This is a genomic window from Fibrobacter sp. UBA4297 (assembly GCF_002394865.1).
Taxonomy (GTDB): domain Bacteria; phylum Fibrobacterota; class Fibrobacteria; order Fibrobacterales; family Fibrobacteraceae; genus Fibrobacter.
Genome location: NZ_DGUZ01000021.1, coordinates 232485 through 347827, shown reverse-complemented (window position 1 = coordinate 347827; position 115343 = coordinate 232485). Strand labels below are relative to the sequence as shown.

General features: G+C 49.1%; 93 protein-coding genes, 1 tRNA gene and 4 pseudogenes (2 of these 98 cut by a window edge). 49 read left to right on the top strand and 49 right to left on the bottom strand.

Features of this window, described 5'->3' with window-relative positions; genetic code table 11:
- A protein-coding gene (locus B3A20_RS13460; RefSeq protein WP_290765788.1) for a hypothetical protein crosses the window boundary here: on the bottom strand, window positions 1-6 show its beginning. 558 nt of this gene lie to the left of the window's left edge; 6 of the gene's 564 nt are visible here — the first part of the coding sequence; the start codon lies at window positions 4-6; its stop codon lies off the left edge, out of view.
- A 186-nt stretch (window positions 7-192) separates the two neighbouring features.
- Between B3A20_RS13460 and B3A20_RS13455 the strand changes: the two genes are divergently transcribed.
- On the top strand, window positions 193-948 hold the full coding sequence (locus tag B3A20_RS13455) for a class I SAM-dependent methyltransferase (RefSeq protein WP_290765784.1): 756 nt from the start codon (window positions 193-195) through the stop codon (window positions 946-948).
- Between the two features lie 21 nt (window positions 949-969).
- Here the strand turns inward: B3A20_RS13455 and B3A20_RS13450 are convergent, their stop codons facing one another.
- The 6 genes and pseudogenes from B3A20_RS13450 to B3A20_RS13430 form a co-directional block, all read right to left on the bottom strand.
- Window positions 970-1143, bottom strand: a complete 174-nt coding sequence (locus tag B3A20_RS13450) for a hypothetical protein (RefSeq protein ID WP_290765781.1) — start codon at window positions 1141-1143, stop codon at window positions 970-972.
- Between the two features lie 28 nt (window positions 1144-1171).
- Window positions 1172-1903 (bottom strand): flavodoxin, encoded by a 732-nt coding sequence (locus B3A20_RS13445; protein ID WP_290765778.1) that lies wholly within the window; start codon window positions 1901-1903, stop codon window positions 1172-1174.
- Window positions 1904-1907: 4 nt separating this feature from the next.
- Entirely contained in the window at window positions 1908-2240 is a 333-nt protein-coding gene (locus tag B3A20_RS13440; protein ID WP_349680081.1) for a putative quinol monooxygenase, read from the bottom strand.
- Window positions 2241-2382: 142 nt separating this feature from the next.
- Window positions 2383-2517: pseudogene (locus tag B3A20_RS15565) on the bottom strand (type II toxin-antitoxin system mRNA interferase toxin, RelE/StbE family); the annotation flags it as partial.
- Window positions 2518-2545: 28 nt separating this feature from the next.
- Entirely contained in the window at window positions 2546-2821 is a 276-nt protein-coding gene (locus B3A20_RS13435) for a type II toxin-antitoxin system RelB/DinJ family antitoxin (RefSeq protein WP_097034833.1), read from the bottom strand.
- Window positions 2822-3530: 709 nt separating this feature from the next.
- On the bottom strand, window positions 3531-4415 hold the full coding sequence (locus B3A20_RS13430; protein WP_072813046.1) for a substrate-binding domain-containing protein: 885 nt from the start codon (window positions 4413-4415) through the stop codon (window positions 3531-3533).
- Window positions 4416-4636: 221 nt separating this feature from the next.
- Here B3A20_RS13430 and B3A20_RS13425 point away from each other — a divergent pair, with 221 nt between their 5' ends.
- From B3A20_RS13425 to B3A20_RS13390, 8 genes are all read left to right on the top strand, one after another.
- Window positions 4637-5653, top strand: a complete 1017-nt coding sequence (locus B3A20_RS13425; RefSeq protein WP_290765769.1) for a hypothetical protein — start codon at window positions 4637-4639, stop codon at window positions 5651-5653.
- A 4-nt stretch (window positions 5654-5657) separates the two neighbouring features.
- A complete protein-coding gene (gene pstC / locus B3A20_RS13420) occupies window positions 5658-6530 on the top strand; it encodes a phosphate ABC transporter permease subunit PstC (RefSeq protein ID WP_290765767.1) in 873 nt (290 codons plus the stop codon).
- Complete coding sequence (pstA, locus tag B3A20_RS13415; RefSeq protein ID WP_014546376.1) at window positions 6527-7360, top strand: phosphate ABC transporter permease PstA; 834 nt, start codon at window positions 6527-6529, stop codon at window positions 7358-7360. The genes pstC and pstA overlap by 4 nt, the downstream gene beginning before the upstream one ends.
- Window positions 7360-8118, top strand: coding sequence for a phosphate ABC transporter ATP-binding protein PstB (gene pstB, locus B3A20_RS13410; protein WP_290765765.1), 759 nt, complete (start codon window positions 7360-7362; stop codon window positions 8116-8118). The genes pstA and pstB overlap by 1 nt, the downstream gene beginning before the upstream one ends.
- Window positions 8118-8804, top strand: a complete 687-nt coding sequence (phoU, locus tag B3A20_RS13405; RefSeq protein ID WP_290765763.1) for a phosphate signaling complex protein PhoU — start codon at window positions 8118-8120, stop codon at window positions 8802-8804. The genes pstB and phoU overlap by 1 nt, the downstream gene beginning before the upstream one ends.
- A 12-nt stretch (window positions 8805-8816) precedes the next feature.
- Window positions 8817-10880 carry an RNA degradosome polyphosphate kinase gene (locus B3A20_RS13400; RefSeq protein WP_290765761.1) on the top strand — a complete coding sequence of 688 codons (2064 nt, stop codon included), beginning with the start codon at window positions 8817-8819 and terminating at the stop codon, window positions 10878-10880.
- A gap of 1 nt (window position 10881) precedes the next feature.
- Window positions 10882-11832, top strand: a complete 951-nt coding sequence (locus B3A20_RS13395) for a hypothetical protein (RefSeq protein ID WP_290765759.1) — start codon at window positions 10882-10884, stop codon at window positions 11830-11832.
- Window positions 11833-12042: 210 nt separating this feature from the next.
- Window positions 12043-12219, top strand: a complete 177-nt coding sequence (locus B3A20_RS13390; RefSeq protein WP_290765757.1) for a hypothetical protein — start codon at window positions 12043-12045, stop codon at window positions 12217-12219.
- Window positions 12220-12416: 197 nt separating this feature from the next.
- Here the strand turns inward: B3A20_RS13390 and B3A20_RS13385 are convergent, their stop codons facing one another.
- The 3 genes and pseudogenes from B3A20_RS13385 to B3A20_RS13375 all read right to left on the bottom strand — a co-directional run.
- The gene (locus B3A20_RS13385; protein ID WP_290765755.1) at window positions 12417-13250 is read right to left on the bottom strand and encodes a phosphatase PAP2 family protein; all 834 of its coding nucleotides are present in this window, start codon (window positions 13248-13250) and stop codon (window positions 12417-12419) included.
- Between the two features lie 52 nt (window positions 13251-13302).
- A complete protein-coding gene (locus tag B3A20_RS13380) occupies window positions 13303-13920 on the bottom strand; it encodes a flavodoxin family protein (protein ID WP_290765753.1) in 618 nt (205 codons plus the stop codon).
- 194 nt (window positions 13921-14114) lie between these two features.
- A pseudogene (locus B3A20_RS13375) lies at window positions 14115-14288 on the bottom strand (DapH/DapD/GlmU-related protein); the annotation flags it as partial.
- A gap of 33 nt (window positions 14289-14321) precedes the next feature.
- On the opposite strand from B3A20_RS13375, the gene B3A20_RS13370 reads away from it, so the two are divergent.
- Together B3A20_RS13370 and B3A20_RS13365 are read left to right on the top strand one after the other, a co-directional pair.
- On the top strand, window positions 14322-14633 hold the full coding sequence (locus tag B3A20_RS13370; RefSeq protein ID WP_290765752.1) for a hypothetical protein: 312 nt from the start codon (window positions 14322-14324) through the stop codon (window positions 14631-14633).
- 137 nt (window positions 14634-14770) lie between these two features.
- Window positions 14771-16366: an ATP-binding protein gene (locus tag B3A20_RS13365; protein WP_290765750.1), complete on the top strand. Its 1596-nt coding sequence runs from the start codon at window positions 14771-14773 to the stop codon at window positions 16364-16366.
- Here B3A20_RS13365 and B3A20_RS13360 read toward each other — a convergent pair.
- The 8 genes and pseudogenes from B3A20_RS13360 to B3A20_RS13325 form a co-directional block, all read right to left on the bottom strand.
- Window positions 16363-17262 carry an SIR2 family NAD-dependent protein deacylase gene (locus tag B3A20_RS13360; protein ID WP_290765748.1) on the bottom strand — a complete coding sequence of 300 codons (900 nt, stop codon included), beginning with the start codon at window positions 17260-17262 and terminating at the stop codon, window positions 16363-16365. The two genes, B3A20_RS13365 and B3A20_RS13360, sit on opposite strands and share 4 nt — an antisense overlap.
- Window positions 17231-18052 (bottom strand): protein-ADP-ribose hydrolase, encoded by an 822-nt coding sequence (locus B3A20_RS13355; RefSeq protein WP_349680080.1) that lies wholly within the window; start codon window positions 18050-18052, stop codon window positions 17231-17233. The genes B3A20_RS13360 and B3A20_RS13355 overlap by 32 nt, the downstream gene beginning before the upstream one ends.
- 31 nt (window positions 18053-18083) lie before the next feature.
- Window positions 18084-18500 (bottom strand): annotated as a pseudogene (locus tag B3A20_RS13350) (Rrf2 family transcriptional regulator); the annotation flags it as partial.
- Between the two features lie 46 nt (window positions 18501-18546).
- On the bottom strand, window positions 18547-19344 hold the full coding sequence (locus B3A20_RS13345; protein WP_290765743.1) for a hypothetical protein: 798 nt from the start codon (window positions 19342-19344) through the stop codon (window positions 18547-18549).
- A 161-nt stretch (window positions 19345-19505) separates the two neighbouring features.
- Window positions 19506-19988 carry a cyclophilin-like fold protein gene (locus B3A20_RS13340; RefSeq protein ID WP_290765740.1) on the bottom strand — a complete coding sequence of 161 codons (483 nt, stop codon included), beginning with the start codon at window positions 19986-19988 and terminating at the stop codon, window positions 19506-19508.
- A gap of 180 nt (window positions 19989-20168) precedes the next feature.
- Window positions 20169-22076, bottom strand: a complete 1908-nt coding sequence (locus tag B3A20_RS13335) for a heavy metal translocating P-type ATPase (RefSeq protein WP_290765736.1) — start codon at window positions 22074-22076, stop codon at window positions 20169-20171.
- An 8-nt stretch (window positions 22077-22084) separates the two neighbouring features.
- Window positions 22085-22303, bottom strand: coding sequence for a heavy-metal-associated domain-containing protein (locus B3A20_RS13330; RefSeq protein WP_290765733.1), 219 nt, complete (start codon window positions 22301-22303; stop codon window positions 22085-22087).
- Between the two features lie 37 nt (window positions 22304-22340).
- Complete coding sequence (locus tag B3A20_RS13325) at window positions 22341-22715, bottom strand: ArsR/SmtB family transcription factor (protein ID WP_290765730.1); 375 nt, start codon at window positions 22713-22715, stop codon at window positions 22341-22343.
- Window positions 22716-22898: 183 nt separating this feature from the next.
- Here B3A20_RS13325 and B3A20_RS13320 point away from each other — a divergent pair, with 183 nt between their 5' ends.
- Window positions 22899-25454: a heavy metal translocating P-type ATPase gene (locus B3A20_RS13320; RefSeq protein WP_290765728.1), complete on the top strand. Its 2556-nt coding sequence runs from the start codon at window positions 22899-22901 to the stop codon at window positions 25452-25454.
- Between the two features lie 18 nt (window positions 25455-25472).
- Here B3A20_RS13320 and B3A20_RS13315 read toward each other — a convergent pair whose 3' ends face one another.
- Window positions 25473-26636: a Bcr/CflA family efflux MFS transporter gene (locus B3A20_RS13315; RefSeq protein WP_290765725.1), complete on the bottom strand. Its 1164-nt coding sequence runs from the start codon at window positions 26634-26636 to the stop codon at window positions 25473-25475.
- Window positions 26637-26789: 153 nt separating this feature from the next.
- Between B3A20_RS13315 and B3A20_RS13310 the strand changes: the two genes are divergently transcribed.
- On the top strand, window positions 26790-27455 hold the full coding sequence (locus B3A20_RS13310; protein WP_290765723.1) for an MmcQ/YjbR family DNA-binding protein: 666 nt from the start codon (window positions 26790-26792) through the stop codon (window positions 27453-27455).
- Window positions 27456-27524: 69 nt separating this feature from the next.
- On the opposite strand, the gene B3A20_RS13305 is transcribed toward B3A20_RS13310, so the two are convergent.
- The 3 genes from B3A20_RS13305 to B3A20_RS13295 form a co-directional block, all read right to left on the bottom strand.
- Complete coding sequence (locus B3A20_RS13305; protein WP_414655241.1) at window positions 27525-28694, bottom strand: alpha/beta hydrolase; 1170 nt, start codon at window positions 28692-28694, stop codon at window positions 27525-27527.
- Between the two features lie 215 nt (window positions 28695-28909).
- Window positions 28910-29521: a DUF1349 domain-containing protein gene (locus tag B3A20_RS13300; RefSeq protein WP_290765719.1), complete on the bottom strand. Its 612-nt coding sequence runs from the start codon at window positions 29519-29521 to the stop codon at window positions 28910-28912.
- Window positions 29522-29557: 36 nt separating this feature from the next.
- The gene (locus tag B3A20_RS13295) at window positions 29558-30097 is read right to left on the bottom strand and encodes a flavodoxin family protein (protein WP_290765717.1); all 540 of its coding nucleotides are present in this window, start codon (window positions 30095-30097) and stop codon (window positions 29558-29560) included.
- Window positions 30098-30294: 197 nt separating this feature from the next.
- On the opposite strand from B3A20_RS13295, the gene B3A20_RS13290 reads away from it, so the two are divergent.
- From B3A20_RS13290 to B3A20_RS13270, 5 genes are all read left to right on the top strand, one after another.
- Window positions 30295-30540 (top strand): type II toxin-antitoxin system prevent-host-death family antitoxin, encoded by a 246-nt coding sequence (locus B3A20_RS13290; RefSeq protein WP_097020928.1) that lies wholly within the window; start codon window positions 30295-30297, stop codon window positions 30538-30540.
- Window positions 30541-30849, top strand: coding sequence for a type II toxin-antitoxin system RelE/ParE family toxin (locus tag B3A20_RS13285; RefSeq protein ID WP_290765711.1), 309 nt, complete (start codon window positions 30541-30543; stop codon window positions 30847-30849).
- Window positions 30850-30921: 72 nt separating this feature from the next.
- Window positions 30922-31803, top strand: coding sequence for a LysR family transcriptional regulator (locus B3A20_RS13280; RefSeq protein WP_290765708.1), 882 nt, complete (start codon window positions 30922-30924; stop codon window positions 31801-31803).
- A gap of 23 nt (window positions 31804-31826) precedes the next feature.
- The gene (locus B3A20_RS13275) at window positions 31827-32315 is read left to right on the top strand and encodes a GNAT family N-acetyltransferase (protein ID WP_290765705.1); all 489 of its coding nucleotides are present in this window, start codon (window positions 31827-31829) and stop codon (window positions 32313-32315) included.
- Between the two features lie 116 nt (window positions 32316-32431).
- Window positions 32432-33835 carry an ATP-binding protein gene (locus B3A20_RS13270; protein ID WP_290765703.1) on the top strand — a complete coding sequence of 468 codons (1404 nt, stop codon included), beginning with the start codon at window positions 32432-32434 and terminating at the stop codon, window positions 33833-33835.
- Between the two features lie 2 nt (window positions 33836-33837).
- Here the strand turns inward: B3A20_RS13270 and B3A20_RS13265 are convergent, their stop codons facing one another.
- The gene (locus tag B3A20_RS13265) at window positions 33838-34626 is read right to left on the bottom strand and encodes a ZIP family metal transporter (RefSeq protein WP_290765699.1); all 789 of its coding nucleotides are present in this window, start codon (window positions 34624-34626) and stop codon (window positions 33838-33840) included.
- 16 nt (window positions 34627-34642) lie between these two features.
- Complete coding sequence (locus B3A20_RS13260) at window positions 34643-35683, bottom strand: DMT family transporter (protein WP_290765697.1); 1041 nt, start codon at window positions 35681-35683, stop codon at window positions 34643-34645.
- Between the two features lie 143 nt (window positions 35684-35826).
- On the opposite strand from B3A20_RS13260, the gene B3A20_RS13255 reads away from it, so the two are divergent.
- Both B3A20_RS13255 and B3A20_RS13250 read left to right on the top strand, forming a co-directional pair.
- Complete coding sequence (locus tag B3A20_RS13255) at window positions 35827-37002, top strand: alpha/beta hydrolase (RefSeq protein WP_290765695.1); 1176 nt, start codon at window positions 35827-35829, stop codon at window positions 37000-37002.
- A gap of 123 nt (window positions 37003-37125) precedes the next feature.
- The gene (locus tag B3A20_RS13250) at window positions 37126-37455 is read left to right on the top strand and encodes a class I SAM-dependent methyltransferase (RefSeq protein WP_414655240.1); all 330 of its coding nucleotides are present in this window, start codon (window positions 37126-37128) and stop codon (window positions 37453-37455) included.
- Window positions 37456-37477: 22 nt separating this feature from the next.
- On the opposite strand, the gene B3A20_RS13245 is transcribed toward B3A20_RS13250, so the two are convergent.
- From B3A20_RS13245 to B3A20_RS13235, 3 genes are all read right to left on the bottom strand, one after another.
- Window positions 37478-37780 (bottom strand): type II toxin-antitoxin system RelB/DinJ family antitoxin, encoded by a 303-nt coding sequence (locus tag B3A20_RS13245; protein WP_088630464.1) that lies wholly within the window; start codon window positions 37778-37780, stop codon window positions 37478-37480.
- Window positions 37781-37943: 163 nt separating this feature from the next.
- Complete coding sequence (locus B3A20_RS13240) at window positions 37944-39671, bottom strand: ABC transporter ATP-binding protein (RefSeq protein ID WP_290765689.1); 1728 nt, start codon at window positions 39669-39671, stop codon at window positions 37944-37946.
- Window positions 39664-41427: an ABC transporter ATP-binding protein gene (locus B3A20_RS13235; RefSeq protein WP_290765686.1), complete on the bottom strand. Its 1764-nt coding sequence runs from the start codon at window positions 41425-41427 to the stop codon at window positions 39664-39666. The genes B3A20_RS13240 and B3A20_RS13235 overlap by 8 nt, the downstream gene beginning before the upstream one ends.
- 178 nt (window positions 41428-41605) lie before the next feature.
- Here B3A20_RS13235 and B3A20_RS13230 point away from each other — a divergent pair, with 178 nt between their 5' ends.
- From B3A20_RS13230 to B3A20_RS13205, 6 genes are all read left to right on the top strand, one after another.
- On the top strand, window positions 41606-42808 hold the full coding sequence (locus B3A20_RS13230) for a hypothetical protein (RefSeq protein ID WP_290765684.1): 1203 nt from the start codon (window positions 41606-41608) through the stop codon (window positions 42806-42808).
- Window positions 42809-43059: 251 nt separating this feature from the next.
- A complete protein-coding gene (locus tag B3A20_RS13225; protein WP_290765681.1) occupies window positions 43060-45297 on the top strand; it encodes a TonB-dependent receptor in 2238 nt (745 codons plus the stop codon).
- 15 nt (window positions 45298-45312) lie between these two features.
- Complete coding sequence (locus B3A20_RS13220) at window positions 45313-45534, top strand: FeoA family protein (protein ID WP_014546404.1); 222 nt, start codon at window positions 45313-45315, stop codon at window positions 45532-45534.
- Window positions 45531-47552 (top strand): ferrous iron transport protein B, encoded by a 2022-nt coding sequence (gene feoB / locus B3A20_RS13215; protein ID WP_290765678.1) that lies wholly within the window; start codon window positions 45531-45533, stop codon window positions 47550-47552. The genes B3A20_RS13220 and feoB overlap by 4 nt, the downstream gene beginning before the upstream one ends.
- A gap of 203 nt (window positions 47553-47755) precedes the next feature.
- Window positions 47756-49960, top strand: coding sequence for a TonB-dependent receptor (locus tag B3A20_RS13210; protein ID WP_290765676.1), 2205 nt, complete (start codon window positions 47756-47758; stop codon window positions 49958-49960).
- An 89-nt stretch (window positions 49961-50049) separates the two neighbouring features.
- Entirely contained in the window at window positions 50050-51270 is a 1221-nt protein-coding gene (locus B3A20_RS13205; RefSeq protein WP_290765674.1) for a hypothetical protein, read from the top strand.
- Window positions 51271-51477: 207 nt separating this feature from the next.
- Here the strand turns inward: B3A20_RS13205 and B3A20_RS13200 are convergent, their stop codons facing one another.
- The 11 genes from B3A20_RS13200 to B3A20_RS13150 are packed head-to-tail and all read right to left on the bottom strand — an operon-like array spanning window position 51478 to window position 77585.
- A complete protein-coding gene (locus tag B3A20_RS13200) occupies window positions 51478-57837 on the bottom strand; it encodes a non-ribosomal peptide synthetase (RefSeq protein ID WP_290765671.1) in 6360 nt (2119 codons plus the stop codon).
- Between the two features lie 9 nt (window positions 57838-57846).
- Window positions 57847-59394, bottom strand: a complete 1548-nt coding sequence (locus B3A20_RS13195) for an AMP-binding protein (RefSeq protein WP_290765826.1) — start codon at window positions 59392-59394, stop codon at window positions 57847-57849.
- Window positions 59395-59440: 46 nt separating this feature from the next.
- Entirely contained in the window at window positions 59441-60118 is a 678-nt protein-coding gene (locus B3A20_RS13190; RefSeq protein WP_290765669.1) for a 4'-phosphopantetheinyl transferase family protein, read from the bottom strand.
- Window positions 60119-61573, bottom strand: a complete 1455-nt coding sequence (locus tag B3A20_RS13185; protein WP_290765667.1) for a condensation domain-containing protein — start codon at window positions 61571-61573, stop codon at window positions 60119-60121.
- On the bottom strand, window positions 61573-68448 hold the full coding sequence (locus tag B3A20_RS13180; RefSeq protein WP_290765665.1) for a non-ribosomal peptide synthetase: 6876 nt from the start codon (window positions 68446-68448) through the stop codon (window positions 61573-61575). The genes B3A20_RS13185 and B3A20_RS13180 overlap by 1 nt, the downstream gene beginning before the upstream one ends.
- Window positions 68449-68467: 19 nt before the next feature.
- Window positions 68468-69538, bottom strand: coding sequence for a Gfo/Idh/MocA family oxidoreductase (locus B3A20_RS13175; protein WP_290765663.1), 1071 nt, complete (start codon window positions 69536-69538; stop codon window positions 68468-68470).
- A gap of 4 nt (window positions 69539-69542) precedes the next feature.
- Window positions 69543-70622, bottom strand: a complete 1080-nt coding sequence (locus B3A20_RS13170) for a hypothetical protein (protein ID WP_290765660.1) — start codon at window positions 70620-70622, stop codon at window positions 69543-69545.
- Window positions 70619-73345: an amino acid adenylation domain-containing protein gene (locus B3A20_RS13165; RefSeq protein WP_290765658.1), complete on the bottom strand. Its 2727-nt coding sequence runs from the start codon at window positions 73343-73345 to the stop codon at window positions 70619-70621. The genes B3A20_RS13170 and B3A20_RS13165 overlap by 4 nt, the downstream gene beginning before the upstream one ends.
- 6 nt (window positions 73346-73351) lie before the next feature.
- Window positions 73352-74095, bottom strand: a complete 744-nt coding sequence (locus tag B3A20_RS13160; protein WP_290765656.1) for a thioesterase II family protein — start codon at window positions 74093-74095, stop codon at window positions 73352-73354.
- A 17-nt stretch (window positions 74096-74112) separates the two neighbouring features.
- On the bottom strand, window positions 74113-75831 hold the full coding sequence (locus B3A20_RS13155) for an ABC transporter ATP-binding protein (RefSeq protein WP_290765654.1): 1719 nt from the start codon (window positions 75829-75831) through the stop codon (window positions 74113-74115).
- Window positions 75831-77585, bottom strand: a complete 1755-nt coding sequence (locus B3A20_RS13150) for an ABC transporter ATP-binding protein (protein WP_290765652.1) — start codon at window positions 77583-77585, stop codon at window positions 75831-75833. Before B3A20_RS13150 ends, B3A20_RS13155 begins: the two co-directional genes overlap by 1 nt.
- A 254-nt stretch (window positions 77586-77839) precedes the next feature.
- Here B3A20_RS13150 and B3A20_RS13145 point away from each other — a divergent pair, with 254 nt between their 5' ends.
- From B3A20_RS13145 to B3A20_RS13115, 7 genes are all read left to right on the top strand, one after another.
- The gene (locus tag B3A20_RS13145) at window positions 77840-78547 is read left to right on the top strand and encodes an energy transducer TonB (protein WP_290765649.1); all 708 of its coding nucleotides are present in this window, start codon (window positions 77840-77842) and stop codon (window positions 78545-78547) included.
- A complete protein-coding gene (locus B3A20_RS13140) occupies window positions 78547-79113 on the top strand; it encodes a MotA/TolQ/ExbB proton channel family protein (RefSeq protein WP_290765646.1) in 567 nt (188 codons plus the stop codon). The genes B3A20_RS13145 and B3A20_RS13140 overlap by 1 nt, the downstream gene beginning before the upstream one ends.
- A complete protein-coding gene (locus tag B3A20_RS13135) occupies window positions 79106-79498 on the top strand; it encodes an ExbD/TolR family protein (protein WP_014546408.1) in 393 nt (130 codons plus the stop codon). Before B3A20_RS13140 ends, B3A20_RS13135 begins: the two co-directional genes overlap by 8 nt.
- Before the next feature lie 4 nt (window positions 79499-79502).
- Complete coding sequence (locus B3A20_RS13130) at window positions 79503-81878, top strand: efflux RND transporter permease subunit (protein ID WP_290765643.1); 2376 nt, start codon at window positions 79503-79505, stop codon at window positions 81876-81878.
- Between the two features lie 9 nt (window positions 81879-81887).
- Window positions 81888-82661, top strand: coding sequence for an outer membrane lipoprotein-sorting protein (locus tag B3A20_RS13125; RefSeq protein ID WP_290765640.1), 774 nt, complete (start codon window positions 81888-81890; stop codon window positions 82659-82661).
- Between the two features lie 115 nt (window positions 82662-82776).
- Window positions 82777-84033, top strand: coding sequence for a DUF1302 family protein (locus B3A20_RS13120; RefSeq protein WP_290765637.1), 1257 nt, complete (start codon window positions 82777-82779; stop codon window positions 84031-84033).
- A gap of 119 nt (window positions 84034-84152) precedes the next feature.
- Window positions 84153-85094 carry a helix-turn-helix domain-containing protein gene (locus B3A20_RS13115; protein WP_290765634.1) on the top strand — a complete coding sequence of 314 codons (942 nt, stop codon included), beginning with the start codon at window positions 84153-84155 and terminating at the stop codon, window positions 85092-85094.
- A gap of 85 nt (window positions 85095-85179) precedes the next feature.
- Here the strand turns inward: B3A20_RS13115 and B3A20_RS13110 are convergent.
- Together B3A20_RS13110 and B3A20_RS13105 are read right to left on the bottom strand one after the other, a co-directional pair.
- Window positions 85180-85252, bottom strand: a tRNA-Arg gene (locus tag B3A20_RS13110).
- A 49-nt stretch (window positions 85253-85301) separates the two neighbouring features.
- Window positions 85302-85889: an L-threonylcarbamoyladenylate synthase gene (locus tag B3A20_RS13105; RefSeq protein WP_290765631.1), complete on the bottom strand. Its 588-nt coding sequence runs from the start codon at window positions 85887-85889 to the stop codon at window positions 85302-85304.
- An 85-nt stretch (window positions 85890-85974) separates the two neighbouring features.
- Here B3A20_RS13105 and B3A20_RS13100 point away from each other — a divergent pair, with 85 nt between their 5' ends.
- A complete protein-coding gene (locus B3A20_RS13100; protein WP_290765628.1) occupies window positions 85975-87345 on the top strand; it encodes a chloride channel protein in 1371 nt (456 codons plus the stop codon).
- 225 nt (window positions 87346-87570) lie between these two features.
- Here B3A20_RS13100 and B3A20_RS13095 read toward each other — a convergent pair whose 3' ends face one another.
- The 5 genes from B3A20_RS13095 to hisS form a co-directional block, all read right to left on the bottom strand.
- Entirely contained in the window at window positions 87571-88635 is a 1065-nt protein-coding gene (locus B3A20_RS13095) for a M23 family metallopeptidase (protein ID WP_290765626.1), read from the bottom strand.
- A gap of 272 nt (window positions 88636-88907) precedes the next feature.
- The gene (locus tag B3A20_RS13090; protein ID WP_290765623.1) at window positions 88908-90758 is read right to left on the bottom strand and encodes an MBOAT family O-acyltransferase; all 1851 of its coding nucleotides are present in this window, start codon (window positions 90756-90758) and stop codon (window positions 88908-88910) included.
- Window positions 90759-90784: 26 nt separating this feature from the next.
- Window positions 90785-92848: a GDSL-type esterase/lipase family protein gene (locus B3A20_RS13085; protein WP_290765620.1), complete on the bottom strand. Its 2064-nt coding sequence runs from the start codon at window positions 92846-92848 to the stop codon at window positions 90785-90787.
- Window positions 92849-92867: 19 nt separating this feature from the next.
- On the bottom strand, window positions 92868-94484 hold the full coding sequence (locus B3A20_RS13080; RefSeq protein ID WP_290765618.1) for a hypothetical protein: 1617 nt from the start codon (window positions 94482-94484) through the stop codon (window positions 92868-92870).
- Window positions 94485-94521: 37 nt separating this feature from the next.
- Complete coding sequence (gene hisS, locus B3A20_RS13075) at window positions 94522-95826, bottom strand: histidine--tRNA ligase (protein ID WP_290765616.1); 1305 nt, start codon at window positions 95824-95826, stop codon at window positions 94522-94524.
- Between the two features lie 291 nt (window positions 95827-96117).
- Between hisS and B3A20_RS13070 the strand changes: the two genes are divergently transcribed.
- Window positions 96118-96381, top strand: coding sequence for a DUF7675 family protein (locus tag B3A20_RS13070; protein ID WP_290765613.1), 264 nt, complete (start codon window positions 96118-96120; stop codon window positions 96379-96381).
- Window positions 96382-96669: 288 nt separating this feature from the next.
- The gene (gene mdh / locus B3A20_RS13065; RefSeq protein WP_173339185.1) at window positions 96670-97611 is read left to right on the top strand and encodes a malate dehydrogenase; all 942 of its coding nucleotides are present in this window, start codon (window positions 96670-96672) and stop codon (window positions 97609-97611) included.
- A 285-nt stretch (window positions 97612-97896) separates the two neighbouring features.
- On the opposite strand, the gene B3A20_RS13060 is transcribed toward mdh, so the two are convergent.
- Both B3A20_RS13060 and trxA read right to left on the bottom strand, forming a co-directional pair.
- The gene (locus B3A20_RS13060; protein ID WP_290765606.1) at window positions 97897-98565 is read right to left on the bottom strand and encodes a Crp/Fnr family transcriptional regulator; all 669 of its coding nucleotides are present in this window, start codon (window positions 98563-98565) and stop codon (window positions 97897-97899) included.
- Between the two features lie 375 nt (window positions 98566-98940).
- Window positions 98941-99264 (bottom strand): annotated as a pseudogene (gene trxA, locus B3A20_RS13055) (thioredoxin); the annotation flags it as partial.
- Between the two features lie 185 nt (window positions 99265-99449).
- Here trxA and B3A20_RS13050 point away from each other — a divergent pair.
- Window positions 99450-100352 carry a flavodoxin gene (locus tag B3A20_RS13050; RefSeq protein WP_290765604.1) on the top strand — a complete coding sequence of 301 codons (903 nt, stop codon included), beginning with the start codon at window positions 99450-99452 and terminating at the stop codon, window positions 100350-100352.
- 125 nt (window positions 100353-100477) lie between these two features.
- The gene (locus B3A20_RS13045; RefSeq protein ID WP_290765601.1) at window positions 100478-101065 is read left to right on the top strand and encodes a fibrobacter succinogenes major paralogous domain-containing protein; all 588 of its coding nucleotides are present in this window, start codon (window positions 100478-100480) and stop codon (window positions 101063-101065) included.
- 107 nt (window positions 101066-101172) lie between these two features.
- Here B3A20_RS13045 and B3A20_RS13040 read toward each other — a convergent pair whose 3' ends face one another.
- Entirely contained in the window at window positions 101173-102588 is a 1416-nt protein-coding gene (locus B3A20_RS13040; RefSeq protein WP_290765599.1) for an endo-1,4-beta-xylanase, read from the bottom strand.
- Window positions 102589-102726: 138 nt separating this feature from the next.
- Window positions 102727-103944, bottom strand: coding sequence for a TraB/GumN family protein (locus B3A20_RS13035; RefSeq protein ID WP_290765597.1), 1218 nt, complete (start codon window positions 103942-103944; stop codon window positions 102727-102729).
- Between the two features lie 146 nt (window positions 103945-104090).
- On the opposite strand from B3A20_RS13035, the gene B3A20_RS13030 reads away from it, so the two are divergent.
- The 11 genes from B3A20_RS13030 to B3A20_RS12980 form a co-directional block, all read left to right on the top strand.
- Window positions 104091-104687, top strand: coding sequence for a hypothetical protein (locus B3A20_RS13030; protein ID WP_290765594.1), 597 nt, complete (start codon window positions 104091-104093; stop codon window positions 104685-104687).
- Between the two features lie 77 nt (window positions 104688-104764).
- Complete coding sequence (locus B3A20_RS13025; protein WP_290765591.1) at window positions 104765-105193, top strand: hypothetical protein; 429 nt, start codon at window positions 104765-104767, stop codon at window positions 105191-105193.
- A 96-nt stretch (window positions 105194-105289) separates the two neighbouring features.
- The gene (gene cmk, locus B3A20_RS13020) at window positions 105290-105958 is read left to right on the top strand and encodes a (d)CMP kinase (RefSeq protein WP_290765588.1); all 669 of its coding nucleotides are present in this window, start codon (window positions 105290-105292) and stop codon (window positions 105956-105958) included.
- 141 nt (window positions 105959-106099) lie between these two features.
- On the top strand, window positions 106100-107872 hold the full coding sequence (locus B3A20_RS13015) for a 30S ribosomal protein S1 (RefSeq protein WP_290765586.1): 1773 nt from the start codon (window positions 106100-106102) through the stop codon (window positions 107870-107872).
- 213 nt (window positions 107873-108085) lie between these two features.
- Window positions 108086-109129 (top strand): acyltransferase family protein, encoded by a 1044-nt coding sequence (locus B3A20_RS13010; RefSeq protein ID WP_290765584.1) that lies wholly within the window; start codon window positions 108086-108088, stop codon window positions 109127-109129.
- A gap of 64 nt (window positions 109130-109193) precedes the next feature.
- Window positions 109194-110501, top strand: a complete 1308-nt coding sequence (gene coaBC, locus B3A20_RS13005) for a bifunctional phosphopantothenoylcysteine decarboxylase/phosphopantothenate--cysteine ligase CoaBC (RefSeq protein ID WP_290765582.1) — start codon at window positions 109194-109196, stop codon at window positions 110499-110501.
- Between the two features lie 9 nt (window positions 110502-110510).
- Window positions 110511-111458, top strand: coding sequence for a hypothetical protein (locus B3A20_RS13000; protein WP_290765581.1), 948 nt, complete (start codon window positions 110511-110513; stop codon window positions 111456-111458).
- 171 nt (window positions 111459-111629) lie between these two features.
- On the top strand, window positions 111630-113057 hold the full coding sequence (gene dnaB, locus B3A20_RS12995; RefSeq protein ID WP_290765579.1) for a replicative DNA helicase: 1428 nt from the start codon (window positions 111630-111632) through the stop codon (window positions 113055-113057).
- 9 nt (window positions 113058-113066) lie between these two features.
- Window positions 113067-113849: an MlaE family ABC transporter permease gene (locus B3A20_RS12990; protein ID WP_290765577.1), complete on the top strand. Its 783-nt coding sequence runs from the start codon at window positions 113067-113069 to the stop codon at window positions 113847-113849.
- Between the two features lie 10 nt (window positions 113850-113859).
- A complete protein-coding gene (locus B3A20_RS12985) occupies window positions 113860-114654 on the top strand; it encodes an ABC transporter ATP-binding protein (protein WP_290765575.1) in 795 nt (264 codons plus the stop codon).
- A 21-nt stretch (window positions 114655-114675) separates the two neighbouring features.
- Window positions 114676-115343: the 5' portion of a hypothetical protein gene (locus tag B3A20_RS12980; protein ID WP_290765572.1), read on the top strand. It continues 592 nt past the right edge of the window; only the first 668 of its 1260 coding nucleotides appear in the window; its start codon is at window positions 114676-114678; its stop codon lies off the right edge, out of view.

The window sequence follows — 115343 nt, the reverse complement described above, 5'->3', positions numbered from 1 at the left end:
GGACAAATCCGCTGTCCTGATTTCTGCACTCGCTGTAGGCAAACTTCTTTTTTTAGAGAAATTTTGACCTAAAAATAATAGACCTAATTTCGTAATTTTGTCACTATGAAAACAAAGTTGATTTTGGCATGTCCATAAAGAACACCGCTCCAAAAAATGTATATTTTCTTTGCTAACGAAAGGACTGGTATCATGGATATTCGAGAAAATATAAATGATACTCGGAAAGGTTTTGAGGAATTATTTGCCGCTGGCGATTTTTACAACAGGCAAACACAGGATTCCGAGCATCTTGAGAAAATAACCGGATTCGTAAAAATTGCTGAAGGTATGAGGGTTCTTGATCTCGGGACCGGAAGCGGCTATCTTTCGTTTCCGCTAGCGAAAGACAATCCTGGTTGCGAAATCATCGGCCTGGACATCGTCTGCGACGCACTCGAAGCAAACCGCGCAAGGGCAAAGGTCGAAGGAGCCAAGAACCTCTCGTTTGTAAGTTATGACGGTGTCGATTTCCCGTTTGAGGCGGGTTCGTTCGATGTCGTGGTGACAAGGTACGCGATGCACCATTTCCCTGACATTGGGCACGGCATTGGCGAGGTGAGCAGGGTATTAAGGCAAGGCGGACAATTTTTTGTTTCGGACCCCCGCCCAAACGACTGCGACAAAGACGGTTTTGTCGACGACTACATGAAACTCCGAAAAGACGGACACGTCAAGTTCTATACAAAGGAAGAATGGATTAACGAATGCGCCAAATGCGGCTTGAAACTGCGGGACTGTTTTGACAGTTCCATGCGCTTCGCCAGAAAGAAGGAAACTGTCGCCGGCTATCGGGATGTGCTTAAGAAACACGACAAGGCTGTTGTAGATAGTTACGACTTGGTGGAAACCGACACGGAACTTTACATTACGGAGCATGTAAACAATCTTTTGTTTGTAAAAGGCTGATGTGCCGAGAAAAATGTCGACCTATTTCTGGCTGGGATTTTTTTCGCCAAACAGCACGTTATGCTTTTGCAAATTGGCCAAATAATCCGCAGGAATCACGTGGGAATGAACGTCGATAGCACCGCCGGCAAAGGCGGCCGCGGCCAGGAATGCGGTCAAAACAACGCTTGCAGTTAAGTAATTCTTAAAATTCATGGCAATCCCGATGATGGTCGACTATGGGTTACGGGCGCAGAACGTCTTCCAGCCATTTTTCGATTTCTTCGCGGCTGGTGCCGATGGCGAAGCGCTTGCTTTCGAGCCATGTGGAATTGGGCGTAAGTTCCTGCAGCAGCTTGGCGCTTTGGCCCAGCGGGCTTGAAGCCGACGTGCAGAAAGTGAGCAAGGTCTTGCCGGAAAAGTCGTAGCCTTCGAGGAACGTGCTTATGATGCGGGGAGCAATCCCGTGCCATATCGGGTGCGCGATGATGACGGTATCGTACTCGTCCATGTTCTCGACAACGGTTGCGATTTCGGGGCGGGCGGATTCGTCTTTCTGTTCGCGGTCGGCGCGGCAGTCCGTATAATAGGCGATGTCTTCGTCGGTGTAAGGGATTTTTGCGGTGATTTCGAATAAAGTCGCATCTAGGTATTCCGCTGCGTATTCGGCCAGCGGTTTGGTGTTGCCCGTTCTGGAGAAGTAAGCCACGAGCGTTTTGCCGCGAGATTTACTCGTCGATGTCGCGGAACTGGATGTCGCCGAACTTGAATTAGCCGAGCTACTCGAAACGGTTGATTCCGAACTCGATGAAGATTCGTTCTTTGAAGTCGCGGAGCTTTTGCCGTCTTGCGAGACGCTGGATTCGACAGCTTCCCCGGCGCCTGTCGGCGAAGACGAACTGTCGTCGGAACACGCAGCAAAGAGGCTCAAAAACAGAGCCAGTAGCAATGTCGAAAACAACGCGAGCGATTTCATAGGGCTACTTCCTGATGAACTTTTCGTCGGTCTTGGGCATGGTGTTGTCGGGCGTGTAGCGTTCGACAGTCATTTTCAAGTCGTACTTGTCGCGGAGTTTCGCAATCGTCTTCATCATGGGCGAAGCATGGTGCACGTCGATGGCCGCCTGGTTTTCCCACGCGTCAATCAGCAAGATGGTCTCGGGATCGTCCAGCGACTGGAAATACTCGTAGCGGATGTTGCCCTTCTCGGCGCGGATTTTCGCCACCGTCCCGCTAGAAACCATCTCTTCGGCGAACTTCTTTGCCGCCCCGTTCTTGCCCGTATAGCGCAGGTTTACCGTAATATTGCTCATGGCACTCTCCGCAAACACGCTCGCAGCGAGCGCAAGGATTGAAAATAGCGTTAAAAACTTGAGTTTCATTTTGCCACTCCGAAATGTTTCGCATATAATATAAACAATTTCGGAGCATGCACAAAATGCTTATTTTTCATGCTCAGTATGCGCGGTACGCATAGTGAAAACAAACGTTTTTATGGTTTGCTGTCGGAAAAATCTTCTTCAGATAAAGCAATAACCAATCTGGTTGAATATGGCATTCCCAGACACCTTTGAAATTTCCCGTCAATTCATGGTTACGATGATAAGCTCATAGACCATTACTTGCAATCCTCAAGGAGTTCCTTAGCAGAAGAATACCTTTTTGCCCTGGGGTTCCTAGCAAGTCCTTTTGCCTCTTCAATGGCGGCCAATGTCGAATCCGAGAACTCGCGTTGAGGCGGAACAATATCGAAAGGGATGCAGCGCTGATTAATCGCCTGTTTCAAGAAAAGTCTAATAGCCGTAGTGATATCCAGTCCGAGTGATTCAAATAAATCTTCCGCCTGGTCCTTGGTGGCTTTGTCGATTCTTGTCTGTAAAACTGCATTTGCCATATGTATTACCTCTTTTTGTACAAATCTAATTCATTTTCAATGCAAATGCAATACATTTGGCTACTAATTTGCGAATTTGGGACCGATTTAGGCCATTTATCTTCACTCATCTTTCCTCCCTCCGCCTACATGCATAAAAGGCGGGGCTTTGATTATTTGTCATTGCGAGCGAAGCGTGGCAATCTCTTACCAGAGAGGCTCTGTCGGGTCAAACTGTACACTTGTGCCCGGCTAGCAAAGAATCCTCAATCCGTAAGCCCTTCCAAAACTGTTTTTCGGCTGCATGACCGATGTTTTTACGCTGAAATGGTCATTCGGCGGTCCGCAGCATGTTCGCAGCTATACGGCCTGGCCTAACAGAGCCGCCCATCAATCTGCACGCCCGAGTAATGCTGATGTCGTGATTCTCTGCTATCTCGCCCGCAATTTCCTTGCGGGCCTCGGGCGTCAGAGTTTTGCAGAAACTCAATTCGCCTCAGTCATATTGGCTCATGCAAGCATGGCCAATACGACATTCGTCTCTAGAGTTTTTTTTCGATGACCTCGCGGAGAATCTCGTTGTCGGCCATGCTTATGGTTGTTGGGCCTTCTTTCAATGGACGAAATGATTGGTATTATGTACAACGCATTCTAATTCAGGTGTGTGAATGAACCCAAAAAGAGGTGAATTTTATTCACCTCTTTTTCTTTTTTGTAGCCTTTTCTTTTTTTACTTTACATCGTTCCACTTGCGGATGAGGCCGGTGTAGATATCCCGCAGCTTTGCAAGGGAAATGTTGGAAATCTGGTTCTGCTTGTTGACAATCACGGCGATGCCGTCCCGGGCGATGGTCTGGGGAGTCAGGGCTTCCAGTTCGCTGGGTTTCAGGTTGCGGCTAGCCATACCGATATCGCAGGTCCCTTCCTTGGCGGCCAGCATTCCCGAAGAGGAATCGTTGGTCTGGATTTCGATTTCCATTTCCGGATTCAGGGCCATGTAGGCCTCCTTGAGCTTTTCCATGACCGGGGACACGCTGGAAGAACCGGCGATGACGATCTTGCCCTTCAGTTTTTTGGCCTGGAACTTTTTGCCGTCGGAAACTCCGATATAGCCGTTGCCTTCGATAATGGCCTGGCCATCGGCACTCAGGATAAAGTCCACGAAGTCCTTTACGGCGTCGTTCATCTTGCCCTTGGTGGCGATGTTAAAGGGACGGGCGATGGGGTACTTGGCGGCCTTGATGTTTTCCTTGGTGGGGGCGAATCCGTCAATATCCAGGGCCTTCACGGAACCGTTCAGGGAACCTAGGGAAATGTAGCCGATGGCGTATTCGTTACCGGCTACGGAGCTCATGACACCCTGGGTGCCGTCGATGGTGATGGCTTCCTTGGTGGTATTGTCCTTCTTCTTTCCGTTCTGCTTGATAAGGGTGCCCACCAGTTCGGTAAAGGCGTCCCGGGTGCCGGAACCTGCTTCTCGCGCGATGACGGAAATATCCATTTGTTTGGCGGCGGGGGCTTCGGCGTTCTTTTCTTCGTTGTTCCCGTTGCAAGCGGCGGTAATACCCATTACGGCCAAACTAATTGCACAAACGGTTAAAGCCATTTTTTTCATTCTTGAATCTCCTTAGTTGGTTTTGAATGATGGCCACAAGTTAGACAAGGCGTGTAAAGTCCCAATAGTGGGTTGGGTAAAATCTTTGTAAAGCCTTCGCCCCTCTTTTATTCTTTTCAAGAACTTCACAAATATTTTACTTGGCCATCCCTTCAGTTTTTACAATGACAATCTAAGTTGATGCCGTCATTCAAACAGGGCTTGTCCCAAAGGAGTTCAAAATGACGATTAAGAAATCTTGCATCATCGCAGCTGTTGTTACGACTATCGGCATGGCTAGTGCCGCCGAAGAATCCAAGGCCAGTGGCTTTGACCTGACCGGAAATATCCAGACCCAGGCCTACAAGGCCCTTTACGATAACGAAAAGGAAAACACCCTGGATAAGTTCTGGTTCCGTGCCAACATCGGCGGAAAGTACAGCTCTAAAGATTTCGATGCCCAGGTGACTATCCGCATGTATGCCCCTCACTTTAACGGTGGCGCTGACCGTTTCCAGGCCGATACCTATTACGGCAATTACAAGTGGGCGGCTTCCGGACTGAACTTGAAACTGGGTCACTGGAAGACGGATACGGAAGGTGCCGGCAACTTCGGTGCTTACCTGGACAAGAACCTTTCTACGCGGGGCTTCCTCGCTCGTGACTATTCTCACGATGCCGTGGAGCTGGGCTGGAAAAAGGCCGGTAACCAGCTGAACGTAATGGTGGGTACCGATGACGAAAACTTCAACAAGGGTTACCTCCGCGTGAACGACGACTTGAAACTGGGAGATGCCCTGAAGCTCGGTCTGGGTTACCGTGCCAACGTGCTCGATCCGGTGCAGTATAGCGCTGTCCTTACCCATGTGGTGGATTTCCGGGTCCGCTACCAGGCCTCCAAGCAGCTGGCGGTATATGCAGAAGCGGCAGCTATCATGACCGGCGAAGACGACGAGGTGAATGCAGCTTCCATTGAAGCGGGCACTGCCGTAAAGCCCCTCTACGGTCAGGATACCCAGTACTTCCCGGTGTACGGCGGCGTGGAATTTCCTACCGGTGGTATTTTTGACAAGGCCTTTGCCGAAGTGGAATACGTCGCTAATCGTGACGAACTGAACACCGATGCCGATGAATTGGGTTGGGCCGTAGGTCTCGTGAAAAAGATCGGTTCCCACGGAAAAATCCAGGCGACGGTCTATAGCGAAAACGAAATGTCCGATGTAGGCTTCAGCGCCCGCCTCACGACTACCATCAAGTAATCCTATGAAACTCAGTTTATCCAATCCATTTAAGGAACGGGCCGCATCCACCATCTTCCTGGTCTCTGCGCTGGCAAGCATTCTGTTTGTGGCCCTGATCTGCGTGTTTCTTTTTGCAAATGGTGTCCCCGCCATTCTAAAGATAGGCGTTCCGGACTTTTTGTTCGGAAAGGAATGGGCCCCCACGGACGAGCCTGCGGTCTACGGGATTTTTCCCATGATTCTCGGCAGCCTCTACGTGACACTGGGGGCCCTAGCCATCGGTGTCTCGGTGGGGCTCCTGTCGGCCATATTCCTGGCTCGGTTCTGCTCCGAAAGGCTCCACAGGGTGTTGAAACCCGCCGTGGAACTCCTGGCCGGCATTCCCTCGGTGATCTACGGCTTCTTTGGCCTGGTGGTTATCGTGCCCTTTGTGCGGCAGCACCTTGGCGGGAGCGGTTTCAGCATCTTTACGGCGTCGATTCTGCTGGGAATCATGATTTTGCCTACCGTCATTTCCGTTTCCGAAGCCGCCCTGCGGGCGGTCCCCAACAGCTACTACGAAGGTTCCCTGGCTCTCGGGGCCACCCACGAAAGGAGTGTATTCTTCACGGTTCTTCCGGCGGCCACTTCGGGAATCGTGGCGGGTATCATCTTGGGTTTTGGCCGGGCTATTGGCGAAACCATGGCAGTGATTCTTGTGGCTGGAAACCAGGCCCGAATGCCCGACGGTATTTTCGAGGGAGTCAGGACCTTGACCGCCAACATTGTGTTGGAAATGGGCTATGCCACGGACCTGCACCGCGAAGCCCTCATTGCCACCGGTGTGGTGCTATTCTCCTTTATCCTTACTGTCAACCTGCTGTTTTCCATTCTCAAGAAGAGGGTTGTCAAATGATCGGATACTATAAGCATGCGCCCTTTTCGCTGTTTCTGAGAATCCTCGTGTCCTTGGCCATCGCCATTACGGTATGCACCCTGGGGTTCCTGATCCTCTATATATTGGTGAAGGGTATCCCATTCCTGAAACCCTCCCTGTTTTCTCTCACTTACACCTCGGAGAATGTCTCTTTCCTGCCCTCCATCCTGAATACGGTTATCATCGTGTTTGGTTCTCTCCTGGTGGCAGGCCCTTTAGGAATCTGTGCTGCCATCTATACGGTGGAATACGCCCGCCGCGGAAACAAGATCGTGGGACTGGTGCGGATCACTACCGAAACCCTTTCCGGAATTCCCTCCATTATCTACGGTCTTTTCGGAATGCTGTTCTTCGTGACCTTCCTGCACCTGGGATATTCCTTGGTTTCCGGTATCTTGACCATTTCCATCATGATTTTGCCCCTGGTCATGCGCACCACTGAAGAGGCCCTGCGTTCTGTTCCAGATAGTTATCGCGAAGGTTCCTACGGCCTCGGGGCAGGTAAGCTCCGTACGGTTTTGTCGGTAATATTACCGTCAGCCGTTCCGGGAATCCTTGCAGGTGTAATCCTAGCGGTGGGCCGTGTGGTGGGAGAGACTGCCGCCCTTGTCTATACGGCAGGTACGGTGGCGGATTTTCCCAAGGGAATATTCTCTTCGGGCAGGACTCTGTCTGTTCACATGTACGAACTTTCTCGAGAAGGTTTCCATACCGGCGAGGCCTACGCCACTTCGGTTATCCTCATTCTGGTAATCCTTCTTATCAACTGGATTTCTAACAAATTTGCAAAGAAAATCGGAAAAACCTAATGACACCTAACGAAAAAATTTCTATTCAAGGAATGGATCTGTATTACGGCAATTTCCATGCGTTGAAAAACGTGAACCTTAACATTATGCCCAACGAAATCTTGGCCTTTATTGGGCCTTCCGGCTGCGGTAAAAGCACCTTACTCAAGTCCTTGAACCGCATGAACGACCTGGTGGAAGGCTGCAAGATTACGGGCCACATCCTCTTGGATGGCCAGGATGTATACGGGGAAATGAATCCCAATATTCTCCGCAAGAGGGTGGGCATGGTGTTCCAGAAACCCAATCCCTTCCCCATGAGCATCTACGACAACATCGCCTACGGTCCTAGGACCCACGGTATCCGTAACAAGGCGGAGCTGGATGAAATCGTGGAAACGTCCCTGCAGAAATCCGGCGTGTGGGAAGAACTGAAGGGCCGCTTGAAAAAGAATGCTCTCGGCCTTTCCGGCGGTCAACAGCAGAGGCTCTGCATTGCCCGTGCCCTGGCAGTTTCGCCGGAAGTGCTCCTGATGGACGAACCTACCAGCGCCCTGGACCCCATTTCCACCTCCATTATCGAGGACCTAGTTTTGGAACTCAAGAAGAACTATACCATCGTCATGGTGACCCATAACATGCAGCAGGCCACCCGCGTTTCCGACAGGACCGCCTTTTTCCTCTTAGGGGAAGTCATCGAAGTCAACAAGACTGAAACCCTGTTCTCGCTGCCCAAGGACAAGCGCACCGAGGACTACATTACCGGGAGATTTGGATAATGAGAAACCGTTTTGATTCGCAACTGGAAGCCCTGAACAGGGGTATTATAGAAATGGGCGCCCTGGTGGAAGATTCCCTGAAGGCCTCCATAGACGCCTTGCTGGCCTTTGACCGTGAAACCGCCAAGAAGATTGTGGTGGGCGACAAGGAAATCGACCAGAAGATGAAGGAAATTGAGACTCTTTGCCTGCGGCTTTTGCTGAGCCAGCAGCCTGTAGCCCGGGACTTGCGCCTGATTTCGGCCTCCCTGAAAATGGTGGGGGACCTGGAACGCATCGGCGACCAGGCTGCAGATATTGCTGAAATTGTGGCGGGGTGTACAGACCAGGACGGGGCTCCCCTGAAACTGGCCGCTATTCCGCCCATGGGAATCGATGTGCTCAAGATGCTGGCGCAAAGTATCGACGCCTTTGTCCGCAAGGACTTGAAGTTGGCTCAGATTGTTATCGACAGTGACGATGACGTAGATTTTCTATTCCGCTCTGCCAAGCGGGAACTAGTGAAAACCATCAGAAATACGGAAAGCGATGCCGAGTGCATTATCAATTCCATCATGATCGCCAAATACCTAGAACGCATAGGCGACCACGCCTTGAATGTGGCTCGGTGGACCATTTTTGCAGAAACCGGTACTCATCATGGAGCCAATCTTTTGAACGGGGCCGACGATTTCGATGATAAGTAACTAGGAACCATTATGAAACTGACAGAAGAAAACTACATCGAGCGGGATGTGTCGTGGATGCTCTTTAACCGCCGCATTCTGGCGGAAGCACAGCGGCAAGAAATTCCGCTGATGGAACGGCTCAACTTTTTGGGAATTTACAGCAATAACCTGGATGAATTTTTCCGGGTCCGCGTAGCGACTCTCAACCGTATCGTGGATTTTGCAGACAAGAATTCCAAGGACCTTCGAGAACGCAGCAAGCAGGCCTTAAAGACCATCGGAAGGCTTAACGCCAAGTACGCCCAGACCTTCAAAGAAACCGTTAAGGATGTGTTCAACCAGTTGCAGAAAAAGCATATCCACCTTCTTTCGGAGCAGGAACTGGACGATTCCCAGAAAGAGGCCGTAAAGGAATACTGCCTCTCGAAACTGGCGGGGAACCTTTCTCCCGTCTGGCTTTCTTCGGTCCAGGGAGTCAATTCCCTGTCCGACGACTCCATCCACTTTGTCGTCCGTCTCAAAAAGCAGGACGAGCAGAAGAAGGGGCGCCGCAAGGGCTATGCCATTATCGAGATTCCCGTCAAGAAGTTCGGCCGTTTCGTGCAACTGCCCGATGTCAGTTCCGGTAATGTTACGGACCATTACGTCATGTACCTGGACGATGTAATCCGCTGCGCCTTGCCCTACCTTTTCCCGGGTTCCGGCTTCAACCGTTTCGAGGCCTGGTCTTTCAAGTTTACGAAGGATGCAGAAATGGAACTGGACACCAACATCCAGGGCGGTACGCTGCAGAAAATTGCCAAGGGGGTAAGGAGCCGCAAGAACGGTTTGCCCATCCGTTTTATCTACGACGAAAAAATGCCACGGGAAGTGCTGAATAAATTGCTGGAACAGCTGAAACTTTCTTCGGTGGACGCGAGCCTTCCTTCGGGCCGCCATCAGAACCATAAGGACCTGATGAAGTTTCCGCGGTTTGAAGCTCCTAGAGGAACGAAGTTCGAATACCCCAAGTGGCCTTCGGTCATGCCCGCCTGGGCCATGGCCCCCACCCTTCTGGATGTCATCCGCGAAAAGGACCGTTTCATCCATGTGCCTTACCATTCCTTCGATGCCTACATCAACCTGTTGCGGGAAGCCGCCATCAATCCGGAAGTCAAGGGAATCAAGACCACCCTCTACAGGCTCGCCCGTGATTCGAAGGTTGTCGGTTCCCTGATCGCCGCGGCCCGTAACGGCAAGAAGGTGACGGTGGTCATCGAGCTCTTGGCCCGCTTTGACGAGGAATCCAATATCGACTGGTGCAAGAAAATGGCCGACGCGGGTATCCACGTGATTATGGGGGTGGAAGGCCTGAAAATTCATTCCAAGGTGACGCTGATTACGGCGAAGAAGGGAAACCTGGCCTGTATTTCTACGGGCAACTTCCACGAAGGAAACGCCTGCGCCTATACGGACTTTCTGCAGTTCACGGCGCGGCAGCCTATTGTAAAGGACGTGGAGCGGCTCTTCGACTTTATCGAAAAACCCTATATGTCCGTCAAGTTCAAGGAACTGGTGGTTTCACCCAACGACATGCGCCGACAGCTGATTCGGCTCATTAACCAGGAAATCCGCAACCATAACCTGGGCTACCCGGCCTATATCCTGTGCAAGCTCAACCATGTCACCGACGAAAGCATGGTGAAAAAAATTTACGAAGCCGCTTCGGCGGGTGTCAAGGTGGATTTGCTGGTGCGTGGCAACTGTTCTTTGGTGCCTTCCTTGCCGGAACTGGGCGGAAACCTGCGTGTCAACGCCATTATCGACCGCTACCTGGAACATTCCCGTATCCTCATCTTTGCTAACGGTGTAGATCTGGAACACCTGGGAGTGGGCGAAGAAGACGGTAGCTACCACGACTACAAGGTATTTATCGGTTCGGCCGACTGGATGCCTCGAAATCTGGACCACCGCATCGAAGTCTATTCTCCGGTTTTCGACATCGACATCAAGCGGGAAGCCCGACTCGTCGTGGAGCAGGGCATGCGCAACAATTACAATAGTTTCAGGTCCCAGGCGGAACTGTACAAACATTACAAGGCAGTAGAAAAGTAAAATGAAAAGTGCAAGAAAGAACCCTATCAACCTGGCCGCCATCGATATCGGCTCCAATGCAGCCCGTTTGCTCATCAAGACCGCCACTTTCCAGGAAGACGGCTCCGTTAACCTGGAAAAGCAACAGTTTATTCGTTTTCCCCTGCGCCTGGGCGTTGACGTTTTCCAGAACGGGAAAATCAGCGAGGAACGGGAAGAACAGTTCCTGTGCATGATCAAGGCCTTCAAGCAGTTCATGAACATATACAATGTGGCGGATTACCGCGCCTGTGCCACTTCGGCCCTGCGGGACGCGACCAACGGCCAGAAAGTGCTGCGCCGAATCCGCCGTCGTACCGGAATCGATATTGAACTGATTTCAGGTGAAGAAGAAGCCCGGGTCATTTACGACAACCACACGGAACAGCTCCTGGAAACCGCTCCCCGAAAAAACGGCCTCGAAAGGACCTTCCTCAACGTAGATGTGGGTGGCGGCTCCACGGAAATTAGCCTTATTTACCAGGGCCTGCTCATGGGAAGCCGAAGTTTCAATATCGGTACCCTGCGGTTGCTCATCGGCCTGGTGGACATGGATTCCATAGACGACATGTGCGACGAAATCCGCATGATGATGGTGAATCGGGGGCCCGTTTCTATTATCGGTTCCGGCGGAAACATCAACAAGCTTTATCGTCTGGTACCCAAGAAGGTGCGGCGGGATAATCGCCTTTCCCTGACGCAACTAGAACAGCTTTACGACAAACTTTCTTCCCTCAGTTTCGAGGAACGGATGAAACAGTTTGACCTCCGCTCCAGCCGTGCCGACGTCATTGTGCCTGCGGCCCAGATCTTTATCTCTATCGCGAGGGCAGTCAAGGCCACCGAAATCATCGTCCCTACCATCGGCCTTGCCGACGGCATCATCAAGGAACTCTGCACAAAAATACAGACCGAGGATGGCGTCGGGAAATAGACTGAATTTAATCCACTGTCTGAAAAAAAAGTAGGCGAGCCGAATGGCCCGCCTAAAATGGACTATGCAGGAGTTTAATAAGAGGGTAGCATAAGCTACTATATTCATTGCACAAAGTGCATGACAGATCGCCTCGACAATGTAAACATGCGAGCATGTTTACGCTGCACTCGGCTCACGGTCATTGCGCAACCCCCAAAAGGTAAAACAATGGCAAAAATCAACAAGCCGAGAGTTGCGACCGACACAAGCTTGCTTGTGGTCGGGCATAACCGAGGCGCAGGATTTTCTGTAAAAGATCAGTCTGAATATTTTCCAGAAGCCGTCGTTGGTAGCCTCGGCCTTCTGCCGTATCGCAGCCTCGACTTTGGAATCGTCCTTGGTTGATTCGTAGTAGAAGTATGACTTGAGGATGCCCATCAGGCTTTGTCGGGTTAAACTGTACACTTGTACACTAAATATAAATTACCAGAACGCGATTATCAAGAGGTTTATGCATTTTTTCTCTTTCATCGGTACACAAGGTTGTGTACCAAAAAGAACACAAAGATGTGGTTCACAAGGTTGTGTACCAGGCGTTTGGCTTATATCCTCACGCTGAGCACGGCGCCTTTGGTGTCGTCGTAGAATAGCGGGGCGATGGTGACCTTGGGCGGGGTCTGCTTTTCGCCGACTTTTTCCTTGTAGAACACGCTGCCGATGTACCAGCCGATGGAGGCTCCCATCAAGGTGCCCGCGACGGCGTCGGAGAACCAGTGGGCTTCGCCTTTTGCGCCGAGCACCATGCTTGTCGCGATGTAGCCCGCATACAGGGCGCAGCCCGCCACGACGAGGGGCTTGTCGCGGTTATAGCTTGCGATGCTCATGGCCATGGCAGCGTTGGTCATGGAATGCCCCGAGGGCCAGCCGTAAAAGACGCCGCGCCTAAAAAATCCCCACTTGAAATCGCGGGAACGCTCGCCGCTGTTGAGTTCCGCATCAGGGTGCTCGCGTGCCGAAATCGCCTTGAGGATGTTGTTGTAGAGGAACGCCACGGCGGTAGCCTGCACGGCGACGGCACCGGTGTTGTTCAGCGCGCGGTTGTCGCTGATAAAGTACATGTAGCCCGGAACAAGAATCGGGAAGAACGTCCCCATCATCATGCCGGGAGTAAATGCAATGCCGTAAACAAGTTGATCCTGACGGGCCGCAAAACGGGCTACCATCAAGTCGTTATTTTCCTTCGAGAACTTGTACGTAAGCGCACCGCCGAGCATATGGAACCCGAGCGGCCAGCCAAACGCACTCAGCAACATGTTATGGCCCAGATGGTCGAACGGGGAAAGCCTTGGCGCGGTATCGACAGTCACCGAGGTTGTTACGGAATCTGCTTCGACTGCAGCGGAACCCGTGGCACAGGCAAGTGCCAAAACCACCATCCAACGAAGCGCTATTTTGTCTAGACGAAATAGCAAAATTTGACCTCGTTTATTATTTCGAGAGCGCTTTCACCCAATCGCGGACAACGTTTTCGGAATCTTTGACCTTGCTTCCGCGCACAGAAAGGGCGGTTTTCTTGTCGAATGCGGCGCCCTTCGCCTGCATCAGCTTTTCGAGGGTGGGGAGGCTCCCTGCACCGTCGGACGAACCCTCGTGAGAGAAGAACGCATAGGCATTTTTGCCTTGCAGGTTCGCCTGCTTCAGGAATGTCATCACGGGCATCGGCACGTCGTACCACCAGACCGGAAAGCCGACAAACACCGTCTTGTAACGTTTCATTTCTTTGTCGCTCAAGGAGAGGTTTATCTCGGGATAAATATTTCCGTCCTTTTCCTTCTTGGCAACATCCACCGTCTCGTTGTAGCTAACAGGGTATTCTTCCTTGCGCAAGATGCGCGCGTAATCGGCTCCGACTTCGTCGGCAATCCAGTGCGCCATGCTCCGCAGGTGTCCAGACCAGGTGAAATACACCACCAGCACATCGCCTTTTTTCGAGAAATCCGCATCGGCGTTCTGGTCGGCCCTGTTGCGTTCGGCGCAGCCTGCCAAGGAAAGCAGAGCAAGCGCGAACGTTAAGACAAGAGTGTAAATTCTAGCGTATTTTTTCATGGAATATTCCTTTTGGGCTATCTTTCTTAATTATAAATTAGATAAAAAAAACACCTATTCGCAATAGTAAAAATACGGCTGGGATTAACGGTTTTACGGTTCGGAAATTTTTATATTGTCGACAAGGAAAAATTTCCCTACGACCGTGGCGACATCTCCTTTGAAATGAAATTATTCGACTGAGCGCACGTTTTTTACCTTTCTTTCTGTTCGGTCGGGTCCTGCATCTTGATGACTTTCGCAGGGACGCCACCCACCACGGCATAGGCGGGAACATCCTTCGTGAGTACGGCTCCAGCAGCAACCACGGCATATTCGCCGACGGTCACGCCCGGGCAAATCGTCACGTTCATGCCAATCCATGCATTTACCTGACCCTGCGGGGAATATCCGCCAAGCCCATGGAAATACCTGCCGAGCAATTCGAAACGCTCACGAAGATTCCAATCGTCATCTATTTTGGCGACAACATTCCCGAAAAGCACTCGGACCATCCGAGTTCCGATTATTGGTACGCCACTCGTGAAATGGCGTTTGAATTTGCTAAGAGAATCAATGCCCGAGGAGGCCACTGTACGGTGGTCTCGTTACCCGAAGAAGGCTTCAAAGGTAACACCCACTTCATCATGTCCGACACGAACAACCGTAGCGTCGCAGAGCTCGCATCCCGATGGCTGGAAAAAACAGATTCTAGACAAATTCTTAGAGATTAGCTCCGGACAGAGTCCGTACCACGAATTACAAATCGAGTCTATCCATATAATGCACAGTAAAAAATGAATCGTCTGCGAATTGCAGGAGAATCCTGAGTTTTATCCCATGTAGCACCAATTTTTAGTATATTGTTACCATGGCGTTAAAGAGATTTCCCATCGGCGTGCAGGATTTCGCGGTGATTCGCGAAGACGGCAAGTATTACGTTGACAAAACCGACTTGATCTATAAATTGGTCAAAGCTGACAGGTATTTCTTTTTGTCCCGTCCGCGCCGTTTCGGAAAATCGTTGCTGGTCAGCACGCTGCAATACTATTTTGAAGGGCGCAAGGACTTGTTCACGGGCCTCGCGATGGAGAAACTCGAGACCGAGTGGAAAAAGTACCCGGTTATCCGGCTCGACATGAGTCGAATCAAAGATTTGGATGACGAAATCTTTGCCGCCAACATGGATAGCATTCTTGGCGTAATCGAAAAAAAATATGGAATAAAGCATGACCGCAACAATCGGGCCTGGAGTGCTCGCCTTACTAATCTAATTTATGCGGCGAATGAGCAGACTGGAGAACCGGTGGTGGTGCTTGTCGATGAATACGACGCGCCTGTTTTAGAAGCCATGGGCGATACGGAGCTTCTGAAAAAAATCCGAACTCGTATGCGAGACTTGTACAGCCCATTGAAGGCTTTGGGCGGCATCCTCCGCTTCGTGTTCCTCACGGGCATCAGCAAGTTCAGCCAGCTCTCGATTTTCAGCGAACTCAACAATTTGAAGGTCATCACGATGAACGATGACTACGCGGCCATCTGCGGAATTACGAAGGAAGAAGTGCTGACACAGATGCAGCCCGAAATTCAGGCCCTCGCTGACAAGAACGGGCTTACATATGACGGGGCCTGCGAGGCGCTAACGCGCCAATACGACGGCTACCACTTCAGCAAGAACTCGCCGGACGTGTTCAATCCGTTCAGCCTGATAAACGCATTGAGCGACTTGGAATTGGCTAATTACTGGTTCGCGACGGGAACGCCGACGATTCTGACCAGGCTCATGCGCAAGTACAAGGTGGACCCGACGCCTTTCGATACCGGGTTCGAGGCAACTCTTGACATGTTTGACGCGCCGACGGAAACCGCGAAGAACCCCATCCCGATGCTGTACCAGAGCGGTTACCTGACGATAAAGAATTTTGATGGTTTCGCTTACACGATTGGCTTCCCGAACGAAGAAGTGCGTCTCGGCTTTCTGAAGGCGCTGATGCCCTATTACGCGATGGACGACGTAGTCGACAACGACATGTTCATGCTCCGTTTCACGAAGGCGCTGCGGGAAGGTAAAATTGATGACGCGATGACCCACATCCGCGCGTTCATGAGCGGCATCCCGTACAATGCGGAACGCAAGGACGAAGCCCATTACAAGACGGTGCTGTTCCTGATTTTCAAGCTGTGTACGCCATACGTCGTGCGTACCGAAGAATGCAGTGCTGCGGGCCGCGCCGATGCCGTCGTGGAAACTGCCGATGCTGTTTACGTTTTCGAGTTCAAGCTGGACTCTTCCGCGACTGTGGATGATGCGTTAAAGCAAATTAACAACAAGGGCTACCTGATTCCATACTCGGCTACGATGACCAAGGACGGCTCGCCGAAAAAGTTGTTCAAAATCGGCGTTGCGTTTGATGCAGAAAAGCGTACCATCGGCGAATGGAAAGTCGTGGAAGGCGTAGAGCACTAGAAGAGAGCTGCAACAACCTCGCCGATATCGCCGTCGACGCATAACGAGCGGGGTCTGATGTCGTCGGGAGCGTAGGCCTGTCCGTAGTTGATGCAGGCGTAGGTGGCGTTCGAATTCAGGGCGGTCATTTGCCAGAACGGGTACTTGATGATTCCGGGGGTGTTCATGCCTACGCCCAGTTCCAGGAACAGCACGTTTCCGCCGCGCATGGCGTTACATCTGTCGAGAAATTCGCGGTAACGTTTTGCAGCACGATGCCAGCCGTCGTCTTCTACGAAGGTGGAATCGGAACGCAGGTTCATGGACATGGGGCGGCCGCAAATGGGGCACCTGGGCAACAGTTCCGCAGGGACGGTCATGGCGGCGAACAAGCCCGTCTCTTTTGAAAATCCCTGGGCGTCGAACATGGCACGAATCTGCTTTTCGTTGTCGTAGGTGTAGGGGTGGCACGGCTTGCTGCATTGGAAAAGCCCGTAATCGCCCTGGGTGTAAAAGAGCCGTTCCTTGTCAAAGCCCGCTTTCTGGAAACAATGGTCCACGTTGGTGGTAAGGACAAAGTAATCCTTATCCCGTAGGATTTTCAGGAGATTTTCGTAGACGGGTTTCGGGGCGGCCATGTAGCGGTTTATCATGACATAGCGGCTCCAGAAGGCCCACATTTCTTCGGGTGTGCCGTAAGGGAAAAAGCCGCCGGAATACATGTCCGAAAAACCGTACTTTACAGAAAAGTCGGCGAAGTACTTGACAAAGCGTTCCCCGGAATAGGTAAATCCCGCCGATGTCGAAAGTCCGGCGCCCGCGCCCACGACGACTGCATCCGCCCTTGCCAGCGCCTCTTTCAGTCTCGACACTTCGGCAGAAAAATCATCCGTAGAACTTTTCGAAAATCTGCGCATAGATAGCCTCGTCCTTTTCACTGAAAACGTTGAAGACAACCTTCATGGGGTTTTGCGTACGGCGTTTCCATTTCAGCACCGTATCCACCGCGATTTGGGCGGCACGTTCCGGCGGGAAACGGAATACACCTGTAGAAATACAGCAGAAGGCGATAGATTCCACGCCGTTCCGGGCCGCAACATCAAGGCAGTTCCTGTAGCACGATTCCAGCAACTCGCAGTCCCGTTCCGTAAGGCCGTAGCCCACGATTGGCCCCACCGTGTGCAACACGTATTTGCAGGGCAGGTTGTAGGCCGGCGTGATTTTCGCCTGTCCCGTGGGTTCGGGGTGCCCTTGCCGTTTCATCAGGGCGTCGCAAGCGCTACGGAGGCGGACCCCCGCGAAGGTATGAATGCAGTTGTCGATACAGCTGTGGCAAGGCTGCCAGCAACCCGTCATGCCGCTGTTGGCTGCATTCACGATTGCATCCACCCTGAGGGTGGTGATGTCGCCGCGCCACAGGAACAAGGAATCGCCAAACAGGTCTGGCGCACCCGCATTGAACCGCCTGCCAACACTTTCGATGTCCGCGACATCTGTTATTCCGCGGTCACGGATGGATTCCTGCAGGTATTCGTCCTGAATCCTGTAGAATTCATCGCTTGCGGGGGAGGCTTCCCGCACGTTCATCAAGGAACGCAACAGGATTTTCTGTCCTTCGGCGTCCGCGGGAATGGTCGTGCCGCTGTACCTGGGACTTTCCGCCAGTAGATACTTTATCAGGAATAGTCTGCGCTCTGCTTGGTTCATGTTTCCTCCCGGATGGTTCAGGGGCGGTCTTGAGTTGTGCGGCGAGGCCCTTCAGGGTCGTTTTCTCCAGTTCCATTTCCAGAGCCGTCTGCGCCGAATTCAGGGCCGGGTCCAGCAGGCGATGGATGTTCCTGCCTACGGGGCACAGCGGATTCGGTTCCGGGTGGAAACTGAAGACGATCCGTTCCTCGTCGTTATCGTTGATGGCCTTGTAGACATCCAGGAGCGTTATCTTGTCGGCAGGACGTGCAAGGTGAGAGCCCCCTACGCCGGGAGCCGTCTCAACCAGGCCCGCCTTTTGCAACTGCAAAAGGACCTTGCGGATGATGACCGCATTCACGCCGGTGCTGCCCGATATGAATTCCGAGGTCACCCGTTCCGCACCCTCGAAGAAGTGGATGCAAAGCAAGGTATGGACCGCCGCCGTAAAACGAACGCTGACTTTCATAATCCACAATTTAACAATTGTTGCCCGCGTTCACGCGTGCCTTGGCCTATTTGTAGAACATTCCCGCCGTCATGTCCAGGTAGTTTTCGCCGGAGTAGTTCGCGAATTCCTGCTTCATGGCGCTCTTGAATGCCGCCGGGTTCACGTTCTTGAGGGCGATATTCTTCATCACCTTCAGGTACTGGATTTTTGCACGGGCATCTTCCAGATTTTCCACCGTGTAGTGTGACGTGAGAATCAGGGAAATTCCGCGGTCGATGTAATCCGTGAGCTGCGCGATGATGGCATCGGCGTGCTTGCTCCCTGCCACGATGGAATGGACGTCGTGGCCCATCATGTGGGTGTAGACAACGTTGATTTCGGGAAACTCGATATCGAATGCCTCCTGGGTCGCGACAATGCGCATGTCGATGCCCGCGAGATTCAAAGTCTCGCCTTCGATAAAGTCCGTCGTCGCGTAGATGGAGCTGTCAAAAGCATCGCCAAAAGCCGCCGTGAAATTCTTGACCAGGGCCGCACCACCTCCGTTATGGTTGTAATCGTCGGCATGGCGGGTGCTGTACACGGGAGCACCCTTCATGAAGGTTGCGCCCGCGCCATGGTAGGCAATCACCGTGCCCACAAATTCTACCGAAAGGCCCTTGATGTAGGCTTCCAGTTCCCTAATGTTGTCGAAGAAACAGGGGGCTTCGACCATGAACATCTTGCCGCCCTTTTCCAACAAGAAACATTCGTCGGTTATCAGGTCGTTTGTCTTGTAGGCATGCAGCTTGACCGCCCCGAAATCGTAGACTTCCACGACGCCCTTGCCAAGATTTACGGTCTTGAAGTTGTTCTTTTCCATTTTAAATCTCCTTGGGCCAAGCCCGTTTTTTATTTTTTTTGTTGTTCTTTAATTGTTACAACAAGAAATATATCCAATTATCGTTGTAATGTCAATAGAACAACTAGAAATTTAAAGTAAAAATTTGGTTACAAAAAGGGTTAGTTAGAGTTTTCGAACGTTTATTCCACCGAGAATGTTGCCTTCACGTTCCCTTTTCCGAGGATCTGCTGGAGGCGTTTCTTGTTCACGTTGTCGATACGGGCGAGGCGCGTGAAGTTCCAGGAGTTCTTGTCGTAGTAGATGGTGATGGAGCTGCCCTGGTAAAGGATGATGTCGCCTGCGTCGGTGTCTATTTGCTTGTCGTTACGCGGAAAACTGCGCGGCAGGTCGCCCACCTTCTCGAAGCTTCCGTAGTCGTGCATGTCGAGCGTCATGTCGCCCTGTGCGAGGAATTCGGCGAAGGCCTTGGCGGAGGAATTTTCTTCGAGCGTCGCCGTGAAGGTGGTGTCGTTCACATGGATTTTGAGTTTCACGGGAGCCTCCGTTTGGGCAGATGAACTTGCGGATGATTTCGGCGTCTGGTTTTCGGGTTGCGTCGAATGGCTCGCGGCATCGCTGCAGGCCACGAGAAAGAACAACGCTACAAGGACAAAGTTTCGCATACACACAATATAAATAATTGCGTACGCATTTCAAAATACTTATTTGCTATGACTCACTATGCCTTTTACGCATAGTGGAACAGAATTACTTCCTTTTTTGCCGGGCGGTTTTACTATACCTATACCCACATAGGTATAAAAACAGAATGAAAAAATTTTCTGTCAAGGGGTGAGTCTATTTTACTTCGCCTTGAATCCCAGCATCCGCATGGAGTTGAGAATCGCGATGACGGAGACGCCCACGTCGCCGAACACGGCCATCCACATATTGGCAATCCCTACGGCGCCAAGCACCAGTATGACCGCCTTCACGGAGAGGGCAAACATGATGTTCTGCCTCACGATGTGCATGGTCTTGCGTGCAAGGCGTACCGTTGCGGGAATTTTCCTGATGTCGTCGTCCATGATGACTATGTCTGCAGCCTCGATGGCGGCATCGCTCCCGAGGCTCCCCATGGCTATCCCGACATCTACGCGGGAAAGCACCGGGGCGTCGTTGATGCCGTCGCCCACAAAGGCCAGCATGTCGCCTTCGCGCCTTGCCCCGAGCAGGGTTTCGACGCGTTCCACCTTGTCTGCCGGCAAAAGTTCAGCATGGAACTCGTCTATGCCGAGCTCGCCCGCCACCGCCTCGGCAGAGCGCCTGTGGTCGCCGGTGAGCATCACGCATTTTTCGACACCGGCAAGCTTGAGCCCGCCGATGGCTTCAGCGCAGCCTTCCTTGACCGTATCCGAGATGACGATGGTCCCGAGGAAAACGCCCTCCTGGGCGACATAGATGACGGTCCCTGCGGACACATGTGGCGTGAATTCGATTTTTTCGCCCTGCATCAGACGCTCGTTCCCGAGCAGTGTCTGCTTGCCATCTACGGGAATGCGGATTCCCCTGCCCGGGATTTCTTCGGAAGCCCCCACGCGTGAAAGTTCCGGAGCTGCACCGGCGTGGGTATTGGCGTAAGCTTCCAGCACCGATTGCGCAATGGGGTGGTTCGAGCAGGATTCCCCGAGGGCTGCGATCTCCAATAGCTTGTCTGCATCTATTCTAGAGCCATTCCCGCTCGCTTGTTCTGCAGGCAGGATTTTCACCACCTTGAATTCGCCTTTGGTAAGGGTTCCCGTCTTGTCGAAGACTACCGTCTTTACCTTGGAGACGACTTCAAGATAGTTGCTCCCTTTTACCAGAACGCCCAGTTTGGAAGCGGCCCCGATGCCCGCGAAGAATCCGAGGGGGACCGAAATCACCAAGGCGCAGGGGCACGAAACCACAAGGAAAATGCAGGCGCGTTCAATCCAGGTGGCCCACTGTTCACCGAAGAGTAGCGGCGGGACAATAGCGAGTAGCACCGCCGCCGCCGTAACGATGGGCGTGTAGACGCGCGCAAAACGTGTAATAAAATTCTCGACGCGGGCCTTCTTGCTGCTCGCGTTTTCGACAAGTTCCAGGATGCGGGATACCGTGGAATCTTCGAAAGCCTTGGTCACCTTCACCTTGAAAGTGGAACTTCCGTTCACGCAACCGCTGATGATGTCGCTCCCGACAGAGACTCTCCTCGGCACGGATTCGCCTGTGAGTGCCGCGGTATCCACCAGCGATTCTCCCTCGACCACAACACCGTCCAGGGGAATGCGCTCTCCGGGCTTCACCACGATGATGTCGCCGATTTCCACCTCGTCCGGGTCTACCTGGACAAGTGACCCGTCGCGTTCCACATTCGCGTATTCGGGGCAAATATCCATCATGGCGCTGATGGACTTGCGTGACTTGCCTACCGCATACCCCTGGAAAAGCTCTCCCACTTGGTAAAACAGCATGACCGCCACCGCTTCCGAGAACTCGTGAATCCCGAAGGCGGCCACCGTCGCGACCACCATGAGGAAGTTCTCGTCAAAGACCTGGCCACCCCGGATGTTCTTGAACGCCTTGCCGAATATGTCGTAGCCCACAATTAGGTAGGGGACTGCATACAGGCAGAGCCAAAGAATCCAGTTGTCGCCTAGATTGCCGAAGTGTTCCACTGCGATAAACGCAAAAAAGAACACGGCGGAGACGACAATGCGAACAAGGTTTTTCTTCTGGGATTTGGTCATGACGTTTTCTAGCCCAGGATTCTGCAGTCGGGTTCCACCTTGGCGCAGATGGTCTTGGCCTCTGCAAAGATGGCGTCAAAACGGTCATCCGGGGCTTCCAGCGTAAACTTCTGCGTCATGAAGTTCACCGACGCATCTATCACGCCGTCAATCTTCTTGATGGCGGCTTCCATCTTGGCGGCACAGTTTGCACAGTCGAGGTCTTCGAGCTTGAATTTCTTTTTCATGATGATGTTTCCTTACTTTATTTGTTAAACTTTTTCCTTACTCCAGAACGTGTTCCATACCCTGGTTGAATATGGTTTTCACGTGTTCGTCGGCAAGGGAGTAGTACACCACGCTCCCTTCCTTGCGGTACTTCACCAGGTTCGAATGCTTCAGTATGCGCAGCTGGTGTGAAATGGAGGACTTGGTCATGGAAAGCAGCACCGAGATGTCGCTTACGCACATTTCGGCGTTCATCAGAGCGCAAAGAATTTTTACGCGGGTAAAGTCGCTGAAAATCTTGAAGATATCCGCGATGTCCATCAGGAGTTCGTCTTCGGGGATGCGTGGGCGCACGGCCTTCACCACGTCGTCGTGGATGCATGTGCAGTCGGCGCCTTCCAATTCAATATCGTTTTCCACTTTTCCAGTCATATTCGCCTCTGGACCGTTCGGGTCCTTTTTTGACTTTTTGAAGCCTTTTTCAACCTGCTTTGGACTGCTCAAGTCCGTTTAAATTTTCAACAGTTGAACAATTGTTCAACTTTTAATGTAGAAAAGGCAGAACCGTATGTCAAGGGATTTGGCTTTTTTTATATTTTTTTTTCGGAGATTGTTATGGACAGATACAATGTAACGGGTATGAGCTGCGCCGCCTGCGTCGCACGGGTGGAGCGCGCTGTGAAGGCGCTGCCCGGGGTAGAACGCTGCGACGTGAACCTGCTCACCCATTCGATGGTCGTAGAAGGTCCGGTGCCTGGCGACGACATTATCAAGGCCGTGGAGGCCGCCGGCTACGGTGCCGAACCCCTTACGGCATCCGGCACAAAAAATTCCGCCGAAACGGGACGGGATAGGCTCGAAGACAAGGAACTCCCGGTGCTCAAGAATAGGCTCGTCTGGTCGCTCCTGTTCTTGCTCCCCCTGCTATATTTCAGCATGGGGCACATGTCGTTTGACTTTCCCTTGCCGCGCTGGTTCCTGGAACCGGAGCCGAACCACGTGGCCATGGCCCTGTTGCAGCTCGCGCTTACGACAGTGGTGCTGGTCATCAACCAGAAATTCTTTGTAAACGGTGCCCGAGGAATCATAAACCGCGCTCCCAACATGGATTCCCTCGTGGCCTTGGGGGCGGGAGTGTCGTACCTGTACAGCCTCGCGGTGCTTTTCGCGATGTCGCGGGCCCAGCTGGTCGGCGGCTCGGACGCCGCAAAGGCCTTCATGGACAAGTTCTTTTTCGAGGGAGCGGCAACCATCGTCACCCTGATTACCGTCGGGAAACTCCTGGAGGCCATATCCAAGGGCCGCACCACGAACGCCCTCAAGGCGCTTATGGATCTCGCCCCCAAGACGGCGACGCTCCTGGTGGACGGTCAAGAAAAATTGGTCCCCATAGACCAGGTGCAGGTAGGCGACGTGTTTGTGGTAAAGCCTGGGTCATCGGTTCCTGTCGACGGAATCGTGCTCAAGGGAGCCTCTGCCGTAGACGAATCCGCCCTTACCGGCGAAAGCATCCCCGTTGACAAGGCTGCAGGCGACAAGGTGGCCTCGGCGACGGTCAACCGGTCGGGTTTCCTGGAATGCCGCGCCACCCGCGTAGGCGAAGACACCACGCTTTCCCAGATTATCCGGATGGTGAGCGACGCCTCCGCAACCAAGGCGCCCATATCTAAAATTGCAGACAAGGTTGCAGGCATATTCGTGCCCGTGGTTATCGCCATTGCAGCCGTCGCTACCCTAGTGTGGCTCCTGGTAGGAGCGGAGACGGGCTTTGCGCTTGCAAGGGGAATTGCTGTGCTGGTCATTAGCTGCCCCTGCGCGCTGGGACTTGCGACTCCCGTGGCCATCATGGTGGCAAACGGGGTGGGCGCCCGGCACGGAATCCTGTTCAAGACATCGGCGGCACTAGAAACGGTCGGCCGCATAAGAACCGTCGTCCTGGACAAGACGGGGACCATCACCAGCGGCACTCCCGCCGTTGTCGGAATTTTTCCGGAAAACGGTGTAAGCGAAAGCGAACTGCTACGCTACGCCTCGGCGCTGGAATCGCGAAGCGAACACCCCCTGGCAAAAGCCGTTACGGAGCTGGCAAGGCGAGAATCGGAAAAATCCGGACAGTCGCTACAGGCCTGGATTGCGGACATTTCCGGTTCCGTGGTGCCCGAAAGTTTCGAGGTACTCCCCGGTTTCGGACTGAAAGCCACCCTAGTTTCGGGCACCGAAAGGCAAGTGCTCCTGGGAGGCTCATTGCGCTTTGTGCGGGAGCACATCCAGATTTCCGAAGCTGTCGAAAGCAAAATTCGCGAATCGTCTGCGCGGGGCGAGACTCCTCTGCTCTTCGCGCTTTCCCTTGAAAACGGCACTTCCAAACTCCTCGGGACCATTACCGTTGCCGACAGCGTGCGGAGCGACTCCCGCCTTGCGATCGGAGAACTCAAGTCTATGGGGCTCAAGGTGTGCATGCTCACGGGCGACAACGAACTGACGGCAAACGAAATCGCCCGGCAGGCAGGCATTGACCGGGTTTTCGCGGGAGTGCTCCCACAAGGGAAAGACGACGTGATCCGGGAGCTCATGGAAAATTCTACAGTAGCCATGGTCGGTGACGGCATCAACGACGCTCCGGCATTGACCCGTGCCCATGTGGGCTTTGCTATCGGAGCGGGTTCCGACGTAGCATTGGATGCCGCCGACGTGGTGCTGGTCAAGAATTCCCTGTGGGACGTGGTGACCGCCATAAGGCTCAGCCGGCGGACCATCCGCAACATCCACGAGAACCTGTTCTGGGCGTTTATCTACAATGTCGTCGGAATACCCCTTGCGGCAGGTTGCTTCTACCACCTGTTCGGTTGGACACTGAACGCCACCTTCGCCGCGTTCGCTATGAGCCTTTCCAGTTTCTGCGTGGTGACAAACGCTCTAAGACTTAATTTATTCAAAAACAAGGCCGCACCGGCCAAAGGAAAAAATATGCAAAAGAAGTTCAAGGTCGAGGGCATGATGTGCCCCCATTGCGAAGCCTCCGTCAAGAAGGCGGTAGAATCCATCGACGGCGTGGAAAGCGCCGCGGCAGACCACAAGAAAGGCGAACTGCTGGTGAAATTCTCCCGCGAGATTCCCGATTCGACCATCGCCGATGCCGTAAAGGAAGCGGGCTACGAGTTTATCGGGTGATGGCGAGACATTCAAAGATTAACGGCGAAAGGCCATTGCCGAAATCGAAATAAGCGTCAACACTGCACCCACAAGAAGCACGATTGATGCACTTGTGGCGATGTCGCCCATGCCCACCAGCGGAGAAACGATTCCGCCCATCAAGAAGCCCGATGCCCCTATGGCCGCGGCTGCGGTGCCTGCATTTGCGCGTTCGGCGTTCAAAGCCAACGCGTTTGCCGGGGGCTGACTCATGCCGAACATGAACGTAAGCCCCATGAAGGTGACCTGCAGAATCGGGAGTAAAGCGTGCGTCATGAGGGCGACAGCAACAGCAATTGCGAAAACGAACATTCCCGTGCCCGCGATTTTCAAGGCCTTGATTTCGTTGCCGACTTTGCCCGACAACGCGCAACCGATGGCCGTGAAAACGGCGTTCAGCGCAAAGCACAGACTAAAGCCCACAGGCGAAAGGCCGTAGATTTTTTGGTAGATAAAGGGCGAAGACGCGATATACCCGAACAAGATAATCATTGGGAATGTGCATACCAAGAAATACGAAACGTAGGTGTGATTCTTGAATACCTTTATGTACAAGCTAAAGCTCGCAAAGACAGATTTTTTGCTGCGGCGTTTTACCGGGAGCGATTCCTGGAATTTCCCTGACATAAACAGCAACAGCGCTCCATACAGGAGCAACACCGCGAAAGTCCCTTTCCAGCTCATGAAATTAAGCAAGAAACCACCCAGCACCGGGGCTATAATCGGGGCGACTCCGTTCACAGCGCTCACCATGGCGAGGAACTTGGTGAGGACGGGGCCACGGTAGGAATCCGCCGAAATGGAACGGGCAATCACGATGCCGCCGGACGCCGCCATGCCCTGCAGCAGGCGGAACACATTGAAAGTTACGATGTTCGGGGCGACAATGCAAGCGACAGTCCCGCAAACAAAAAGCAACAGACAAACTAGCAACAACTTTTTGCGGCCGTACTTGTCGCTCAGCGGGCCTACAAAGAGTTGCCCCACCGAAAGTCCGAGCATGCTCATGGTGAGGCTAAGCTGTGCCATCGAGGGGCTTGCCGCAAAGTAATCGGCAAGGCTCGGGAGGGCCGGCAAGTAAAGGTCCGTCACGAAGGGACCAAACGCCGAAAGCAGCCCAAGCAACAGCATAAGGAAAGTGAATTTCTGTTTTCCGCTCATAAATTCCTCTTGGCGAAACCGCACGGAATCGCCATAAAAAAAGCCCGCAAAGCCATACAACTGGACTTATGCGGGACCGCTACACGTTGATTTCGCAAGCGAATTTAGGAAAAAATTTTTCCGTTGGCAAGGATTTTATCTATCTTTTTGATCGTGACAAGCATCGAAGAACAATTCAACGGCAAGAAACTTCTTGTCAAGAAACTCGTTCCTTTCGGGTTCACGAAGGAAGGGTCTAACTATGCGCTCGTCCGCGAAATACTTGGCGGGCAATTCCGTCTTGAAATCAGAGTGGGACGGGGGAAGAAGGTTTCAGTCAAGGTGTTCGATAACGATTCCGGCGAAGAATACCTACTGTTTTCGGTGCTGTCAGTGCAGGGCGCTCTCGTGGGCCGCATCCGCAAAGAAGTCTTCGCTATTACGGATAAATTCATCAACGAATGTTTTGAGGCGCAGATTTTTAAAAGGAAATCAGCGAACGACCTGATTGGCTACGCGGAGCAAAAATACGGAGACAAGCCCGAATATCTGTGGGAACGGTTTCCGCAATTCGCCGCCATCCGCAAGCACGAAAACAAGAAATGGTATTGCCTATTGGGGACTGTCGAAAAATCAAAAGTTGGCCTCAAGGGCGACGAGATTATCGAAGTGGCAAACTTCAAGATAGTCCCGAAAGAATTGCCGGAGCTCCTGAAAAAGCCCGGCTACCTCCCCGCATACCACATGAACAAGAAAAGCTGGGTAACGGTCATCCTTGACGGAACGGTGCCGCTAACCGAAATCAAGAAATTGCTGGATAAAAGCTATACGCTGGCGTGAAAAAGCAACCAAGGTCACATTTGTGACCTTGGACAGCAGCGATAATTGTCGCAGTTTGATGGTTTTCTTTTACTTCAAGTTTGTCTTGAAGAATTCGTTCAGCTTTTCGAAGGGAATTTTTTCCAGGTTGTCGTAGAGGTCCACGTGGGAGGCTCCGGGGATAACGAGGAGTTCCTTGTTGCCGACGGTTTTGCTCCAGTTCTTGGTGGCGTCGAGTTTTGCGGGGACGTTCGCCTTCTTGCCGGTCATCTTTTCGAATGCGCCTTCGCCGAAGTAGCGGCTGTGGGCCTTTTCGCCGTGGATGATGAGCACCGGGTTACGGATTTCGTTGGCATATGCGAGGAGCTTGGTGTTCATGAGCGAGGTGCCTGCGGAGGCGGCCCAGCCCTTGTTGCTGTTGAGGGAGCGCTTGTGGTAGCCACGCGGGGTCTTGTAGTAGGCGTAGTAATCCTTGACAAAGTAAGGAGCGTCGTTCGGGAGCGGGTCAATGACACCGCCGGCCAGGTCGTACGTGCCGTTCTTGAAGTCCTTGGTGCGCTGGGCCATCAGAGCCTTGCGGGCCTCGTTACGGGCATCGGCGTTGTTTGCGGAATCGAAGTAGCCGTTTGCGGTCACGCGGCTCATGTCGTACATGGTCGAGGCAACCGTCGCCTTGACGCGGGTATCGATGCCGGCGGCGTTAATCGCCATGCCGCCCCAGCCGCAAATGCCGATGATGCCGATGCGTTCCGGGTCAACGTTGTCGCGGGTCGAGAGAAAGTCCACGGACGCCATGAAGTCTTCGGTGTTGATGTCCGGGCTGTTCATGTAGCGCGGTTCGCCGCCCGATTCGCCGGTGAAGCTCGGGTCGAACGCGATGGTCAGGAATCCGCGTTCCGCCATCTGCTGGGCGTAAAGGCCGCTGGACTGTTCCTTGACGGCGCCGAACGGGCCAGAGACTGCAATCGCCGGGAACTTGCCGTTCACCTTGAGGCTCGTGTCCTTGGGCACGAACATGTCTGCGGCGAGTTCAATGCCAAAATGGTTCTTGAAAGTGACCTTGGAATGTTCGACCTTGTCGCTCTTGGGGAAAACCTTGTCCCATTCGGCGGTGAGCGTGAGCTTGTTCATATTTTCGTCCTTTGTCTGTTGTGCCGCGGAGGCTGTTTCTGTTGCCTGCTTTGTTGCCGACAAGGTCCCTGATAAGGTTGGTGAGCCTGTCGAACCAGTCGAAGGGGCTTTTTCGGGGGAGCATGCCATCAGGGTGCATGCGGAAACCACGGCGAGCGCCGCTTTTAAGAATCTGGATTTCATGATTTATCTCCTAATAAAAATTTCGACTTAATTTGTCATGCCCGTCTCCGAGCGGGCATCTCCCTTTACGTTTTTAATATTATTTATTCCCTGTACAATAGCAATTGCTTATTTACTATGGTTTGTTATGCTTTTTAGGCATGGATATTTAATAAACAAATTCAATCAGGTTGCTGGCCGTCGTGAGCTTTCCACAGGCATTCCGTCAATGCAAAGTCTGAAAATTTTGCCAAGAACGAGGAATCTTCAGGGCTACAAGCGTAAATACCAAAGCGGATTTTTCCAGCACCTTCCCACATGTGGCAAATGCGCATTTGCGTGAAGTTTTTTCCATCTTGCGAGCATTCTACGCAATAGTCACTTTCTCGACGGCTAAAGCGGAACCACATCGTTTTAATTTCGGCACTGATAGCAGTCGTAGCCCAGTCGGAATAACCGTGGTTGGTTACAACCGAACCAAGATGCTGGAATTTTTCATTTTCGTATTCAACAGATGCTTTCAGCCAATTTTCAGAATCAAGATACATAGCGATTCCGCACTGATCGAAGCGATGATGGCTTCCAGAAAAATCTGTTTTCACGACAAACGAGAAAAATTTTTCCTCCGTTTCAATCTGAAGAACCGGCGCATTGTCGTTGCGAAAACGGTAATAAGTTCTTTGCCAGAGATCCGTATGCGGATCAGTCACGATGCAAATTTCATCCTCGCCAACTTTGTAAGTTGCAGGTTCGCGAGTCCATTTCAGGTCGGCAGTGTCAAAAACTTGCTTCATGAGGAATACCTTTTTTTCATAGTTGATCACCCTTTATTAAACTTTCTTTCCCATGGTGAACGCCTTTTTCAGGAGCGCGGAATTCTTCTTGACATCGCCTGCGCTTTCGGCACCCGTGGCGCAGAGGGAGCCCTTGAGCTTCACGCCGTCAAAGCAGGCTATCCACCCGCCAATGCCGCGCTTTGCGATGTTCATGGCCTTCGCGTCGGTGTCGGCGGCAGATGTGAGCAGGTAAATTTCGCGGAACTTGTAATCGCTAGAATAGAGGGAATTCGCGCGGTCGAGCATCGTCTTGAGCTGGCCGCTCATCTCGTAATAGTAAATCGGTGTCGCGAACACGATGACATCAGCCGATTCCATCTTCTTGGTGATGGCAGGCGCGTCGTCCTTGATGACGCATTTGCCCTTCTTCTGGCAAGCGAGGCAGCCCATGCAGAAACCGATCTTCTTGCCGCGCAGCGACTCGAATTCCACCTTGTTGCCCGCCTCGGCGGCACCTTTCGCGAACTCCTGCGCCAGGGTTTCGGAATTGCTTCCCTTGCGCAAGCTGCTGGACAAGACCAATACTTTTTTCATAGGTTCCTCTCGGTTGAAGTCTTTACATGTTCAAATATACCTTCATTTTTCAGATATTGCAAATACTTTGTTTTCATAACTAGATATGCTTATTAGGCATAGATTTAAGGCGGAAAACTCACAATACCGCGCGTACTTCGTTGAATTTTACTTGCAATTATTCTTAAAATTTTGTATTTTAGGAAAGGAGGTTCCCCATGCCCTGTATTTTGCCAGTTTCTGATTTGCGCAATTATAACGAAGTTCTTCAGAACGTGACCGAAGATTCTCCAGTCTTTTTGACCAAGAACGGTCGCGGTTGTTACGTTGTAATAGACATCAAGGAATACGAACGCATGGTCGCCGAACTGAAGTTACAGAAGGCTCTTGTCGAAGGCGAACGCTCCGCCGAACAGGGACGATGGCTTTCCGCCGCTGATGTGCGGAAAAAATACGAGGTCTAGATGCCCTCCATCGTATTTTCGCCAAAAGCCGTCGAAGATTTAGACGGCATCAAAGCTTATATCGAAACCGAGCTGGAAAGTCCCAAGGCGGCGAACGAAAAACTCATTGAAATTCTTGATGCCATTGACGACTTAGCCGTCTTCCCCGAGATCGGCCCTTCGTCAAGAGGTAAGGTAAATAGCTTGACGAAGTATCGTTGCCTTTCTGTCAGCGGGTATTTGGTCTTTTACCGGAACGAACGTGATAAAGTTTTTGTCATTCGAATTTTGAATAGCCGGATGGACTATCTGAGGATTTTGGGATTGTAATCAGTTATTCCTTCCGGGCATTATTTTTGCAATTTCATACCTGCGGGGCTTGAATTTTATTAGTTTTCGGGTATGGAACTTCGAGTTTTGCGGTATTTTTTGGAGGCGGCGCGGTTGGGGAATGTCTCGCGCGCGGCGGATAATCTTTGCGTGACGCAGCCGACGGTGAGTCGCCAGCTCAAGGAGTTGGAGGAGGAACTGGGCGAAAAGCTTTTCGAGCGCACGAATTACGCGATTCGGCTCACACCTGCGGGGGAACTCTTGCGGGAGCGTGCGGAGGACATCCTTTCGATGGCGGACAGGACGGTGCAGGATTTCAAGTCGCTGAAGGAAGACGAGGTGGTGGGTGAAATTGCCATTGCCTGCGCGGAATCGCGGAACGTGAGCTTTCTTTCGAAGTGCATCGGGATTCTCCGGGACGACTATCCGAAGATTAAGTACAACTTATATTCGGGCGACAGCGAGCGCGCCCTGGAAAAGCTGGACAAGGGCATTTTCGATTTCGCGGTGGTTGTAGACAACGTCGATTTGGAAAAGTACAACTGCCTTGCGGTGCGTTCGGTGGACCGCTGGGGCGTGGTGATGCGTCGCGACGACCCTTTGGCCAAGCGAGATTTCATCGAGCCGAAGGACTTGCTCGACAAGCCGCTGTTGGCGTCGCGCCAGGCGATGGTGGCGGATTTGCCGAAATGGTTCGGCGACGATATTTCGAAGCTGAACGTGATTGTGGGGCTCGATCTTTCGTACAACGGTTCAGTGCTTGCCAAAGAGGGCACGGGCTACCTGCTCACTTTCGACGGCCTGGTGGATACGAGCCGCACTTCGCGCTTGTGTTTCAGGCCGCTCATGCCCGAGCTCACCACCAACATGTACATCATTTGGCGGCGGGGCCAGCAGTTCACGCGGGCGGGCGAACTTTTCCTTGATACGCTCCGGCACGTGCTGGGGGAATAAAAAGAAATTAGTGGATTATTCTCATGCTTAGGATTGAAGGATACAGTACAAAGTATATCAACGACGCGATTGCAATCTGGAACGACATTGTCGAAGACGGGGTTGCGTTCCCGCAAACGGAATTGCTGAATTCGCAAACGGGCGACGCCTTTTTCAAGTCGCAGTCGTTCACGGGCATCGCTGTTGATACGGACTCCGGCGAGGTTGTGGGGCTATACATTCTCCACCCGAACAATGTCGGGCGCTGCGGGCACATTTCGAATGCGAGCTATGCGGTGAAGAAGAACAAGCGCGGTCAGCACATCGGTGAATTTCTCATGAAAGATTGCCTCGCGAAGGCAAAGGAAATCGGCTTCAGGATTTTGCAGTTCAACGCGGTTGTCGCGACGAATACGTCAGCACTGAAGTTGTACAAAAAACTTGGCTTTACGCAGCTAGGCGTGATTCCCAAGGGATTCCTGCTCAAGGACGGAAACTACGAAGATATTATCCCGCACTATATTGAACTGTAGCGATTTTTTTTGCAAAAAAAGCGCTTTTGGATAGGTCTATTGACTTTCTAAAATAAAATTTTTATATTAACTCTAGAGTAAATAACTTTAAAGTTAATAACTTTGGAGTAAATAATATGTTTGTCGGACGTAAAAGAGAATTAAAGCTTCTTGAAGATCTTTATCGGTCTAAGAAATTTGAAATGCTAATCATGCATGGTCGTAGGCGTGTGGGCAAGAGTTTTCTTTTGGCTCACTTTGCCTCGCTTCATGAAAAGGATACTGTGTTCTTTACTGCTGACAAAGGGAGCGAAGCCAATAATGTTCGTAATTTTTGTACGGAATTGAAGCGGGTCTTAAATGCTGGCGATTTTTTGAATTCACTTGAGACTTGGCAGGATGTCTACTCGTTCATCGATGGTGCCGCTTTTTCTAAACGTGTGAATATCATTATTGACGAGTTTACTTATTTGTACAATTCAAATCCTGTATACGATTCGGGGCTGCAGAATGCTATTGACCGAATTCTGAAAAAAAAGAACATTTTTTTTATTTTGTGCGGTTCTGAAGTTTCTGTTATTGAGGACTTGTTTGATGATTCGACCAAACCTTTATATGGTCGCAAGACTGCCGATTTGAAATTGCAACCATTTTCATATAAAGAATCTAAAGAATTTTTCCCCAAATATAGTGACGAAGAAGTCCTAACGGTTTATTCAATTCTTGGCGGTATTCCTCTATACCTTTCTCTTTTTGACGATTCCGTTTCTATTCGCGAGAACGTCATCAAAAATTGCCTTTCTACAACGGGCTACTTATACAATGAAATTGATACGTTGCTTCGCATGGAACTCAAAGAAACGCTTTTTTATAAGAATATTCTGCTTGCTATCAATTCTGGTGCTTCGACGCTTAATGATATAAAGATGAAGGTTGGAGAAGATGGGGCGAAGATTGCAAAATACCTGAACGTCCTTCAAAATTTGGGATTTATCAAAACAGAAATCCCTGTTGGCGAAAAAGGCAAGGCTCGCAATACGCTTTATTCCATTGACGATAACTACTTTGCTTTTTATTTCAGGTTTATTTATAAACATTTGAATATGTTGAATGGGCTTATTTCACCTGAAATTTATTACGATAGAGAGTTTACAACTGAAAGCTTAAATGGATATATTGGGCATCGATTTGAAAGAGTGTGCTCGCAGTTTATTATGGAAAAATCCTATAATGGCGAGCTTCCGTTCTTTGCTGAACAAGTTGGACGCTGGTGGGGTAATAACCCTCTTGCGAAACGTCAAGAGGAAATAGACATTGTTGCCCAAGATGAGAATAATGCCATTCTTTGCGAATGTAAATACACTGAAAAGGCGTTTGATGAGACTGAACTTTCTGACTTGCAGGCGTGCGCACCGTGTATTAAACGCGACAATTTGTATTTTTGGATTTTTTCCAGAAAGGGCGTCACGGCTGGAGTCAAGAAGAAAATAAAAAATCTGGGCAATTACAAGGTTATTTCGATAAAAGAATTGTTTGCTTGATTTTAAAGCGCGCTGTCGAGTGCCATCATGAGCGTGAAGCCGACGGTGAAGAGAATTGTGCCTGCGTCAAAGTGGTCGCCTTCGCTCACTTCGGGGAGCATTTCTTCGACGACAACGTAAATCATTGCGCCTGCCGCAAACGAGAGCAGGTAGGGCATGAACGGCGAAAGAATTTCGGCGGCGATTAAGGTAATCAATGCACCGATGGGTTCGACAGCTCCGGAGAGCGCCCCAAGTGCGAATGCCTTTTTGCGCGTTGCGCCTTCGGCTTTTAGCGGGAGAGAAACGACTGCTCCTTCAGGGAAGTTTTGTATCGCGATACCGATGGAAAGCGCGAATGCGGCCGAGAGCGTGATGGCGACGTTCCCGGAAAGCCACCCTGCGAAAACGATGCCGACAGCCATGCCTTCGGGTAAATTGTGGAGCGTCACGGCGAGCGTGAGCATTGTGGTGCGTTTGAGTTTTGCTCTTGGTCCTTCAGGAGTTTGACTGCCCAAATGCAAATGAGGTGTGATTTTATCCAAAATGAACAGGAATAAAATACCTGCCCAGAACCCCACTGCGGCGGGTGCGAATGCTAATTTACCCAAATGCTCGCTAGCTTCGATAGCCGGGAGGAGCAGGCTCCAGACGGATGCCGCTACCATGACTCCTGCCGCAAATGCTAAAAGTCCGCGCTTGAGGTTCTGCTTCATTTGCCCGTGGATAAAGAATACGCAGGCTGCGCCGAGAACCGTCCCTAAAAATGGGATGGTGAGGCCTTGGATAATCGGAATAAAAGCTTGATTCATGCGTTATAAGATAATATTATGCGTGTAAATCGTTTGCGAGTTTTTCTAAATCTTTGACGTTGTGATGATGGCCGTGTTTTGCGCTTGAAAAAAAGTGGCTATGCAAGTGAGAGTGCTCAATGGTGTGCGTATGGGATATCCCATTGTGCGTGTGCGTGAAAATATGCTTGTGCAAGTGTGAATGCTCACGAATTAACGTGTCGTAAATGACGAAGGCAGTTCCTGCAATCATAATCAATAGCGCTACGATGTATTGTGTTGTGATTTCTTCGTTCAAAAGAACTATGGAAAATAGGACGCCGATAAATGGCGCTATGGCATAAAATGCGCTAGTCTTTGCCGCTCCCAAATATTTTTGTGCGCGGATGTATGTGAAAATGCTCAAGCCGTAGGCTATGAAACCAAGCAATAGCGCCAATGGAATGTACTTGGCAACAACGTTGGTTTCGTTTGTTGCTACGGAAACGATTATTGAACCGATTCCTGAACAAAGTCCTTTTATGGTTACAATTTGATATGTGCTTTTGTCTGAAATTTTTTTGGTGCAGTTGTTTTCTAGACCCCAGCAGATTGTCGCTCCGAGAACAAAGATGGAACCTACTGAAAATTTGAAACCTTCATCATTTTCAAAAGAGAGAATGAAACTAGATATCGTTACAAATAAAATAGCAAACCATAAGCGCAGAGAAACTTTTTCTTTAAAGATGAAAAGAGCTATTAGCGTTGTGGCTACAATTTCGAAATTCCCTAGTAGAGAGGCATTGCCCGACGTTCCGTATTTTACGCCGAACATGAGCAAAATGGGGGCGATGATATCGAGTAGAATCATTCCCAAGGTATAGGGCAAATCCTTTTTGCCGAGTCTTTCTGATTGAGGCTCGTGCTTGAAGTGAAGTAAATAAAGAATGCCGATGCCGAGGCCTGCTCCGATATAAAGTAATCCTGCTAGAAAAATGGGTGAAATTTGTGTAAGCAACATTTTGGAACAGGGAACGTTCAATGCGTAAAATGCTGCTGCTGCGATAGCGTAGATAATCGCGATGGCATTTTTGTTCATGTTTTAAATATAGCTTTTCGTGGGGATGTTGTGGTGGCTTTAATTTTGAAATTAGACAAAACTAACAATGCGCGGGTTTCAAATGGATTTTTTATAGCCTAATTGGAGTAGTTATAGTATAAATGTTTTGTTATCATGTGAGCATGAAAAAGACATTTCTCGTTACGGTTGCGGCCGTATTCTGTTTTACAACTTCTGCAAATGCATGCCTTGCTGCCTGCAAGGAAAAGAAGCGCGACGAGGCATATAGTAAGCCTCTCACGGCAACTACGCTACAGACTATTATTGATAACGCTTTGCCGTTGAAAACGGTGGACCCAGAACTTGGCGAACCCTATCAGGTTTACCCGATTGATGTGAAACCGTATGACAAAGATTTCCATGCAACGCTGATTGAATATCCTTACGGAAGTTCTCCGCGTGCTGTGGCGCAGGCTTCTAGTCCGCGTGGAATTATCTTGTATGTGCATGGTTATAATGATTACTTCTTCCAGGAAGAACTTGCGGAAAAATCGGATTCTGCGGGTTTTGCGTTCTTTGCAATTGACTTGCATTACAATGGTCGTTCGTATAGCGAAGGTGAGCCGCGTTCGGATATGCGAAGTGTTAAGGAATACTATGCGGAATTGGATGCGGCTATTGCGCTTAGCAAGAGGATTGCGTCGAAAGGCTCGAATGCGAAATTGCCGTTTGTCATTCTCGGCCATTCGCAGGGTGGGCTGATTACGCCGAATTACCTGAATGAACGCAATAGCGAAGATTTTGCGGCTCTCGTTTTGAATAGCCCGTTCCTAGATTATAAAAATAGCTGGTTTGTCCGCAACGTGGCTTTCCCTGTGTTCTCGGATATTGCGCTGTTGTTGCCCGATGCACCCGCTCCGAAACAGGAAGCCCCTAAGTACAACATTTCTCTTCTGAAAAGTGAAAAAGGCGAGTGGGAATTCAATCGTGAATTGAAAAGTGATGAATGGCCGCAACAGTATTTTGGCTACCTCCGTGCGACAACTCGCGGCATCAAGTGGATCCATGCGGGAATGCAAATCAAGGCTCCTGTTCTCATGATGCGTAGCGGCTGCACGGTAAATACGGTCAAGTGGGATGACGACTACATGCGTTGCGACTGCATGCTCGATGTGAATCTCCTTGAAAAGTGGGCTCCGAAATTGGGTAACGATGTCACGACCGTGACGATTACGGACGGCTTGCATGACTTGTTCCTCTCGCGTAAGGAAGTTCGCGATAACGCTTACCGCACGATGTTTGAATTCTTGGATGGTGCCGTTTTGCGGAAGCAAATAGTTGTTGCACAGAACTTTTAATAACTAGATTTTGTTTTAATCGGTTGGCGCACTTTCCTTGTCAAGAGGGAAGTGCGTTTTTTAGGAGAAAAATATGAGTAAGAACATTTGGAATGTCTTTGCGCCGGTTTATGAATTTGCGATGTGACTTCGTTACGCTTTATGGACAACGCTTTTGATGTGGTCGTGATTGCGAATGCTCTCCACATTATCCCGGAGCCCTCGAAGGCGCTTGCGGAAATCCGCCGCGTCTTGAAAGATGACGGAGTGCTGATTGCTCCGAACTTTATATTCCCTGCTGACGGCAAAAGAAACTTGTGGCAAAAGCTTTTGAGTCTTGTCGGTGTCCGCTTTGCGCACGAATGGACGGAAGACGAATACAAGTCTTTCTTAAAAGGGAATGGCTGGACGATAACGGAAAATTGCGTTATTAAGGGGCGGATTGATTTGGCGTATGTGGAGTGCGGGAAATGAAGACTATTTCGCTTCTATAAATTCATATCTTGTGATTCTTCTTGACATCGGAAAGGACCATCGCTGCAGGGCGGGTGCGACCTTTCAGCATGTCATTGTATCCTTTTTCGAGTTCCGTGTCGAGGCGCTCTTTTGACCATTTAGCGGCATTTTCGGGAGCTTTAGGCAGCTTCACATCAAAGGGAATTCCCTGTTGCAGAATAATCTGCTTATAGAACATGTTGATGGCGCTGGAAACGGATATACCGAGAGTTTCCAGGATGTTTTCGGCTTGTTCTTTGACATCAGGCTCTATGCGGGCGTATAAATTTGCAGTCTTGTTCATGTTATTCAATATACATATTTGTCCGTACAAAAGCAATACATTTGATTGAGGGCGCTGAACAAAAATGGAGATTCCCGCTCGGAGGCGGGAATGACAAGAATATGTTAAGAAAATTGCCCCGGATTTCTCCGGGGCAATTTTGTAGGTGGTTTTTGAATGAGTCTTAATTCACTTCTTGGAGCTTGAGCATTTTGCCGAAGAGGCCGCCTTTCGCTTTGAGTTCTGCGGGGGAGCCGGTTTCGACAACTTGACCGTTTTGCAACACCACGACCTTGTCTGCATTGGCGATGGTGCGCATGCGGTGGGCGATGATGATGACGGTCTTGTTCTGTACGAGTTTCGAAATGCTCTGTTGAATCTTGGATTCGTTTTCGACGTCGAGGCTTGCGGTGGCTTCGTCAAGGAGCACGATAGGGGCGTCCTTGAGGATGGCGCGGGCGATAGAAATGCGTTGGCGTTCGCCGCCGGAGAGCGTGTCACCGTTTTCGCCGATGACGGTGTCGTAGCCTTGCGGGAGCTTTTGGACAAAGTCATCGCAGTTTGCAAGTTTTGCAGCTCGCAGAATTTCTTCGTCTGTGGCGTCGCGTTTACCGATGCGGATGTTGTCGCGGATGGAGGTGTTGAAGAGTACGACATCCTGGAAGACGATTGAGAAATTCTTGAGGAGCGTTTCAGGATCGATTCTTGAAATGTCCTGGCCGCCGAGCGTGATGGTACCACCCTGAATGTCCCAGAAGCGGGCGGCGAGCTTTGCGGCTGTTGTCTTTCCGCTGCCAGAGGGGCCCACGAGTGCGGTGATTTCGCCTTGCTTGGCGGTGAACGAAGCCTTCTTCAAAACTTGCTTTTCTTTGTTGTAGTAGAAATCGACGTTCTTGAATTCAATGTCGTAATCAGCGGGCTCAAACTTTGTGGAACCGCGCTGGACTTCCATATCGTCCATCTCCTTGAATCGCTTGAGGCGGACATCCAAGTAGAATAGTTCCGTCATGTTGTTTAGAACGAGATAAATGGGACTGTAAATCGTCGATGCGCAGACGATGTACACGAGGTAATCAAATACGCTTAATTTGTCTTGTGCAAGGAGAATAGAACCGAAAATGAGGACAGAGGCAAGTCCGAGCTTCAGGAAGATTTGTGCGCCGTTCAAGATGACACCAGACATGAATTCGCCTTTAATCTGGGAATGTTCATAGAATTTGGAGTGATCATCCAATGCTTTGCAGACGCTGTCTTCTTCGCAGTAGGACTTGATTTCTTGAATATTTTCAAGGCTTTCCTGAATGTCTTCGGTAATGACGCGGGCCGCATTGTAGGTATGCTTGAAGTTTTTGAACTGTAATTTGCGGGAGAGGTAAATGAGCAATCCTGCAAATGGTGCTACCCACAAAAGTGCAGCAGCCATCACCGGATTGTAAATGATGAGTGCGATAGCGCAGATGATGAGCATTGCTCCGACGGCAAATATTTCCGGGACGGCGTGTGCGAAAATCATTTCAAGGGCGTTCACGTCGTTCATGATAGTCGATGTCAAGTCGGAAAGGTCCTTTTTGCCAAAGAAAGCGAGCGGAAGCTTGCGCAACTTTTCGGCGAGCGTGATGCGACGTTTTTTACATTCCGAATAGACTGATTCGTATGTACTGTCGTAAGAAAGTGCGTAGATGAAGTACATGACAAAATAAATGACGACAGCAATTGCTATGTAAACCCAAAAATTATGCGGTTCGGCAGATGGATCTTGCATTTTCGCCATGAATTCCTTGAGGAACAGGAATACGAACGAAAGTGGGAGCATTAACGAAAGGTAATGCCACGTTGTCCAAAATACGCCTTTGATAAATGTTTTTGTACCTTCATCAGAGAGGACAAAGCGATTTTTGATCCAATTATACATTCTTGCCTCCGATAGTCCAGCTGACGGACTGCTGATAATCTTGCCACATCTTGGCGAATATGCCGCCTTTTTCAACGAGTTCCTTGTGCGTGCCGCGTTCCACGATGCGGCCGCCTTGTACTACGAGAATCTGGTCGGCATTCACGATGCTTGTGAGTCTGTGTGCAATCATCAAGACTGTTTTGCCCTTCGAAAGCGTTTGCAGTGCTTGCTGGATAAGGCTTTCGTTTTCGGGGTCTGCAAATGCGGTCGCTTCATCAAGAACGACGATCGGTGCATTCTTGAGAATGGCGCGGGCAAGGACGATTCTCTGCTGTTCTCCGCCGGAGAGGTATGTACCCTTGCTGCCGATGACGGTGTTGATGCCTTCGGGCAGGCGGTCAATGATTTCGCGGCATTGGGCGAGATCGAGTGCCTTGTTGACGCTTTCAATGGATGCCTCAGGAGTTCCGTAACGGACGTTTTCCAAAATACTCTTCTTGAAGAGTCGAGTATTCTGGAAAACGAATGATGTGTTTTTCATGAGGACTTCTTGGGGTATTTCCTTGATGGGCGCGCCGCCGATTAAAATTTCACCATCGTTGGCATCGAAAAATCTCGGGACGAGCTTTGCGATGGTGCTCTTGCCGCCGCCAGATGCGCCGACGAGCGCGACTGTTTCGCCTTCCTTTATTTTGAATGAAATGTCGTGAAGGACTTCATTTTCTGTGCCGGGGTAGGTGAACTTGACATTCTTGAATTCAATATCGAAATGCTTGACTGTTTGCGGGTTTGTCGGTGTAGCAAGTTCCGGGTAATCTGTCAACGATTCAATGCTACCGATGGCTAGTTTTGCCTGGTTTACGGCTTGGCTCAAGTACATGCTGCGCATGATGCACTGCGAAAAGACCGGTGTTACAAGAATATAGAGCATCAAGTCAATGATGGTGGCGGCGATGTTGCCAGAATGCGAGATGATGAGGATGGCTGTCGGAACGAGGAGCAATGCGACACCGTTGATGAGCGTTGTGTAAGAGCACATGATGAACTTCCAACTGCTAGAATATGCAGTGACCATCTGATGGTAATCATCAATTGTCTTATAAAAATTCTTGAACGAGAAAATCGTTTGCTGGAAAACTTTCACGACGGGAATGCCGCGCACATATTCAACGGCTTCGATGTTCATGTCTTCGAGCGACTTCATGTATTTTTGCATAAAGTCCTTGCTCTTGTTCATCTTGGAACCGAGCGTGATGATGGCATAGGCAATTGGGACGAGGGATACGATGCCAAGACGCCAATCGAAAATGAACATCAATACGAGCGAGGCGATGGGAACAACGATGGTTCCTGCCAAATCCGGAAGCTCGTGCGCCATGAAGGTGTGTGTGACGGCTGCGTTGTCGTCAATGATTTTGCGGATGCGTCCAGTAGGGTTCTTGTCGAAAAAGCCAAGCGGGAGCTTGAGCAATTTTTTCATGGTGATTCTGCGGATGTTGCCTTCGATGCGGAAGGCGACTAAGTGCGAACAAACGAGTGCGGAAAAGTAAAGCACGATGCTTATGACAGAGAAAATGACGGCCATCAATGCGTAATGCTTGACCATGTCGTATGAAATATTACCTGTGTCAGCGAATAATTCACGGACGATGAGCCATACATATATAAAGGGCGCTATGCCTGCGATGGAGCTCAATGATGAAAATAAAAGTGCAAACGGATATAAAATTTTTCGCGATTGCATATAAGGTGTTAGTCTTTTGAAAACACTCATAGTTACCTTCTGTTTGTTTTTCGCACCAATTTTAATTTATTGAGGTCTTGTTTTAAAGGTTATATTAGCTATAACTAACTTTTTGGATTGGTTTGGGTCCATTTGGAGTTGAGGCCGTCTTTGGGGATTTCTAAAATGCGGGCGAAACTTAAAAGGTGTATAACACTAGGAGTCATGAATGAACAAAAAACTTATTGCAGTTACTTTTGCTGCGAGCCTTTTTGCAGCATGCGGTAGCGATTCTTCGAACAACGCAAACTCTGATTCGGATGATTACAAGCGCGAATTTGCAACATCCATTTCGACTGGTGAAACGATGTTTATCGGCACGATGTCTTTGGACCACACGGATGATTTGGGCAAGGACTTTGTTGAAGTTGGTACGCGTGCAGGCGTTGTGTATTATGATAATTCTTTGTTCGTTGCCGATTTGGATGTTGGTTCCATTTCCCGCTACAGCTTGGCTGAAAACAATAAGCTTGGTAAGGTAACGGCAACGCTTACGCTTGCTGGGGTTTGGGCTAATCATATTTATTTTGTCAACGAGGAAAAGGCTTATTTGGGCGGCATGCTCGATTCCTTGATTATCATCAACCCGAAAACCATGAAGAAAACGGGCGCGATTGATCTTTCAAAGTACAAGAATAAGGACGCTCTCGTGGTGAGCCCGGGAACTGGCGTGATTGTTGACGGACGCCTTTATGTGGGCCTTTTGCAAAACGTGAGCGACTATGCTACGGGTGATGAAGCTCAGGTCGCCATTATTGACGTCAAGAAGGACTCGGTGCTCGCCGTCGCTAAGGATGATCGCATCGCTGCCGTGGGTTCCTTGGATGACTCCCAGAACCAGGCTTTCATCGTTTCTGACGGATACATTTACTGCTATAGTAACGCTTCGTGGGGGTATGCTCCTGGCCAAATTGACGGGTTCCTCCGTATTAAGGTGGGTGAAACCAAGTTCGACGAAAAGTACGTTTGGAAGGTCAGCGAAGAAGTTGGCATTAAGAACCTTACGGAAAAGGGCAACTTCAAGTATCTCTCTCCGGCAACGTATCCGTCGGAAGATGGCTATGTCTATGCTTTCTTGAACGTGATGGTCGATTTGCAGCAGACCTGGACGGATATGGATAGCTATCACAATAACACTTGCAAGCCGGTGCAGGTTGACCTTGCCAACAAGAAAATCAAGGCTTTGCCGATTGGTTATTCTTCGAGCTGGGCAAGCTATGGCAAGTATGTGGAAGATGATGGCAACGTGATCTTTGCGGTCTCTACTGAAGAAGATGGCAATGCATACTTCCGCTATGATCCGAAGACGGATAAGGCTAAGAAAATTGCTGAAGCCGAACAAATCCCGATGTGGATTGTGCCGCTGAAGTAAACCCTCTACGTCATCCTGAGTGAAACGAAGACTTCTCTAAAGACGAGTGTCGTGGACATGCTTGCATGGACATGACCGAGTCAATGAGAAGAGGCTTATAGCCCTCATCCAGTGCATTTTAAAGTTGAGAGTAATGCCCTGGATTCTTACCCAAAGGGCATAACTCCACTAAGCCACTTAAGTAGCTAGTGTCGTATATCGCCTTTATAGGCTCAGAATGACGATTCGTGTAGAATATGAATTTGCGTAAAATGAAAAATATTGTTTTTGCCGCTTTTGCGGCATTTGCCGTTGTTTCTGCTTATGCGCAGGATGACGAAGTTACTTCGTTCGAAGATTTTGATGAACCCGTCGCGGAAAGCAATGCGACTGATGCTTCCAATGGTGGCGCTTCTGAAGTAAATGCTGCGGGCGGTTCCGCAAGTTCCGAAGATGTGACGAAGCTGGATTTACTCTCGGTTGAAACGGAATCCGAAGCGGAACAGGCTGCCATTGCAAAACAGGTAGAAACAGTCTCTACGATTGATGCCGCCGAATTGCAGAATACGAGCAAGAGCGTTTCTAAGGCGATTAATTCTGCGTCTGGCGTGAAAGTGCGTAAGTCTGGCGGCATGGGCGGCGAAGGCAAAATCAATATTCGCGGCATGGAAGGCAAGAACATCAAGGTGCTTGTCAACGGCGTTCCTGTCGAAACGCAAGGAAATTTGGGACTTGACGATATTCCCATCGACCAAATTGCAGATATCGAAGTTTATAAGGGCTATATTCCGGCGCGTTTTGCTACAGACGGCGCGGGTGGTGCCATTAACATTGTGACTAAGAAACGCCCGACAAATTCTGTGGACGCTTCTTACAGTTTTTCAAGTTTCAATACACACAAAGCATCGGTTGCAGCAAGTCATTTAATCGATAGCATCGCGGGTGCTGCAAGCCTTGAAATTGGCGTGTCCGGTTACTTTAACCATTCCGATAACGATTACGAATTTACATCGCCGTATATGAAAAGTTCTACGGGCGAAGATACGAGCGTTGTTCGCGATCACGATCATTACACCTCTTACAATGTGCGGGCTTTTGCAAATTTGATGAACGCCTGGTTTGATCAAGTGTCGTTGGGGGCGGGTTTCGGTGGTTATGATAAGGAAATCCAAGGCGTTGAAAGTCGCATTAAGGAAGCAACATCCGAAGGCTATAATTTCGGTGTTTCTTTTGGATTGGATAAGAAAAATTTCTTTGCGGAAAACTTGAATTTCGGTGACTATTTCTCGTTTGGTTTTGCTGAAAATAAAATTATTGATACGAGCCGAGTCCATTGTCGTAACTGGTTTAGTTGCGATACGGCGCAAAAGAATGTGGGCGAACTCGTGTCTATGGGACTTCCGAGATTGCGCACGGTGCAGGTGTATGATTTCAATAACTTGCTGAATTTTGATTATGAGTTTATTAAGGATCAAAAGATTTATTGGAATACGCTCGTCAAGTACCACAAGGAAAATCCTGAAGACGATTACGGCTCTGAAAAGGCTCAGTTTAACACAGCGGGGCTTCCGGGAGAAGTTTTCTCGATAACGACGGGGCTTTCTCTTGAAAATAATTTCTTTGATTCGCGCTTCCAAAATCTTCTCGGTTTCAAGTTCCATTACATGAAGGCTGAAATTTCGAATATGCCGACGAGCCTTCTGATTGAACCTGCTGTAGAATCGAATGATTACCATGATTTCAGTTACGATGAAAGCTTGATGTTCAAGGTCGCAAAGCAACTTTCTGTGAAGGCTTCGTATCAGCATGCTGTACGTTTGCCGACTCCTGAAGAACTCTTTGGCGATGGTATTCGCGTGAGTGCGGCGACAAAGTTGAAACCTGAACAGGCTGATAATTTCAACTTTGGAATTTCTGTGGATTTGCAGGAACTGCCGTTTGTAACAAGACTCCGCTTTGACGGTGATGTATTTTATTCGTACTACAAAGATAGAATCCATTACATGAGTTCAGCACAGATGTCTACGCCTTACTTTAACATGAATCCGATTCGTGTCTGGGGCTACGAAGGCGACGTAAAGCTGGATGTCAATGAATGGGTTTTGCTCGGAACGAACTGGACTTTCCAGGATTTGCGTAACATGAAATATACGGCAAAACAGGGCGTCCCCAAGAAGGCGATTGTGCCGAATATTCCGCGATTCTTTATGAACTATCTTGCGGAATTCCATATTGGCGATTTGTTTGGCAAAGAAGACTTCTTGAAAGTCTGGTGGTCTGCAAATTATACGGATGAATATTTCTACGGCTGGAAGATTAGCTCCCGCCAGAGCCGTAAAATTAAAGCTTCGTTCACGCAGGATGTGGGCGTTGAATATTCCCTTTGGGATAATAAACTGGGTTGGAGCTTTGAAGTCGATAACATCACGGATAGCGAATCGTTCGATAAGTTTGGTGAAAGTAAACCGGGTAGAAGTTTTGCAACAAAGATTCGCTACAGTTTTAAATAGAAGGAGTTTGTAAGAATGTGTTTGTCTGAATTACAGGAAAATCAAAAGGGTTTGATTCAAAAGATTAACGGGGATTCCCGCTTCATTTCTCGCGTGGTTTCGATGGGACTCCCGCCGAGCAGTCCGTTCTTGGTGCTGCAAAATGATGGGCGTTCTCCGGTTCTTGTGTATTCGCACGATACGATGATTGCGATTAACCGCAAAGAATGCATGCAGATTGACGTGGAGATGGCATGAGAACGATTGCTTTGCTGGGACAGCCGAATTCCGGCAAGTCCACTCTTTTTAATGCATTGACGGGCTCGCATCAGCATGTCGGTAACTGGCCCGGAAAAACGGTGGAAAGGGCGGAAGGCTTTTTCACGCAGGGCGAAGAACTTTATCGCGTTGTTGATTTGCCGGGTAGCTATGGGCTTACGGCAAACTCTGCCGAAGAAGTTGTGACGCGTACATACATTGAACATGGTTACGCCGATATTGTCTGCATTATCGTTGATGCTTCGCAATTGGAACGTAGCCTCTACATGCTTGCAGATTTTGCAGGCGTGAAAAGCCCGGTGATGCTTGTGCTCAACATGATGGATGTCGCTGAGCAAAAAGGCAAAAAGATTGATGTTGAAAAAATTGAAAAGATTTTGAACATTCCGGTGCTAGGTTTTACAGCATCCGATTTGGACAGCTATCCGAAATTCTTTGAAACGCTGAATCGTGCGCTTGAAAAGAAGTCGACGATTTCGTCGGATAAAATTCGTGATATTGTTGAACGCGAAGGCGAAAAGTCGCGTGTTGCAAATCTGAAAAAGCTTGAAGATTTGATTGCTCCTCTGAAGTTTGACAATCGCGAAAGATTCTGGGTTGCGTCAAAGCTTTTGGAAAATGATTCGCTTGTGCGTTCGGAGGTTGAAACGGCGGTGACGCCGGAACATTGGAAAGAAATCAAGGAAATTCTTGATGCTGAAGGTGCTGAAGGCGGACTTTTGACGGGTGAAGCGAAGTACCGCTTTGTCTCTGAAGTTCTCCGTGATGCGTCTGAAGGCGAAGAAAAGTCGATGAAGCTTTCTCGCTTTGATAAAATTGCGACGCACCGCATCTGGGGTAAAATTGTCGCGTTCTTTATTCTCGTGCTTACGCTTGCGGTGAGCATGATGATTGCAGTCCCGATTATTGCAAGCTGCTTTGGACTCCAAGGCGCTGCAGAACCACTTGTGAATAAATTGCTTCGTTCGTGGCCTGTACTTGCGTCGTTTTTTAATAGCGTAATCATAGGCGGGCTTGCCGTGACTGTCGCCATGATGGGCTTTGTCTTTGCGATTCTTGTGACGTTTGGACTGATGGAAGATTCAGGTTACTTGGCGAGATCTTCGTATGTGTTTGACTCGTGGCTTTCGAAACTTGGTCTCCATGGAAAGGCTTTTATGCCTTTGGTTTCGGGGCTTGCTTGTACGGGTGGCGCTGTTTGCGGTACTCGAGTGCTTGATACACGAGGGCAGCGCTTGTTTGCGATGGTGCTTTTGTGGTCGATCCCGTGCGGCTCAAAAGTTGCCGTAGTGCTTTTCCTTGCTTCCGTTTTCTTTGGCTCGGCGGCTCCGCTGTTTGGCTTGGTTTATGTAGCGATGATTTTTGCATCGTTCTGGCTCTCGTCTAAACTTTTCGGAAACAAGCTGATGCCGGTGAATGAACGCGTGGGCATGATTATGGAACTCCCGCCGTACCACAAGCCACATTGGAAAATTTTGCTCAAGACGGTTGCTCGCAATGTCTGGGCGGTTTTCAAGAAGGCGATTGCGGTCATTTGGTTTGTGTCCCTTTTGTTCTGGCTTATTTCGTATTCGAAAGATGGAAATGTGGAACATAGCGTGCTTTACACCATTGGCAATGCGATTGAACCGTTTACGCAGATTTTCGGTATGCGCTGGCAACTGTTTATTTCGTATATCGGCGGAATCTTTAGCAAGGAAGCGTCGCTTGGCGTGATGAGCGTGGTCTTCTCGAGTACAACTGATGCGTTCTCGCTTGTTGCCCGTAATGCGGCGGGTGCAAATCTTGGCGAAATGATGCGTGCCGTGGTCTCGATTCCTGAAGCTCTTGCGTTTATTTTTGCATCCATGTTCAATATCCCTTGTGTACTTGCAATGGGTACAACGTATCGTGAAACGCATTCCCTTAAGTGGATGCTTGCAATTGCGGGTTATTACTTTGCGATTTCGCTTGGTTTGGCGTTTATCGTTTACCACATTGCGCTGTGGGTGCTTTAGGACTTCTTCGAAAAACCCAGACTACAATAGAAGCGGGTATGGCGTGCCGAACGGTGCGCCATACTTGTTTTATATCGCTGCACTCAGAATGACGAGAAATTAGCTTTGTCTAATTGGATTGTTTTAAAACTATTTAGAGTAGAAGAATCGTAGGTGCTTAATTTATTTTTTCTCGTCCATGTTGGAATTGGGGTTTCCTGAAGATGAATAAGAAGATTACTTTTTCCGTTGCGTTATGTTCTGCTTGCGTGTTTGCTCAGACTGATGAAGTGACAAGCTATGACGATGCATTTTTTGATGAACCCGCTACAGTTGCTGATGAACCCGCAGCTGTAGGCGAAAAGCCCTCAAAGCCCTCGGATGTTACAGTTCTTGATGGCTTGTCTGTCGAGGATGAAAGCGAAGCGGAAGCTACTCCTGTTGATACGAAGACAAAGGCCGAATCTGTTAAGGTCTTGGATACAAAGGAATTGCAGGGGTCTAGCGCCACAATTGCCGAAGCGACAAACCGTTCATCGGGCGTGAAAGTCCGTCAATCGGGCGGTCTCGGCGGCGAAAGTAAAATCAATATTCGCGGCATGGAAGGCAAGAACGTAAAAGTCCTTGTCGATGGTGTGCCTGTGGATAATGGGAATGGCTCGCTTTCGATAAATGATATCCCTATTGACAAGGTGGATCGCATTGAAGTTTACAAGAGCTATGTGCCAGAACGTTTTGCGACGGATGGCATGGGTGGCGTTATCAATGTTGTGACGAAGAACTTGTTCGAAAGTTCCATTACAGGTTCTTATTCGTTCGGAAGTTTCAATACACATAAGGCATCGCTTGATGCAAAATACGTGTGGGTGGCCGATTCTGCAAAACAGCGCACTGTAGAAACGGGAATTTCGGCTTATTACAACTATTCCGATAACGATTATGAATTTACTACGCCGTATATGGATACGACGGTGACGCGTGAACATGACCGTTATTACAGCTATAGCATTTCGCCGTTTGTCAACTTGAATAATTTCTGGTTTGATAGAATTTCGTTGGGCGCAAGTTTTGGCGGTATGAATAAAGAAATTCAGTCAACAGCGCACCGTGTTGAGGATGCTTTTGCTGAAGCGTGGGGCTATGGCGTTTCTCTTGGCTTAGAGAAAAAGGACCTTTTTGTAAAGGGACTTTCAGCGGGTTTGTCTCTTAATTTCAATTACGCTAAGGATCAAGTTGTTGATACGAGCCATGTGTATTATTACGGCTGGGATAAGACGAATTTCAAGGAATCAAAGGGCGTTTCTGGTGAAATTTCTATGGGTAGCGCGACGTTCATTGAACGTGAAAATTATACGTTGACGATGCCTTGGAATGTTGATTACGCTTTCAATGAAAATCATTCTCTGACATGGAGTGGCTTGTACCGCTATGAATCGCAGGATCCGGTTGACAAGCTTGCAGCCAAGGGACAGCTTCTGAATAATGCGGGATTCCCGGGATATAGCCATTCCGTAGTGACAGGGATTTCTCTTGAAAATAATTTCTGGGATAAGCGAATCCAGAATGTGGCTGGAATTAAGGCGTATTATTATAGCATAAAAGCTGATGATGTTGATGGTAAGTTGAAACGCCTGACAGATGATGATGCAACGAATAAGGATATTGGCTATAGTGAAAACATTCGAGTGAAAATTATTGAATCGCTTGCGCTCAAGGGTGGCTATCAGCACAGTTTGCGATTCCCGACGCGTGAAGAAATTTTTGGCGATGGCGTTTATGTACAATGCGCACCAAACTTGAAGCCAGAGAAGTCTGATAATTTTACTGCCGGTGCAGAACTTGATTTGGACAAGATTCCCCTTTTGCTTAAAATGCACTTGGAATTCAACTGGTTCTATTTGCTGATGGAAGATCGGATTTATTGGAATAATTACGCCTCTGTTCCGCGCCCGTATTATAATAGCGTCGGTACAATAACTTCAGGATTTGAAATTGACGCTGCGATTGATGTGAACGAATATGTTGCGCTCTCGTTTAACTTGACAAAGCAGGATGCAGAAAGCCGCGAAGCGGATATGTCGTTTGGTATTGCGAAAGGTCTTACTGTTCCGAATACGCCGACGTTCTATATGAATTTTGGTGCAGAATTCCATATTGGTGATTTGTTCTTCCGCGATGACTTCTTCAAACTTTATTGGTTTGCAAATTATACGGATGAATATTATTACGGCTGGAAAGTTTCGGCAAAACAAGATCGTACAATCCCGAGTTCGTTCTCGCAAGATTTAGGTGTTGAATACTCCATTATGGCAAATAAGCTCTCTTGGAGTTTTGAAGTCAAAAATTTTACGGATGAACTTGTCTATGACAAGTACGGAGAATCTAAGCCAGGTCGCACTTTTGCGACGAAGATAAAATTTTCGCTTTAAAGGAGATGCCCGCTAAGGTTGGTGAGCCTGCCGAACCACGCGGGCGTGACAAAACAGAATATTTAACAATAACAAAAAAAGGAAAAACAATGAAATCCTATAAGTCTCTCTTTCTTATGGCCGCTTTTGGCTTGATGCTTTCTGGCTGCGGCGATGACTCTGGTTCCAATGCATCGTCGGATGATCAGGGTAATTCCGATGGCCAGAAGTACGTATTCTCCTTCATGATGGAAACTTCCCAGTATGTTGGAATTGGTTCCCTTTCTGATGACCAGGCCAAGATTGTCAAGGATTTTACTGAAGCCCCGAATTCTGGTTCTGTCATGTATTTCAACGGCTCTGTCTATGTACTTGCCGCTGACAATGCCATGAACAGCACTCTTTCCCGTTACGAAGTTAAGGATGGTAAGATGGCTGACAAGGCCGCTGCTACAGCCAAGTTTACGGGAACGCAGTCCATTGCAATGAAGTTTGTAGACAAGAACAAGATGTATGTCGAACAGGCTTTGGGTGATAAGATTACCGCTCTTGACCCGACGACTCTCAAGGAAACAGCAAATATTGACCTTTCTAGCTACATCGATGAAGAAAGCGGTGCTTTGAGTACGGTTCCGGGTTCTGCTGTGATTAGCGGAGACAAGATGTATGTTTGCTTGAACCAGTTTGTTGATTTTACAAACATGATTGCTGGCCCGCGTGCATCCGTTGCCATTATTAACACTAAGACCGACAAGGTCGAGAAGGTTGTCTATAGCGACAAGGTCTCTGCTGTCGGTGGTATGGACGATATGAACGGCACGGCTTCCTTTGTTGATGAAAAGGGCGATGTCTACTTCTATTCCAATGCTTCTTACGGCTTTGTTGAAGGCTATAAGGAAGGTTGGGTGCGCATTAAGAAGGGTGAATCCGAATTTGACAAGGATTGGATTTTCCGCATGAATGAAACTGAATATGATGGCAAGAAGACCAATAACAATCATTTGATGGTTGGCGGTACCTATATGGGTGACGGTAAGTTCATGGGTTTCTTTGGTAACTTTGAAGACCCGACGAACTTCAATAACTATGAATGGTACTTTGTTGTCGTTGATGTCTACAAGAAGACCATCAAGAAGCTTGACTTGAGCCCGACGATTCCGTGGTTTGCACCGTCTATCCACTTGGATGCCGATGGCAAGAGCGTTTTGCTTGGCCATGCTGACAGCAAGGGTGGTGCCATCTACCGCTACGACATTGCTTCTGGCAAGGTCAAAAAGGAAATGGATGTTAAGACGGGAACGGCTTACTATATCGTTCCGATTCAGGACTAATTAATTTAGGATTTGAGACTCCTACTCTTCTGATCCAGACTCCCATAGAAGAAAGACAAGTATGGCGTGCCGAAAGGCGCGCCATATTTTTTTGGTGGCGGGGCATGTAATGCGCAAGGATTGATGTGGAATGCAAAGGAACGAAATGCGAAAAGCGCCGGGCTTTGCGCCCGACGCTAGTTTTTTACTAAGGAGAGTTTTTGACTACTAGATGAGAGTTATGAATTCCTTGATATTTTTAGCTTGGAGAATCTGGTCGATGCTTACGGTTTTCTTGAGGTCTAGAGCAATCTTGTCGACGAGTTTCATCAAGGTGATGGAATCACCGCCTATGGAGTAGAAGTCGTCATCAAGCGTGATACCTGGATTCTCGAAAACGCTTTGCCAGAGTTCAAGCATTGCTTTTTCTTCATCGGAGATGTTTTCGCTTGCTGTTGTGTTGGTTGCGTTTTGTGTTGATGCGATTGGCGCTTCCGGAATTGGGAGCTGCTTTTTGTCAACCTTGCCGTTTGCAGAAAGCGGGAAAGATTCCATCGTGATGATTCTCGAAGGAATCATGTAACCCGTGAGCACTTTTGCAATTTCTGCGCGGAGTACGCTTTCGGCGTTATCAACGGTTGCTCCAAGGACGTAGGCGATGATTTGCTTGCCGTTCCCAGGAACATCCTTGAGCGCGACGACGGCTCTTGTGACAAGTCCCGTGTGCGTCAATGCGGCTTCGATTTCACCGAGTTCAATGCGAAATCCGTTGAGCTTGATTTGCGTATCGGAGCGTCCGAGGAATTCGATGAAACCTTCGGTTTTTAGCTTGCCCAAATCGCCGGTGCGGTAGATGCGGCCAAGTTTTGGGTGGTTGATGAATGCCTTGCTTGTCTTTTCGGGATCGTTATTGTAGCCCTTTGCAAGTCCCACGCCGCCGATGTAGAGGTCGCCCTGAACTTCTGGCGGACAGGGCTTCAAATCTGCATTGAGCACATAGAACGTCTGATTTTTCATCGGGTAGCCGTAAGGCACGCAGTCCCATTCTGGGCGCACTTCGCTGAACGGGTAGATGATGGACCAAATGGCCGCTTCGGTTGCGCCGCCGAGACTGATAAGGTCTGCCTTGCAACCTGCATTCTTTGATGTTGTACAAATATCAAGCGGGATGCGGTCGCCCGAAAGGAGAACCTTGCGGAGTGAAAGATTGCTAGAATCATTTGTTGAAATGCGGTGCTTCATCGCCATGTCGAAAAGTACGGGAACAGAATTCCAGATGGTCACATTCTGCACACGGAGAACTTCGCAGACTTCGCGCATGTCGCGGGCGTCGCTCACTAATGCGAGTTTTGCGCCACTGCTGAGAGCGCCGAAAATGTCGTACACGGAAAGGTCGAAGCAAATGGAAGAGATTCCGATGAGTGCGTCGTTTTCGTTGAGCATGAGGCGATCGTTAACATCAATAATCGTATTTGCGGTTGCGCCATGCTGCATGATGACGCCCTTGGGCTTGCCCGTACTACCGGAAGTGTAGATGATATAGGCTTCGTCTTTGGGCGTGTTGATGGTCGGGAGTGACTTTTCGCTGTAGCTTAAGATTCCCTTGGATTCGAGATACGATTTTTTCAGCAAGAATTTGCAGTTGCCATCTTGCATGATGAAGTCTACGCGTTCCTTAGGGTACGAAACATCGATGGGAACGTAAACGCCGCCTGCCTTGAGAATGCCAAGAATGCTTGCAATCGTTTCCGGGATGCGTTCGCCAAGGACGGCAACGCGGTCGCCGCGAATTACACCATTATCGTGGAGGTAATTGGCGATGCGATTTGAAAGAATATCAAGTTCTGCGTAGGTAAGCGAAGACTCTTTCCCGACAACGGCTGTGCGGTCCTTGTATTTTTGCATGGCGTTGTTGACGAGGCCGTGCAAAGTTTTTGCAGGAGCTGCGCCAACAGTGAGGTTGTAACGGTTCCAAACGTTCCTGATTTCAGGGAAGTGTAATTTGTTTTCACCGTTGGCAATGTAGCGAATGTTTTCGACAAAGTCCTTAAAAATTTGGTCGATGATTTCCGGCTCGAAAATTTCCTTGACGACATCCCAGGTGACATAGAGCTTTTGGCCCATTTCTGCAATTTGGTTGTCGATGAAAATTTGCGGAGTCTGTGAAATGGAATAACGCAATTTGCCGAGAACTTCGTAATAGTTTTCAGGGGCATCAAATAAGACGCAAGTGAAGACTACAGGCAAAATAGCTTTGCCGAACTGGTTCCTTGATTTGGCGAGCTCGCGCATGATTTCGGTGCCGTCGTAAGACAAGTGCTCAAGACCGTCCATGATTCGTGTCTGCACATCAGAGGCTTGTTTCCACAAGTCATTTTCGTTCATCGAAAGAGCGAGAGGCAAGAGCTTGGTAAAGTCGCCGATGATTTTTTCGACATCCTTGTGGAATGGCTTGCGTTCGAATGCGGTCAAGTTCAGCACCATGTCTTGCTGGTTGCTCCAACGCTCAAGAACCTTGGCATAAATGGTGCAAAGCAGTGCTGACGGCGAAAGGCGATGTTCTTTGGCGACCTTCTTGAAATTACTCCAGGTCTTTTTGCAGATAACATCTTGCTTTCGTGTAATCGTGTATTCGGTGCAATCCGAAACCTTTTGAGCAAGTGGCACGTGCGGATATTCAGGGAATGTCGGCAATCGTTCCATCCAATACGCCTTATCTTCTTCATAGCGCTTTTCGTCACGGGAGTGGGAAAGATCGCGGACATAGCGCTCATACGAATAGCCGATGTGTTCCTCGAATGGCTGCTTACGCAAAATGCGTCCCAAATCCGAGAAGAAGATTTGCATACTGTCGCCATCGCAAACCATCAAATCGAAGCTCACAAAAACCGTGCGGGTGTCTTCACCGTAATCGACGGCCTTGAAGGTGAATAGTGGCCATTTGTCGTGCTGGTAGATGTGATGTGAAAGCTCGTTCCTGATTTTGAGTGTTTCGTTTTCGCGTTCTGCCGGGGTGCAGTTCACGACTTCCATCTTGTAGTCGGGAACATCGGTGAGAACCTTCTGCGTACCGTTCGGGAGGAAGATGGCGCGGAATGCGTCGTGCTTTTTCACGACTTTTCGGATGGCATTTTCGATTTCGGGAATGGTGTATTGCGATTCGATTTCGAAGTAATAATGCGCATTGTACTTGCCGAGTTCAAAGTGATCGTTGCGACCGTTCAGATAGGCAAGCTGAACACCTGTCATCGGAAATTCTCTGCCTTTTCCGGATTCGCTAGAATCTGTGGCGGAAAACGCCTCGGTGGCGCTTTTAGGAACAATCATGTCTTCTACAGATTCGGCAAAATCCCTTGCGTTTTGAGCGTTCAAAACGGAGACGAACGGAACACGGATTCCGTATTTTTGGTCAATGCGTTGTGCGATTCGCTGGGCTTTGATGGAGTCACCGCCGAGCTCAAAAAAGTCGAGGTTGCAGTCGATTTCCTTGAGTTCAAGGACTGTTTTCCAAATGTCGATAATTGCGGATTGCGTTTCGGTGAGGACTACCGGTGCTTTAGCTTCCGCTGCGTTTGCTATGGTTGCGGAACCTGCGGCAAGATTCTGCATCAGCGTTTTGCGATCAAGCTTTCCGTTAGAAGATAACGGCATTGCATCCAGATGGATGAACTTGTGCGGAATCATGTACACGGGCAGGAATTGCGAAAGCTCATTCTTGAACCATTCTTTATCCTGTTGCGTGCCGGTGTAGAATGCGACAATTTGCTTGTTCGTGTCCAGAACGACGATGGCGCTATCGACAGACGCGATGGCGTTCATGCGTTGCTCAATTTCGCCGAGTTCAATTCGGTAACCGCCAACTTTAACTTGGCTGTCCTTGCGTCCGAGGAATACGACGTAACCGTTCGACGAAAAACGCCCGAAATCACCGGTCTTGTAAATGCGTCCGAATTTTGGATGTTCGATGAAGGCTGCCTTTGTCTTTTCTTCGCAGTTGGCGTAACCCTGAGCGACTCCAACGCCGCCGATGTAGATTTCGCCTTGGACTTCGGGCGGACAAATTTCAAGCGACTCGTTCAGAACATAAATTGTCTGGTTTGTGAGCGGGTATCCGTAAGGGATGCTTTGCCAAGTGGGCTCGACATGCACAATCGGGAAGTAGATAGACCAAATGGATGCTTCGGTAGCTCCGCCCAAACTGTAAATTTTTGCGTTGGGGAAATGTTTGCGGATGCGTTCCGGGAGCGAAACGGAAATCCAGTCGCCACTCAAGAGAACGGATTTGAGTTCGTTATTGGTGTAGGATTCATCAAGGCTGTCGATGAAAAGTTCCATGCCGGCAGGGACGGAATTCCACAAGATGTTTTTGGAACTGTCCATGAACTTGCGGATTTCGTCGGTTTCGCGAATGTCTTTTGCAATGTCGAGCTTGCCGCCTGCAATCAATGTGCCGAAAAGGTCGTAAACGGAAAGGTCGAAGCAGTACGAAGAAAGTCCGAGAATTGTAGAATGCTCGTTTACGCCCATGCGCTCATTGATGTCGATGATGGTGTTCATCATTGCTGCGTACGAAATAAGCACTCCCTTCGGGACGCCTGTGCTTCCGGAAGTGTAAATGACGTAAGCGGTCGCATTAAGGTCTGGATTCGGTGCAAAATCAGCGCGTTCGCGGGTTGGCGATTCTACAAGTTTTTGCGGTTCTACCAACAGTTTGCAATTGGAATTCTTGACAATGTAATTCTTTCGATCTTCGGGCCATTTGGCGTCAACAGGAATGTATGTCGCGCCAAGTCCCATCGTGGCTAAGATTGTAATGACGGTTGAAAAATTCTTTTGCGAGAGAATGGCAACGGAATCGCCACAAGTCACGCCCTGCATTTTGAGCATGAACATGGCCTTGCGTATGGAATCCTCGAGTTCGCCATAATTCATGGTGGTCATGACGCCGTCTTGCAATGCGATGTTGTCGCGGAACTTGGCGAAGGAACGCTGCAAGTATGCAATCGGGTGCTCAATGCTGAATGCTTTTGCGGTGCTGTTGTAGGCTTCTACTCTTTTTTCAACACTGATGACGGGGCTTGTAAAGTCTGCACTTTCTGCAAATTCTTCAATGGATTCACCGTAGAATTGGAACATTTCGAAAATGAAATCTTTCGGGAAAATCTTTTCAAGATAGTCCCACGAAATCATGAGTCCGCCATCGTGTGTTTTGCAAATCTGGTTATCGATGCTGACTTGCGATGTCTGCGATTGTACATAATTGACTTGCAATCCTTGCGGTTCGGGGAGCCTGCCAAAGAGCATACTTGTAAAGACAATCGGCATGGGATTTTCTTTGTCAATTTGCTTTTGACGAATCAAGTCGCGGATGACTTCGACGCCTTCGTAAGCGCTATGGTCGATGCGTTCGTACATGCGGTCGCGAACTTTCTGGAGCGTGTCGCGAACGTTCAAGCCTTCAAGTACTTTTGATGAAAAGTCAAAGATGACGTTGCTTGTGTAATCGCCGATAATGTGGTCCATGCCTTCAATACCATAAGGACGGTTGAGCATGGTGATGTTGACGGAAAAATCACCGCTTTCGCTGAATCTTGCGAGCGTTTTCAGATAAAGGTAGAAGAGGACTACGCTGGAGGTGACGCCGTTTTTGCGGGCGGTGATTTCCATTTTACGGAGCGTTTCTTTGCTGAACTTTCTCTGAACGCGGTTGCAAATATTGGCTTCGTTGTCGTTTGTGCTTATAACGGGAAACTTCGGGGCTGCGGGGATGTCTGCTTCGATCTTATGCCAAAATTCTGCATCGTTATCGTGCTTGGTGGAATCCTTGCGAGACTTGATCCAATCGATATATTGCTGATTATTGTCGAAGTCGAATGATGGTAAAACACCATCATGGTAAAGTGACAAAAATTCAGAGGCGAGTCCCTGTGCGCTTAACCCGTCAATGAACATGAGTTCCAAATCGATTGCGGCGATGGAACGCTTTTCGGTAGAAATGTTTGTAATGTCAAATAGCGGCCACTTGCCGAGATCGCGCATTTCGGTTTGCGCGCGTAAACGCTTCTGTTCGAGATGTTGTTTCAAATCGCTCTCTGCAACGGCTTCGCGCGTAATCTTGAAGTTCTTGCAGATGTCCTTGGCGAGAATGCATTGATCCTCATCTTCTACAAATGCGCGGAGTGCTTCGTGCTTTTCAATGAGCTTGCTGATACATTCTTCAGCCTTGTCGATGTCTAGAGCGTGTTCCACTTCAAAGTAAATATGGGTGGAATTCACAGAACCATGGAAAAACTGTTCACGCCCTAGACGGTAGGATTGCTGCATTGGCGTCAAGGAAATTTTTTTTTCGACCTCGGCTCCGTTGCCGAGTTTCTCTTGAATTTTGTCAACCAAATCGCCGATGGTCTCTGCCTTGACCAAGTCTAGCATGCCGAATTCTATGCTTAGCTGATTTTTGACTTCTCCAAGGAATCGAAACATCTGGATGGAATCTTCAAAAACTTCGTAAAGAGATGTGTCTGTTTGAACGTTCTGTTTTAAAATTTGATTGACGATTTCAAGAATTTCTTTTTGCGAAAGTTGCGACATAAAGTCTCCTTAAATTTTACCTTCTTTATAGGCGGCGTACAATTTTTCTTTTGCAATTTTGCCGGTGCCTGTGAGAACCAATGATTTGAGCGGGATGACTTCTTTTAAGCCGAATCCCATTTCGGAGAAAACGTGATCTTTGAGAGACTTGACGTTTACTTTTTCGGGTTCGCCGTATTCAACGAAGAGGTAAATGTAATTGGTGGATGCGGCTGAGTCGTTCACGCCGCAGGCGGCACAACGGTAGCCGAATTTAGAAGTGACAACTTGTTCAATGTCGCGCAAATAAATGTTTTTGCCGTGGATAAAGAACATGTCTTTTTTACGGCCTACAACGTATAAGAGACCGTTGCTCAAAAAGCCTAAGTCGCCTGTGTCGAGCCAACCGTCAACGAACATGTCGGATGAATCTTTGTTCAGGTAGCCTGTGCAAATGTAGTCACTGAAAACTTGGATGCTTCCGACGGTGTTGTCTGGAAGAACTTTGTTATCGTCGTCGCAAATGCGGATTTGCATTTCGGGGATGGCTCGGCCTTGGCAGACAATGTCCTTTGCATTTTCGCGAAGACCTTTCATGTCGAAGTCAATGCCTGCAGTCACTTTATTGATATCAAGTTCCGGGTATTCGTGGTCCATGTTGAACGTTACGGCGCCCAAAGCTTCTGTAAGTCCGTAAAGCGGGACGATGGCATGCTCGTGCATTCCAAATTTTGCCATGGTTTGCGTGAATTCGGCAAGAACCTTTTTCGAAAGCGGCTCACCGCCATTCAAGATAAAATCAATGCAAGACAAATCCCAATTTTCGCTACCGTCCATTGCCTTCAAAAGAAGCGGGTAAGCAAAATTCGGTGCAGATGTCTTTGTAGCGCGAGTCTTGCTGACTGCATCAAACCATGATTTTGGATTCTGGATGAATTCTGCGGCGTCCATGTGAACGGCGCCCGTCTTGTAGTACATCGGGATGGTGATGAGCGTGACAATTCCAAAAGCGTGTTCAAGTGGGAGCCATTGCAACCATGTATCCTTTGAACTTGTCTTTAACGCGATGTTCAGATTCTTGAGCATCAGAAGGAATCTTTCGTTAGACATCATGACGCCCTTCGGGTCGGAGGTGCTGCCGGAGGAGTAAAGAACGAGCGCGAGCGCTTTAGGGTCTACATCGACATATTCGATTTCGCTTGGCAAATCTTGCGGGATTTGTGTGATTTCTTCAGGCACGACAATCAAACGGTTCAAATCGCATTCTTTCCAGAAGAACTTGATGAATTCGGCGGTTTCGGTGTCTGCGATAATGGCGGCTTTGGGGTTGTCGCTTGCCACGCGAATCAAACGCGTAACATGGTCTTTGCTGCGTGCCGCTGTCAAGAATACAGGTGCGATTCCCATGCTTAAAAGAGCGAAAAAGTTTCCCATGAAAGCTTTTTTAGAAGCTCCGTTGATTTGAAAAATCACCATGTCGCCTTGCTTTAGCCCTGCGTTTTCAAAGGTATGGCGTGCGCATAGAATGCGCATTTTTAATTCTGCTTTCGAAAAATTTGTTGCAATTCCGTTTTTCATTAGAATGATGCGAGAATCGCATTCGAGATATTCTTTCAATTTTTGATTAAGCGAGGGCAAATTTTGCATTATGGGGTTCTCCTATTAAAAAGTCAATTAGGTCGATTTTGGTGAGGATTCTGACGGGCAAAAGTTCTGCGCAGTAAGCGGTGATGACTGATTTTTCACTATCGACAACTTGCATTTTGGCGAGTCTGTAATCGAATAAATTTTCATCGTAGTCCGAAAAATCAAGGCTTTTTATGCTGCCGTCGATTCCGGTGCCGATGTATTTGAAAAAACTTTCTTTCATTGACCAAAAACGCGCAAATGTGCGGGCTTTGTCATTCGAATTTTTTATGGCATGTTGTTCACACGGATGCATGGCGCTTTTCATGCAGTCTAAATTGCTGGCGTCAATGTCTGCGATATCAACGCCCACGGGGGAGTTTGCCAGTCCGCAAACAATTCCTTCGGCGGAGTGCGATAAATTGAATTGCAGCTCCGGCATGCCTTTGATAAACGGCTTTCCGTAAGGGCCAATTTCGAATTCAACTTTTTCGTCAATGCCTTTTTCTTCGATTAAAGCGTAACGCAAAAGGATGTATGCCAACGCCGATAATTTACGGTCTTTGAAATAACGGTATTTGTCAACTTTTTGGGCGCGTTGATTGCTTAGCAATGGCCATAGCCCTGCTAGGTCTATTTCTGTAAAAGATTCTGTTCCTGTGAAAATGTATAGCACTTACAAAACCTCGTCCCATTTTTCTGTGAGTAATCTTTTAAGTAATCCGATGTTTGTCGCGAACATTTCTTTTAATGTTTCCGGTGCAAATGCGGGTTCTGCGTAATCCCAGTTGACGGAAAGTCTCCCGTCAAAATTGGTGACCTGGTAATCCAACACCACTTGCGGTGTCTTGCTCAATGCGTATATTTGTCGCAGTCCATCGGGCATATCGCTCTTGGACTTTTGACCGTTTTCGAGTACGCATGTAATCACAATGGGCATTTGTGCGCGCATCGGCGAAAGCCCTTCCTTGAACTTGAGAATCTTTGTGCCATCATACGTGTGGAATCGTACAAGTTGCCACAAGTCTTTTTGAACGCTTTGGACGCATTCCAAAAAGTTTTTGCATTTCTTGGATAATGTGATAAAAGCGATGTTCGTGAAATCGCCGACAACCGAGTTGATGTCTTTGTGGAGCGGCAAACGGTTGAATATGGTGGAATTAAGCGTAAGCGAATCGTTTGTGCTGAATTTCAGAAGTGCCTTGAGGTATGCAGTGCTGATAACTGCAGCGGGCGTTGTGCGATATTCGCGGCATCTTTGCTGGAACAATGCGAATTCGTCAACGGACAATTCTCCTGAAATACGAGCAAAATGGTGATTGTGAATTTCGGAAAGTGGCTTGGCATATGGCAAGTCGGGTTCGCACACTAGTTCGTTGATTTTAGATTTCCAGAACGCTTCGGCTTGCGAATAATCTTGCTGCTTTTCGTATGCAATCAAGTCGTTGCAATAGTCCTTGAATCCGTAATCAATCCATTGCACGGCTTCGCCGCGATAGAGCTTGAACATTTGCGAAAGCGCAATTTTTGCGCTCCAAGCGTCCATAATCATGCAGTCAAAATCGAAATGCAAAACATCATTTTCGTTCGGGACTCGCGAAACGCGCATTGTAAAGAATGGCCATTGATTTAAAGGGTAAATGTGGTGGCTCCACTCCTTGCGTTTTTCGAGTCGCTTTTTTGGGGTTTCTAAATTCACGACTTCAATGGAATATTTCGGTGCGGTTTCAAGAACGTGTTGCGTTCCTTTGGCAGAAATGACAAGGCGAAGCGCGTCATCGTGCGAGATGACTTCGTTCCATGCATTTTCTAGCAATGCGACATCAATTGTCGCATCGAATTCAAGCTCCATGTAGTAATGCGTGTTGATTCCACCGAGATCGTAAACGGAATCGCGACCGACCAAATACGATTTTTGAATGGGCGAGAGCGGAAACGCGTTTGATTCTTCTGCTGCAAGGTGCTCCAAATGCGCGATAATATCTGCTTTATTCGCTTTTAGGCATTCCTTGTCTTCGGCGCTGAGCGCTCCGTTTGCGGCACGGAACTTGAGCTTGCCTTCGTCTAGCCAAAGCGTTACGCCTCGGTTTGCGAAACTGTCAATAAGTTCTGCTACATTCTGAAAACTCATTAGGCGTTCTCCTGAATGTTCCTGATAGACAATTTTTCGGCGAGATCTATGGCGTATTCTTTTGATGTGAATGCGGTGAAGTGGTCTCCCTTGAGCTGTTCGTACTTTATTTCACCAATGCAGAGGTCATCCCATTTTTGGAACAGGAATTTATCAGCATTCTTGAAAATACTGTTGCTGTTGTCTGCCTTCAAATAACGCAAGTCGCCAAAATACGGAGTCGGGTTATAATTGACCATGACGTTGAAGTTTTGGTCAAATGTATTCTTGATTCTAGCGAAAGCTTCATCGGTCATGCTCTTGCCGAAATCGCCCGAATACTCCTTGATTTTCTGGAATCGTTCGCTTGCAGATAATGCGTTGAAGATCCGAATGGCGGCTGCATCGGGTGACTGGCTGATGATTTTTTCGAAGTCGCTTTCGTCAATGATTTTTTTCTTTGTTTCTTCGATGTAGCGGTTCATCAAGAAAGTAATGTCTTCGAATTTGAAACCAACCTTCTGCGGATCAACGCCAATTAATGTGGCAAAGAAAAAGTCCTTCATGTTCGTTTGCTTGATTTCAAATGGCAAACGAGCGCCTTCTACAATCACGAAGTCTGCTATTTCAATCCCTGCATTTTCAAGGCGCTCGGCAAGTTCCAAAGACATCTTACCGTTGAAACTGTATCCGATAATCTGCACCTTTTCAATTTGGGCTTCAATGATTTTTTCGGCAAAGGTCTTTGCCAAGACGCTCGCAACTTCATCGGGATTGATGTCAAAGAACTGTTGCGGGTTTGAAAGCTTGAATGTGAAAATTTCGCCTTCGTCCTGCTTTTCCATGAGCGGAATGATCTCATGGTACATTTCGTTGTTCCAAAGAACTGTTGGAAGCAAAATTCTAGCGCAATTGTTTTTCGGCTTGCCAATGCGCTGGAGCTGAATGAGTTCTCCCGAGTCGCCTGATTCTTCGGTGACTTCGTTTTTCAGGAACTGGGCAACTTCCGTGATGGTCGGAAAATCAAGCAGCTGCTTTAAAATGGCGTCAAACGTCTTGTCCGAAGCGAGTTCGTTACGGATAGTTGTTGCCATCTGAGCCATGAGCAATGAGTCTGCGCCAAAGTCGTAGAAGTTGTCGTCCAAGCCAATGGAATCGATGTTTAACGCCTTGACGGTGATTTCAATAAGTCGGCTTTCTATTGATTTTTCGTTGCTCTGCGAGCTTTCAAATGCGTCTGCATAATGTTTCAATGCACGCTTGTCAACGCTTCCGTCTGTGTTTGTTGGTAGTTTGTCAAGAATTTGAATGGATGTATTCTTTTCAGGACAAATATCGTTCAGGATGAGCTTTATGGATGATTCCGAAACGTCTTCTTGATCGTACTTGAACTGTTTGACATAGAGATAACCGCCCAACATTCTTGCCTTGTTGTCGTCCAGCGGGAGTGTTGTTGCATTTCGAAGATTATCCTTTTGACGCAATAAATCAAGCCAATCCTTCTTGGGCAAGAACATGTTCTTTTCGCGAATCTTGTCAGTCGGCTTGTCCATCATCAATGCTTGAGAAACCGATACAGAAGCGCAATCGGAACAGACTTCTTCAATGAAAAGGTAACCGCCCGGAACTAGGGTTTTCTTGATTTGCTCTAGCGTATGATTCAAGTCGATGGAGTTTGCCATCACGCCACCGCACAGGACTATGTCTACGCTGTTTTCTGCAATTCCCTGAGTTTCAAAATTCTCGTTGAAATCCAGCTGCGTGAAAATCATGGCAGGATCTTTGTTTGTGTATTCTCCCGCCATCGGGAAAAATTGCGTGTACTTGTCCGTGAAGTTATAAATGAACGGAATTCTGGATTCTTTGAGATAGGCGAATATCTGTCGCGTGATTTGGCCTGTGCCAGCACCTAGTTCAAGGATTCTCCAAGTTTTCTTGGAATCCGATGTCATGATTTGTTTCAGGGAAGTGACAATGTAATCATTGATGACTTTGTAATTGTTTTGGGCTTGAATAATATCTGCCCAATTTTGCAAAGCGCTCTTTTCTTCGTTATCGATATAGTTCTTGTAAACGAATTGTTCGGGGTCAACTGAGCCTTCCAAAATTTCGGCGAAGTGAATGCCGTTATCCTTGAGGTATTTGACGTAAGCTTCTGTGCCGATGTGATTGTCAAGATTTTGAATCGCTTCGTGCCATTTAGCTTCGTTGTGCGGAGTCGAGGTCTCTTGCAAAATCCTGAATCCGTCTTCACTTGCAGCGATGTAGCCGTTTTCTAAAAGAACGTTAATCCATTCCTGTGCATGGAATCGGAATTTTTCGGGTAATGATTTTTCAAATTCGCTTTTGGTGAAATCTTTTCCGTAAACGAGAATGCCGGTCTTGAAAAGTCCAAGCAGAATGGAGTCTGCTGATGCTTTTTCAATGCTTCTGTAGCTGGTTTCAATTTTATTCCAATCGAAATCAGTCTGCTTTGTTGCGGAGTCCTGGTCGGCTTGCTTCACGAATTTTGCAAAAGCTTCTTCGCTTGCTCTTGTTTGCGATTCCTGTTTTTTGCGAGGTTCTACAGCTACGATGAGGTTGTCCTTGTTGTTACCAAGAATCGCTGCCGCTTTTTCTATAGGCAAGCTGCTGACAAGAGCATCTTCGAGTTGCGCGATGTTTAACGTTCCCGATTTTGCCTTTGTTTCTTCGAAGAACTTGAGAATATTCTTGCGGTCGATTTTCCCGTTGGCAGAAAGCGGCAATGCATTAAATTCTTGGATGAGTCCCGGATGCATGTAGTGCAATAGGTATTTATCCAAGTGCGCCTTGAGCTTTTCCTCGTCAATGATTTGTTTGTCTGTCTTGACTTGCTTTACAAAGAACAGAACGTGCAAAAGGTCCAGCTGTTCATCGCTAGCCGGGAAAGAACTTAGGCTTACATTCTTTTCGCCATGTTCCAGTTTTGCAGCCCACTTGTCGCGAGACATCTTGAGTTGCTCAAAAATTTGTTTCTGGCGTTCCAAATCATCGGACGGAACATCCATCAAGAGCGCCTGCGTGATGGTAATCCATGCTGAAAGTTCGTAAGACTCGAGGAACATGAAATGTCCGCCTGGAACGAGAACGTTTTCAATTTGTTCCAATGTCTTGCTGAAATCAATAGCGTTGTCCATAACGTATCCGCCAAAGACTATATCAAATGAATTTGGCTTCAATCCTTGCTTGACAAAATCTTCATTCATGTCGAGCTGCTTGAAAACGAGCTCTGGATATTCCTTGAACATCTCTGCTGCAGTCGGGAAGAAATGCTTTAGGTAATCGGTGAAGTAGTATTCAAACTTGTGGCCCTTTAATGTGGGCAACAGGTATCTTGTTGCTGAACCTGTGCCGGCACCAATTTCGAGAATGCGGATGGGACGATTGGGCTCTTGGTCCAAAAGTTTTTTCAGATATTCTGCCAAGGTCTTATAGGCGATGACCATTATCTTGTTCTTGACGTAGAGCGAGTCAACATAACGGTACTTGTCGCCTTCTTCGGGGTAAAGGAATTTACCTGGATCAACATTTCCTTGAGCGATTTCTGCAAGGTGCTCGCCGTTCAATTTGACGTATTCAAGGAAATCCTTGGTGATGTATTCACCATTCCAAACTTCATAAGTCTTCTTCCAAAGCGCTTCCTTTTGCTGTTCCGAAGCTTCCGCGTGGCAGATGTAAGAATCGCCCTGTTGCTCGATGAGCTTTTCTGCTTGCAAGTAGCTAATCCATTGTGTTACAAGCCAATGGTATTTGGAAATAATGGGAGCTTTGATTTCTTCAAAAGTGTAAGGCTTGTCTTTTTTGAACAATCCCATTTTTTGAAGCTCAAATAAAATGGTGTAGGTGCTTGCGGTTTCTTCTGCTTCGTAACCGGCCTTGATTTGATTGATGTCAATTTCGCTAACGCAATCCTGCATGAACTTTTCAACGGATTTTTCACGCTCGTTGAATTTTTGCTTAGCTTCGATAATTGCTTCGTTGGATGCATTTTCGGGAATAATCGCAGAATAGATTTCGCGCTTGTCTGTACTGACAATGGCGACTGCTTCCTTGATGGCGGGGAAGTCCTTCAAGACATTTTCGATTTCACCGAGCTCAATGCGATGCCCACGAATTTTTACTTGAGTGTCTTCACGACCGAGAAATTCAATTTCACCACCGGGGAGATAGCGCCCCATGTCACCGGTCAAGTAAACTAGTTCATCCGTTTTCGGGAGAGTCACAAACTGCGCGGCAGTGCGTTCTGCATCTAGGTAATAGCCAAGTGCAACGCCATCGCCACCAAGCGCGATTTGCCCCGCGACCATTGTCGGGCACGGCTGTAAATCGTTATCGAGGATGTGCATGGTCTGGTTCGCGAGCGGACGACCGTACGGCAGAATTTTGAGACCGTCGTTAGGATCGTAACGATGGTAATTGGACCAGATGGAGGCTTCTGTTGCACCGCCGAGACAGATGACATCGACGCCAGGGGCGACTTTACGGATTCTTTCGGGCATGTCTACAGGAATCCAGTCGCCGGAGAGGAACACTTCCTTGAGCGGGAGAGGCTCTGCCGATTTTTTGCTTTCAACAAAATTCAGGAGCATCTTCATCAAGGCCGGAACGGTGTTCCAAACGGTGATGTGGTTCTTGTGAATCAAGGATTCCCAAATTTCGGGATTCATGTAATCATGTGCGGTCGGGTAAATGACGGTTCCGCCACAAGCGAGAATGCCAAAGATGTCGTAAACAGAAAGGTCAAAATTGAGTTGTGAAAGCCCGAGTACGGCATCGTCTGCGGTGACATGGAATCGGTCATTCATGTCGTCGATGGTGTTCATGGCACCTTTGTGTGTAATCACAACGCCTTTGGGTTCGCCAGTGCTTCCACTTGTGTAGATGATGTAGGCGATATCATCTGGAGTGCGTCTCGGGAATCTTGAACAGTCTACGGCAAAGTTATTTGCGCTGAGGGTGTCTACGTTAATAGTCGTCAATTCGCCTTCAAGGAGCGCTTCGTTTGTAGAAATTCCTAGAGCAACCTTGGCTCCCGTTTTCTTTACAATCTTTTCGGCACGACCCTTGGCTTTTGCGGCGGCGATCGGGACGTAGATGGCTCCTGCGTACAAAACGCCAAAAACAGAGACAAGTTGCCATGCGGATTTTTCCATCAGTACTGGCACGCAATCTTGAGGCTTTATACCACATGTTATTAACTGATCGGCAACCACTTTGGCGCGGGCATCGAGTTCTTCAAACGTGAATTGTGTGGTGCCGTCATCAATAGCGATTTTCTTCGGAGTGCGCTTGACGCTTTCGATAAAGTCGTCTTGCAACATTCGCACGTTCCAATCTTTTCGCGTGTCGTTTGCGGCTTTGCGTTCTGCTGCATCGCGGGCAGGGAGGGCTATATTTGCAATATTTTCCCAGTCCTCGTTTTCGTCTGCGAGCGCCAACAGCCTTTTTTCAAAAGCCTCAAACATGGAATCCAAAACGCCTTCTGGGAAAACGCCTTCGCGGTAGTCCCAGTTGACTTGCAGACCGAATGCTCCATCCATGACTTGACAATCGATAAACGTTTGTGGCGTCTGTGAAATGCCCCCTGAAAATTCACCGCGCAAAGGTGTTCCAGAATCGGCAAGCCCAATAGCACTCGTGTAGACAATTGGCATGGTAAGCCCGGTCTTTTTGCTCTGGCGGGAAATCTCGCGCATGACCTCTACGCCGCTGAATAGGCGGTTGTCCAAGTCTGCAAAAAGCTGGCCATTGATTTTACGGGTGCGAGCGAGGAAGTTTTCTTTACCGCCACAATCGACTTCTAACAAACTTAATGATGTAAAATCGCCAACGATGTCCATCACTTTTTCGTGCAACGGCAATCGGTTGAGAACCGTCATGTTGATGCAAAAACGCTTATTGCGGCTCCACTTGGCAAGAACATCGGCATAGCACGAAAGAATCGGAACGGTAGGCGTGAGACCGTATTGCTTGGCTTTTGTCTTTATGCGGTTCCAAGCGTCTGCAGGAATTCTCAAGAACTTGCGACCGAATGCATCTTTTGCTTCGGAGGCTGAGAGTTTTGGCAATTCTGGCGCATCGGGGAGGTTTACAATTCGATCCATCCAGTACTTCTTTTCTTTTTCGTACTGCGGAGTCGCCTTGAGTTTCTTTTCTGCAATCAGGTAATCACGGAACGAGAGTTCTTCTTCGCCGCTGACGGGGACGCCGTCAAAATAGGCGGCTTCAAATTCGGCGACAAGTTTCCAGATACTTGCCCAGTCGGCAAGCAAAAATTCAATCGAAAAATGGAGAATTGCACCTTCATTATTGCGGCTTACGGCAAGCCCGAACATCGGCCATTTCCCAACGGTATAGGCACGGTTACCCATTTCTTTGTGGAACTTTTCAAAATCGGCTGTTTTTTCAGGATGCTTTACCAAGTCCCATTCCGGAATCTCCAATTCTGGAACATCCTTCATCACCTGCTGAAATCCGCTCTCGTTGATGACAGCGTGGAGCATGTCGTATTTGCGCGTGATCGCATTCCAGATGTTACGAACCTTTTGCGTTTCAAGTTCCGCGTAACGTATCTCCAGATAAACATGGCAAGCGACGCCACCGTATTCAAAAGTCTTGCTACGTCCGAGCAAATAAGCGGACTGCACGTCGGTCAGCGGGAATGGTTCAAATCGATTTATTCGGTCAATGACGATTGAAATATCGCTATCATCGCTCTTTGTGCTCAAAAATTCAATAAGCGATTCCTTGTTGGCCTTGAGTTCTGCAAGAACGTCTGGCGTCATCAACTCTTTTGAGGCTTTGTACTTAATTTTTCCGCCATCTACCCAAAGATGAATACCCTTTGCTTCAAAACGGTTGACCAATTCTTTCATATTCTTGTTCATGGATGTCTTAAACCTCTTCGCTGTATTTATGGATTTGTGCTGATGGGATGTATTCGTTGCCTTCTGGGTGAATCAGCTTTGCAAATCCGAAAATGTTTGTGATTTCGGACCATTTTTGCGAGCATAAAAGTTCTCGCTGGGCGTATGGAGCGAGTTTTACCTTCTGGTCAATCATCTTTGAAAATTCAACAATGTTGTCTGCGATTCCCTGTTTCCAGTCGTCAAAAAGGACGTGCATGAAATCCTTGGCTTTGTAGTTTCCCAATGTTTCCATGGTCAATTCTTTCAAGTACGGCGGGATTTCGTTTCGCTTTTCGGGATTGTACAAGTACTTGGGAACATACATGCGCGGCTTCCAAAGTACAGGACCAAACGTGTCTTCGAGAATCAAACGGCCCGTTTCGTAAACAATGGCGAAGTTGTGCAAAAGATGTGCGTGGTTGTCGCGGTCGTCCGTATTGACCTGGTTGTTGTATTCAATGGTAATGGGCGTGTCACCCAATTTCCCGGTGAGAATGTCGAACGGTCCGACGCATTCCGTGATGTGTTCAACGGTCAAACTGTAAACGGAGGGGAGGATGCGGGAGAGAATGTCTATGGCAGGGAAAGAAACTTGCGGACCGAAGGCTGCCTTGATGTAGAGTGATTTTTCGTGCTTATTCAGTTCTTGTGCGACGCGAATGAATCTTGCTACTTCGGGGAGCTTTGGGTAAAGATCGCATGTCTTGAAATAAACGCCATTCTTTTTCGCAACGCGATATGTTTCAGTAAGGTCGCGCGGATGGATGGGCTGTTCTTGCAAAACGTGAATTTTCTTTTCCATGAACTTGCAGGCGAGTTCTGTACCGATGCCGCCAACAGTTCCTGAACTGATGACGACACATGCAAAATCAACTTCAGGGATCTGCTCAAATTCCGTAAACAGTGGAATGTTGTATGTTTCGGCACATTTTTTGGAGCGCTCGCTTCCTTTGCCGTAAAGTCCAACTAATTCAAAATCATCGCTTAATAGTTGCTGCAGAGCGTTGATGTAAAACTGTCCGAATGTACTTCCGCAGACAATGACTCGTTTTTTCATTTCGTTAAATTTCTCCCTCGATTTCGGTAGAATTCATATTCTTGATTTCGCATGAAAATTCAGGTTGGTTTGCCATGAGTGATTCGATGATGGGTTTTGCCAAATTGCTTTCGCCAAGCAAAAAAGTACCGCAAATATTTTTCTCGTTGATGAAACTGAGTGTTGCTGCGCCTGCGCTGACGCCTGTCATAGGCGATGGTCCGAGCCCAGAAACGGTCATCTTGAATTTTGCAGGTGTGCCGTTCTTTTCGCCTTCCATAAGGCATAAGTAGAAGGTATTTTCCTTGATCCCGAACGTATCAAGCTTGCTTGCCGTGCAAAGCTTTTTAATCGTTTCGTCGGGATTTTGCTTGTACTGATGCCTTGCGGAGTTTATGATTTCAATGGTGCGTTCTCCGCTGAGGCACATGTGAAATCGTGCTTCGTCAAGTTGCAATTTGCGTGTGACGGCTTCGGCTTCTCCATCGAAAAAAGGAAACATCTTTTTGATGTCAATGACTTTTTTTAAGTCTTCGGAAACATCGTTTGAAGATTCTTCAAAAGGTACGACTGTGCCATTTTTCCAATAGACCATGGTGCGGTTGTCGGAGTTGTGAAGGCTGTCGATAAAATCATTTGCCGCAGTGTACGAGAACGCGCCCAATCCGCCGTAATAAAATTCTAAAGAATGGACTCGGTCAAAATTCATTGCAAGGTATTGCGGAATTAGTCCAGAAAGTCCAGGAATGCAACCTGCTCCGTACGCGATTGCGACTCCCGAATCTTTCCTTTTGAATCCCGCAATACCGAGATGTAAGACAGGAACTTTTTTATTTTCTGCGATTTCATCCATCAAGGTAACTTGCGTATCTGTTAGCTTTGCACAGTCGAGGATGACTTCGCATCCGTCCATAAATTGCGATACGCTGTCTTTGTCCGAAACGTCTACTTTCGTCCAGTCGGCATCGGCCCATTCCGTGCGCAGTTCGCTTGGAGCTTTTTCAATGTTGCGCCCGCCAATGCGGAGCTTTTGTGAACTGTTGGCTTTGATAAATCTTGTTGCCCAAATGCCGACGGCTCCGTATGCGCCTAAAATTCCAATCATATTTCCCCCTCTTCGATATCGCCTAAGGCGTTGATGCGTTCTTCGAAAATCTGTGCGAGTTCGTTTAATTCTGCATTCTCGAAAAATTCTCGGAGCGAAATCTCGACGCCAAACTGCGTATGGATTTTTTCAATGAATCGCGTAGCCAAGAGGCTGTCCCCGCCGATTTCAAAGAAGTTGGCGTGACGATCAATTTTGTCAAGGGAAAGGAGCGACTTCCAAATGCTTGCGAGATCCATTTCGCGACCTTCGTAGTTCTCGTTTACGTCTGCATCACCTGTCTTTTTCAAGTACGCTGTGATTGTTTTGCGGTCCACCTTGGCGTTAGCCGTGAGCGGGAACTTGACGAACACTTCTGTTCGAGCCGGAATCATGTACGGGACGAGATTCGTTTTCAAATATGTCTCAAATTCATTGCCAAGAATTTCCTTGGCATCAGAAGCTTTCTTTGCTACAATTGTCTGTACAAAGTGCGAGTTGTTTTCAAGCGAAATGGTTTCGAAAGGCAATTCCTTGAAAATGGATTCCCATTCTTCATCGGTCAAAAGCGAGGTGAAACGGCGCAAACGCGTGTACTTGGCAAAGCCGTTTTCCAGTACGGCAGAACTCACAATAGCGAGTGGGTCAAAATTTTCAAAGTCCAGCGCCATGAGTGTTCCGCTCTTTTTCAAAATCATGTAGGCGAATGCTAATGCGTCTTTAGGATTGTTATAAGTGTGCAAAAAGCCTGCGTCAATCACCAAGTCGAACGATTCTAATTCCTGAACGCAAGCGCTCAAATCGAGTTGCTTGAATTTTAGGCAATCCCTCCAATTGCGTAGTGTATCGCTTGCTTCGTTGAGCATTCCTGTGGATTCATCGAACAGTGTGATCTCCATCCCGTTCTTTTCGTAACGGCTCAAGAATTCTCGTACGCCAAGCCCGGAACGTGCATTCAGAAATGCAATTTTCTTGATGTTGTTAGCGGCTGCAAACGTAACGGCCTTGCCGATGAAAGTCTTGAACGGAGCGCTTTCGCAAAGCAACTTTTCGGGTGCGAAAAATTTGTTGCTTAAAAGGTCTGTTTCTGGGCGGTTCCCTGTAAGAACATTTTGCAACAATTCGACATTTTCTGCGCTGTTCAGTTCCTTTGAAAATTCAGATTTTATAGCTGGGCGGATGCTTTCAAAGCCGTTCTTAAAAAGCCAATTCTTCCACAACGCAAAAGCGTTCTGTGATTTTTCGGGAATAATCTTGACGTTGGAACGGACAGCGTGAATTAGTGCTGCAACTGCATTTGTGCGATCCGGTAAGGAATCGTCTTCATGGCTTTCGACAAACTTATAATCGTACTTTGCAATTTTTTCTTTATTCAGTGCGGGGATGACCGCAGCGACAATTTCCTTTTTGGTTCCGTTTTCGACAACGACTGCGGCGGCGTTGACAATGTTTGATTTTTTCTTGATGACGTTTTCGATTTCGCCAAGTTCGATGCGGAAACCGCCGAGCTTGATCTGTGTATCGAGACGTCCCAGGAATTCTGAATTTCCATCAGCCATCATGCGGACTTTATCGCCTGTCCTGTACCAGCGTTCACCATTTTCAACGGGGAAGCGCTCCTGCGTCAAATTCGGTTGATTCAAGTAGCCTTCAGCAACGCCTACGCCGCCAATCCAGAGTTCGCCCGCTTCACCGGTTGGACATTCCTGACCTTTTTCGTCCATGACCTTGATTTTTTGATTCAACAAGGCCTTGCCGTAAGGGATGGATTTCCATTCTGGATTCAATGTGTTTACTTCGTACCAAACGGACCAAATAGAGACTTCTGTAGCGCCACCGAGTGAAATGAAACGAATACTTGGCCAAAGTTTTTTTGTGGCGCCGAAAAGCGGGAGCGGAATCCAGTCGCCCGAAAGCATCACGGTCTTTAGCGGAATGCTACTTGCCTTGTCGCCTGCGACAATCGTGAACATTTCAAAAAGCGCAGGGACGGAATTCCACAATGTCACTTTTTGATCGCTTGCGATCTGTTTCCAGATGCTTGCTTCTTTTTTAGTTTCTTCAGAGAGGACAATGACCTTTCCGCCCAAGGAAAGTATGCCGAAAATGTCATAAACGGAAAGGTCAAAGTCCAATTCTGAAATCGCCATACAGGCATCATTAGCGCTTAAATTAAAACGCTCGTTGATATCGCGAATGGTGTTGCTTGCGCCGCGATGCGAAATCATCACGCCTTTCGGAACGCCTGTTGTGCCAGAGGTAAAAATGATGTAGGCGAGGAGCGAAGGGTCTTCGACAATTTCATCTTTTAACATGGGCGCGCTTTGCAAAGTTTCGTCGACAACGATGACCTTCCAAGCCGGATTTTCTTTACGAATCTGTTCTGCGTGTTCCGCATCTGTGATGATTGCAGAAATTTTTGCAGCGTCAAAAATCTTGTGCATCCTTTCCATCGGCTGGTGGATGCCAACAGGAACATAAGCTGCTCCGATCGCCTGAATCCCGAGCGTACAGAAAATCTGATTCATTCCCTTCGGTAAAACGATGGCGACGAGGTCTTTTGTCTTGACCTCGGCGGCCTTCAACGTGGATGCGATTTTTAAGGCGCTTTCGGCAAGCTCGGCGTATGTCTTTTGGCTGTAAGTGTTATCAGCATTTCGCGATACGAGTGCGGTTGCCGACGGTGTTTCGAATGCTTTTGCAAAAACGGCAGAATGGATACATTCAAGATTGTTGGTAAACATAAGTTTTTAACCTGCGTTAGCGAGATATTCGGGGTACTGTTCAGAATTCAAAACAAAGAAGTGGTCGCCTTCAAATTCCTTTTCCTTGAATTCCTGTGTCGTGACGGATTGCCAGCGTTGCATAATGGCGGCTGTCGCTCCAATGTCCTTGGAACCGCAATTGATATATATCGGGGTATCAATGCGTTCGCCATTGTAAATCAGGCTTTCATTAAGTGTGTAATCCTTGCGCACTTCGGGGAGGACGAATTGGAGCAATTCCTTGTTTTCAAGGATTTCCTTAGGCGTGGCGTTGTATTTTTTGAGTTCACGAATCAGCGCATCGTCGCCCATGTAAGTCTTGAACTCTCCTGGGTCTTCATCTTGTGGGGCCTGGCGGCCTGCTGCAATCAGTTTTTCTGGGCGGACGCCGTATTTGCTTTGCAGATGTTCTGCAACATAGAATGCCATGGCGGCACCCATGCTGTGTCCGAACAAAATAAATGGTTTGCCTTGCGTTACTTTTACAATGCATTTGCAAAGCGGATCGAGGAGCTTCTTGAAGTCGCCGACAAACGGTTCGCGGCGGCGAGTTCCCTTGCCGGGAAGCTCGACGCAGATGAAATTCATATTTTTCTTTTCAAGTGTCCACTTGCGATACACGCTAGCGGAGCCTCCTGCATGGTGAAAACAGAAGATTTTTTTGTGCTCCGTATCGTTTAGAGTATATGTGGAGAAGGGGAACCAGCGTTCCTCTAGTGTTTTTTCCATTTTTTACAATCCTTTGTTTAGGTAATGCTCCAGCCTGCCGAAGCTTTCCTAATATCCAAAAATTTCTTATAAACGCCGTTGACGTTGCAGAGCTCTTTATGTGTGCCGCGTTGTACGATATGTCCGCGGTCAATGACAAGAATCTGATCGGCGTTCTTTACTGTATTCAAACGATGGGCGATAGAGATGACTGTTTTTCCTTTGGTGAGTTCTGCAATCGCTTCCATCAATTCTGATTCATTTTCGGGATCCACAGAAGATGTCGCTTCATCGAGGATAACGACCGGTGCGTCTTTCAAGAGGGCTCGTGCAATCGAAATGCGTTGTTTCTCGCCACCGGAAAGGCTGCTGCCATTTTCGCCAATGACGGTGTTGTATCCGTCGGGAAGAGCTTCAATGAAATCGTGGCAACGGGCGCGTTTTGCGACTTCTACGATTTGTTCGTGCGTTGCATTCGGACAACCGAATCTAATGTTATTTTCGACGGTGTCATTGAACAGGAAAACATTTTGGAACACCATCGAAAAATGCGACAGCAATTCATCCGGCGCATAGCTTTTGATGTCTTTTCCGCCGAATGTGATTGAACCGGATTGAACATCCCAAAAACGGACAATCAGATTGCACAAAGTTGTCTTGCCGCTACCGGAATAACCGACTATAGCGCATTTGGATTTTGCGGGAATCTTCGCGCTGATCTTGTCCAGAATCACGCGAGAGTCATAACCAAAAGTCACGTCCTTGATTTCGATGTCGGTCTTGTTCTCGTCAACAGATTCATGCCCGGTAAGCTTTGGAACATTGTAAGTTTCATCCATCTGGTCCATGGAGGTCTCAATCTGTTCCATCAAGAAAGCGCCATTGGCAAGCAGTTCCATTTGCCCGTAGATGATAAATCCCGAAACAAGGAACATCATGCCGTAGGTAAAATCCATTGTGCCGTGATACGTCATCCAAGCGGCGCACAGGATGATGATACCGCTAAAAATTTCAAGCGTTGCTCGGAAGAATCCATGCGGAACGAGAATACTTTTTTCCATCTTGATGGCGGTCTTTTCAAATTCGTCAAAAGTCTCATCGAGTTTGGAGGCGTTGCCTCTGCCAAATGAACGGATGACGGCAATGCCGCGGATGTATTCAAGGACATTGTTTGTGACGCGTTCGACCGCTTCGTAACGCTTTAATGAAAGCGAATTGGATTTGGTCTGTATAAGCGTCAAGGGAATAAGCGAAAGCAAAATTCCCGAAATAGCGATGAGTCCCATTTTCCAGTCGAAAATCATGAGGAAAATGGAAACGCCGAGTCCTTGCAAAATGCCGCCGACAACGTTGTCTACTGCCATCATGGTAAAGTTTTCGAGGGTCGCCATGTTGGTCGTAATCGTATTGTTGATGCGGCCGAGCGATTCCTTCGAAAAATAACCCATCGGAGCGTTTTTCAGCTTGTCGCCAAGTTCAAGGCGCTTGTCCGTAAAGATGATGAACCCTGCAGCGGTCATGAAAATGTTCGTCAAGAACTTGAGAATAATTTTGCCTACAAGTCCAACGCCCAAAATCGCGACGGTTGTCCAGATGACATCCATCGTGAGATTGTTGATGTTTTGCAAAACCCAAAGGAATGCCAATACAGAAGAACAGCTGAAAACCGTGTTCAATACGCTACAAACTAGTCCCCAATAAATGCGTCCCTTGTGCTTCCCGGAAAGCTTGATAATCCTTTTCAAAGTCTTAAGCATTATGCAACCTCCTTATTGTCGGAACCTGCAATGTGGCGTTCCCACATGGATTTGTACAAATCGCATTTTTTCATCAGTTCGTCGTGCGTGCCACTATCGGCAAGTTCGCCCTTTTCAATGACCAGAATCTTTTCGGCATTTTTGATGGTCGAAAGTCTGTGGGCAATGACGATGAGCACTTTGTCGTGAATGAGTCTCGAAAGTGCCTTTTGGATTTCAGCTTCGTTTTCGGGGTCTGCGTATGCGGTGGCTTCGTCCAAGATGATGACATCTGCGTTTTTGAGAATCGCGCGAGCAATCGTGATGCGCTGGCGCTCGCCTCCGGAGAGTCTGTTGCCGGCATCGCCTGCTTTTGTATTGTAGCCGTGTTCAAGTGCGCTGATGAATTCGTGGCACCCTGCAGCCTTTGCTGCTTCGTAGACCTCTTCGTCGCTTGCTTCGGGCCGTCCCATGCGGATGTTTTCCATGATGGACATGTTGAACAGGTAGTTGTCTTGCGCCACGTAGCTGATTTTTTGCATTTGCTGTTTGAACGGAATTTTGGACAGGCTGACGCCACCGAGCAATATGTCGCCTTCACCCACATCCCAGAACCCGGCCATCAATTTGGCGATGGTGGATTTCCCGCTGCCAGAATGTCCGACAATTGCGGTGACGCCTTTTTCAGCTGTCTTGAACGATATCTTGTTCAAAACATTCTTATCTTTATAGCCAAATGTGACGTTCTTGAATTCGAAAGAAGAACCGTTAAACTTTACGTTTTCTTTCGGACGAATTTGATCTTTTTCGTTCAAAAAGTTGTTCACTTGCGTAAACGCCTGGAATACCGAAGCGAACATTTCGGCATAATTCATAGAAGCAATCAAAGGGCCTGCGATGCCCATGCTGAGTACCGCGCAAGTGAGGAACGTGCCGAATTCAATTTTCCCGTTCATGAATAAGTAAGCTCCGAGCGGAAGCGTTACAAGTAAAGTTGAAGAAAGTGTATTCAAACCTGCAGCCGAGAAGAACCAGCAACCGCGCCACCATTCAAGAGTTGTATCGCGGTAGTACTTGCAGGCGTTCGTAAACTTGCTAAATGAAGATGCGCTTTGATTGAATGCCTTGATGACTTCGATGCCGTTCACATATTCTACGATGGAATCGTTCATATCGGCGTTCGCCTTGAAGTAACGCGCGGATTTTTCCTTATAACCGATTAATTGCCCCATGGTTACCAGAAATCCTAATGGAATGGTTGCAAAAGCGCCGAGAGCCATGCGCCAATCCATGACAAACAAAACGATTAATATTGTCAAAGGAGTCACGATGTTTGCGGTCATTTCTGGCACCATGTGAGCAAAAGGTTTTTCGATGCGTTCTACCGTATCGACAACGAGCATCTTGTACGAACCGGAAGCTTTGTCGAGCATGATTCCCATGGGAATGTGCTCCATTTTCTCGGTAATCTTTGTTCGCAGTGTCTTTAGAATGGCGAATGCCGCCTCATGCGAAGTCATTGTTGAAATCGTTGACAAGAATACTTTCAACGCAAAACCGATGATGGCGATCGCCCCGTAAATCAGCACATCATCGCTGGTAACCGTCTTGTTGTAGAATGCGGATAGCAGTTTTGCAACGCAAAAGTAGGGGATGATTCCGCAAAAAACGCCCAAAATGGCGTAAAAAGAAGCTCTAAAAAGTTGGGCTTTTTTATTGCCGGCGAAAAGCCATAGCAGTTTAAGGGTGTTGTCCTGTTTCTTGTTAGAAGTCATTTTGGATAAAATCCTGAAAAGATAGTTTCGGCTAACAAAATTTAGAACAAAGAATCATTTTTTAGAAGAAAATTTTTTGATTTAAGGCGGATTGGATTTAAGCGAAACTCTTTGGATTGTTGGCGAAATTCGCACAAAAACGCTATTTCTGTTAAAAATATTACCCTAGTCTAATTGGAGCTTTTTTTAACCGTTTAGAGTAGAAAATGAGTCGTGTTCTGATTTATTTTTGTCCGTCCAATTGTGTGGTTCAAATGACTCAGAAACGAATTTATTCAGCTTTGTATTTCAACAAGGCCTTCTATATAGGGCTTGCCGTTGCAATCCTTATCCATATCGCCACACTTTTAAACCCGTATTTCAAGAAAGAAGAAATCTCGACTCAGCGCCCTGACACTCCCGTAATGCACGCGGAAAAGGTCTATATTGCGCCCCCGCCACCTCCAGAAGCACCTCCGGTTGTGAAAAAGGTCGTTCGTGCTAAAATTATCCCGAAGGTCGTAGAAAAACGGGTCGAAGAACAGCCTCCTGAACCGGAACCAATCCCGGAACCGGTAACAGAAACGGCTCCAGTCGCTGTTGCGGAACCTGTTGTCGAAGCGCCTCCCGCGCCCCCTGTGGTCAAGGAACCGCCTAAACCTTCGGCAGATTCCGTGAAAATGGTGACCCGTACCTACTTGCGCTCGCTCAAAAAGCAATTAGAGCAAATCAAGGATTACCCTGCGACGGCAAAGCGCTTAAAGCAGGAAGGCACGGTGCGCGTTCGCTTTACCATCCTTGCCGATGGCAAGATTGAACAAATCGAAGTCTCGGAATCGAGCCGCTATTCGTCGCTGGACAATAGCGCTTTGGAAGCTGTTGCCAACATGGGAAAATTTCAACCTATTCCAAAACTTTTAGAAAAAGAACGCTGGCGGATAGAAATTCCGATTCAGTACAAACTTAATGCAGGGAGATCGTAATGAACTTCATTCTCGACTTTGTCAAACAGGGCGGTACTATCGGCTATATCCTGATTGCGCTGAACTTTATCGGTTATGCCATTATTATTTGGAAGGTGATTTCACTAATTGTCTTTAACAAAACGGTACAGCCTCGCTTGACAGATAAAGTTATTCATCGCGTGGTGACTTGCAATACCGACCATCACATCATTACAGAAAGCATCCGCACCGAAATCGGCCTTGCTTTCTCGCCGCTCACGAAGGGCCTTACGACGGTTGAAAATATCGCATCGATTTCTCCGATGCTTGGCCTTCTCGGTACAGTGGTGGGCATTTTCAACGCTTTTACGGTGATAGCGGCCTCGGGCCTTGATGATCCATCCGCTTTTGCGACGGGCATTAAGTTTGCTCTCGTGACAACGGTCCTTGGGCTTGTGGTCGCTATCCCGCATGTGATTGCGTTCAACTACCTGAACGCCCGCATGGAGCAGGAACAGGACGAAGTCGAAAACCAGGTGCTTTTGCACTTGGGCAAGACTTTGCAAGAACGCGACGCTAAGAGAATGGAGTCTCGCAATGGCTAAAAGACGTCGTCGCATATCGCTGGACATGACGCCGTTAATTGACTGCGTGTTTTTGCTGCTCGTCTTTTTCTTGGTGACGTCTGTCTTTAAGCAGGACAAATCTGTCCTCAAGCTTTTATTGCCCGAGACCTCGAGCGAAGTCAAGCAAGAAGTTTCCGAAGGATTCTTTATAGAACTTTCAGAAACCGAAATCGCCATCAACGGTGAATTGGCGACAGTTGAAATTTTGAAGAACAAGAGTGCCGCCGTGCAAAACAAGAAAGCTCCGGTGGCCTTGAAAATCGACAAAAAGACTCCTTACGAAAAAGTCGCAGAAGTCTTGGATGTTCTCCAGATGGAAAAGATTTACAACATACAATTCGTCAATGAATTAAAAAAGGAGTGAGGAAATGTCACGGATTCGAATAAATATCGAAAAGGTGAACGAAAAATTCGAAAACTTCGCAAGGTTCCTGATATCACACAGGGCCTTGCTTCTCGTTTCGTTTATCGCATTGCTTGCGATTTCTATCGTGGGCATGAAAAAGATTTACGTTGAGGCTTCATGGGACAGCTACTTTATCGAAGGCGACCCGATGCTTGTCGAAACGGACAAGTTCAAGGAAACGTTCGGCAATGACTATTTCGTGGGCGTGATGGTGGAAAGCGATCATTCCATCATTAGCCCCGACAATTTGAAACTCTTGCGAGAGCTTTCGAACGAATTGCGCGATAGCCTCTCGTATTCTGACGGTAAGGCAACATCGATTGTCGATTTGGAATACATGCTCGGCACGGACGAAGGCATGGAAATCGTGCAGATCGTGCCGGAAGAAATCCCGACAGATGCAGCGGGCCTTGCCGAAATCGAAAAGCACCTCGCCGCTAAGCCGGAGCTTGCAAAAAAGCTTGTCTCTAAAGACCGCAAGCAGGCCTTCATTAACATCAAGCTTCGTCCGTTCCCGGAAGATTCTGTGTGGAAAGCCGAAGGCGAAGCTCAGGGCAAAAAGGCCGAAGCTCCGGACATGAAGACGGGCCGCGAAACCTCTGAAATCATCGCCAAGGAAAAGTACGCTCCGCTGCACCCTCTTGCAACGGGTATGCCTTACTTGAGCCATCAGAAGCTCAAGTACATCGGCGAAGAAATGAGCCGTATTTTCCTTATTACGATTCTTTGCTCCATCATCGTGATGTTCCTTGTGACGCGTTCGCTCCGCGGAATCGTTTCTCCGCTGATTACCACGTTTGCGGGCGTCATCATGACTTTTGGCTTGGTCGGCTATCTCGGTCTTTATATGGATGCGACCAACATCATGGTGCCTGTCATCTTGGCGTTTGCCGTCTCCATTGCGTATAACATTCATATCCATTCTTTCTTCCGCAAGAATATGATGCTCACGGGTAAGCGCAAGGAATCTGTGCTTTACGCCATGAAAGAAACCGGCTGGTCAGTGCTGTTCTCGGGACTCACAACGATTGTGGCACTTCTGTCGTTCCTGTCGGTGATGCTTAAGCCTATCCGCTCCGTGGGCATCCTCTCTTCTATCGCTGTTGGCTTCATTCTCCTTGTGGCTCTTACAGTTTCGCCGATTCTCCTGAGCTTTGGCAAGGACAAAAAGCCGAACGCCAAGGTGCTCGAAAAGGGCGATACGCGCATGGGCCTCATCCTCAATAATCTTGGTCAGTTTGTTCTGACTCATGGAAAGCCGATTGCGGTTGTGTTTGCTGTGATTACTGTAATCTCGATTTACGGTGTCACCAAGATGGAACCCGCGTTTGACGTGGAACGCACGATGGGCCGCAAGGTCGAATATGTGAACAAGATGCTTTACGTTGCCGAATCTGAAATCGGGAGTTTCTACTCTTACGATTTGGTGATTGATTTTGGCGAAAACGACAAGGCAAAGGAAGTCGATAATCTCAAGAAGCTGGAACAGCTGCAGGATCACGCCCAAAAGTACCCGCTGACAAAACGTTCCACTTCCATTCTCGACATCTTGAAGGATTTGGACCGCACCTTGAATGAAAACCGCCAGGATATGTATGCTATCCCGGAAACGGAAGAACAGGTGGCCCAGCTCTTGCTCCTGTACGAAAATGCCGGTGGTTCCGAAGCAAGCTACTGGATGGATTACGATTACAAGAAGCTCCGCTTGATGGTCGAAATCTCTAGCTACAACTCCAACGAACTCCAGAAGGAAATCGAGGACTTGCAGAATTTCGCACGCGGACTTTATCCGAATGCGAAGGTGACAGCTGTGGGTAACTTGCCGCAGTTTACCGCTATGCAGCAGTATTTGGAAGTAGGCCAGATGACATCCTTCCTCATTTCTGTCGTGATTGTGGCCGTGCTCTTGATGATTGTCTTCGGCAGCGTCCGCACGGGTCTCATCGGCATGATTCCGAACATCGCTCCGGGCATTTTCGTGGGCGGCTATCTCGGCTTTAGCAACATCCCGCTCGACATGATGACGGCAACGCTTATCCCGATGATCATCGGCCTTTCCGTAGACGATACGATCCATTTCATCAACCATGGCCATGTGGAATTTGACCGTTGCAAGAATTACACGGAATCTATTCTCAAGGTGTTCCGCACTGCAGGACCTGCTCTTGTAATGACAACGATTATCATGGTGGCGACATTTGCGGGCTTTACGACTTCGCAGGCAACGCAGATGTTCAACTTTGGCTTTGTGGTGTTTGTGGGCCTTGTCTCGGCTTTGCTTGCCGACCTGTTCGTGACACCGCTTTTAATCAAGAAGTTTAAAATTTTCGGAAAATAGGAGGATTCTATGAAAATTTCAAAAATTGCTGCGACGCTCGTTGTCGCTCTCAGTGCAATGTCCATGGCTCAGACGAATGCCCGTGACATCATGGTCAAGGTCAAGAACCGCCCGGATGGCGACACGCGCTCTTCCTCGATGGAAATGAAGCTCGTGAACAAGAGCGGTAACACCCGTGTCCGCAAGATTACTTCGTATGCAATGGATGTGGGCGAAGATACCAAGACCATCATGTTCTTCCTTTATCCAAACGATGTGAAGGGTACGGGATTCTTGACCGTAAATTATGACGATGTCAACAAGGAAGACGACAAGTGGCTCTATCTGCCTGCCTTGAAAAAGACCCGCCGTATCAGCGGAAAGAGCTCCAAGACCGATTACTTCATGGGCTCCGACTTCACATACGATGATATCGGCAAGCGCAATGTCGATGAAGATACACACAAGCTCTTGCGCGAAGAATCTGCAGATGGTTTCGATTACTATGTCGTTGAATCGACTCCCAAGAAGGATGGCGAAATCTTCTCCAAGAAACTCGTCTGGATCCGCAAGGATTGCGATGTCGTCGCCAAGGTCGAATTCTACGACAAGCTCGGCAAACTCCATCGCCAGATGGTTTCTTCGGACATCAAGAAGGTTGACGGTTTTTGGACTGTCGGCAAGATGGAAATGAAGAACGTGCAAACGGGACACTCCACGGAACTCCTTTTCCTCGATCCGAAATACAACATCCAGCTCGATTCCAAGATTTTCTCTGTGAACAAACTGGAACGCGGGTTGTAGTTAGTAGGCAGTACAGTCCTGTGTCATCCTGGAGGGGCGATGCCCCGATAGGATCCAGTGAATGTATGATTGTCATGCCCGCCATTGCGCGGGCATCTCCCATTAAGGAGGATAAATGATAAAACACGTCATTGCGAGGAACAAAGTGACGAAGCAATCTATGATTTCATTGGCGTTGTCCGCAGCGTTCGCCTTATCCGCGCACGCTCAGGAAGACGAGCTTTCTCTGCAGCTGAACGGCTTTGTGGATTCGTATCACGCGCTGCAGGTGCAAAGTCCGCACAAGATCATGTCTTCGCGGACGCGCCTCCGTCTTGAAATGCGCGCGAATTACGGCGAGGCTTCGCTTTTCTCGAGTGTCAATCTCGCGTACAACAGCCTCATCAAAGACCAGTCGGGAGCGTTCCTTCGCGAAGCGTATTTTGACTATGCCGGCAAATACCTTGAAGTCAAGGCGGGTCGTCAAATTATCACGTGGGGCGTTGCCGATGGGCTCCGCCTGACGGACTTGATTTCGCCTATGGACTACACGGAATTCATGGCGAACGATTACGACGACATTCGCGTGCCTGTGAATGCCATCAACCTCAAGTATCCTGGCGAAAGCTTCTCCGCCGAACTCGTCTTTGTGCCTGTTCCGGAGTATTTTGTGATGCCCTCGGGCGAGGATAATCCTTGGACGATGCCGTTGCCTGCGAATACGAGCATGGACTTGAGCGGTACTCCTGAAAAGCGTCTCAAGAACAGCGAAGTGGGTGGCCGTTTGCGTTTCTTCCTGGAGAATCTCGATTTCTCGCTTACGGCGCTGCGCACTTTCAATAAGTCGCCTGTCACGATTGCGAGCTTCGATCCGGAAACGAAATCTGCCGTGATTAAGGGTGTGTACGAGCCGATGAATGTTGTCGGTGGTGATGTCTCTATCCCGGCGGGTGAAATTGTGATTCGTGGCGAGGTGGCGGCGTATTTCGGCGAACCTATTGCCCTGAAAAAATCGCTTGATTACAAGTTGCGAAAGACGTTCAATGGCATGCTTGGCTTGGACTGGTATGCAGGCGATGACTGGACTTTTATGTTCCAGTACATGCACAAAATTATCATGGATTACCGCGATGTTTTGGGTACAGAACAGAATACGTCCATGATTACAGCCCGCATTTCCAAGGAGCTTTTAAACAATACGCTTAAACTTTCTGTTTACGGAATGTTTGATGTCGACAATGTCGGTTTCTATGTGCGTCCGGCGGCAGATTACCTCCTGAATGACCAAATAACGATTTCGTTAGGCGGCGATTGGCTTGGCGGAAGGCGCGGTACGTTTAAAACTTACAAGAAAAATACGCAAATATGGGTAAAAGGTAAGTATTTCTTTTAGTGGAGTCACTTGCCGTTTTAAATAAAATTGCCTAAATTTAGGCTGGACTAAGTTAGATAAAACTAATAAAATTGGTTTAGACTAAAATACTTGGTTCGGTCTAATTTTTGAGAGAGATTATGTTAAAGCCCGTACCCGATAAAAATCTGATTCAAATCCAGAATACAGATTTCTTTTCCCATTATATGTTACAAAATAAAACGGGGACGGGGCATCTTCTAACGTATAACGTATTGCCTGGGCTACAGGTCTTCTACAGCAATTTCCATCTCAAGGAATTTACTTTCAATTTTGAAAATCAAGGCAAGAATTTGATTGTGCTCCATTGCCATAACGGCAGCGCAGAATGGCTGAATTCGGAATCCATGCCGAAATCCATGGAAGAGAATGGCCTCGTTTTGCTCGACCGTATGCCGGCTTGCAAGACGTTCAAATTCCCGGTGCATTGCTACCACGGCATTGCGGTCGTGTTCTCGATGGATCGCTGCCAATGCGAACTCATGAACATGTTCAAGGCGGTCGGTGTTGACTTTGCGGCCCTTATCGAAAAAATCCAGCCGCTTACACTCCCGCTGAAACTCCCGTCTAGCGAGCACGTGAGCCATATTTTCTCGGAACTTTACAGGCTCCCGAAAAACATCCGTTTGCCGTATTTCAAGATTAAGGTACTCGAACTCATCCTCTTCTTGAGCCGCCTTGATTCCGAAGCCAAGTACGAAACGGCGGTGCAAATTCCGAGCGCTTACAAGGGCAAAATGGAACTCCTGCGCGAAATCCTCCGCGAGAATGTCGAAGAGCATTTGACGCTCGAACAGCTCTCCAAGCAAATCGAAATGAGCCCGACGCAGATGAAAAAGTATTTCAAGCTGGCGTACGGCGATTCCATTTATTCGTACCTCAAGACGTACCGCATGAAAAAAGCCACCCAGCTTTTGCTAGATGGCAAATTTAATGTCGCCGAAGTTGCAAGCCGTGTGGGCTATACAAACTCTAGCAAGTTTGCGCAAGCGTTCAAGGAATACACCGGCTGCTCGCCCAAGGAATATAAGAACAAGTCGTAGCCAAAGTTCAATATAAATTTTTGATTTTACATAAATTAAATTACAAAATAGAAAGGTCTCCCACATGACGTAGGAGACCTTTCTATACCCGGGCCGCGACTCGAACGCGGATATCATCCTTAGGAGGGACGTATTTTATCCCGTTAAATTACCCAGGCGAGTAAACTGCAATATAGAAATAAGCGCAAAACTTGTCAAAAGCTTTGCTTATGCAAGTTCTCCGCGGATGACGTCCACGCAGTCGCCAACGAGGCTTACGACGTTTGTCGGATTGATCTCGATGTTGCCGCAGTCGACCATCATGTTCACGGAGTGCTGGAACGTTTTCCAGAGCTCGTCGGTTTCGTAGATGTCTTCGTCGCTGAGCTTGGCAGCCGTGCTCAAGATAGGCTTGTCAAAGTGCTGGAAGAGTTCCTTGAAAAACGGGTGCGTCGGGATGCGGATGCCGATTTCAGGGCGCTTCACGTCGAGCTTGCGCGCAATGTGCGGGTCGGCGGGCAAAATGAATGTGTACGGGCCGGGCACGCGCTGCTTGATGATGTTGAACGCAAAATTGCTCACGTGGGCGTAGCCGGTGGCAAATCGGATGTCCGGGACGATGAGCGCCATGAAGAACTTTTTCATGGGCTTCTTGAGGGCGTAAAGCTTGTGAATGGCTTTGGTTGATTCGGCGTTGCAGCCGATGGCGTAGCCAGATTCGGTGGGGTAGAGGACGAGTCCGTCGTCTTCGAGAATTTCGGCGGCCTGCTTCACGATGCGGGGCTGCGGGTTTTCTGGATGTACTTCGAGTCGCATAGTTTTTTGCTATTTCGCTTTTTGGAGGAAAAATATATAAAAAATGTGTTGGGAGTGTTTTGTAAAATTTCTATCTTCACGGCTCGTGAAGCGTATCCATAGAACAGTTGCGAAACTTCTCGTTGTGAATGGTTACCTGCCAAAGCTTGGGCTTGCTGCGGTAATCGGTGTCGTGACAGGGCTTGTTGCGGTGGCGTTCCATTTTGGGCTTGGCGTTGCTATGGAATGGGTGCGTAAGCCGTGGTCGCTTGGATTTTTGCCGTGGTATGCTTTTGCCGCGGTGCCTGCTGTTGGCGGGCTTGTTGTCGGGCTTTTCATCCACAAGGTGGCACGTGCGCCGGAGACGGCGGGGCAGGGCACCGACAAGATGATTTATTCGTTCCATCACCAAGGTGGAAATGTGCGGGCGCGCGTGGCGCCGGTGAAGTTTGTGGCAAGCATCATCACGCTTGCAACGGGCGGCTCGGCAGGTTACGAGGGGCCGATTTCGCAGATCGGCTCTGGCATCGCTTCTACAATTTGCAAATGCTTTAAGATGCCTCGGATGATGCGCGGGCAGTTTATGCTGGCGGGCACGGCGGCGGGGCTTGGTGCCATTTTCAAGGCTCCGCTTGCGGGGGCGCTCACGTCGGTCGAGATGCTTTATCGCGAGGACTTTGAGTCCAACGCTTTTGCAACTTCGATTATTTCGTCTGTAGTCGCGTTTACGGTTTACATTGCGTTTGTAGGCTCATCTCCTGTGATTGCCTGCACGATGGATTTCCCGTTTACGAACGGTGTCGAGCTATTGGCGTGCGCGCTGCTTGGGATTTTGTGCTTCCCGTTTTCGTACCTGTACGTGCGTTGCTATTACGCCTCGGAACAGCGCTTTAACAAGTGGGCGATTCCTGTGTGGCTCAAGCCTGCGATGGGTGGCGCGTTCATTTCGCTCTTGGTGCTTGCCTTCCCGGAGGTCTCGGGCGGCGGCTTTGAATTTATCGATAACCTGATGACGGGGCTTGTGCCGCATACCGTGTGGGGTGTGCTCCTCTTGCTCGGCATTGTGCTTGCTAAGATTGTGGCGACTGCGCTTACGGTCGGTTCGGGCGGTTCTGGGGGTGTCTTTGGACCATCGCTATTTATTGGTGGGGTTATTGGCGCCATGTTTGCTGGGATATGCGAACTTGCGTTCCCGGGATTTATCCGCATGCCCGAGATGTTTATTCTCGTCGGGATGGCCGCGTTCTTTGCTGGTGCCGCAAAGGCTCCGATTGCGGGTGTCGTGATGGTCTGCGAAATGACTGGGAGTTACAGCCTGTTGCCTGGCCTTTTGATTGCGGCCGTGATGCACATTGCATTCTCGCGCAACTGGACGATTTACAAAAGCCAGGTGCTCAACAAGTTTGCGTCTCCGGCGCATCGTCGTGACATGGACCGCGAACTCATCCAAGCCTACGACAAGATTGCTAAGGAATAGTTACTAGTTATTAGTTTAATAGTTATATTGCTATTTTGTTATAAAGGGGGGAATGCCCGCTTTGGCGACACATTCCACAGACTGCTATACCGCATGGAATAAAAAATCGCACGTTTCCGCTCGGTGTTTTGCTTCACGTGTAATTGAAAAAGCCGCGCATTTCCGCGCGACTTTTCTACTAAATCTTAACTACTGTCTACTAATCACTAACCACTAACCACTTCCTTACGAGCAGCGGAGTATTTGACCTGGGCGGATGTTGTCCGACTTGAGGTTGTTCAGGCGCTTGATGTGTTCGACAGACGTGCCGTACTTGTGGGCGATCTTTCCAAGGCAATCTCCACGGCGAACCTTATAGAACTTGCTCTTGCCAATTTCCTTTTGGTAGGCAGCTTCGATTTCTTGGAGCTTGTCTGTATCAAGCGTGACCGAAATGTCTTTGAAAGTGCCTTCCGCAAAGTCATAGACTGTTTCCGGGTTGATGTAGATGCCGTTGTAGCGCATTTCAAAGTGCAAGTGGGCTCCAAACGAGCGGCCCGAATTGCCTCCGATGCCAATGACATCGCCGGCCTGGAGTTCGTCGCCGACTTTGACCTTCCAGCGTTCAAGATGGGCGTAAAGAGTTGTAAGTCCGTTGCCGTGGTCCAAAATCACGTAGCGGCCATAACCCTTGCGGCGGCCCTGGTTCCTGACCTTGACGACCTTGCCTGCGAATGCGGCGACGATTGTGCGGTCTTCGCCATGGCAGAGTCCGAGGTCTACACCGCGGTGCATGCGGTGCTTGCGCGGACCGTAGTGGCCGGCGATACGACGGCTTTGCGTCGGGATGATGGACGTCGTCATGTCGAGGACGAAAAGCTTTTCTGGAGCGCCGGTCGAAGCCGAATCGGTCGTCGCCTTGATGTCCGCGTCTGCTTCGGCGTATTCGCGAACTGCTTCTTCGGTCTCAAGGCTGTCTTGGTTAATGCTGTCAATGGAGTCTTGGTTTGCGGATTCAAGAACGGGCTTTACCGCGACTTTATCGGTCTTGTTCACCTTAGCGGGTGTACTTACCTTCGACTTGCGGGCTTTGGACTTTTTATGGACGAAATTACTTTCGTTGATGAAAAATTTTCCAACGGAAGGAGATTCTGCTTCGGGCGCAAATTCATTGATCCCGTCGAAAGGCTGGTTCAGTTCCGTGTTTCTGGATTCAACGAGGCGAGGAACAATTTTTCCGACCACATCGTCATCTTTAGCAAAAAGGGCGAGCGGCAGGACTCCTGCAATGAGTATAGTTTTTATCTTCATAAAAATAGGGGTTCTATATATATGGGCTAAAAAATACTCAATTTCTTTCGTTTTGTCACTATATTTAGGATATTTTTTCACGAGATATTAACAAGAAATTTTTTACGTAATATTATTGTAAATTTGGGTAAACGCTTGTGCGTTCAAATTACGATAGAATGGCCAAAATGTTGGATTGCGGGCAAAAAAAATCCCGCGAATCTCGCGGGATGACATTGAAATGCTACAAACGATTGACTACTGACTAATGACTAATAACCATTGACCAATAACTAGAACTGGAAGTAAATGAACGGGCAACTGTCTGCGCTCATGAACTGGTAAATCACGAAGATGATGAACGCCGTTACGGCAATCATCGCCGGAATTGGGAGCGATGCAAACGTGATGCGGTAGCGGGACTTGAACTTCTTCGGAATCCAGTGGATAAGCATACCAGCGATGAACACGAGGATGATATTGATGTGTTCCCATGCAATCGGGAGAATCGTGTCCCAGCGCCAGGCGGTACCCATCTGGTGGACCATGTTCTTAGCCGTATTCCATGCGACTTCGTTTGCTTCTGCCGGGTCAAGGTTGGAACCCGCGCGGAAGAAGAGACGCGTGAACGTGATGAACACAAACGTGAGTGTCACATTCCAAGCGGTCGTGAGCCACGGCAATTGTTTTTGGCAGAACAAATGATAAATGATGGTCGAGTAGATGCCCACGAAAAGCACGCCGAACCAAACTGCAGTAATCGCACATATAGGAATCGTGTAGTGCTTGTAGAGGATCGCACTCAATGCAAAGAAACCAAGAGCAATCGATGCACGAACCGTTGCGCTGCGCTTCACCCAGAGCTTGTTGAACACTTGTCCGAAACCATTCAAACCGCCCCAGATGATGAAGTTCCAGCTAGCGCCATGCCACCAACCGCCGACAATTTGCGTTGCCATGGCGTTCATGTTCGTGGTAATCGTCTTGCGGGATTCCGGCTTGAAGTAAGCAAAAATGCCAATGTAAAGGAAGAACACGCCGAGAGCAATACCGACCCACATGCTGCCAGAAAGGAGGATGGCCACAAGGCTCAAGAATCCCATCCAGAAAAACGTGCCGACGGTTGCGTTTCTGTTACCGCCAAGGGGAATGTACAAGTAATCGCGCCACCAGCTAGAAAGGCTGATGTGCCAACGACGCCAGAATTCGGTCGGGCTCTTAGCCTTGTACGGGCTGTTGAAGTTCTGCGGCAGGCGGAAGCCCATGAGGAGGGCAACGCCGATCGCGATATCCGTGTAACCCGAGAAGTCGGCGTAAACCTGTAGCGAATAAGCGAAAAGGGCAATCAGGTTTTCAAGGCCGGTAAAGAGGAGCGGCGTATCGAAAACGCGGTCCACAAAGTTCGTGGCGAGGTAGTCGCTCAAGATAATCTTCTTGGCTAGGCCGTTCAAAATCCAGAATACTGCCATGCCAAAAGCGCGGCGGGGGAGGAAAAACGGCTTGTAGAGTTGCGGTACAAACTTGTCTGCACGCACAATCGGGCCAGCTACGAGCTGCGGGAAGAACGAGAGGTAAAAGCCGAAGTTCAAAATGTTGTCTACGGCCTTGATCTTACCGCGGTAAATGTCAATGCAATAACTCATCGCCTGGAACGTGAAGAACGAAATGCCCACCGGGAGGATAATCTGATCGACCAGCGAATGCGTACCGAACATGGCGTTGCTTGCGGCAGCAAAGAAGTTGTACACGTGGAGCTCGATGCCGGTAAAGTCATAAAGGGCGTCCAGGAAAAAGTAAGAGTATTTATAATAGCAGAGCACCAGCAAGTCGATAATCACGACTATAATCATCAAAAGTTTCTTTTTCCACTTTTCTTCTGCTTTCTCAATCCACTTGCCGATGAAGAAGTTTGCTATCACGCAGAAGATGAGGATGCACACGTAGCTGCCGCTCGTCTTGTAGTAGAAGAACAAGCTCGTCGCAAACAGGAACGCGTTGCGGAGCAGAAGCTTGCTGTGCACTAGCGAGAAAATGGCGAAGACGACCGCGAAGAATCCCCAGAAATAGAACTGGGTGAAGAGTAACGGGGAGTTCGGGTCAAATGCGAATGTGCGGGTCAGGTAGGGGATGATATAGTCAAGCATAATTTTGGGCTTGTAAATTAGAAAAATTATTTCTTGTCTGGCGCGTTAGGTGTTGGGGTTACTGGCTTTTCCGCTGCTTGTGCTTGAGGTTTCAGCGGAATTTGAATTTGTGGCTGTGCGGGTTGTGCGGTTTGCTTTACGACTTCCGGCATTGGGACATCTTTATGTGCGGCTGCGGCAATCTTTGGCATTTGCGGAGGGGCGACTGTTTTTTCAGCGGGCTGCTTAGCTGCGACTTCCGCTTTGGCGGTTGTTTCCGGTTTTGCCGGAGTGGTTTCAGCCGGTTTTGTCGGAGCGGCCGTTGGTGCGGGTGCGGCAACTTTCGCTTGAATCGTGGCTGCGGTCTTTGCATTTGCTGGAACTGTCGGAGCTTGTGCTGTAGCAGTAGCTGTTGTGGCTGTGCTCGAAGCAGTCTTTGCCGTTGGGGCTTGCGCCTTCGGGGCTACACTCGATGCTGCCGGGATTGTCTTTGGTGCCGGAGTCGGAGCCGGGGCTGCTGCGGGTTTAGCCTGTGCAACGACCGGAGCTTCGGCGGGGAGGCTTGCAATGTGGTCGAAGTAGGCCTGCATCAAAGCCTTGTAGAACATGTCACCGAGCAACTGATAGCCCGCAGTCTTGAAGTGTACCTTGTCTTTCTTGGCGAGGTCTGCTTTTTCCCACTTGGCCATGGAACCAAGCCCGCCCATGATGGAGAACTTGTCCCAAACGCCAGCCTTGTGCTTGTCGGCGAGCATAAAGAACGCTTTGCGTGCGACTTCGCCATTCGGGTGCTGCACGTATTTTTTCTTGCGGACCTTGCGGTAAGAGTCGTTGTTTGTCTCGAAAATGAAAGCTGTCTTTGGGCTCACTTTGCGGATGCGCTTGATGAGCATGTCGTAGTCTTCACGGAAAGCCTTGTCGTTAAATACTTCGACGTTCGCATCGTTAATGCCGATGGCGAAAATCACGAGGTCCGGCTTGTAATAGGACATTTCTTTTTCAAAGAGCGGGCACGCTTCTTCAAAGTAGTTAGAGACCTTGGCGCCGTTGATGCCGACGTTCGTGTACGTGATGCCGGGCGCGTTGTTCTCTGCCAAGATACCCGTGAGCGTAAAGTGCGGGCGAGGCGGAACCGTATCTGCGGCAACGGAATCCAATGCGGCTTGCATGTCTTCGTCGCGGTTCAGGCAGTTCGTGTCGAGAACGTCTTCGCAGTCGCCCTGGAACATCGAATCTGCTGCGACCACTTGCGATGCTTGCTGAGAGGATGCTGGCGGGGGCGCAATGCCGAGCGAATCCATGCGCAGTGAATCGGCGACGCGGGCGAGCGAGTCTGCGCGGGCAACGGAATCCTTGTAGAGCGAGTCCGTGATGAACGCGGCGACTTCGGCTTGCTTGGTCGTATCTGCCCAGCGGAACGCAATCTGGATGGTGTCAATCGGGCGCGGACTCGTGAAAACGTAGCTCTGGCTAGAGGCGTCAAACGTTCCAAAGACGTCCATGGAATCAATGCGGAGCACTGGTTCGACGTCGTTGCTATCGCTATATCCGAAAACTCTAAAGCTTGTTTCGCCCCAGATGGGTTCGTTATTGTACTTGTCCAAAAGTAGCGTGATTTCGGCACGCGGGTCGCGGGTGCTTACTGCAATGCCAAGGAGTCCGAGCGGTTTTGTGATTTCGTGCTGGACGTTCTTATTCTTGTCCCAGATGCCTTTATAATAACTAGCGTAACTTGCAGGGGTGTTTGTCCTTGCTGCCGAATACGGGAATACGAAGCCGCGGCCTGCAGATGCACCCGGATATTCCTTTACCAGGTGTTCGCGGATGCGGCCCGAGATGACGTCTGCCTGCAAGTGCGAACCGCCAATGTGGAGGATGCGCACCTTGCCCCTGTTCTCGAAAACGAGCGTGTCGAGCTTCTTGAAAAACGGCTCGAAACTTGCGCTCCCTTGCGGGAACTGGATGGTGTTCAAAGACGTATCGATAAAGTCGTATTTCGTAAAGTCAACGTCATAGTAGCCTGGGGTGATTTCCATGTCCTTTGCAGAAACCATGGAGCCCATGCTAACAATGCCTAGTATGGCGGCAATGACGGCAAGCTTTTTCTTCACTTAACACCCCCTCCGGTATTTAAGGATTTAGCTTTTCTTTGTTCAAATCAATTACTTTAGTTGTGTCGGCGCTAGCCTGTTTTTTGTCCGAGAACTTGCGGATGTCCTTGAGTTTCGAATCGTTCAGGCCATGCCTGTCGCGGAACAAATAATAATCGTAGTACATGTGGAGCGATGAGCAGAAAAGGTCGCCCATATAAGAGGCTCCGCGGCGTGTAAAGTGCACATGGTCTGTAAAGCCGAGCGGTGGGGACTTCTTGACCCACTTGATCATGGAACCTTCGCCACCCATCACGCGGTGCATATCCCAATAGGCAAGGCCATTTTCGGCGGCCACTTCGCGAAGCATCTTGATGGTGATGCCTAGGCCCGGGTATGTTTGCCATCTTCCGTTAATTTGTTTTGCCATATCTGCTGGGCCGATGAACACGATGTCAGCATCCGGGTTAGCCTTCTTGACGGCCTGAATTTGTCTGGTAATGAGTTTCTTACTCCAGTCTAGGACCTTAGGCGTCATGCTCGGGACCATGTTTCCGCCGTATTCCATGATGATGAGCTTTGCGTTCATCGCCTTGTAAGATTCAGCGAGAAGCTGGCTATCGATCTTGTGGAAAACCGTGCCCGAACTTCCGCGCATGGCTACGTTGTCTACAGCGACACCATAAGCGCCATCCACTGAAATCGCATAAATTTCAGTGCGCCCGCTCAGGTAGAGCTTGATGTTCGAGGTCGTGTCCGGGAGCTTCCATGTATAAACGTTCAGCTTCGTGAACTTTTCGACGGCCGGAGCGGCTGCAGTTTCTTTTTTGTTTTTTGTCTTGATCTTCGGAGAACCGTCAGCATTTGTACCAACCTGTTCCATGACCTCATGTTCATAGGTGAGGCGGAGCTTGAGGCTACCCCTGTTGCTTGCAAGAACCTTGATGGTGGAGTAGCCGCCAACGTGCGGGAACATGTCCTTGCGGCTTTCGCGCTTCTTGACACCGATAACGGCAGAACCGTTAAGTTCGCCCACCTGGGCCAATGGTCCATAGCGGTTGTGCGTGGCGTGTTCTTCCTTGGGTCCAAAGATGATGTAGCGCTGCAAGTCGCCGTTGTTCCACTGCGATGTTGACTGCGACGGAATATGCATCACGGCAGGGAGCATGCCCGGACCGTTACCGCCGAACTCCGTCTGCAAGTCTTCGCGGATTGTAGACGAAATGCGGTCTTCTTCGAGCTGCGAGTCGCCGTAATGGATGACGTGGACCACGCTCGAATCCTTCTTTGCTGCAAGGAGGCTCTGGAAGAATCTGTCAAACCACGTGAGATCATCGTTCGGGAGGTCAAAGCGCGTACGGCCTTCCTTGAAGAAATCCTCGTAGTACTTGAGCGAGTCGGAGAATGCGGCGAACTGCTTCGCCTTGGTCTCTTCCATCATCTGGCGGATGGCGTCTTCGGGGTCTACCTGTTCGACTTTGACCTTGTTTCCGGCGGAGTCCGTTGTTGTTTCTGCCTTTTCAAAGATTTGAGAAAGCTTCGGGTAGCGGAGCGTCGTATCGCCGACATGAATCCCGTCTTCGGGGTAGGCTAGCGCCATCAATCCAAGGACGAGGAACAGGGAAATGATGCTGAGTAGTACTTTTACTGGAGTCATGCAGAGATGTCATCCCCGGCTTGACCGGGGATCTCCTTTATGATTTTTTCGATTCGATGTTTTGCTTGCTTCGTGCGATGATTTCGGCAGTGTCGCCAACGTGCATGGTGCCGTCGCGGAGGTCCTTGAATTCAAACTGACCGGCTTGGGCCTTGTCACCATCGACATAAACGACGATGCTTGCGCCCTGGTAGTTGGCCTGTTCCAGCTGCTTGCCCATCTTCATGGTGGCGAGCGGGTGAGAAACAGAGTTGCCGTTTGCGCGGAACACCTGGGCCGTTTCGAAAATCTTCTTCATGTCGTTCGTGAAGCTTGCGATGTAGAAGTCCACATGTTGCTTCGGGCTCGGCAAAAGTCCACGTTCGCGGAGGAGGTCGGCGAGCACGACGTCGCCCATGCCAAAGCCAACGCCCGGGATACGGTCGCCACCGAGCTTTTCGGTGAGGCTGTCATAACGTCCACCACCAGCGATAGCGCGCATGGATTTACCCTTGTCGAACACTTCGAACACGATGCCCGTGTAGTAGGCGAGGCCACGCACAATGGAAAGGTCGAGGTTCACGCATTCGCTAAAGCCTGCTGCGGCAAGCGTTGCAAAGAGGTCTTCGATTTCCTTGAGGGCGGCGGTTGCGTTTTCGCTCTTCACGGTGGCGCGCACTTCTTCGATAGACTTGCAGCTCATGAAATCGTCGAGTTGCTTGATCTGAGCTTCGGAAAGGCCTGCTTCGGTAAGTGCCTTGGCAAATGCTTCCGGGCCGATTTTCAAGCGACGGTCGAGAACCGGGTAAACAAGCGCCGGGTTCGGGGCGCCAATTTCTTCGAGGTAGGTGGCGAGGAGCTTGCGGCTCGAAACGCCAATGGCAAAGTCCGCGTCCTTGAGGCCGAATTTGCGAAGCATCGTTGCGATGGAGGCGAGCAAGTCCGCTTCGGCGTAGATGCTTTCGGTACCGATGATGTCCATGTTCAGCTGGAAGAATTCGCGGAGGCGACCCTTCTGTGCCTTTTCATAACGGAATAGGCGCGGCATGGAGAACCACTTGAACGGCTTCTTGAGTTCGCGGGCCTTCTGGATTACGAGGCGGGCGAGCGTCGGCGTCATTTCCGGGCGGAGTGCAATTTCGCGGTCGCCCTTGTCCTTAAAGTTGTAAAGCTGGCTTACAATTTCTTCGCCGGATTTTCCGGTGTAAAGTTCCAGATGTTCAAACATCGGGCCTTCGTATTCTTCGTAGGCGAAGCTTTCGGCGACCTTGCGCCATGTGTCAAAAATGTAGTTCTGGATGCGTTCAGCTTCCGGGTAAAAATCGCGTGTGCCCTTAGGCAGTTGAGGAATAGCAATACTCATAGTGACCGCAAATTTAGTAAAGTGGTTGGTGGTTAGTGGCTAGTGGTTGGGAAAACGCGGGCGGAAAAAGCCCTGTCTTTCCCGACGCATTGTCATTCCTGACTTGATGGGGGATTACCTTTATTTATTTGTGTGGGGGAGGTATCCCCCTGATTGCAGCCCGCTCCGCGGTCTTCCATCACCCCCACGCCTAAGGGGACACCCCCTAAAACCCCCGTCGCTTTTTGAAAAAGTCAATGTGTAAAATTTTGACATTTATTAAATGTATCTTAAGAAAAAAGGAGACCAATTATGATCATGGTCAAAGATGAATCAAGAAAGATTGTGTTTTACAAAGAAAAGGCCGGCGATAAAATCTGGTGGGTTGATTACGTTAGCTGCCGTGGGATTTATGCGGTATCCTTCGACAAGAAAAAAATCTTGTTTCTCTTTGGGGACTATCCTAAAAACTTCACTAAAGAGGAAAAGGAATTATTTGACAAAGAAAATCCTTATTGGGCAAACTTTTTTTTCGTAAAAAGGATAGCCCGCGTCGCGTTTGGGAGTCTATCTTGACCGAACTAGGTGAATGTGAAAATCCAGTGAATTTTGCAATCGTCTTTCCGCACTTCGATGCTCTGCCATTCCCCGCTTCGATGGGGAATCTCCTGTATTTTAATCATTAAAAGCGGTCTAGCCCCTAGGTGAATGGGTTGGTGGCAACGAGGAGCCGCCGAGGGGAAGGCTTTCCCCATTTTCCCCTCAAATAAATAATATGTAACATTGGTTCATGTTGCCGGTTTTACATTTCTTTTGCTATATTTGACACGTAAAATTTTAAATACCTTAAAAGGAAGGTTAATCATGGCAAGAAAGAAGATTGCACTCGTTGGTGCTGGTCAAATTGGTGGTACAATGGCTCTCGTGCTCGCACAGAAGAACCTCGGCGACGTCGTCCTTATCGACATTCCGCAGACTCAGGGCATGCCGAAGGGTAAGGCTCTCGATATTATGGAAGGCCGTTCCGTCATCAATTCGTCCGTTGATCTTCAGGGTTCTACCGATTACTCCGCTATTAAGGGTGCTGACGTTGTTATCGTTACCGCTGGTTTCCCGCGTATGCCGGGCATGAGCCGTGACGACCTCCTCGACAAGAACTGCGGCGTTATCAAGACTGTTGCTGAAGCCATCAAGGAAAATGCTCCGGATGCATTCGTGATCGTTATTACGAACCCGCTCGACGCCATGGTCTACAACATGCAGAAGCAGTCTGGCCTCCCGGCCAACAAGGTCATCGGTATGGCTGGCGTGCTCGACTCCGCTCGTCTCGCTTGCTTCGTTGCTGACGAACTCGGCGTTTCCGTCGAAGACGTGAAGGCTCTCGTTATGGGTGGCCACGGCGACACGATGGTCTCCATCATGGAATGCGTCTCTGTCGGTGGCATCCCGGTTTCTCAGCTCATGAGCAAGGAAAAGTTTGCTGAACTTGCAAAGCGTACCGCTGGTGCAGGTGGCGAAATCGTGAACCTCCTCGGTCGCGGTTCTGCTTTCTACAGCCCGGCTACCTCTGCTATCCACATGGCTGAAGCTTACCTCCTCGACAAGAAGAGCGTGTTCTCTTGCGCTGCCAAGCTCAACGGCGAATACGGCGTTAGCGGCCTCTACTGCGGTGTGCCGGTTGTCGTCGGTGCAAACGGTGTTGAAAAGATTCTTGAAGTCAAGATGAGCGCCGAAGAAAAGGCTGCTTTCGACAAGTCTGTCGAAGCTTGCAAGAAGAACGCCGAATGGGTTGACGCTCACACGTAATCAGACCGTTCGCGTCTAGACTCGATAGAAATATGTGAGCGACGCTCACTCTCGCGAAAACGCCTGGATAATGCCAGGCGTTTCTCGCTCACACCTAATGAGACCGCTCGGCTCTTGTGCAAGGCGGGGACTCCGTCTTCGCCTCGCTCTCACGAACACGCCTCGTTAATACGAGGTTGTTGTTCACGGGTAATCTATTAGATGTCATTCCCGCCTCCGAGCGGGCGGACAGCACTTGGAACTTTGTTCCATAGTGCGCATGGCCACCTTTAGGTGGGAATCTCCTTATAGCAGCCTTTTTAATCCCTCGATATTGCGGAGTACGATTGCGCCGCGTTTTATTTCTACAAGCCCTTTGGCGGCGAATTCCTTGAGCATGCGGGCGACGACTTCTCGGGCGGAATTCACGTCTCGCGCGATTTCTTCTTGTGTCTTTTTGACTTCGGGCTTGTCGCTACTTTCGTATGAATTAATCAAGTAATTGGCGAGGCGCTGGTCAAAACGCTTGAATAGCATTTGCTGAATGGCCCAAATTGTCTGTGAATAGCGTTCCGTTTCTTGCTCAAAGACAAATGAACGGACGTAGATGTTTGATTCCATAAGCCTTGCACAAACAGACGATGGAATGACGAGAACGGCTGTATCTTCTTCGGCGGTGACATTTGCTTCGAAAGTCAGCTGGTGAATTACGCATGATGCTGTCGAAACGCAGAACTCGTTTGCGTGTGCTCGGTAAAGCGTAACTTCGCGACCTTCGTCAGAAATAAGACTTATGCGGACACCGCCTTTCAAAATGAGAATAATCCCGAGGCAGGCGGAACGGTCACTGATGATGATTTGGTCCTTGTTGAAACGCTTGGTCAATGCTCGTTGCGATACAAGCGCCTTTTCTTCAAGCGTGAGATTTCCCCAAAACGGAATTTTTTTGACAATTTGACTAATCGGTTCGACCATAATGCGCCCCCTTTAAGGGGAATATATAAAATCATTTTGTTTGTCATTCCACTTCGTGGCTTGACGTGTTCGCTTCGGATATAGAAACATGCAAACATGTTTCTGCATCGCTCGGCTCTTTTGTCATTCCTGGCGCCTGTCCTCGCGCCTGTCCTCGCTTGACGGGGATGACCGGGATGATCGGGCGGACAGCACTTGGAACTTTGTTCCATAGTGCGCATGGCCACCTTTAGGTGGGAATCTCCTTTTTTAAGGTGTAGGAAGTGTGCTGTTTTTGAAGAGTTAATGCAAAAATAGCCCGCGCACTCGGACTCTGCTTACTTCGGCTTGCTCAGTACAGGCCTTACAGACGGTGGCGGGCTTGATTGGATTGAACTATATCATTTCTACGATTTGATTTTTGGGGCGGACGCCAACTGCGGAGTTTGTGACTTTACCGTCCTTCATGACCACGAGCAGCGGAATGCTTGACACGCGGAACATAGCGGCGAGATCACCCTCTTCGTCAACATTCACCTTTCCTACTTTTACTTTGTCCTTATACTCCTCTGCGATTTCCGAGATGGTGGGCGAGAGCATACGGCACGGGCCGCACCAAGGTGCCCAGAAATCAATCAGAACGGGCTTGTCGGATTTGAGGACTTCTTGTTCAAAGTTTTCTCTTGTGATTTTTAATTCAGCCATTGTTTTACCTTTCCTTTTTTTGTTTAAACTCTTTTCTGGGGAGCTATCCCCTCTTTACATCTATATTTTAGATAATCACAAGGCTTTAAACTGTGACTAGGTCACATTAACGAAAAAATTATTCAAAAATGAGTGCGGAGTTTTTTATTGTCCATTAAAATGGTTACCTTTTGTGTGTAAGGTTTTTATTGGAGGTACCTATGTCCCGAAAGTTTAAATTATCACTTGCAATGGCTTCTGTCGTTGCTGCATCTGTGATGTTTGCCGGTTGCAATGAAGAACAGCCCAAGGCTGAATCTAAAACGGCTGAGTCCGAAGTGCAAAATGCACCCGCGGTAAAATCTGCTAAGTCGGTGGTGGTTTATTATTCGCAGACGGGTGCCACGAAAAAGCTGGCGCAAATTTTCAAGAGCGCTCGCAATGCCGATGAATTTGAACTGACGCTTGCAAAACCGTACCCGTCCACTTACGATAGCACGATTGCGGCGGTCCGTGCAGAACGTGAATCTAAACAGTGGCCCGCTCTCGTGAATGCAAAACTCGATGTGGCAAAGTACGATACGGTGTTCATCGGTTACCCGATTATGTTTGGAACGTTTGCTCCGCCGCTTTACGCGTTCTTGGATGCAAATGATTTGAGCGGTAAGGTTGTGGTGCCGTTCTGCACTTACGGCAGTGGCGGCCGCAAGGCGAGTGCCGCAGAACTCAAAACTCTTGAGCCGAACGCCAACGTAACGCTTGCTTACGGAATTTCTAACAAGCGAATCAATGCAGAAAAGGGCATTGAAACAGCAACTCGTGAGGTCGAAGGTTTCTTTGCTGACCTTGCAACGGGCAAGACCGATGAAATGCTTATGGGCGGTTATTCTGGACAACGCCCGCTTATGGCTGAAGATTCCGCTGCTTTTGCCGAAGCAACGAAGGATTACGCTTACCTTGGCTTGAAACCGCTCAGCGTCTCTTCGCAGGTGGTCGCTGGCATGAACTATCTCTTCGTTTGTGAAATGAAGGCCTTTGGAGGTCCGGTCACGCAGACGAATGTGAAAATCTTCAAGCCGCTTCCCGGTCAAGGCGAAGCCCAGCTCATCGCCGTAGAAAAGTAAATTTGTCATGCCCGCCACCGCGCGGGCGACTTTCTTTGTTTGTCATGCCCGACGCCTGTCCTCGCCCTGTCCTCGCTTGACGGGGATGACGGGGATGATCGGGCTTCTCCCTGAAAATCTTGAATATGAATTATTTATCATCAGCTCTTGTCATTGCGCTTGTCGCCTCTAGCGCATCTATTGCAGCCTCAAAGGCAAAGAAAAACGAAATCAAGGACGCCCGCGATAAACAGAAATATCGCACGGTTGTCATTGATGGTCGCAAATGGATGGCGGACAACTTAAACTACAAGATGCCCGGTAGCACTTGCTATAGGGAAGATGACGATAATTGCATGGTCTATGGTCGCCTCTACACGTGGGAAGCCGCGCAAAAGGCATGCCCCGCAGGTTTCCATTTGCCGACGAATGAAGAATTTGAAAGTCTTTGGAAAGCTGCCGGTGGTGACTTCAATGCCGGTTACTTGATTAAGGCAAATTACGGTTGGTCCGGCGAAACTAACGGCAATGATACGCTCAAGTTCAGCGCGATGCCCGCCGGCAACATGTTTGATGATGGCACTTACGGCAATGAAAATAAGTTCGCGTTTTTCTGGAGCTCAAGCACCGAAGGGGGCGATGCTTCGGTCTGGTACCTCTCCTCAAAATCCATGGGCTTCAGCTACATGATGAAACCCAAGAATTTTGGATTTTCCGTCAGATGTGTAGAATAAAATAAAACCGCGGCATCAAAAAAGGTCGCGGAATTTTCTTTTACGGCGCGCATCTCGGAATACGATTTGTTGCGCATCTCGTTTCGCTGCGCTGCTCGTAGCTGTCTTTATTTCACGTTCACTCGTTGCACAATTTTGTTGCTTCCCGAGCGGATCTGCACCACGTAAAGCCCTTCGGCAATATCCTTCAAGTCCACCATTCCATTTTCGCTCTTGGTGCTAAATACGGGGCGCCCTTGCATGTCGAACAAGTCAACCTTTGCGGTCTTGGCGCTCGTTCCCGTTACGAATAACGTGCGTCCGGCAACGTATGCGGACATCATCGTTCTGCTAGCGATTTTTCCGATGGCGTCTGTGGAGTCTTTTTCCGTGGAATCCTTGGCTGTCGAATCTTTTTTGATGGAGTCTTGAGCAACGGAATCCTGCTTGACAGAATCCTTGGGCGGTTCGTAAGTCTGGAGTCTCACCAAAATGCTGTCGAATGCAGGCTTCGGTTTCAAGTTGTCGTCGTAGATAAGGCCTTTTTGTCTGTTTAGGCCGCCAAGCCAGCTCCATTTATCAGATACGCCCCAAATCAGGTACGTGTCTGCATTCGGCTCTTCAAGGATAATGTCAAGGTATTGACGGAATGTTTGCCCTTGGCGTTCAAGGTCTTTTCTGCTGACGTTGATACCGCTCTTGAATCCGATATCGAGTTCCGTGATTTTCAACTTGACGTTAAGCTTTGCAAGTTCCTTGGCGAGGGAGCGGAGGCTGTCCGGCGAACCGATAAAGTGCTTGTCGGTGGTGGTGTCTTCCACGTGTGTTTGGGAACCCACGCAATGGATAGGAATGCCGTTTTTGACCCAGCGCTTCACCTGTTCTAGCAAAAATCCTGCCTTGGCTTTCGGATTGACGCCCTGTTCGAGGTTGTAGTCGTTATAGCAGAGTTCTGCATCCGGGTCTACGGCGTGAGCCCATACGAAAGCGGAATCAATGAATTCCGGACCGATGCCCTGGTACCAAACGGAACCGGTGCGCCACTGGGGTTCGTTGTTGCTGATGGCTTCGTTCACCACATCCCATTCGGCGACTTTGCCTTTCCAGTGCCCGACCACGTTCTGGATGTGATTCTTGAGCACCTTGAGCAGTTTCTGCTTGTCGTTCTTGTAGTTGTTCACCCAGCCCGGAACTTGGCTGTGCCAGGCGAGGGCGTGGCCACGGACGCGCATGCCGTTTTGCTGTGCGTAACGGACCATCTTATCGCCATTGTTGTAATTGAACCTTCCTTCTTGCGGTTCGGTGGCGTCGAACTTCATCTCGTTTTCGGCAACGACGATGTTGAATTGGGATTTGTGGATCTGCTCGTAATTGCCGGGCAGGCCTCCGCCGAACCATTGCGAGTTCAAAATCGCGCCGATGTAGATCCCGTTTTTATCCGCAAGGGATCTTAGCGTTTCGTCTGCGGCGAAGGCACTTGATATACCTGCGCCAAGAAGGGCTGCACCAAGTGCAATCCCTGAAAAAGTTTTCTTCAAACTCATTGCGTACTCCTTATTTGTTCTTATTAAAATATTTCCAAAAAGGAGAAACGGAACCTATGGTTCCGAAATTTTGCATTGACTATTTGTCAGTAAAGATAAATTAACGTTAAGGTGCCAGACCGGCACACGCGGTTGACCCTAAAACGCCTGGTAAATCTTGAAAATTGCGAGAATTTTGCCGATAATAGCCGGAATGCCTGGACACAAGAAGCAGAGGATGACTCTCGTCACGCGGTTCTTCCACCAGCGTTTGACCTGCCAGATGTCATCGGTGAGCGTTTCCATTTCAGACACGCGCGGTGGTCGTACGTAAACCTGCGTCAGGGCTGTAAAGAATCCAACCCCGATAAGCGGTGTAAGCCCCGTAAACGGAGCCATGACTAGCGCCACAAGTATGGTCAGCGGATGGCCGCCTGCGATGATTGCACCGAGCATGGCGCCACCGCCAGTCAGCATGGCCCACTGCAGGCTCAGCTGTCCGGCCTTCTCGATTCCTGCGAAATAGCCAACGAGCACGATGCTTGCGATAATCGCAAGTGTGATGGTCCAGCCGATAATCTTCCAGATGGCCGTCCCCTTCGGGATGACAGAAATCGATTCTTCGCTCGGGAGTTCCTTGTCTTCTTCGATGATGCTTGCGATGCCGCGCATGTGGCCTGCTCCGACAACGGCAACGACCTTGTCGCCCGGAGCGTTCTTGATTTTGCTCGCGAGGAACTGGTCGCGTTCGTCAATGAGTACCTGCTTTACTTCGGGGAACGTCTTGCCGAACTCCTGCATCATGGAATTGAGGGCGTCTTTTTCCTTGATTTTCTGGAGCTCTTCTTCGCTGATTTCTGTCTTGTCAAAAATGCTTGCAAAAAGCCCGCCTAAGAGGCTGAACTTGCGGTACCACGGCGTGCATGCCCAGGTGCGCTTCAGCGTAATCTTGATGTCGCGGTCGGCCAAAACGATAGGGATGTTCTTTGCATTTGCAACATCGACCGCTTCCTTAAGTTCGGAGCCTGGCTTTACACCAGTCTGTGCACCCATGCGTTTCTGGTACGAACCGAGTACGAGGTTTGCAATGAGGGTGGCGAGCTGCTTTTTGCGAATCACGTCTCTCAGGTCTGTGTTCTTCCAGCGGTTCGGGTCCTGGATGGACTTGAGCCTGCCTTCGTCAAGTTCGACGCAGACAGTATCCGGTGATTCCTTTTCAATGGTTTCGTGCACCAAATCCTTGGATACCTGCGAGATGTGTGCCGTTCCCACGAGGATAATTTCCCTTTCATCCTTGGTGTGGATACGGTAGACGTCGGACTTATCGCCCGTTTGGGGATCCCTAATTTCTTCAGACTGAGAATTGACTTCGTTCATACGGTAGACGTAATGTAGAAAAAGATGGTGTGTTTTTCCGCAATGTGTGAAATTTGGGTTCATTTTGTGATAAAAAGAGAGTTGCCCTGAATAAATGTGAGAAATATGTGTATATTTTGGTAGGATTTTTTTCGGAGGAGTACCCCATGAAAAAATTGTTGGTTATTTTGTCTGCATTAAGCTTGTTCTTTTTCGGCTGCGCCAGCACGCCGAAGGACGATGGTGAGGGCTTGGATAACGCTCTCGTTTCTTTCGCATCCAGTGTCCAGAGCTCCCGTTGGCAAGAAGCCTTGAGCTATGTGACTCCGGACGAAGCTCGCCAGATTGGTACGTCTGATGGCTATGAATTTTTGCCGGAATACCAGACTGCCGCAAGCCGTCTCCCGCTTTCTACGCTCCGCAAGGCTAACCTCTCGCTTGACTCTGATGGTCGTCTCGTGGGTATCAAGGCTGTCATGGACGAAACCAACGAACGCTACAAGGTTTCCGAAGACCAGGCTAAGGTCGGCACGAACTTGAAGCAGATGGAAGACGACCGCATCAAGCGCCGCCTCGAAGAAGGTCAGAAGATTCTCCAGGAAGAAGAAGCTACCGCTCACCAGGAACAGCAGGTCGAAGTTCTTACCAACCGCCTTACCGACGACGAAAAGCGCAAGTACGGCAGCACGGGTGAACTCCTTGCTCCGGAATCCACTCGCGAAGATGGCACTGCTGAAGAATCCTACAACGGTGACTACAAGTAATCGGCTCGTTTCCGACAAAAACTTTTTGTAGATTTTCCCTCGACGGTTAGTCGGGGGATTTTTTTTAGGAGTGTCCTATGGATCGAATTGTTGCGTCATTTGCTATGCTTGTAACGCTTGCTCTGATGGCTTGCGGATCGGACTGGAGTGTTGGGCCTAATGACGGTGGCGCATCTTTTAGCAGGCGTTTCCATTACTATTATGAAGTGGACTGCCGCTATGACGCCTTTGACCAGCCGTACGACTGCTCGGATACCTATTCTATGTCGCCATCCATGAGTGTTGACCTGCGGATTACCCACGATGGCTATGCCACCCTTTGCGTCGATGATAATTGCTCTTACTATGACCCGCGCGACTACGATGTCGGTTACGATCATGGGGAGCGCTATTATGATTTTGAGGGGTATGATACCCGCATGGTAGTCTATGCGGATGGCTCCGAGCTCATTTACATTGATACTTACGAAGGCAACGCTAGCTATTATTATCATGATTATTACTAGTAGTTTATAGTCCTGAGTAACTAGGGCTTTTTTGCTTACTTTTACTGTCTACAGTCTACTGCCTACGGCCTACTTTTTCTATCTTATGCCCCACTCATGAGTAATTCGGAAAATTTTGTTATCGCCCTTGATGGTGGCTCAGGCACAGGCAAGAGTACTACTGCAAAGATTATTGCAAAGAAATTGGGCATTACCTACCTCGACACAGGTGCGATGTACCGCGCCGTGACGCTTGCCGCCCTCGATGCCGGTCTCGCTGCCAAAGAAGGTGCGGCTATGGACGAATTGCTCTCTAACCTCACACTCGGGTTCGACTCCGAAAACCACATCCTCATTAACGGTGTCTGCCGCGAATCTGAAATCCGTGGCATGCGCGTATCGAGCAACGTGAGCATCTACTGCGCCCTCCCGTCTGTCCGCGCTGCAATGACCAAACAGCAACGCGAAATCGGCAAGAAGCAGAGCTGCATTCTGGATGGCCGCGATATCGGAACCGTGGTGTTCCCCGATGCGAAGTACAAGTTTTTCATGGTGACGGACGTGAAGGTCCGCGCCGAACGCCGCTACAAGGAACTCCTTGAAAAAGGCGAAAAAGTTACCCTCGAAGAAGTCATGGGCAATCTGGTCAAACGCGACCGCTTGGACTCCTCTCGTGCGACCGCCCCGTTGAAGAAGGCGGACGATGCTATTGAAATTGACACTACACACATCTCAATCGAACAACAGGTTCAAAAGATTCTCGACTACGTAGGTGTAGTGGCGTAGTCCTGAGTCTTTTAACCACAACAATCAACAGGAGTATGTATTTAATCTGATTAGCTTCTTTAGTCTTGAGTCGGCTTTCACTAACCACCAATCACTAACCACTAACCACTAAATATCTTCTCCTGCAAAAGAAACAACAATATGTCTCAAAATCTCAAATTCGGAACTCAAGAAGATCTCGAAGAAATTCTCGCCGCCCAGGGTGAATGCTCCCCGGACTTCCGCAAGGCCAACGCTGACGTCTATGCCGGCATGGGCTGCCTCGAACAGGGCAAGCTCGTCACGGGTAAGATCAGCCAGGTGAACGACCAGGAAGTTCTCGTCGACGTGAACTACAAGTCCGAAGGCGTTATTGATCGCGCCGAATTCAAGGATACTGATTCTCTCGAACTCGGTTCCGAAATCGAAGTGTTCGTCGAAAAGCTCGAAGACGAAGACGGTCGCCTCATCCTCTCCAAGCAGAAGGCTGACTTCGTTCGCGTGTGGGATCGCATCCACGCTGCATTCGAAAACAACGAAGTCGTACGCGGCACTCTCACGAAGCGCATCAAGGGCGGCGTTGTCGTCGACCTCTTTGGTATCGATGCCTTCCTCCCGGGCTCTCAGATCGACCTCCGTCAGATTCCGGACATCAACGCTCTTATCGGCCAGGAATTCGACCTCAAGGTTATCAAGGTCAACAAGGCTCGTCGCAACATCGTCGTTTCTCGCCGTGTTGTTCTCGAAGAAGAACGCAACAAGCAGCGTGGCGACGTTCTCGAAACTCTCGAGAAGAACCAGGTCCGCAAGGGTATCGTCAAGAACATCACCGACTTCGGTGCATTCATTGACCTTGGCGGCGTAGATGGCCTCCTCCACATCACCGACATGAGCTACAAGCGCATCAACCACCCGTCCGAAATGCTCCAGCTCGGTCAGGAAGTCGAAGTCATGGTTCTCGACTTCAACGACAAGAAGGAACGCATCTCTCTCGGCATGAAGCAGCTTAAGCCGCATCCGTGGAAGGATATCGCTGAACGTTATCCGGAAGGCGCTATCGTCAAGGGTAAGGTTGTTTCCATCACTGATTACGGTGCATTCGTCGAACTCGACAGCGGTGTTGAAGGTCTCATCCACGTTTCTGAAATGTCCTGGACCCAGCACGTCAAGCACCCGTCCAAAATCCTCACCGTCGGTCAGGAAGTTGAAGCTGTTGTTCTCAAGGTTGAAGAAGATGCAGAACGTATCTCTCTCGGCATGAAGCAGCTCGAATCTGATCCGTGGGATTCTATCGAAACTGAACTTCCGCCGGGCGCACGCGTCGTCGGTGAAATCCGCAACATCGCTTCCTTCGGCGCATTCGTCGAAATCAAGGAAGGTGTTGATGGCCTCATCCACGTCTCCGACATGTCCTGGACCAAGAAGATCACCCACCCGAACGAAATGGTCAAGAAGGGTGACAAGGTTGAATGCGTCGTTCTCGCCGTCGATAAGGAAAAGCGCCGCATTTCTCTCTCCATGAAGCACCTCACCGAAGACCCGTGGGATTCTATCGATTCCACCTACCCGGTTGACTCCGAAGTCAAGGGCAAGATCGTTCGCATGCTCGACCGCGGCGTCGTGGTTGAACTCAACGACGGTATCGAAGGCTTCATCCCGGTCTCCAAGCTCACCGCTGAATACATCAAGGTTCCGGCCGATGCATTCAAGGTTGGCGACGAAGTTCCGGCTGTCGTGACCGAAATCGATCAGAACAACCGCAAGATCTATCTCTCCGTTGTTGACTACTTCAAGAACCGTGAATCCGCTGAACTCAAGGCTTGGATGGACTCCCACAAGCCGGGCGAAAACGGCACCACGATTGGCGAAGCTGTTGCTCCGAAGAAGAAGGCTTCCAAGAAGAAGGCTGAAAAGTCCGAAGAAGCTGAAGCTTAATTTGGTTTCAAACTAAAGCTTAAAGGAATCCCGCAGGCAACTGTGGGGTTTCTTTTTATTTGTCATTCCCCTAATGGGGCTTGACTTGTTCGCCTCGAATATAGAAACATGCAAGCATGTTTCTGCATCGCTCGGCTTCGTTGTCATTCCCGCCTCCGAGCGGGAATCTCCATACACGTCTCGAAATGCATATAAATTTTTTATTATTGCAATATGGAATTTCGCGAATCCCGCATCACAAAACGCATCGTCTGGATTGACATTTGCAAGGCTCTTGCCATTAGCTTGGTCGCACTCGGCCACATGCAATCTATTTACCTTGTCAATGAATCCATTTTCGCTTTTGCCATGCCCGCGTTCTTTTTCCTCTCCGGCTACACTTTTGAACGCTCGGCGAACGCTCCATTCCTAGAACTCCTCCGAAAAAAGTTCTGCAGCCTAGTCATCCCGTACTTTGGATTTTCTGCGATTCTTTTTGCATTCTGGTTCTTGGTGCGCCGCAATTTTGGCCTGTCGTACGAGACCCATGCGACTGTCACTGACGTCTTGATGCAGATTTTGTGCGGGACGAACAGCACGTTCTTTGTGACTCCTCTTTGGTTTTTGACTTGCCTTTTTGTTGTGGAAATCCTCTTTTGGTGCTTGCTCCGCATTCGGAAAAAGTTCCTGAGGGTGACCATAATTGCTTTGCTTTTTATTCCGGGACTTATTTACTGGACTTATATGGATATGTTGCAGTTGCCGCATGTTTTCTGGAATTTTGATCAGGCGAGTTTCTTTCTTTCGTGCCTAGCCATTGGTTTTGTCTCGTCAAAGAGAAATCTAGTTGAAAAATTACTTTGTTCTTTAAAACGTAATTTATTTGTGGTTTTAGTTTCGGTAATTGTATTTGCGCTAGTATTTGCCGTCCGTGAAAAAACAACGTCTCCTTTGCTTTTTGTGTCGATGCAGGCGATGATGACTTTTTCTAGCTTGCTCGTTTTTGTTGCGATTTGCAAATCCATTCGCGAAAGAGCTGTCCTGAATTTTATCGGGCAGAATACGATTACGATTTTGGCGTTGCATATCATGGTACAGAGCATCTTGCGTGGCGTGCTCTTCAAGGTTTTCCATGTGGCGCCTGAATGGATTGAATCTTCGCTAATCGTGAGCGTTGTGTTGACTCTCGTGACGATTGCGGCTCTCGTTCCCGTCATTCTGCTGATTAATAGATTTACCCCCTGGCTCGCCGGGAAAAGGCTTAGTGCTCTCAAATGACATCGTTGCGATACTAGTAACTAATAACTATTAACTAGTAACTAAATTTTAAATTGCTATTTTAATGGCTATGAATCTCGCTGGAAAGAAAATCCTTCTTGGAGTCTCGGGCGGAATTGCCGCCTACAAGTCTTGTGAACTCTTGCGCCTGTTGCAAAAGAAAGGCGCCGAAGTGCGCGTCTGCATGACCGAAGCCGCCACACAGTTTGTGGCCCCGCTTACGTTTGCAAGCCTCTCCAAGTGCCCGGTTTACCTGAAAAATGGCGCCGTTGAAGCGCGTCCGTTCCAGCATATCGATTTCCCGCGTTGGGCCGACCTTTATCTCGTCGTTCCGGCGACCGCGAATGTCATCGGAAAATTTGTCTATGGCATTGCCGATGACCCCGTGAGCCTCTGCTTTATGAGCTGCACAGGTCCGCGTTTTATCGCCCCTGCGATGAATGTCGCGATGTTCAATTCTCCGGCGGTTAAACGCAACCTCGAAACGCTCCGCAGTTTTGAAAATACGTTCGTGATGGACAGCCCGGCGGGCGAACTCGCCTGTGGTGAAGTTGGCAAAGGCCGCCTCCTCGACCCTGCGGAAATTGTCGCTTATTTAGAAGCTAGTAGTGTCATCCTGAGCGAAGCGCCGCGCGCGAAGTCGAAGGATCTTCAAACTCTTCCTGCTGAAAATGAAGTGGATCCGACGCTTCCCGGTTACGGCAAGAAGGTCCTCATCACGGCTGGTCGCACCGAAGAAGCGATTGACCCGGTGCGTTACATTAGCAACCGTAGCAGCGGAAAGACTGCTGTTGCCATTGCCGCGACGTTCCTGGCGAACGGCTTTGATGTGAGCGTTGTCGCTGGCCCGATGGAAGCTGAATTTCCGGGTGCCGTCCACGTGACAAAAATCAAGAGCGCTTGCGATATGCATAAGGCTGTTCTTGAGCAGATGAAAAACGCCGATGTGCTCGTGCATTGCGCCGCCGTGGCCGATTATCGCCCGAAGGTGGCCGCTACAGAAAAAATCAAGGATAGCCGTAGTCAGCTCGTCTTGGAACTTGAACCGAATCCGAACATCTTGCGTGACAGCGTCGCGCAAAAGCGTGCGGACCAGGTCATTGTCGGTTTTGCGCTTGAAACGGACCACTTCAAGGAACATGCGGCCGAGAAGCTCAAGAAGAGCGGCGCCGATGCGCTACTCCTCAATGCCCCTGTGGCTGCGAACAGCGGTTTTGGTTTTGACGAAGTCCGTTACACGTTAATCCGCGCGAACTCTCGCAATGCACAAAATGCGGCTGAGGTTGAAATTCCCGAGATGAAGATGGGTTCTAAAATCGATCTCGCGCAAGAAATTGTAGATTTTAGCCTTGATCAGTTAAAGAACGCTTAGAGGAACGGTATGCCCGAAGAATTTGATTTTAGCGAACTTCGCAAATATCTGCAAGGCCAAATGGACATGGGCGAGGAGGATTTGCTCCTCGATGAACCGTGGACGTTGACCCGTAAAAAGCCCGCCGTTCCTGCAGGGGCTCTGCGTCCGGCAAATCCGATGCCGCAAATGCGCCCGGCGAATCCGGCGCCATTCCCGCAGCATTCGGCTCCCGCGAATCCTGCTCCGATTCCGCAACAGTCACCGTTCCCTTCAAACCCCGCACCGTTTGCAAATCAGGCGCAGCCCGCTTTTCAGCAGTCTGCATTTGGCGCTCCCGCGCCATCCGCGCCGGCTCCGCGTCCGGCCCCGGCGCCAAAGCTCGATGCAGGCCTCACCATTGCCCCGCGCGCCGTCAAGAAAACGACTGCCGCGTACGAACTCGCCGATTCCATCGGCGCCTTCTACGATGCTCTCAAGACCGACGCACTTTACGCGCGTGCCGCGAACGTTGTTCGCTACGAAGGCCCGGAACACCCGCGCCTTCTGATTCTCCTTGCCGCTCCGAAGCCCGGCGAAACCGGCCGCAATTTCTTCCAGTCTCCGACTGGCGAGATGCTTGTGCGTTTGTTCGGAAGCCTCGGTTACGCCCCGGATTCACTTGGCGTTACGTATTTCTACAAGGATGCTCCGCGAGCACTATCTCCGATCCTGCTCGCCTCGCTCCGTCGAATGCTAACAAAGGAACTTTCCTTTATTGCACCTGAAATCATGATTACCTTTAGCGAACCGCTTTTCTATGACGTGTTCAGCAAGGGCAAAAACTTCAACGATTTCGCAGGAACAGCGCTTGATTTCAACGGCACAAAGACGGTTTCGCTTGTTGATGCTTACGCGATGACGACGGACAAGCAACTTAAATGGCTTACGTGGAAGGTCCATATTCCGCGTAGCGGCCTTTTCACCGCCGCCAAGTAGCCGCGCTATGTCTCCCCGGCCGTAGTGCCGGGGCCGGCGTACACACTCGCAATCATATTGTCATGCCCCACTTGATGGGGCATCTCCTTTTTATGGCACGTTTTCCCCCGCTTTTGTGCTATCCTCAAAATCCCATGTAAATTTTTATTGTATATTTAAATCGGTATAGTTATGTCAGAAGAAAATAATTCCAAGTCGTTTGAAGGTCGCCAAATGCCCGCCGATGTCGAGGCGGAACGTTGCCTCTTGGGCGGTATTTTGCGTGACCCCGAAGTGATGGGCACCGCGGTGATGGCCATCAGTGACGATGACTTTTTCTACATGGAACGTCATCAGTTGATTTGGAACGCGCTTTGCAGTTTGAACAAGGCGGTGACTCCCATCGATCCCGTGACGCTTTCGGCGGAACTCACAAAGATGGGCAAGCTCGACCTTGTCGGTGGCCGTGAATACATCTTTGAATTGATGGAATCCGTCGCATCGTCGGCGAATGTCCCGTGGCAGTTGGAACACCTCCGCAGCAAGGCGGTACTCCGCAAGCTAATCCGCACGTCATCTGAAATAATCCGCCAGGCGATGGACCCGGCTTCGACTCCGGACAATGTGCTTCAAGATGCCGAACGCGATATCTTTGCAATTGCCGATAACCAGGTGCGCAACACCCTCAAGTCTATCGACAACTTTGTGGCGCCACTTTTGGAACGCATCAATAACCGTCGTGATGGCGGTATTACAGGCGTACCTACAGGCATTACGGAACTCGACGAACTCACGAACGGTCTCCAGAATTCCGATTTGATTATTCTCGCTGCCCGTCCGGGTGTCGGCAAGACTTCTTTCGCTATGACGGTTGCCGCAAACGCCGCCATTCGCTACGGCAAGAACGTCGCCTTCTTCAGCTTGGAAATGGATGGCATCCAGCTTGCCCAGCGTCTACTCTGTTCGCAGGCGCAAGTGGACCAGAGTAGGCTCCGCAACGGTAAGCTCAGCTCTGACGAAATCAAGAAGATTATTGCTGCTGTCACACCGATTAACCAGGCTCCGCTTTTTGTCGATGACAATGCAGACCTCGGCATCATGGAACTCATGAGCAAGGCGCGTCAGCTCAAACACAAGGGCCACCTCGACCTCCTCATCATCGACTACTTGCAGTTGATGAAAACCGGCAAGGAAGAAAACCGCGCCGTCGCCATCGGTGCGATTTCCCGTGGCCTCAAGATCTTGGCGAAGGAACTGAGCATTCCGGTCATTGCACTCGCTCAGCTCAGCCGTAAGGTCGAAGAAAAAGGCCGTGAACGCCCGCAGCTTTCGGACTTGCGTGAATCCGGTTCTATCGAACAGGACGCCGACATGGTGTGGTTTGTGGAACGCCCGTTCGTGCAGACGCATAAGGACGAAGACCGCTACAAGGCAACGCTCATTGTGGCTAAGCACCGTAACGGTTCCGTAAAAGATATCGACATGAGCTTCGTGCCCGAATACACGACGTTCTACGATGCTACCGAACAGCAAGGCATGGAAGGTGGCGACGAAGATTACCAGTATGGTTCTGATGACGAAGGCGGTGGACCGCAGGTTGCCGACTTTGGCAGTTTTTAAGGATGTGCAATGACGCTGATTTTGAGACCGATAAATTGGATAGGGCAAAAGATTGTCGATGCAGTCGCCGCTGTGGGCGAGTGCATTTGTATTCTGTTTATCACGCTCAAGCAGTTCCGCTATGTACACAAGAACCCGGCTCTGGTTGTGAAGGAGATGATTTCTGTAGGAGTCTCCTCGCTCCCGCTTTTGTTCGTGACGTCCATCTTTACCGGCATGGTCGCAACTATCATGGCCGAGTTCGAATTCCACAATCTCGTTTCCGACAAGTTTGTGGGGACCGCCGCCTGCAAAATGGTGCTCATCGAGCTTGGACCGCTCCTTACGGCCATCGTGCTTTCGGGACGCGTAGGGAGTGCAGTCGCTGCTGAAATCGGCTCCATGAAAGAGAAAGAAGAACTCTCCGCATACGTGGTGCTCGGGCTTGACCCGTACCGCTACCTTGCGATGCCGAGACTGTTTGCTTTCTTGACGATGATTCCGTGCTTGACAGCCATCTCTAATGCGCTAGCGTTGATTGGCGGCTGGATTGTCTGTGTGCTTGCCTTGGATATCACGACCTACACCTATTCGACCGGTATGCAGTACCTGTTTGAAAATTTGGATTTGTGGACGGGGATTATCAAGTCGGTTGTTTTTGGAACGATCATCTTTGTTCTTGCCTACTATCACGGAACGCACTCCAAGCCGGGGGCACATGGCGTGGGCCTTGCAACGATGAGCGTTGTGGTTTCTAGTTGCCTTATGATTTTGATTTCTGACTTTATTCTTGATGCGTTCTTGTTCTTCTAGAGGTTGAGCTATGCCGAATGTAAAAATTGATCCGAATGACATTGCAATTCGACTCAAGGGGCTTAAGAAGTCCTTTGGCCCTCAGACGGTTCTAGAAGATGTGAATCTCGATATCCGCCGTGGCGAAACCATGGTGATTATCGGTAAGTCCGGTGGTGGTAAGTCCGTTATCTTGAAGCACATGATTGGACTTTTGCAGCCGGATGGCGGCGAAGTGACTGTCGATGGCGTGACTATCAGTACGCCCAAGTTCTTCGATACGCGCACAATCCGTCGCAAAATGGGGATGTTGTTCCAAATGGGCGCCTTGTTCGACTCTATGAACACGGGCGAAAATATCGCCTTTGCGCTCCGTGAACACCACCCGGAAATGTCTGAATCAGAAATTCAGAATGTCGTGACGGAAAAACTCCAGATGATAAACCTCGTGCCGTCTTTCCGTACAAAGATGCCGTCTGAACTTTCGGGTGGTATGCGTAAGCGCGTGGCGCTTGCAAGAGCGATTGCGCTGAACCCTGAAATTCTTTTGTACGATGAACCGACGACGGGCCTTGACCCGATTACGAGTGATGTCATCAACGACCTTATTCTCGATATGCAGAGCAAGCTCGGAGTGACCTCTGTCGTGGTGACGCATGACATGGTTAGTGCCTTTAAGGTCGCGGACCGAATCGCCATGCTTTATAATGGGCGCATTATCGAAGTTGGCACGGTCGATGAAATCAAGAATACAAGCAACCCGTATGTGCACCAGTTTATTACGGGACAACGTAAAATTTCGGTGGATGGGGAAAATCAGGAATAGATTTAAAGAGTGGGGAAAATTATGGATAGGAAAAAGATATTACCTTTATTGTTTACTTCTGCGGCGATAATCCTTTGGGCTTGTGGCGAAGGAAGTATCAATTATGTAGAAGACAAAGATGAAATTGCGCTGAAGGATATTAAAGATAAACTTGACACGTCAAAAAAAGACTACAATGATAATGCAAATGAGTTTTTGAAGTCTTTTTTGGAATACTGCGATAGCAAGGAAGGTCACAAGAACGGTTGCGAAATTGAACGGATGAGGAGCAGCAGCTCTAAAAAAGCCGATAACAAGAGTTCTTCAAGTGGCAAGACCTCGAATTCTTCTAGTTCGACTTCTGCAAATTCTAGCAGTTCCAAAGGTGGGACGACATCTTCTAGTTCCGTTAAGGGTTCTAGCAGCTCTACATCAACTTCTGCCTCGTCTAGCAGTGTATCGTCTAGTTCTAGCAAGCCGTTGCCGGTTTCTGGCAAGTGCATTTTGGACAGACCCGAAAAGGTCTATATCGGTGACGTGGTGACATGGAGCTACCTCCCGGATGAAGGCTCCTTGGAAAAAGGAAATTTCGTGTGGGAAGTATCCGATGAGGTCAGTGCGGGCCTTGTCGACGGAAAACTTTCGGGCAATGGTACGCCTAGCATCAAGGTGAAGTATTCTTCCGTCGGACAAAAGTTTGGTCCGGAACT

Excerpts from the sequence above, each read along its gene's own strand:
- B3A20_RS13335 (WP_290765736.1), bottom strand. The coding sequence starts at position 22,076 with ATGACCAAATCCCAGAAGAAAAACCTTGTTCGCATTGTCGTCTCCGCC.
- B3A20_RS13120 (WP_290765637.1), top strand. The coding sequence starts at position 82,777 with ATGATAAAACACGTCATTGCGAGGAACAAAGTGACGAAGCAATCTATG.
- B3A20_RS12985 (WP_290765575.1), top strand. The coding sequence starts at position 113,860 with ATGCCGAATGTAAAAATTGATCCGAATGACATTGCAATTCGACTCAAG.
- B3A20_RS13130 (WP_290765643.1), top strand. The coding sequence starts at position 79,503 with ATGTCACGGATTCGAATAAATATCGAAAAGGTGAACGAAAAATTCGAA.
- B3A20_RS13070 (WP_290765613.1), top strand. The coding sequence starts at position 96,118 with ATGATCATGGTCAAAGATGAATCAAGAAAGATTGTGTTTTACAAAGAA.
- B3A20_RS13090 (WP_290765623.1), bottom strand. The coding sequence starts at position 90,758 with ATGCTTGACTATATCATCCCCTACCTGACCCGCACATTCGCATTTGAC.
- B3A20_RS13265 (WP_290765699.1), bottom strand. The coding sequence starts at position 34,626 with ATGAATCAAGCTTTTATTCCGATTATCCAAGGCCTCACCATCCCATTT.
- B3A20_RS13430 (WP_072813046.1), bottom strand. The coding sequence starts at position 4,415 with ATGAAAAAAATGGCTTTAACCGTTTGTGCAATTAGTTTGGCCGTAATG.
- B3A20_RS13445 (WP_290765778.1), bottom strand. The coding sequence starts at position 1,903 with ATGAAATCGCTCGCGTTGTTTTCGACATTGCTACTGGCTCTGTTTTTG.
- B3A20_RS13080 (WP_290765618.1), bottom strand. The coding sequence starts at position 94,484 with ATGACTCCAGTAAAAGTACTACTCAGCATCATTTCCCTGTTCCTCGTC.
- B3A20_RS13220 (WP_014546404.1), top strand. The coding sequence starts at position 45,313 with ATGTGTTTGTCTGAATTACAGGAAAATCAAAAGGGTTTGATTCAAAAG.
- B3A20_RS13160 (WP_290765656.1), bottom strand. The coding sequence starts at position 74,095 with ATGGAAAAAACACTAGAGGAACGCTGGTTCCCCTTCTCCACATATACT.
- B3A20_RS13400 (WP_290765761.1), top strand. The coding sequence starts at position 8,817 with ATGAAACTGACAGAAGAAAACTACATCGAGCGGGATGTGTCGTGGATG.
- B3A20_RS13205 (WP_290765674.1), top strand. The coding sequence starts at position 50,050 with ATGAAATCCTATAAGTCTCTCTTTCTTATGGCCGCTTTTGGCTTGATG.
- B3A20_RS13365 (WP_290765750.1), top strand. The coding sequence starts at position 14,771 with ATGGCGTTAAAGAGATTTCCCATCGGCGTGCAGGATTTCGCGGTGATT.
- B3A20_RS13435 (WP_097034833.1), bottom strand. The coding sequence starts at position 2,821 with ATGGCAAATGCAGTTTTACAGACAAGAATCGACAAAGCCACCAAGGAC.
- B3A20_RS13295 (WP_290765717.1), bottom strand. The coding sequence starts at position 30,097 with ATGAAAAAAGTATTGGTCTTGTCCAGCAGCTTGCGCAAGGGAAGCAAT.
- pstB (WP_290765765.1), top strand. The coding sequence starts at position 7,360 with ATGACACCTAACGAAAAAATTTCTATTCAAGGAATGGATCTGTATTAC.
- B3A20_RS13345 (WP_290765743.1), bottom strand. The coding sequence starts at position 19,344 with ATGGAAAAGAACAACTTCAAGACCGTAAATCTTGGCAAGGGCGTCGTG.
- B3A20_RS13175 (WP_290765663.1), bottom strand. The coding sequence starts at position 69,538 with ATGAAAAAACGAGTCATTGTCTGCGGAAGTACATTCGGACAGTTTTAC.
- B3A20_RS13185 (WP_290765667.1), bottom strand. The coding sequence starts at position 61,573 with ATGAGTTTTCAGAATGTAGCAGAACTTATTGACAGTTTCGCAAACCGA.
- B3A20_RS13030 (WP_290765594.1), top strand. The coding sequence starts at position 104,091 with ATGAAAAAATTGTTGGTTATTTTGTCTGCATTAAGCTTGTTCTTTTTC.
- pstC (WP_290765767.1), top strand. The coding sequence starts at position 5,658 with ATGAAACTCAGTTTATCCAATCCATTTAAGGAACGGGCCGCATCCACC.
- B3A20_RS13010 (WP_290765584.1), top strand. The coding sequence starts at position 108,086 with ATGGAATTTCGCGAATCCCGCATCACAAAACGCATCGTCTGGATTGAC.
- phoU (WP_290765763.1), top strand. The coding sequence starts at position 8,118 with ATGAGAAACCGTTTTGATTCGCAACTGGAAGCCCTGAACAGGGGTATT.
- dnaB (WP_290765579.1), top strand. The coding sequence starts at position 111,630 with ATGTCAGAAGAAAATAATTCCAAGTCGTTTGAAGGTCGCCAAATGCCC.
- B3A20_RS12990 (WP_290765577.1), top strand. The coding sequence starts at position 113,067 with ATGACGCTGATTTTGAGACCGATAAATTGGATAGGGCAAAAGATTGTC.
- B3A20_RS13395 (WP_290765759.1), top strand. The coding sequence starts at position 10,882 with ATGAAAAGTGCAAGAAAGAACCCTATCAACCTGGCCGCCATCGATATC.
- B3A20_RS13135 (WP_014546408.1), top strand. The coding sequence starts at position 79,106 with ATGGCTAAAAGACGTCGTCGCATATCGCTGGACATGACGCCGTTAATT.
- B3A20_RS13280 (WP_290765708.1), top strand. The coding sequence starts at position 30,922 with ATGGAACTTCGAGTTTTGCGGTATTTTTTGGAGGCGGCGCGGTTGGGG.
- B3A20_RS13340 (WP_290765740.1), bottom strand. The coding sequence starts at position 19,988 with ATGCGAAACTTTGTCCTTGTAGCGTTGTTCTTTCTCGTGGCCTGCAGC.
- B3A20_RS13165 (WP_290765658.1), bottom strand. The coding sequence starts at position 73,345 with ATGTTTACCAACAATCTTGAATGTATCCATTCTGCCGTTTTTGCAAAA.
- B3A20_RS13360 (WP_290765748.1), bottom strand. The coding sequence starts at position 17,262 with ATGCGCAGATTTTCGAAAAGTTCTACGGATGATTTTTCTGCCGAAGTG.
- B3A20_RS13045 (WP_290765601.1), top strand. The coding sequence starts at position 100,478 with ATGAATTATTTATCATCAGCTCTTGTCATTGCGCTTGTCGCCTCTAGC.
- cmk (WP_290765588.1), top strand. The coding sequence starts at position 105,290 with ATGAGTAATTCGGAAAATTTTGTTATCGCCCTTGATGGTGGCTCAGGC.
- B3A20_RS13155 (WP_290765654.1), bottom strand. The coding sequence starts at position 75,831 with ATGCTTAAGACTTTGAAAAGGATTATCAAGCTTTCCGGGAAGCACAAG.
- B3A20_RS13125 (WP_290765640.1), top strand. The coding sequence starts at position 81,888 with ATGAAAATTTCAAAAATTGCTGCGACGCTCGTTGTCGCTCTCAGTGCA.
- B3A20_RS13105 (WP_290765631.1), bottom strand. The coding sequence starts at position 85,889 with ATGCGACTCGAAGTACATCCAGAAAACCCGCAGCCCCGCATCGTGAAG.
- coaBC (WP_290765582.1), top strand. The coding sequence starts at position 109,194 with ATGGCTATGAATCTCGCTGGAAAGAAAATCCTTCTTGGAGTCTCGGGC.
- mdh (WP_173339185.1), top strand. The coding sequence starts at position 96,670 with ATGGCAAGAAAGAAGATTGCACTCGTTGGTGCTGGTCAAATTGGTGGT.
- B3A20_RS13210 (WP_290765676.1), top strand. The coding sequence starts at position 47,756 with ATGAATAAGAAGATTACTTTTTCCGTTGCGTTATGTTCTGCTTGCGTG.
- B3A20_RS13290 (WP_097020928.1), top strand. The coding sequence starts at position 30,295 with ATGCCCTGTATTTTGCCAGTTTCTGATTTGCGCAATTATAACGAAGTT.
- B3A20_RS13015 (WP_290765586.1), top strand. The coding sequence starts at position 106,100 with ATGTCTCAAAATCTCAAATTCGGAACTCAAGAAGATCTCGAAGAAATT.
- B3A20_RS13180 (WP_290765665.1), bottom strand. The coding sequence starts at position 68,448 with ATGAAAGAATTGGTCAACCGTTTTGAAGCAAAGGGTATTCATCTTTGG.
- B3A20_RS13455 (WP_290765784.1), top strand. The coding sequence starts at position 193 with ATGGATATTCGAGAAAATATAAATGATACTCGGAAAGGTTTTGAGGAA.
- B3A20_RS13320 (WP_290765728.1), top strand. The coding sequence starts at position 22,899 with ATGGACAGATACAATGTAACGGGTATGAGCTGCGCCGCCTGCGTCGCA.
- B3A20_RS13315 (WP_290765725.1), bottom strand. The coding sequence starts at position 26,636 with ATGAGCGGAAAACAGAAATTCACTTTCCTTATGCTGTTGCTTGGGCTG.
- B3A20_RS13380 (WP_290765753.1), bottom strand. The coding sequence starts at position 13,920 with ATGAAAAAATACGCTAGAATTTACACTCTTGTCTTAACGTTCGCGCTT.
- B3A20_RS13325 (WP_290765730.1), bottom strand. The coding sequence starts at position 22,715 with ATGACTGGAAAAGTGGAAAACGATATTGAATTGGAAGGCGCCGACTGC.
- B3A20_RS13390 (WP_290765757.1), top strand. The coding sequence starts at position 12,043 with ATGGCAAAAATCAACAAGCCGAGAGTTGCGACCGACACAAGCTTGCTT.
- B3A20_RS13440 (WP_349680081.1), bottom strand. The coding sequence starts at position 2,240 with ATGAGCAATATTACGGTAAACCTGCGCTATACGGGCAAGAACGGGGCG.
- B3A20_RS13385 (WP_290765755.1), bottom strand. The coding sequence starts at position 13,250 with ATGGTGGTTTTGGCACTTGCCTGTGCCACGGGTTCCGCTGCAGTCGAA.
- B3A20_RS13000 (WP_290765581.1), top strand. The coding sequence starts at position 110,511 with ATGCCCGAAGAATTTGATTTTAGCGAACTTCGCAAATATCTGCAAGGC.
- B3A20_RS13330 (WP_290765733.1), bottom strand. The coding sequence starts at position 22,303 with ATGAAAAAGAAATTCAAGCTCGAAGACCTCGACTGTGCAAACTGTGCC.
- B3A20_RS13240 (WP_290765689.1), bottom strand. The coding sequence starts at position 39,671 with ATGTATAATTGGATCAAAAATCGCTTTGTCCTCTCTGATGAAGGTACA.
- B3A20_RS13270 (WP_290765703.1), top strand. The coding sequence starts at position 32,432 with ATGTTTGTCGGACGTAAAAGAGAATTAAAGCTTCTTGAAGATCTTTAT.
- B3A20_RS13150 (WP_290765652.1), bottom strand. The coding sequence starts at position 77,585 with ATGACTTCTAACAAGAAACAGGACAACACCCTTAAACTGCTATGGCTT.
- B3A20_RS13450 (WP_290765781.1), bottom strand. The coding sequence starts at position 1,143 with ATGAATTTTAAGAATTACTTAACTGCAAGCGTTGTTTTGACCGCATTC.
- B3A20_RS13025 (WP_290765591.1), top strand. The coding sequence starts at position 104,765 with ATGGATCGAATTGTTGCGTCATTTGCTATGCTTGTAACGCTTGCTCTG.
- B3A20_RS13255 (WP_290765695.1), top strand. The coding sequence starts at position 35,827 with ATGAAAAAGACATTTCTCGTTACGGTTGCGGCCGTATTCTGTTTTACA.
- feoB (WP_290765678.1), top strand. The coding sequence starts at position 45,531 with ATGAGAACGATTGCTTTGCTGGGACAGCCGAATTCCGGCAAGTCCACT.
- B3A20_RS13170 (WP_290765660.1), bottom strand. The coding sequence starts at position 70,622 with ATGATTGGAATTTTAGGCGCATACGGAGCCGTCGGCATTTGGGCAACA.
- B3A20_RS13370 (WP_290765752.1), top strand. The coding sequence starts at position 14,322 with ATGGAAATACCTGCCGAGCAATTCGAAACGCTCACGAAGATTCCAATC.
- B3A20_RS13425 (WP_290765769.1), top strand. The coding sequence starts at position 4,637 with ATGACGATTAAGAAATCTTGCATCATCGCAGCTGTTGTTACGACTATC.
- B3A20_RS13095 (WP_290765626.1), bottom strand. The coding sequence starts at position 88,635 with ATGAAGATAAAAACTATACTCATTGCAGGAGTCCTGCCGCTCGCCCTT.
- B3A20_RS13145 (WP_290765649.1), top strand. The coding sequence starts at position 77,840 with ATGACTCAGAAACGAATTTATTCAGCTTTGTATTTCAACAAGGCCTTC.
- B3A20_RS13260 (WP_290765697.1), bottom strand. The coding sequence starts at position 35,683 with ATGAACAAAAATGCCATCGCGATTATCTACGCTATCGCAGCAGCAGCA.
- B3A20_RS13050 (WP_290765604.1), top strand. The coding sequence starts at position 99,450 with ATGTCCCGAAAGTTTAAATTATCACTTGCAATGGCTTCTGTCGTTGCT.
- B3A20_RS13285 (WP_290765711.1), top strand. The coding sequence starts at position 30,541 with ATGCCCTCCATCGTATTTTCGCCAAAAGCCGTCGAAGATTTAGACGGC.
- B3A20_RS13275 (WP_290765705.1), top strand. The coding sequence starts at position 31,827 with ATGCTTAGGATTGAAGGATACAGTACAAAGTATATCAACGACGCGATT.
- B3A20_RS13140 (WP_290765646.1), top strand. The coding sequence starts at position 78,547 with ATGAACTTCATTCTCGACTTTGTCAAACAGGGCGGTACTATCGGCTAT.
- pstA (WP_014546376.1), top strand. The coding sequence starts at position 6,527 with ATGATCGGATACTATAAGCATGCGCCCTTTTCGCTGTTTCTGAGAATC.
- B3A20_RS13235 (WP_290765686.1), bottom strand. The coding sequence starts at position 41,427 with ATGAGTGTTTTCAAAAGACTAACACCTTATATGCAATCGCGAAAAATT.
- B3A20_RS13355 (WP_349680080.1), bottom strand. The coding sequence starts at position 18,052 with ATGAACCAAGCAGAGCGCAGACTATTCCTGATAAAGTATCTACTGGCG.
- B3A20_RS13245 (WP_088630464.1), bottom strand. The coding sequence starts at position 37,780 with ATGAACAAGACTGCAAATTTATACGCCCGCATAGAGCCTGATGTCAAA.
- B3A20_RS13230 (WP_290765684.1), top strand. The coding sequence starts at position 41,606 with ATGAACAAAAAACTTATTGCAGTTACTTTTGCTGCGAGCCTTTTTGCA.
- B3A20_RS13195 (WP_290765826.1), bottom strand. The coding sequence starts at position 59,394 with ATGAAAAACGGAATTGCAACAAATTTTTCGAAAGCAGAATTAAAAATG.
- B3A20_RS13305 (WP_414655241.1), bottom strand. The coding sequence starts at position 28,694 with ATGGCATGCTCCCCCGAAAAAGCCCCTTCGACTGGTTCGACAGGCTCA.
- B3A20_RS13040 (WP_290765599.1), bottom strand. The coding sequence starts at position 102,588 with ATGAGTTTGAAGAAAACTTTTTCAGGGATTGCACTTGGTGCAGCCCTT.
- B3A20_RS13300 (WP_290765719.1), bottom strand. The coding sequence starts at position 29,521 with ATGAAGCAAGTTTTTGACACTGCCGACCTGAAATGGACTCGCGAACCT.
- B3A20_RS13060 (WP_290765606.1), bottom strand. The coding sequence starts at position 98,565 with ATGGTCGAACCGATTAGTCAAATTGTCAAAAAAATTCCGTTTTGGGGA.
- B3A20_RS13200 (WP_290765671.1), bottom strand. The coding sequence starts at position 57,837 with ATGTCGCAACTTTCGCAAAAAGAAATTCTTGAAATCGTCAATCAAATT.
- hisS (WP_290765616.1), bottom strand. The coding sequence starts at position 95,826 with ATGAGTATTGCTATTCCTCAACTGCCTAAGGGCACACGCGATTTTTAC.
- B3A20_RS13115 (WP_290765634.1), top strand. The coding sequence starts at position 84,153 with ATGTTAAAGCCCGTACCCGATAAAAATCTGATTCAAATCCAGAATACA.
- B3A20_RS13035 (WP_290765597.1), bottom strand. The coding sequence starts at position 103,944 with ATGAACGAAGTCAATTCTCAGTCTGAAGAAATTAGGGATCCCCAAACG.
- B3A20_RS13225 (WP_290765681.1), top strand. The coding sequence starts at position 43,060 with ATGAAAAATATTGTTTTTGCCGCTTTTGCGGCATTTGCCGTTGTTTCT.